90 protein-coding genes and 1 tRNA gene (2 of these 91 running past the window's edge) are annotated in these 115,343 nt (G+C 39.5%); 58 read left to right on the plus strand and 33 right to left on the minus strand.

The window, feature by feature from the left end; translation table 11 throughout:
• From rpsI to ZA05_RS06520, 6 genes are all read right to left on the minus strand, one after another.
• On the minus strand, positions 1-275 hold the 5' portion of the coding sequence (rpsI, locus tag ZA05_RS06495; RefSeq protein WP_053990870.1) for a 30S ribosomal protein S9. The gene continues 112 nt to the left of window position 1, outside the view; the window shows 275 of its 387 coding nt (coding positions 1-275); it begins with the start codon at positions 273-275; the stop codon falls past the left edge of the window.
• Positions 275-730, minus strand: a complete 456-nt coding sequence (gene rplM / locus ZA05_RS06500; protein WP_053976244.1) for a 50S ribosomal protein L13 — start codon at positions 728-730, stop codon at positions 275-277. The genes rpsI and rplM overlap by 1 nt, the downstream gene beginning before the upstream one ends.
• 265 nt (positions 731-995) lie before the next feature.
• Positions 996-2,081: an acyltransferase family protein gene (locus ZA05_RS06505; RefSeq protein WP_053990871.1), complete on the minus strand. Its 1,086-nt coding sequence runs from the start codon at positions 2,079-2,081 to the stop codon at positions 996-998.
• A gap of 11 nt (positions 2,082-2,092) precedes the next feature.
• Positions 2,093-3,421, minus strand: a complete 1,329-nt coding sequence (locus ZA05_RS06510) for a sugar MFS transporter (protein WP_231632458.1) — start codon at positions 3,419-3,421, stop codon at positions 2,093-2,095.
• Positions 3,422-3,442: 21 nt separating this feature from the next.
• Positions 3,443-4,165 carry a LytTR family DNA-binding domain-containing protein gene (locus ZA05_RS06515; protein ID WP_053990872.1) on the minus strand — a complete coding sequence of 241 codons (723 nt, stop codon included), beginning with the start codon at positions 4,163-4,165 and terminating at the stop codon, positions 3,443-3,445.
• Positions 4,162-5,202: a sensor histidine kinase gene (locus ZA05_RS06520; protein ID WP_231632459.1), complete on the minus strand. Its 1,041-nt coding sequence runs from the start codon at positions 5,200-5,202 to the stop codon at positions 4,162-4,164. Before ZA05_RS06520 ends, ZA05_RS06515 begins: the two co-directional genes overlap by 4 nt.
• 240 nt (positions 5,203-5,442) lie before the next feature.
• Here ZA05_RS06520 and ZA05_RS06525 point away from each other — a divergent pair, with 240 nt between their 5' ends.
• From ZA05_RS06525 to ZA05_RS06545, 5 genes are all read left to right on the plus strand, one after another.
• Positions 5,443-8,532, plus strand: a complete 3,090-nt coding sequence (locus tag ZA05_RS06525) for a SusC/RagA family TonB-linked outer membrane protein (protein ID WP_053990873.1) — start codon at positions 5,443-5,445, stop codon at positions 8,530-8,532.
• Between the two features lie 6 nt (positions 8,533-8,538).
• A complete protein-coding gene (locus ZA05_RS06530; protein ID WP_053990874.1) occupies positions 8,539-10,128 on the plus strand; it encodes a RagB/SusD family nutrient uptake outer membrane protein in 1,590 nt (529 codons plus the stop codon).
• Positions 10,129-10,221: 93 nt separating this feature from the next.
• Positions 10,222-12,150, plus strand: a complete 1,929-nt coding sequence (gene nagB / locus ZA05_RS06535) for a glucosamine-6-phosphate deaminase (protein ID WP_053990875.1) — start codon at positions 10,222-10,224, stop codon at positions 12,148-12,150.
• 69 nt (positions 12,151-12,219) lie between these two features.
• Positions 12,220-14,199 (plus strand): family 20 glycosylhydrolase, encoded by a 1,980-nt coding sequence (locus ZA05_RS06540; RefSeq protein WP_231632460.1) that lies wholly within the window; start codon positions 12,220-12,222, stop codon positions 14,197-14,199.
• Between the two features lies 1 nt (position 14,200).
• Complete coding sequence (locus tag ZA05_RS06545; protein WP_053990877.1) at positions 14,201-15,064, plus strand: hypothetical protein; 864 nt, start codon at positions 14,201-14,203, stop codon at positions 15,062-15,064.
• On the opposite strand, the gene ZA05_RS06550 is transcribed toward ZA05_RS06545, so the two are convergent.
• The 3 genes from ZA05_RS06550 to ZA05_RS06560 are packed head-to-tail and all read right to left on the minus strand — an operon-like array spanning position 15,057 to position 17,609.
• Positions 15,057-15,644, minus strand: a complete 588-nt coding sequence (locus ZA05_RS06550) for a YceI family protein (protein WP_053990878.1) — start codon at positions 15,642-15,644, stop codon at positions 15,057-15,059. The two genes, ZA05_RS06545 and ZA05_RS06550, sit on opposite strands and share 8 nt — an antisense overlap.
• Positions 15,645-15,688: 44 nt before the next feature.
• The gene (locus ZA05_RS06555) at positions 15,689-16,981 is read right to left on the minus strand and encodes a hypothetical protein (protein ID WP_053990879.1); all 1,293 of its coding nucleotides are present in this window, start codon (positions 16,979-16,981) and stop codon (positions 15,689-15,691) included.
• A gap of 34 nt (positions 16,982-17,015) precedes the next feature.
• Entirely contained in the window at positions 17,016-17,609 is a 594-nt protein-coding gene (locus ZA05_RS06560) for a YceI family protein (RefSeq protein WP_053990880.1), read from the minus strand.
• A 173-nt stretch (positions 17,610-17,782) separates the two neighbouring features.
• On the opposite strand from ZA05_RS06560, the gene ZA05_RS06565 reads away from it, so the two are divergent.
• From ZA05_RS06565 to ZA05_RS06575, 3 genes are read left to right on the plus strand one after another with little or no spacing between them, the layout of a single operon-like run.
• Positions 17,783-18,883: an SGNH/GDSL hydrolase family protein gene (locus ZA05_RS06565; RefSeq protein ID WP_053990881.1), complete on the plus strand. Its 1,101-nt coding sequence runs from the start codon at positions 17,783-17,785 to the stop codon at positions 18,881-18,883.
• 7 nt (positions 18,884-18,890) lie between these two features.
• Entirely contained in the window at positions 18,891-19,889 is a 999-nt protein-coding gene (gene mgrA / locus ZA05_RS06570) for an L-glyceraldehyde 3-phosphate reductase (protein ID WP_053990882.1), read from the plus strand.
• Positions 19,882-21,249, plus strand: a complete 1,368-nt coding sequence (locus ZA05_RS06575; RefSeq protein ID WP_053991043.1) for a sialate O-acetylesterase — start codon at positions 19,882-19,884, stop codon at positions 21,247-21,249. The genes mgrA and ZA05_RS06575 overlap by 8 nt, the downstream gene beginning before the upstream one ends.
• Before the next feature lie 36 nt (positions 21,250-21,285).
• Here ZA05_RS06575 and ZA05_RS06580 read toward each other — a convergent pair whose 3' ends face one another.
• The 6 genes from ZA05_RS06580 to ZA05_RS06605 are packed head-to-tail and all read right to left on the minus strand — an operon-like array spanning position 21,286 to position 29,540.
• A complete protein-coding gene (locus ZA05_RS06580; RefSeq protein ID WP_053990883.1) occupies positions 21,286-22,593 on the minus strand; it encodes a hypothetical protein in 1,308 nt (435 codons plus the stop codon).
• A 46-nt stretch (positions 22,594-22,639) separates the two neighbouring features.
• Entirely contained in the window at positions 22,640-24,187 is a 1,548-nt protein-coding gene (locus ZA05_RS06585; protein ID WP_053990884.1) for a glycosyl hydrolase, read from the minus strand.
• Between the two features lie 4 nt (positions 24,188-24,191).
• On the minus strand, positions 24,192-25,379 hold the full coding sequence (locus ZA05_RS06590) for an AGE family epimerase/isomerase (RefSeq protein ID WP_053990885.1): 1,188 nt from the start codon (positions 25,377-25,379) through the stop codon (positions 24,192-24,194).
• Positions 25,379-26,566: a glycosidase gene (locus ZA05_RS06595; RefSeq protein WP_304437597.1), complete on the minus strand. Its 1,188-nt coding sequence runs from the start codon at positions 26,564-26,566 to the stop codon at positions 25,379-25,381. Before ZA05_RS06595 ends, ZA05_RS06590 begins: the two co-directional genes overlap by 1 nt.
• Before the next feature lies 1 nt (position 26,567).
• Complete coding sequence (locus ZA05_RS06600) at positions 26,568-28,406, minus strand: sodium:solute symporter family protein (RefSeq protein ID WP_053990886.1); 1,839 nt, start codon at positions 28,404-28,406, stop codon at positions 26,568-26,570.
• A 3-nt stretch (positions 28,407-28,409) separates the two neighbouring features.
• The gene (locus ZA05_RS06605; protein ID WP_053990887.1) at positions 28,410-29,540 is read right to left on the minus strand and encodes a glycoside hydrolase family 26 protein; all 1,131 of its coding nucleotides are present in this window, start codon (positions 29,538-29,540) and stop codon (positions 28,410-28,412) included.
• A 158-nt stretch (positions 29,541-29,698) separates the two neighbouring features.
• On the opposite strand from ZA05_RS06605, the gene ZA05_RS06610 reads away from it, so the two are divergent.
• The 7 genes from ZA05_RS06610 to ZA05_RS06640 all read left to right on the plus strand — a co-directional run bounded on the left by ZA05_RS06610 (position 29,699) and on the right by ZA05_RS06640 (position 41,588).
• The gene (locus tag ZA05_RS06610) at positions 29,699-30,577 is read left to right on the plus strand and encodes an AraC family transcriptional regulator (protein WP_053990888.1); all 879 of its coding nucleotides are present in this window, start codon (positions 29,699-29,701) and stop codon (positions 30,575-30,577) included.
• 350 nt (positions 30,578-30,927) lie between these two features.
• Entirely contained in the window at positions 30,928-34,029 is a 3,102-nt protein-coding gene (locus ZA05_RS06615; protein ID WP_197276057.1) for a TonB-dependent receptor, read from the plus strand.
• A gap of 11 nt (positions 34,030-34,040) precedes the next feature.
• Positions 34,041-35,624, plus strand: coding sequence for a RagB/SusD family nutrient uptake outer membrane protein (locus ZA05_RS06620; protein ID WP_053990890.1), 1,584 nt, complete (start codon positions 34,041-34,043; stop codon positions 35,622-35,624).
• Between the two features lie 10 nt (positions 35,625-35,634).
• Positions 35,635-36,717: a hypothetical protein gene (locus tag ZA05_RS06625; RefSeq protein ID WP_053990891.1), complete on the plus strand. Its 1,083-nt coding sequence runs from the start codon at positions 35,635-35,637 to the stop codon at positions 36,715-36,717.
• Positions 36,718-36,769: 52 nt separating this feature from the next.
• Positions 36,770-39,253: a glycan-binding surface protein gene (locus ZA05_RS06630; RefSeq protein WP_053990892.1), complete on the plus strand. Its 2,484-nt coding sequence runs from the start codon at positions 36,770-36,772 to the stop codon at positions 39,251-39,253.
• A gap of 86 nt (positions 39,254-39,339) precedes the next feature.
• Complete coding sequence (locus tag ZA05_RS06635) at positions 39,340-40,545, plus strand: glycoside hydrolase family 27 protein (RefSeq protein WP_053990893.1); 1,206 nt, start codon at positions 39,340-39,342, stop codon at positions 40,543-40,545.
• Positions 40,546-40,577: 32 nt separating this feature from the next.
• Positions 40,578-41,588, plus strand: a complete 1,011-nt coding sequence (locus ZA05_RS06640) for a LacI family DNA-binding transcriptional regulator (protein WP_053990894.1) — start codon at positions 40,578-40,580, stop codon at positions 41,586-41,588.
• Positions 41,589-41,622: 34 nt separating this feature from the next.
• Here the strand turns inward: ZA05_RS06640 and ZA05_RS06645 are convergent, their stop codons facing one another.
• Complete coding sequence (locus ZA05_RS06645) at positions 41,623-42,624, minus strand: glycoside hydrolase family 5 protein (RefSeq protein ID WP_053990895.1); 1,002 nt, start codon at positions 42,622-42,624, stop codon at positions 41,623-41,625.
• A gap of 427 nt (positions 42,625-43,051) precedes the next feature.
• On the opposite strand from ZA05_RS06645, the gene ZA05_RS18195 reads away from it, so the two are divergent.
• From ZA05_RS18195 to ZA05_RS06655, 3 genes are all read left to right on the plus strand, one after another.
• Positions 43,052-43,219 carry a hypothetical protein gene (locus tag ZA05_RS18195; protein ID WP_157514572.1) on the plus strand — a complete coding sequence of 56 codons (168 nt, stop codon included), beginning with the start codon at positions 43,052-43,054 and terminating at the stop codon, positions 43,217-43,219.
• A gap of 252 nt (positions 43,220-43,471) precedes the next feature.
• The gene (locus tag ZA05_RS06650) at positions 43,472-45,394 is read left to right on the plus strand and encodes a sensor histidine kinase (RefSeq protein WP_053990896.1); all 1,923 of its coding nucleotides are present in this window, start codon (positions 43,472-43,474) and stop codon (positions 45,392-45,394) included.
• Between the two features lie 4 nt (positions 45,395-45,398).
• Positions 45,399-46,070, plus strand: coding sequence for a response regulator (locus ZA05_RS06655; protein WP_053990897.1), 672 nt, complete (start codon positions 45,399-45,401; stop codon positions 46,068-46,070).
• A 230-nt stretch (positions 46,071-46,300) separates the two neighbouring features.
• On the opposite strand, the gene ZA05_RS06660 is transcribed toward ZA05_RS06655, so the two are convergent.
• Entirely contained in the window at positions 46,301-46,801 is a 501-nt protein-coding gene (locus ZA05_RS06660; RefSeq protein ID WP_053990898.1) for a DUF456 domain-containing protein, read from the minus strand.
• A 258-nt stretch (positions 46,802-47,059) separates the two neighbouring features.
• Between ZA05_RS06660 and ZA05_RS06665 the strand changes: the two genes are divergently transcribed.
• Complete coding sequence (locus ZA05_RS06665; protein WP_053990899.1) at positions 47,060-47,536, plus strand: hypothetical protein; 477 nt, start codon at positions 47,060-47,062, stop codon at positions 47,534-47,536.
• A 7-nt stretch (positions 47,537-47,543) separates the two neighbouring features.
• Here ZA05_RS06665 and ZA05_RS06670 read toward each other — a convergent pair whose 3' ends face one another.
• From ZA05_RS06670 to ZA05_RS06680, 3 genes are read right to left on the minus strand one after another with little or no spacing between them, the layout of a single operon-like run.
• On the minus strand, positions 47,544-48,425 hold the full coding sequence (locus ZA05_RS06670) for a hypothetical protein (protein ID WP_053990900.1): 882 nt from the start codon (positions 48,423-48,425) through the stop codon (positions 47,544-47,546).
• 53 nt (positions 48,426-48,478) lie between these two features.
• A complete protein-coding gene (locus ZA05_RS06675) occupies positions 48,479-49,603 on the minus strand; it encodes a glycosyltransferase (RefSeq protein WP_053990901.1) in 1,125 nt (374 codons plus the stop codon).
• The gene (locus tag ZA05_RS06680) at positions 49,600-50,385 is read right to left on the minus strand and encodes a hypothetical protein (RefSeq protein WP_231632461.1); all 786 of its coding nucleotides are present in this window, start codon (positions 50,383-50,385) and stop codon (positions 49,600-49,602) included. The genes ZA05_RS06675 and ZA05_RS06680 overlap by 4 nt, the downstream gene beginning before the upstream one ends.
• A 213-nt stretch (positions 50,386-50,598) precedes the next feature.
• Here ZA05_RS06680 and ZA05_RS06685 point away from each other — a divergent pair, with 213 nt between their 5' ends.
• The 8 genes from ZA05_RS06685 (at position 50,599) to ZA05_RS06720 (ending at position 56,260) form a co-directional block, all read left to right on the plus strand.
• Positions 50,599-51,237: an outer membrane beta-barrel protein gene (locus ZA05_RS06685; protein WP_157514574.1), complete on the plus strand. Its 639-nt coding sequence runs from the start codon at positions 50,599-50,601 to the stop codon at positions 51,235-51,237.
• Positions 51,238-51,244: 7 nt separating this feature from the next.
• Complete coding sequence (gene ruvC / locus ZA05_RS06690; RefSeq protein ID WP_053990904.1) at positions 51,245-51,796, plus strand: crossover junction endodeoxyribonuclease RuvC; 552 nt, start codon at positions 51,245-51,247, stop codon at positions 51,794-51,796.
• Positions 51,797-51,824: 28 nt separating this feature from the next.
• Positions 51,825-52,961: a radical SAM family heme chaperone HemW gene (hemW, locus tag ZA05_RS06695; protein WP_053990905.1), complete on the plus strand. Its 1,137-nt coding sequence runs from the start codon at positions 51,825-51,827 to the stop codon at positions 52,959-52,961.
• Positions 52,962-53,071: 110 nt separating this feature from the next.
• A complete protein-coding gene (locus ZA05_RS06700) occupies positions 53,072-53,818 on the plus strand; it encodes a cyclase family protein (protein ID WP_053990906.1) in 747 nt (248 codons plus the stop codon).
• 1 nt (position 53,819) lies between these two features.
• On the plus strand, positions 53,820-54,167 hold the full coding sequence (locus tag ZA05_RS06705) for a DUF4260 domain-containing protein (protein WP_053990907.1): 348 nt from the start codon (positions 53,820-53,822) through the stop codon (positions 54,165-54,167).
• Positions 54,168-54,195: 28 nt separating this feature from the next.
• Positions 54,196-54,555 carry an MmcQ/YjbR family DNA-binding protein gene (locus ZA05_RS06710; RefSeq protein WP_053990908.1) on the plus strand — a complete coding sequence of 120 codons (360 nt, stop codon included), beginning with the start codon at positions 54,196-54,198 and terminating at the stop codon, positions 54,553-54,555.
• Positions 54,556-54,764: 209 nt separating this feature from the next.
• Positions 54,765-55,592, plus strand: coding sequence for a hypothetical protein (locus ZA05_RS06715; protein ID WP_157514576.1), 828 nt, complete (start codon positions 54,765-54,767; stop codon positions 55,590-55,592).
• 89 nt (positions 55,593-55,681) lie between these two features.
• Positions 55,682-56,260 carry an alkylphosphonate utilization protein gene (locus ZA05_RS06720; RefSeq protein WP_053991045.1) on the plus strand — a complete coding sequence of 193 codons (579 nt, stop codon included), beginning with the start codon at positions 55,682-55,684 and terminating at the stop codon, positions 56,258-56,260.
• Here ZA05_RS06720 and ZA05_RS18325 read toward each other — a convergent pair whose 3' ends face one another.
• Positions 56,261-56,404, minus strand: a complete 144-nt coding sequence (locus ZA05_RS18325) for a hypothetical protein (RefSeq protein WP_197276058.1) — start codon at positions 56,402-56,404, stop codon at positions 56,261-56,263. It lies immediately after the preceding gene.
• Between the two features lie 284 nt (positions 56,405-56,688).
• Here ZA05_RS18325 and ZA05_RS06725 point away from each other — a divergent pair, with 284 nt between their 5' ends.
• The 4 genes from ZA05_RS06725 to ZA05_RS06740 all read left to right on the plus strand — a co-directional run bounded on the left by ZA05_RS06725 (position 56,689) and on the right by ZA05_RS06740 (position 61,744).
• A complete protein-coding gene (locus ZA05_RS06725; RefSeq protein WP_053991046.1) occupies positions 56,689-58,272 on the plus strand; it encodes an aldehyde dehydrogenase (NADP(+)) in 1,584 nt (527 codons plus the stop codon).
• A gap of 1 nt (position 58,273) precedes the next feature.
• The gene (locus ZA05_RS06730; RefSeq protein ID WP_053990910.1) at positions 58,274-60,019 is read left to right on the plus strand and encodes a DUF885 family protein; all 1,746 of its coding nucleotides are present in this window, start codon (positions 58,274-58,276) and stop codon (positions 60,017-60,019) included.
• 18 nt (positions 60,020-60,037) lie between these two features.
• Positions 60,038-61,285 (plus strand): FAD-binding oxidoreductase, encoded by a 1,248-nt coding sequence (locus ZA05_RS06735; RefSeq protein ID WP_053990911.1) that lies wholly within the window; start codon positions 60,038-60,040, stop codon positions 61,283-61,285.
• Between the two features lie 174 nt (positions 61,286-61,459).
• Positions 61,460-61,744, plus strand: a complete 285-nt coding sequence (locus ZA05_RS06740; RefSeq protein ID WP_053990912.1) for a lipid asymmetry maintenance protein MlaB — start codon at positions 61,460-61,462, stop codon at positions 61,742-61,744.
• On the opposite strand, the gene ZA05_RS06745 is transcribed toward ZA05_RS06740, so the two are convergent.
• From ZA05_RS06745 to ZA05_RS06755, 3 genes are all read right to left on the minus strand, one after another.
• Positions 61,745-62,848 (minus strand): DUF4407 domain-containing protein, encoded by a 1,104-nt coding sequence (locus ZA05_RS06745; protein ID WP_053990913.1) that lies wholly within the window; start codon positions 62,846-62,848, stop codon positions 61,745-61,747.
• Positions 62,849-62,970: 122 nt separating this feature from the next.
• Positions 62,971-64,380 (minus strand): M56 family metallopeptidase, encoded by a 1,410-nt coding sequence (locus tag ZA05_RS06750; protein ID WP_082333702.1) that lies wholly within the window; start codon positions 64,378-64,380, stop codon positions 62,971-62,973.
• 1 nt (position 64,381) lies between these two features.
• Complete coding sequence (locus ZA05_RS06755) at positions 64,382-64,747, minus strand: BlaI/MecI/CopY family transcriptional regulator (protein WP_053990915.1); 366 nt, start codon at positions 64,745-64,747, stop codon at positions 64,382-64,384.
• A 119-nt stretch (positions 64,748-64,866) separates the two neighbouring features.
• Here ZA05_RS06755 and ZA05_RS06760 point away from each other — a divergent pair, with 119 nt between their 5' ends.
• Positions 64,867-66,225, plus strand: coding sequence for a M28 family peptidase (locus tag ZA05_RS06760; protein ID WP_082333703.1), 1,359 nt, complete (start codon positions 64,867-64,869; stop codon positions 66,223-66,225).
• A gap of 61 nt (positions 66,226-66,286) precedes the next feature.
• Here ZA05_RS06760 and ZA05_RS06765 read toward each other — a convergent pair whose 3' ends face one another.
• Complete coding sequence (locus ZA05_RS06765; protein ID WP_053990917.1) at positions 66,287-67,675, minus strand: dipeptidase; 1,389 nt, start codon at positions 67,673-67,675, stop codon at positions 66,287-66,289.
• A gap of 114 nt (positions 67,676-67,789) precedes the next feature.
• Between ZA05_RS06765 and ZA05_RS06770 the strand changes: the two genes are divergently transcribed.
• From ZA05_RS06770 to ZA05_RS06785, 4 genes are all read left to right on the plus strand, one after another.
• Positions 67,790-67,871 (plus strand) — tRNA-Leu (locus tag ZA05_RS06770).
• Positions 67,872-67,991: 120 nt separating this feature from the next.
• The gene (locus ZA05_RS06775; RefSeq protein WP_053990918.1) at positions 67,992-69,077 is read left to right on the plus strand and encodes an efflux RND transporter periplasmic adaptor subunit; all 1,086 of its coding nucleotides are present in this window, start codon (positions 67,992-67,994) and stop codon (positions 69,075-69,077) included.
• On the plus strand, positions 69,067-70,332 hold the full coding sequence (locus ZA05_RS06780; RefSeq protein ID WP_053990919.1) for an FtsX-like permease family protein: 1,266 nt from the start codon (positions 69,067-69,069) through the stop codon (positions 70,330-70,332). The genes ZA05_RS06775 and ZA05_RS06780 overlap by 11 nt, the downstream gene beginning before the upstream one ends.
• A complete protein-coding gene (locus tag ZA05_RS06785) occupies positions 70,332-71,006 on the plus strand; it encodes an ABC transporter ATP-binding protein (RefSeq protein ID WP_053990920.1) in 675 nt (224 codons plus the stop codon). Before ZA05_RS06780 ends, ZA05_RS06785 begins: the two co-directional genes overlap by 1 nt.
• Here the strand turns inward: ZA05_RS06785 and ZA05_RS06790 are convergent.
• Both ZA05_RS06790 and ZA05_RS06795 read right to left on the minus strand, forming a co-directional pair.
• Complete coding sequence (locus tag ZA05_RS06790; RefSeq protein ID WP_053990921.1) at positions 71,003-73,444, minus strand: DUF4982 domain-containing protein; 2,442 nt, start codon at positions 73,442-73,444, stop codon at positions 71,003-71,005. The two genes, ZA05_RS06785 and ZA05_RS06790, sit on opposite strands and share 4 nt — an antisense overlap.
• A 12-nt stretch (positions 73,445-73,456) precedes the next feature.
• Positions 73,457-74,599, minus strand: coding sequence for an arabinogalactan endo-1,4-beta-galactosidase (locus tag ZA05_RS06795; RefSeq protein ID WP_053990922.1), 1,143 nt, complete (start codon positions 74,597-74,599; stop codon positions 73,457-73,459).
• 124 nt (positions 74,600-74,723) lie between these two features.
• Here ZA05_RS06795 and ZA05_RS06800 point away from each other — a divergent pair, with 124 nt between their 5' ends.
• From ZA05_RS06800 to ZA05_RS06820, 5 genes are read left to right on the plus strand one after another with little or no spacing between them, the layout of a single operon-like run.
• On the plus strand, positions 74,724-75,722 hold the full coding sequence (locus ZA05_RS06800) for a GntR family transcriptional regulator (protein ID WP_053990923.1): 999 nt from the start codon (positions 74,724-74,726) through the stop codon (positions 75,720-75,722).
• Positions 75,723-75,733: 11 nt separating this feature from the next.
• Positions 75,734-76,615 (plus strand): aldose 1-epimerase, encoded by an 882-nt coding sequence (locus ZA05_RS06805; protein ID WP_053990924.1) that lies wholly within the window; start codon positions 75,734-75,736, stop codon positions 76,613-76,615.
• The gene (gene galK / locus ZA05_RS06810; RefSeq protein ID WP_053990925.1) at positions 76,616-77,764 is read left to right on the plus strand and encodes a galactokinase; all 1,149 of its coding nucleotides are present in this window, start codon (positions 76,616-76,618) and stop codon (positions 77,762-77,764) included.
• 12 nt (positions 77,765-77,776) lie between these two features.
• On the plus strand, positions 77,777-78,805 hold the full coding sequence (locus ZA05_RS06815; RefSeq protein ID WP_053990926.1) for a UDP-glucose--hexose-1-phosphate uridylyltransferase: 1,029 nt from the start codon (positions 77,777-77,779) through the stop codon (positions 78,803-78,805).
• A 16-nt stretch (positions 78,806-78,821) separates the two neighbouring features.
• Positions 78,822-81,413 (plus strand): hypothetical protein, encoded by a 2,592-nt coding sequence (locus tag ZA05_RS06820; RefSeq protein WP_053990927.1) that lies wholly within the window; start codon positions 78,822-78,824, stop codon positions 81,411-81,413.
• A 62-nt stretch (positions 81,414-81,475) separates the two neighbouring features.
• Here ZA05_RS06820 and ZA05_RS06825 read toward each other — a convergent pair whose 3' ends face one another.
• Genes ZA05_RS06825 through ZA05_RS06845 form a run of 5 tightly spaced genes read right to left on the minus strand, consistent with a single transcriptional unit; the run spans position 81,476 to position 91,868 of the window.
• The gene (locus tag ZA05_RS06825) at positions 81,476-84,373 is read right to left on the minus strand and encodes an alpha-amylase family glycosyl hydrolase (RefSeq protein WP_053990928.1); all 2,898 of its coding nucleotides are present in this window, start codon (positions 84,371-84,373) and stop codon (positions 81,476-81,478) included.
• Positions 84,374-84,428: 55 nt separating this feature from the next.
• Complete coding sequence (locus tag ZA05_RS06830) at positions 84,429-86,240, minus strand: SusE domain-containing protein (protein ID WP_053990929.1); 1,812 nt, start codon at positions 86,238-86,240, stop codon at positions 84,429-84,431.
• A gap of 6 nt (positions 86,241-86,246) precedes the next feature.
• A complete protein-coding gene (locus ZA05_RS06835) occupies positions 86,247-87,302 on the minus strand; it encodes a SusE domain-containing protein (RefSeq protein WP_053991047.1) in 1,056 nt (351 codons plus the stop codon).
• Positions 87,303-87,314: 12 nt separating this feature from the next.
• Positions 87,315-88,895, minus strand: coding sequence for a RagB/SusD family nutrient uptake outer membrane protein (locus ZA05_RS06840; RefSeq protein WP_053990930.1), 1,581 nt, complete (start codon positions 88,893-88,895; stop codon positions 87,315-87,317).
• A 12-nt stretch (positions 88,896-88,907) separates the two neighbouring features.
• Entirely contained in the window at positions 88,908-91,868 is a 2,961-nt protein-coding gene (locus tag ZA05_RS06845) for a TonB-dependent receptor (protein WP_053990931.1), read from the minus strand.
• 229 nt (positions 91,869-92,097) lie between these two features.
• On the opposite strand from ZA05_RS06845, the gene ZA05_RS06850 reads away from it, so the two are divergent.
• The 9 genes from ZA05_RS06850 to ZA05_RS06890 all read left to right on the plus strand — a co-directional run bounded on the left by ZA05_RS06850 (position 92,098) and on the right by ZA05_RS06890 (position 106,416).
• The gene (locus ZA05_RS06850) at positions 92,098-93,138 is read left to right on the plus strand and encodes a LacI family DNA-binding transcriptional regulator (RefSeq protein ID WP_053991048.1); all 1,041 of its coding nucleotides are present in this window, start codon (positions 92,098-92,100) and stop codon (positions 93,136-93,138) included.
• A gap of 133 nt (positions 93,139-93,271) precedes the next feature.
• Positions 93,272-94,621, plus strand: a complete 1,350-nt coding sequence (locus ZA05_RS06855; RefSeq protein ID WP_053990932.1) for an MFS transporter — start codon at positions 93,272-93,274, stop codon at positions 94,619-94,621.
• Positions 94,614-95,270: a beta-phosphoglucomutase gene (gene pgmB, locus ZA05_RS06860; protein ID WP_053990933.1), complete on the plus strand. Its 657-nt coding sequence runs from the start codon at positions 94,614-94,616 to the stop codon at positions 95,268-95,270. The genes ZA05_RS06855 and pgmB overlap by 8 nt, the downstream gene beginning before the upstream one ends.
• Before the next feature lie 84 nt (positions 95,271-95,354).
• Entirely contained in the window at positions 95,355-97,664 is a 2,310-nt protein-coding gene (locus ZA05_RS06865; RefSeq protein WP_053990934.1) for a glycoside hydrolase family 65 protein, read from the plus strand.
• A gap of 48 nt (positions 97,665-97,712) precedes the next feature.
• Positions 97,713-99,827 (plus strand): glycoside hydrolase family 97 protein, encoded by a 2,115-nt coding sequence (locus ZA05_RS06870; RefSeq protein WP_053990935.1) that lies wholly within the window; start codon positions 97,713-97,715, stop codon positions 99,825-99,827.
• Positions 99,828-99,832: 5 nt separating this feature from the next.
• A complete protein-coding gene (locus ZA05_RS06875) occupies positions 99,833-101,737 on the plus strand; it encodes a glycoside hydrolase family 13 protein (RefSeq protein WP_053990936.1) in 1,905 nt (634 codons plus the stop codon).
• 92 nt (positions 101,738-101,829) lie between these two features.
• Positions 101,830-103,638, plus strand: a complete 1,809-nt coding sequence (locus ZA05_RS06880; RefSeq protein ID WP_231632462.1) for an alpha-amylase family protein — start codon at positions 101,830-101,832, stop codon at positions 103,636-103,638.
• A 3-nt stretch (positions 103,639-103,641) separates the two neighbouring features.
• Positions 103,642-105,300, plus strand: a complete 1,659-nt coding sequence (locus tag ZA05_RS06885; RefSeq protein ID WP_053990937.1) for an alpha-amylase family glycosyl hydrolase — start codon at positions 103,642-103,644, stop codon at positions 105,298-105,300.
• Positions 105,301-105,318: 18 nt separating this feature from the next.
• Positions 105,319-106,416: a hypothetical protein gene (locus ZA05_RS06890; RefSeq protein WP_053990938.1), complete on the plus strand. Its 1,098-nt coding sequence runs from the start codon at positions 105,319-105,321 to the stop codon at positions 106,414-106,416.
• Positions 106,417-106,481: 65 nt separating this feature from the next.
• Here ZA05_RS06890 and ZA05_RS06895 read toward each other — a convergent pair whose 3' ends face one another.
• Positions 106,482-109,724: a T9SS type B sorting domain-containing protein gene (locus ZA05_RS06895; RefSeq protein WP_197276059.1), complete on the minus strand. Its 3,243-nt coding sequence runs from the start codon at positions 109,722-109,724 to the stop codon at positions 106,482-106,484.
• Positions 109,725-109,886: 162 nt separating this feature from the next.
• Here ZA05_RS06895 and msrB point away from each other — a divergent pair, with 162 nt between their 5' ends.
• The 8 genes in view from msrB to ZA05_RS06935 are tightly spaced (at most 58 nt apart) and all read left to right on the plus strand, a layout consistent with a single transcriptional unit that may run on beyond the window.
• Complete coding sequence (gene msrB / locus ZA05_RS06900; protein WP_053990940.1) at positions 109,887-110,345, plus strand: peptide-methionine (R)-S-oxide reductase MsrB; 459 nt, start codon at positions 109,887-109,889, stop codon at positions 110,343-110,345.
• Positions 110,338-110,886, plus strand: coding sequence for a peptide-methionine (S)-S-oxide reductase MsrA (msrA, locus tag ZA05_RS06905; protein WP_053990941.1), 549 nt, complete (start codon positions 110,338-110,340; stop codon positions 110,884-110,886). Before msrB ends, msrA begins: the two co-directional genes overlap by 8 nt.
• A 57-nt stretch (positions 110,887-110,943) precedes the next feature.
• Positions 110,944-111,810 carry an acyl-CoA thioesterase II gene (locus ZA05_RS06910; RefSeq protein WP_053990942.1) on the plus strand — a complete coding sequence of 289 codons (867 nt, stop codon included), beginning with the start codon at positions 110,944-110,946 and terminating at the stop codon, positions 111,808-111,810.
• Complete coding sequence (locus tag ZA05_RS06915) at positions 111,807-113,036, plus strand: NAD(P)/FAD-dependent oxidoreductase (RefSeq protein WP_053990943.1); 1,230 nt, start codon at positions 111,807-111,809, stop codon at positions 113,034-113,036. The genes ZA05_RS06910 and ZA05_RS06915 overlap by 4 nt, the downstream gene beginning before the upstream one ends.
• Entirely contained in the window at positions 113,033-113,563 is a 531-nt protein-coding gene (locus tag ZA05_RS06920; RefSeq protein WP_053990944.1) for a DUF1697 domain-containing protein, read from the plus strand. Before ZA05_RS06915 ends, ZA05_RS06920 begins: the two co-directional genes overlap by 4 nt.
• A 9-nt stretch (positions 113,564-113,572) precedes the next feature.
• Positions 113,573-114,658 (plus strand): diphosphomevalonate/mevalonate 3,5-bisphosphate decarboxylase family protein, encoded by a 1,086-nt coding sequence (locus ZA05_RS06925; protein WP_053990945.1) that lies wholly within the window; start codon positions 113,573-113,575, stop codon positions 114,656-114,658.
• Positions 114,659-114,716: 58 nt separating this feature from the next.
• Entirely contained in the window at positions 114,717-115,064 is a 348-nt protein-coding gene (locus ZA05_RS06930) for a four helix bundle protein (protein ID WP_053990946.1), read from the plus strand.
• 36 nt (positions 115,065-115,100) lie between these two features.
• Positions 115,101-115,343 carry the 5' end (the start) of a mevalonate kinase gene (locus ZA05_RS06935; RefSeq protein WP_053990947.1) on the plus strand. Its footprint extends 690 nt past the window's final position, so only the first 243 of its 933 coding nucleotides appear in the window; its start codon is at positions 115,101-115,103; the stop codon falls past the right edge of the window.

The following is a 115,343-nucleotide window of genomic DNA, read 5'->3' on the forward strand; positions in this document are numbered from 1 at the left end:
TTTTCTGCATCTATCTCACACATAGCGCGAGAAATTGCTAAACGGATAGCTTCTGCTTGACCGGTAATACCACCACCATATACATTAACAGTAATGTCAAAGTTGCCATCATTGTTAGTCATGGCCAAAGGTTGGTTTACTTTGTACTGTAAGGTTGCAGTAGGAAAATAAACCGCCATGTCTTTTTTGTTAACCGTGATGTTCCCAGATCCTTGGGCTACATACACACGAGCAACAGCCGTCTTTCTACGGCCGATTTTGTGAATTACTTCCATTAATTGAATTCGTTTAAGTTAATTGTTTTTGGTTTTTGAGCTTCATGAGTATGAGCTGCACCAACAACAACATTTAGATTACGGAATAAGTTTGCTCCTAATTTGTTTTTAGGCAACATTCCTTTTACTGATTTTTCTACTAACCTTGCTGGATCTTTTCCAAACATCTCGGTAGCAGTTAAACTTCTTTGACCACCTGGGTAACCTGTGTGACGAATGTAGGTTTTGTCGTTCCACTTGTTTCCTGTCAAGTTGATTTTCTCTGCATTGATAACAATTACGTTATCTCCGCAATCAACGTGTGGTGTGAAGTTAGGCTTATGTTTACCTCTTAAAAGTTTTGCAACTTTTGAAGCTAAACGACCTAAAGTCTGACCTTCAGCGTCAACCAAAACCCACTCTTTGTTTACAGTAGCTTTGTTTGCTGAAATAGTTTTGTAGCTTAATGTGTCCACACTTACTTAATTTAAATTAAACATTCCTCTCTCAAAAAGAGTTTGCAAATTTACGATTATATATTTGATTACCAAATAGTGCGAGCTTAAATTTTATCCGTTAATCAAAATGGATTGGTGCCTCAGTTTAGTGAAACACTTTCAATGTGTTAGGGGTGTTTGGTGGTTTTTGTTGTTGATAGCTGAACTTTCTGTTTTAATGGGGAGAACAAACTTTGGCTTCTTGATTGAGGTTTGCCAAATATATTTATTGTGAATTAAGGCCTTAAACCTTGATAAATATATTGCGTTTATAAAGCATATGAGCCAATGCCATATAGCATAATACTACAGCTAAGGCATATAGTAAAGATGAGAATTCATGAGGAATAGAAGAAAACACAAAGAGCTTCTGGTAAAGCCATGAATGTACGTTGTCAGATTCTCCTATGGGAATTAAGTAAAATGATTTTGAAATCAAACTTGATAGGAAGTAAATGACTATGGCATTCATGCCGACCTGCTTGAATATCCCCCCGAAAGATAGTTTCCTTACATCGGTAATATAATATATAATGGTGAGGATAAGTGTGCCCCAACCACTGGTGACTAGTACAAAGCTACTGCTCCACAAGGCTTTGTTGATGGGGATCCAAATACTCAATAGATAGCCGGAACTCAAAAGTATCAGGATTGCTCTTGTCAAATATCTTAAAGGCGTTGGTCCATCCAAAAGCTTCCCGATGAGAATGCCAGTAACACAACTCACGATTGAAGGCAATGTGCTCAACAATCCTTCTGGGTCGTAATCTGCTTTCCACATATGCTGCCCAAAAATTTTAAGGTCTATATAATTGGCCCAATTATTTGGTGCTCTATCCAAGCTAGGCAATGTACCGTTTGGAAAAGGAATCCATCCTAAAAAAATGGAATAGGATATTAAAATGGCAATGCTGATAAAAAGCAGCGTTCTTGGTTTGCAATTGAGGTGTAAGATGGAGGAAATCAAAAAGACGATTCCAATCCGTTGTAAAACACCCGGAATTCTGAAGATGCTTAAGTCCGTAATAAGTGGGAGATATGGGACAAATAGGTTTAGAAAGAGTCCCAAGCCAATCAGTTTTAAACTTCTAATGGTTATTTTTCGATAGGTTGGGACTGTGTTGGGTTTGTTTTTATACGAAAAATAGATAGAGATGCCCACAATAAACAAGAAGAACGGAAAGATTAAATCTGTTGGAGTGAGTCCATTCCATTCAGCATGTAAAAGTGGTTCATAAACATGATTCCAATCCCCGGGAGTGTTGACCAAAATCATGGCCACAATAGTGAATCCCCGTAAAAGGTCAACAGCTTGAATTCTATTTTTCATGAAAGAAAATCTTAACCGTTTTTGAATCTTATTTTGTGTCCGTAAAGGGCATAGAATAGAATCAAAACATAACATGGAATTAAAATCCAATAGCTGGAGGTTGATGCTTCCGATGCTGAATTTACGGCATCTGCACCACTGGCCAATAGAGCTTCCTTTTTATGGTCAACCAAAGTTCCGTACAACGGCGGAATTATGGCGCCTCCAGAGATCGCCATAATTAAAAGAGCCGATCCGGTTTTGGTGAAATTCCCTAGGCCTTTTAAAGCCAGAGGCCAAATGGCAGGCCATACCAAAGCATTTGCAATTCCTAACGCGGCAACAAATAAAACCGATGTAAACCCAGTAGTTAACAAAATACATATGGAAAACAAAATCCCCAATACGGCACTGGCTTTTAGGGCAAAAACCTGACTCATATATTTAGGAATCAAAAAGACGCCTAAGGCGTAGGTGAATACCATAGCCATTAAGGTGAAAAGCGTGAAGAATTTGGCTTCTTCAACTGGTAAATTCAAGGAGAGTCCGTAGGAAATAATAGTGTCGCCGGCAATTACTTCGGCTCCCACGTATACAAAAAGTGCAATCACGCCCAACCATAAATGAGGGAATTGGAAGATGCTTACTTTGGCAGTTTCGCCTTCCTTCAATTCCTCTTGTTCTGCTTCAACATGGGGAAGGTTTACTTTTCTAATCAAGATTCCCAAAATGAATAAAACAAGCGCCATGACAATATAAGGCATGACCACGCTATCGGCCATTTGGTTGAGTAATGAAGCTTTTTCAGTGGCATCTACAGTGCTTAGTTGTTCCTTAATGTCATCAATTCCTGAAAGTAAAAGAGCTCCAAAAATAACTGAACCCAAAGCGCCGGCAACCTTGTTGGCAATACCCATAATCGCAATACGTTTTGCAGCACTTTCAATAGGTCCCAAAATGGTAATGTAAGGATTGGAGGCGGTCTGTAATAAGGTCATACCAGCACCTTGAATAAAAATTCCTGTAAGGAATACCCAATAGGTTCTGGCTTCAGCGGCAGGAATGAATAATAAGGCGCCCAAAGCCATGATGATAAGGCCTAGAGACATACTTTTTTTATAACCAATTTTACCAATGATAAAAGAGGCTGGAAGCGCCATGACCACAAAGGATATGTAAGAGGCCGAGGCCACCAAATAGGATTGGGCATCGGTTAATTCGTTGATGGTTTTCATAAAGGGTATCAAGGCCCCGTTTATCCAGGTAATGAATCCAAAAATGAAAAACAATCCGGCAATGACCAGAATTGGGAACAAGCTGCTTTGTTTTTGCGAAACGGGCATATCTATAGCTTTAGACATAAGTTAAATTTTAAGTAATAGTTAGTTTTCTATATCCTCAGTGGTATTGAAGATGCGTTCTTTGGTTTGTTTAAGGTAGTTTCTCCCAATGGGTATTTTTTTATTGGAAATCTCAATAGTATTTCCTTCAAGGGCTACAATTTTATTGATTGAAATGGTGTAGGACCTGTGCACCCTGATGAAATTGGATTGTGGTAATTCCTCGCTGATAGCTGTAAGGGATTTGTGAACTACATAATCGCCCATGGTTGTAATGACTTTCACGTAGTCCTTTAAGCTTTCTATATACAGAATATCCCCCAAATTCACCTTGATCAGTTTTTTATTCACCTTAAGGAAAATATGGGGTTCCTGTTGAAGGTTGGAATCATTGCTTACATTGTTAAGATAAACCTGCTGGTACACCTTATTCATGGTTTTTAAAAAGCGAGTAAAAGGGATGGGTTTGACCAAATAATCCAAAACATTGAGTTCAAAACTCTTTACAGCATATTCCCTGTAAGCGGTTGTAATAACAATAAGAGGTTTGTGATTTAGGTTTTCGATAAAAGTGAATCCGGACATTTGTGGCATATTGATATCCAGAAAAACAATATCTATTTTTTCCTGTTCCAAGAGGCTGTAAGCCTTTAGGGGATTATTGAAAGTGCCCAAAATTTCTACATGGTCAAAGTTTTTTAGGTGACTTTCGATCACTTCAATGGCCAACGATTCGTCATCTATGATTACGCACTTAATTTTCATTGGATAGGAATTTTTAAGTAAATGTTATAAGTGTCGTCTAAAATATCAGTTTCAAGGACATAATCATTAGAAAATAATAAATTTAACCTTCGCTTGGTGTTGGCAATCCCAATGCCGTGGTTGTTTTCTTGAACAACTTCTGGGTTAAACGTATTGGATAATTTGAATTCCAGATAGTGTTTGTTGAGAATTTCAAAACTCATATTAATCTTGATATTGTCATTTCCTTTTAAACCATGTTTGAAACAGTTTTCAATGAATGATAAAAACAGTAGAGGTGGTACCTGAACGTCTTCAATATCTCCAGTAATGTCAAGTTCAGAATCTATGCGGTCCTTAAAACGAATATGTTCTATGTCGATATAATTATTGATATGGTTGATTTCTTCCAGCAAATTGGCTTTGGAGCTGTTCACTTCATACAGTACATATTGCATAATGTCCGAAAGTTTAATTACTAACCTTGGAGCGTCATCCGATTTTTGTAGAGTGAGCGAGTAAAGGTTGTTTAAGGTGTTGAAGAAGAAATGCGGCTGTATTTGGGTTCTCAAAAATTTCAATTCCGTGCTCAGTTGTAACTTGGCAAGGTCTTCATTTCGACGCAATTCTATTGGCCAATCAATAAGCAGTTGTATGGCGGTTACAAAGGCCAAAACATATAGCTCTCCCAAAATTACGGCAATGAGGTGGTTGGTCTCAAGGAACTTTCCGGCCTCCTCGGCTTCTGGCCAAATTTCCTTGGTTACCAAAAGATAGTTGAGTCCCGTTCTTACCAAATAAACCAAGATAAGGATCCCAAAGAGCCAGGCTATGTAGGTTTTGTATTTCCGCCTTAAAATGAATTTCGGAATGAGATAATATACATTGATATACACCACAATAATGTGGATTGGGAATTCAACAAGGTTGGATTTTAAGGAATACCAATAGTCATTGAAATAGCTCCCCCATCGTACCACATTAAACGAAAAGTACAGCAACCAAAACAGGATATGATACTTTAAAGGAATATTGTTAGCTATTTTTTTGTTAAGCAAGAGTTGAGGTTTTTGTTTTAAATGAATATTTGTGTTGTTGATTCTTTAAATAATTATGACAATTTTAGAAATATATTATGTGATTAGCAATAAAAATGACAATTGTTTATTTGTAGGAAATCGTTTATCGTTAATAGAATGTTGTCTGTGTGTTAATTCTTGTCGTTTATATATTTTTTTTCTTAATATTTTTCATCCTAGTTACTTTGGACATCAATAAACAACTAAACAATTCATTTTATGAAACACAATTTAAAAATGACGTTTTTGTGTTCATTGTTATTTTTTGCTGTAAACTTCACATTTGCGCAGGAAAAAACAGTGACCGGAACTGTTACTTCCCAGGCCAATGGGATGCCTATTCCAGGTGTCAATGTGTTGGTTGAAGGAACTACCCATGGGACGCAAACAGATTTTGATGGTAATTATACCTTAACGGCATCGGTTGGTGACGTACTTACTTTTAGTTATTTGGGAATGACCTCCAAAAAGGTCACAGTTGCAGATAGCAATGTTATAAATGTGCAATTGGCGGAAGATACGGAGATGTTGGGAGAAGTAATTGTTACGGCTTTGGGGATTTCCAAAGAGAAAAAGGCCTTGACTTATTCGGCGCAAGAGGTAAGTGGTGATGAGCTTACCAAAGTGAAGCAAACCAACCCTATTAATAGTTTGTCTGGTAAGTCTGCCGGGGTTACAATTTCAAGAAGTTCTTCTGGTTTGGGGGGTGCTGTTAAAGTGGTTTTGAGGGGTAATGCCTCTACAAGTGATAATGATCCACTATATGTAATTGATGGTATTCCAATGTTAAATAGTGGAAACGGTTCTAACGGAAATGAACCCGGTACAGATATTTTTGGTAGCCAAACAGGTAACCGTGATGGAGGAGATGTCATGTCCATGATCAATCCAGATGATATTGAAAGTATGACAGTTTTGAAAGGAGCTTCGGCTTCGGCTTTGTATGGAAGTCAAGGAGCAAACGGGGTGATTTTAATAACTACTAAAAAAGGTAAGGAGGGAACTTTAGCTGTAAACTTCACTTCTAATTTTACCGTGGACAATGTGATGTCTTTGCCTGAGTTGCAATCGGAATACCAAAGTGTTTCTGTTGGACAACCCATTGCTGAAAATGGAAGGGTAGTAGACGCGAAATCTTGGGGAGATAAAGTAGGAGGTTTGTCTAATGACCCAAAAGATTTCTTCAACACTGGATTTACTTCAATTAGTTCCATGTCGCTAACAGCGGGGAACCAAAAGGCCCAAACCTATTTTTCTTATGCCAATACTATTGGGGAAGGTGTGATTCCTGAGAACCGTTTGGTGAGAAATAATATTACTCTTAGGGAAACAGCGAAGTTTTTAAATGAAAAAATTGATGTATCTGCAAGTATTAATTTATCAGACCAACGTATTTGGAATCGCCCAACCAATGGTTTGTATTCAAATCCATTGACAGGCGTGTATTTGCATCCTGTAGGAATTGATAGAGATATTTATAAAAACAAATATGAATATTTCAATACGGCTTTGAACCAAATGGATCAATATGCTACGTCTTTTGATGAGAATATTCAACAAAACCCATATTGGTTAATTCATAGAAGTCCGAGTAAGGATATTGCGCAGCGTGTGTATGCAAACCTATCTGTTAAGTATCAAATTACAAATGCACTTTCCTTGCAGTCCAGAGGAAGTTACGATAAATCGTTTTTCACTTTTGATAAGAGACAATATGCGGGAACAGATCCTGTAAACTCAGGGGATAACGGTCGTTATATTCTTGAGAAAACAGAAAACTCACAACAGTACATCGACTTCATTTTAAACTATAATAAAGATTTTTCGGAGAATTTCACCTTTAGTGGAATTTTAGGATCTAGTTTGACAAAATACACGATCGGCGACCAGGTTTATTTGGATTCAGGAAGAGATGGTGCTGGCTTGATTTATCCTAATGTCTTTACAATAGCCAACTTTGCCAATACCAACAATATTCGCCAATCTGTAGGAAGAAGAGAGGTGCAGTCGGTATTTGGATCGGCCAACTTTGGGTTCAAGGATATGATATTCCTGGACGTTACCGGAAGAAGTGATTGGTCTTCAACCTTGGTGAATACCGATTCTAATTCCTTCTTTTATCCATCGATTGGTTTGACGACTGTATTATCTGAAATGTTCGATATGCCGGATGGTATTTCTTTTGCTAAGCTTCGCGGATCGTATGCCGAAGTTGGATCGGATATTCCAGTATATGCTACTATTCCTCTTAATTCTATCAATGCTACCAATACGGGAATTGGAACAGCGCCTTTTGCGCCTTTGGAAGGTGAAACATTAGAGCCAGAAAGACAAAAGTCTTTTGAGATTGGAACCGAGTGGCGCTTTTTCAACAATCGCTTAGGATTCGACTTTACTTATTACAACACCAATACTTTCAATCAAATCTTTTACATCCAGGCGGAGCCAAATCCAAATGGATATTCACAAAACATTGTAAATGCCGGTGAAATTTCAAATGAAGGTTTTGAGATTGTGTTGAATGCAACACCGGTACAGACAGATAAATTCTCTTGGGACTCTTCTGTGAATTTTGCCCAAAACGATAATGAAGTGATTTCTGTACACCCATCTTTACAAGATGGTGAAGCAATTATTACTGCTAGAGGAGTGAACGGATATGAGTATTCCTTAATTGAAGGAGAAGATTTTGGAAGTATCAAAGCACGTTCCTTGGTAAGAGACGAAAATGGCACACCTGTAATTAATTCTTCAGGAACCTTAATGTCAACCGATTTTGAAACTGTAGCGCACGCCCAGCCTGATTTTACCTTAGGTTGGAACAATACGTTTGAATTCGGAAACTTCACTTTAAATGTTTTGATTGATGGAAAGTTCGGCGGGGATGTTATGAGTGTTACCGAGGCTGTAAATGATAAATATGGGGTGTCTCAAGCTTCAGCTGATGTTAGAAATACCAACGGAGGTATGGTTGATGTGGTTGATGAAAGTGGTGTGGCTTCTCAAATCACAGCACAAGAGTATTTCAATGCTATTGGCGGAAGAGATGGTATGTTGGGTGAGTATGTCTATGATGCTACCAATGTAAGCTTAAGAGAATTGTCTTTAGGGTATAGACTAAATCTACAAGACAAGTTTATTGATGATGTAAGCTTCTCGTTGATTGCCAATAATTTGTTCTTCTTTTATAAAGATGCACCGTTCGATCCTAATGTGGCAGCTAGTACAGGTTTGGGACTTCAGGGAGTGGATATCTATAACCAACCTTCTACTAGAAGTATCGGGTTGAACATTAACGTAAATTTCTAAAATGCTATGAAACACATAACAAAATATACCTTAGCCTCTCTAGTGGCTATGAGTTTGATAAACTGTACTGGGGATTTTGAGGATATCAATACCGATCCAAATGGGATTTCCCAGGCCAGTTTAACGCAGCAAAACAACCATATTGGATCTCGTTTTTCGCCGCTATTTTCAAATGTCATTCGTGTAGAGCCGGCTTGGAACTACCAATTGCAACAAAACTTGAATGCCGATGTGTTTTCTGGTTACATGACGGCGCCAACACCTTTCGCAGGAAACATCAATAATCAAACCTACGCCTTGGTAAATGGTTGGAACGGATTTATTTGGAGCGATGCATATGATGCGGCTAACGGTAATGGTGTCATGCCATATGCTCGCGAGATCTGGCAGCAAGTGGAATTATCGGGAGATGAGAGTGGATACAAATTTGTGTATTTGGCAAACATCATTAAGGTAATGGCCATGCATCGTATTTCCGATGTGTTTGGACCTATTCGTTATACAAAATACAACGATTACGAAACCACTGGGCAATATGATTCGCAAGAAGAAGCTTATGCTGCTTTCTTTGCTGATTTGGATGAAGCTATCGATGGCTTGGAGGCATATGTAGGTGATGCTCAGTTTGTAGCTTTCGATCAATCCAGTTTTGCTGGTGATATTGCCAAATGGAGAACTTTTGCCAATTCTTTGAGATTGCGCTTGGCAATTAGAGTGTCTAAAGTGAATCCAACTTTGGCACAAACAGAAGGTGAAAAAGCATTTAACAGTAATGCAGGACTATTAGATGAAACTATGACCATTGATATGGGAGGTTTTGTGCACCCAATCTATACCATCAGTAAAGTTTGGGGAGATATCTGTATGAGTGCCGAAATGGAATCGATTCTCAAAGGATTTAATGATCCAAGAATTACCAAATTTTTTGATGCGCCTTTGGATGAAGCCTTAGGGGATTATAAAGGGATCAGACAGGGAATTGAAATTGAAGCGAAAGCGCAATACGGAAGCCATTCTTTAATTGGCGAAGCAGTTGAAGGCGATTCAAAAGTATGGATGACAGCGGCTGAAATTCATTTCTTAAAAGCTGAAGCGGCTCTTAGGGGCTGGACTGGTGCAGGAGATGCACAGGCTAATTATGAAGCGGGTGTGATGGCCTCTTTTGCACAATTTGGTGTTGGTGGTGCTGATGCTTATTTAGCGGATGCTACAAGTACTCCGAATGATTTTATAGATGCTTTAAATCCTGACAATGATTATTCATATCCAAGTGAGGTGACTGTGGCATTTAATACGGCAGGAACCAATGAGGAAAAATTGGAGCAAATCATCACCCAAAAATGGATTGCCATGTTCCCTGATGGCCAAGAGGCCTGGAGTGAATTTAGACGTACGGGATATCCAAGAGTATTCCCAGTGGTTGTGAACAACAGTGGTGGTGAAATAGATACTGATATTCAAATTAGACGTATCAATTTCGTTGATAGCGAAATCAATACCAATGGGGAGAATGTGCAAACTGCCGTGGGCTATCTTAATGGTCCCGATACAGGAGGGACGCGTTTATGGTGGGATACCGGAGGATCTAACTTTTAATTTTTTTCATATTCATTTTAGTTAGCAGAAAGGCAAGCGGGAGTTCAATTTTCCGCTTGTTTTATCAACATATCATTAAAAAAGAAATTTAGCATGAAACTGGATATTGCAGATTATAACAGTATCGTATATAGGGAAGCAGGGAAGTTTGAAGAAACCCGTTTTGAAAAAATCCACAACGTTATCTTTAAAACTTCCAATGAGGCCTCCATTTTGGTGGCTCATGAAATTGCTGATTTGATTAGGGGGAAGGCGGCCAAAAACCAACCTTGTGTGTTGGGGTTGGCGACAGGGTCGTCTCCCATTAAGGTGTATGAGGAGCTTGTTCGCATGCACAAAGAGGAGGGGTTGAGTTTTGTCAATGTGATTACATTCAACCTAGATGAGTATTATCCTATGGATAAAAGCAATATCCAAAGTTACCATTACTTTATGCACCAGCATTTGTTCGATCATGTCGATATTCTGCCGGAGAATGTTCATATTCCAGACGGTAAAGTAAGTCCGGATGAACTGTATCAATATTGTATTGATTATGAATTGAAAATTAAAGCCGTTGGTGGTATAGATTTTCAGTTGTTGGGAATTGGAAGAACGGGACACATTGGTTTTAATGAGCCAGGGTCTCATTATAACTCTGCTACGCGAAGTATTACCTTGGATCACTTAACTAGAAGTGATGCGGCGCATTCGTTTTTAGGTATAGACAATGTTCCAAGAAAAGCCATTACCATGGGCGTGGGAACGGTTAGAAATGCCCGAAGAATCGTCCTGTTGGCCTGGGGTGTGAGTAAGGCGGAAATCATCAAAAAAACTATTGAAGGCGAAATTACCGCCCATGTTCCTGCTACTTATTTACAGGAGCACGACAATACTACTTTTGTGCTTGATGAAGGTGCTTCGGAAGAATTAACACGTGTAAAAACACCGTGGTTAGTAACGTCCTGTGTGTGGACCGAAGAGCTTAAGTTGAAAGCCGTGGTTTGGCTAAGTGAGTTGACAGGGAAGCCTATTTTGAAGTTAACCGATAAGGATTACAACGATAATGGAATGTCAGGATTACTTACGGAAGAGGGCACAGCGTACGATTTGAATATTAAGATGTTCAATAAGCTGCAACATACCATTACAGGGTGGCCGGGAGGAAAACCAAATGCAGATGACTCCAATCGTCCTGAACGTGCTGATATTCCTAAGAAACGGGTCATAATTTTTAGTCCGCACCCTGATGATGATGTCATTTCTATGGGAGGAACTTTCGATCGATTGGTAGAGCAAGGACATGGGGTTCATATTGCTTATCAAACCTCTGGAAACATTGCGGTGTCTGATGAAGAAGCTTTAAAGTTTGCAGAAATCTCCAAAGCCTTGAATTCACATTCTAACGGAGCTGATATAATCATTGAGTTTTTAAAGAAGAAAACCCAGAATGATGTTGATTCATTGGAAGCGAGAAAGCTCAAGGCTATGATTCGTCGAAGTGAGTCCTTGGCAGCAACTAGGTATTTAGGGTTGCCCGATGATCAAGTACACTTTTTGGACTTGCCATTTTACGAAACTGGGACTATTAAAAAGAACAATTTGTCCCAAGATGACTTAGAAATCATGTGCAATCTTATTGAAACAATCAAACCGCATCAAATCTATGCGGCCGGTGATTTGGCCGATCCACATGGAACCCATAAAGTATGTTTAGATGTGTTGTTTGAAGCTCTGGATGTTTTAAAACAAAGGGACTACATGAAAGACTGCTGGGTTTGGTTGTACCGTGGTGCTTGGCATGAATGGGAAACCTATCAAATAGAGATGGCAGTGCCTTTAAGTCCGGACCAAGTACTTAGAAAACGACATGCAATTTTCTATCACCAAACACAAAAGGATGGGGTGATGTTTCAAGGGGATGACTCCAGGGAATTTTGGGTGAGGGTAGAAGACAGAAACCGATTAACGGCAAAAAAATATAACGATTTGGGCTTGGCGGAATACGCCGCTATAGAAGCTTTTAAGCGATACCACTTTTAGTTTATGAAACAATTATTAAGGATTTTTTTCTTCCTAATGGTCTTTGTGGGATATTCCCAAAATAGCCTTATGGAAACATACAATCTGATGCCTTGGCCATCAGAAATTAGGAAACATAATACTAGATTGGTTGTTGACTCAGAACTTACTATTTCCATTAACGGAAATAGTAAGGGACGTGTTTATACGGCGGCTACAAAGTTTTTAAGACGATTGTCTGGGAGAACAGGTGTGTTTCTGGATAAAGGATTTCCTGTGGAAAATGTTCAGGGAACGATTCAAATTGCATTTGATGAGGTTTCCAATTTAACCATTGAAACAGACGAGTCGTATTCTTTGGAGATTAAGGAGGATTACGTCCTAATAAAAGCCAAAACCGATGTTGGTGCCTTAAGAGCTTTGGAAACTTTGCAGCAAACAGTGACTTCCAATGGAACTCAATACTATTTTCCTGGGCTTTCCATTAATGACCGGCCGCGTTTTGTTTGGCGAGGTTTGATGATTGACGTGGCAAGGCATTTTCAGCCGGTAGATGTTTTAAAGCGAAATTTAGACGCCATGGCTTCCGTGAAAATGAATGTGTTTCATTGGCATTTGATAGATGATCAAGGATTTCGTATAGAGTCTAAGGTGTTTCCAGAGCTTACAGAATTGGCTTCAGATGGTTTGTTTTATACCCAAGAACAAATCAAGGATGTGGTGGCTTATGCCAATAAGTTAGGGATACGTGTGGTCCCTGAATTTGATGTACCGGGACATGCTTCGGCTATTTTAACGGCTTTTCCAGAACTAGGGAGTAAGCCTGGGTATGTGTACGAAGTGGAACGTTATTCAGGCGTTTTTGACCCTACGTTGGATCCAACAAATGATGAAACCTATGTGTTTCTAGAGCATTTGTTTACAGAAATGACCCCCTTGTTTCCGGATGCTTATTTTCATATTGGAGGCGACGAGAATGAAGGCAAACATTGGGGTGAGAATGAGCAAATTCAAAAGTTTAAGCGTCAGCATAAATTGAAGACGAACCATGATCTTCAAACCTATTTCAATATTAAGTTGGAAGTGATTCTAAATAAATTAGGCAAAAAGTTGATGGGCTGGGATGAAATCATGACCGAGAATATGCCAACAACGGCGGTAATCCATTCTTGGAGAGGAGAAAATGAAGGGTTTTCAAAAGGAGAAACGCTGATTACTGCAGCCAAGTCGGGCTACAATACGGTACTGTCTGATGGATTTTATATCGATAGGATGCAGTCTGTGGTGGAACATTATTCGGTTGAACCCATTGGCGATGCAAAATTGACAGCCGAAGAGCGTAAACGTATTTTGGGTGGTGAAGTAACGATGTGGAGTGAATTGGTAACACCGTTTACAATTGATTCTAGAATTTGGCCAAGAACGGCAGCTATTGCTGAACGATTCTGGTCACCAAAGGAAGTGAATGATGTTGACTTGATGTTGCCTCGTCTTGATGAGGTAAGTTTTAGATTGGAGGAATTGGGGATCACACATCTCAAAAACCGTGATGTCATTTTAAGAATTATGACCAATAATCAAAATATTCAGCCCTTGATTGAATTGTTAAATATTTGTGAGCCTTTGGAAATTTATACAAGAAACGAAGGAGGTACCGAGTACAAAACCTATTCGCCATTTACATTGTTTGCAGATGCCTGTGTTGCCGATGCTGATAATAAGTTTGCATTTAAGGAAATTGTTCAAGGCTATATAACGAATTCTTCCAAGGAGTCTAAGCAAAGTGTTTTGGATTGGTTAAATGGTTGGGGAGAAAATCATCAGGAATTAATGAAAATACAGAATGCTCCAAATGTGCAGCCACTTCTTCCATTGTCTGAATCTTTGAGTGAAACCGCTTCATTATTGTCTGAAATTCTGGATGATAAACAGGTTTCCCAAAAGCAGTTGGATGAACTAAAAAGGTTAATGGAAAAACTTAAAGAACCTTATGTAGATGTGGAACTGGTGATTGTGGAAGATTTGGAAAAACTGGTGCTGTTTTCTGAACAAAACTACACAAGAAAATAACATGGTAGTTGTTGCAGATAGTGGTTCTTCCAAATGTGATTGGGTGTTTTGTGTGTCAGGGTATGAGCCCATCAAGATTAGAGCCCGAGGATTAAATCCGTCTATATCCAACAAAAAAGCCTTGTTGGATATTTTAAAAAATACGGATGAGGTTTTGTTGCATGGGGAAAAGGTGCGTCACGTTTATTTTTATGGAGCCGGATGCAATACTGTTGAGAGCAAAAATGTGATGAAAGATGTTTTGGTGGAAGTGTTTCCCAATGCTTATTTTGACGTGGAAGAAGATTTAATGGCTGCAGTAAAAGCTACCGTTAATGACAAATCGGGAGTCGTATGCATTTTGGGAACTGGTTCTAATGCATGTTATTTTGATGGAACTGAAATTATCACCAAAGTACCTTCGTTGGGATATGTTTTGATGGATGAAGGCAGCGGTAATTACTTCGGCAGGGAGCTATTAAAAAGCTATTACTATCAACAAATGCCGGAAGATTTGAGAATGGCATTTTCAAAGCAATTTTCAATGGAGGAGAAGGAAGTGCTCCATAGGTTGTATAAGTGCAATGCGCCTAACAAATACTTGGCGCAATTTGCCCCATTTTTAGTGGAACATAAGTTGCATGGGTTTGCACGAGAACTATTGGTTCAGGGCTTTTCAGCGTTTATTGATAACCAATTGATGCAGTATTCAGAAGAGTTGAAAACATGTCAGCTGCACTTTGTGGGGTCTATAGCTTTTTACGCTCAGGATGTGCTTCAAGAGGTGCTTGCTACTTATGATTTTCAGGCCGAGAGTTTTGTGAAATGTCCCATGGATAATTTGGTTCAAGCCATGTTGAACGACAATTCAATTCAACTTAAATAGTGTCAATGTGCAAATTGAAATTGATGGTGATAACATCGTCTACTTTAATGAGCCCCATTAGTTTTTTAGGGTTTTCCAAACCGAAGTCTCGGATGTTCAGTTGCAATTTTCCTAAAATGGATAAATCATCCTTGCCGTCGTAAGTAACGGGAACCGTATATTCTTTGGTTTTACCGGCAATTTTAAAATCGACCTTGGCGTCTACTAAATTTTTATCGATTGTTGAAGGAGAAACTTCCTTTAAGATCAGGTAAATATCTGGGTAGGTTTCTGCTTTAATTAAATCCTGAAAATCTTTATTGATGAGTTTTTTGCCACAATCAAAAAGATAGGTGTTCAATTTTAGTTTGGCCTTTTTAAAATATATGATATCTCCTTTTTTTCTAAATTCAACGGGAATGGGTTCTTCTAGAGTTTTGGAATCGAACCCGCAATTAAATTTATTGATGTTTGTGTTACCTACGATAGTCAGCTTGCTGTCCGGATGTATTTTTACATTGATTTTGTAAGTTCCAGTAGTGGAAGATACACACAATAAAATGCACAAAAAGACTAGCGTAGGTAATACAAACTTTTTCATTAATAGAATTCACTTAAATATATGGACTTAAAAGCGTTTCTGCTTTAGAAACTTATAACGGCCTCTACCATAAGGCCGTCAAATTTACCGTCTTCAAGTCTTCCAGTTGCCCCATCGTAGTTTTGGGACACATATTCTACTTTTGTTAAAATATTTTTGGTCATAAACCATCCTGCGGCTGCCTGAAATCTTTCAACGGTAACATCATCGGTATCGTCATATTCTGAATTTACGACATTATACCGACCGCCAAGATAAAAATTTTCTCTGTGACCAAAGCGATAAATTAGTTCGGCTGCGTATTGTTGTGTTTTTCCGTCTTTTCTGGGTGTGATTACAACAACATCATCCACGATACTGGAACTGGCATTTGTGGATCCCGAAGTGTTTTCAATGGTTCCAAATAATTCCAGTCCACCCCATTTAACAAAAGGGTTAAACATGATGGCGGTAATACTATTTCTGAAACTAGGAGAAAAGCGTCCGGATCTAAAGGCACTGGAACCGGGGGCTTCCAAAATACTGTAGTATCTGGACCCGGCTCTGTCTGCAGTATAGAGGTAGAGGCTGGGTACATATCCTGTGTTGTACAAGGATCCTGTTAGCCTAATTCTAATATTGTCGGTGATTTGTTTATCATATCCCAATTTGGCCAAAAAGGAAGCGCCGCCTGTTTTGCCGTTGGAACCCTCAACTACAGATTGGTTTAACTTTCCGTTAGCCATCCCAATCATTGCTATAAAACCATTTCTTTGATGATACACTTCGGCCCCTACTTCTGTGGTAAAGGAGTCCATGATTAAATTCCCAACGAAGGGATTGTAAATGGCTTGGGCATTATCGGTTCTTCTAAAGTGAGCATCCCCGTAGTTGTTTTCCATGTGTCCAATCCTAATGGTGGTATATTTCATAAACCCGTCCATAAGGCCATCGCTAAGGAAGCTTAAATTGTCAATTTGGAAATACCCGCCTTTCACATAGGGTTCAGGGTGGTGACGTGAGGATAAATAGGTTCGTAAGTGCATTCTAACTCCAGGGGCCAATGCTACATCCAAATCTAAGTTGGCCGTCGCCAAGTTGAAGTTGTAGCCTATAGATTCCAATTCTGCGGCTCCTGAATTTTCATGTTCCAAGGCTTGGAACTGCAAAGCAAATGAACCGCCTATTCTTACTTTGATATGTTCAAAAGTTAAAATACTGTCCTTAGGATCTTCAAAAACGTTGATTCCGTCTTGGTCTGGATACCTATAATTGTCGAGATGTCGTTTTTGGGCATGCATGGAGATGCTTCCCAAAAATATACTAGCTAGTACTAAGCATTTAATGGTTGCTTTCATAATGTTTAAAATTAGTGGTTGAAAAATGGATGGATTATTGGTTTAAAACAGACGAAAACTTAATGGTTACCTCGTCACCTGTTTTAACGGTACCAAAAACCGCTGTAGGAGGGTCAATCTTGAAAGTGGACATCTTAAAAGATTTTGAACCGTTAAGTTTTACAGTGCTGCCGCTCACTTCCATGGTGAAATCTAAATCCGTGGAATTTGTAACGCCGGCAATACTTAAATCTCCAGTGGCGCTGACCTTGAATTTGCCATCGCTGACCTTGGAAATACTTTTTACCTTGGTGAGTTTAAAAGAAATGGTCTTGTTGGATTTGGTTTTTAAAGCAGTGTACGTGTTTTTGTCCATAGCAGATTTACCGCTTTTTAAACTTTCGGCTTCAATTTCTACCGATAGCGAGCTAATGGAAGGCTCTGCTCCAGAATTGTCAATAACAATGCTGCCTTTTTGCTTTTCTGCTACTTCTTCCCAATCATGTAAACTAGAAGTCCCTTCCACAGTTAATTTGGAAGAGGAATTGTTTAGCGTGAATGTTTGCGCCGAGACTTGAAAAGAAATGAAACAGAGGCAAAGTCCAAAAGTAAGACTCATAATGCTGTTTGTAAGAGTAATTTTTTTCATAACTGATGGATTAAAAGTGTTCTAAAGATAGTAAATATATTGAATACTAAGTATTTAGGTGTTTGTAAATTGTTGTGTATTGGTTTGTGGGGTTATCAATATTTTAGGTTTTTGAAGATTTATAGGAAGAAAAGCTTTGGGCTTTTTTATAGTTTTATACCTAAATAAATTATATGAAGCTAAAGTATATTTTAGGGATTTTGGGGCTGATGTTTGTGAGTTGTAAACAAGAGGAAAAGAATGAGGGGAAATTTATGCCTTCCAATCCTCAATTTGAATATAAAGGGAGAGTGGCTGCCCATGACAACGGCGATAGGGCTTTAGTGGGATCGGCGTCTTCAGTAGCCTTTGCTGTAAAGGGGGATTCAGTAACGGTATGTTTGAAATCTGAATACAAACCACGAAATTATGTAGTGGTCACTATTGATGGAAAATATCATAAAAGACACACTATTAAAGGTGATAGTGTAAACAAAATGGTGCTCAAATTGGATGGTAATGAAAGCCATCACATAGAAATTTTTAAAGCCACCGAAGCTGCTAGTGGCGAGGTGATTTTTAAAGGCATCGAAACTGAAGAATTGTTGCCTGTTGAAGATAATAAGGCTCTGTCTATTGAGTTTATTGGGGATTCCATTACCTGTGGGGCTTTGGCGGATAATAGTGGGATTCCATGTAATGAGGGGGAATATATCGATCAGCATAATGCTTATTTAGCCTATGGGCCAAGAGTGGCTAGAGCTTTGGAGGCTAATTTCGTACTGAGTTCTGTGTCCGGTATAGGAATGTATCGTAACTGGAATGATGAGAATATAGAAGAGCCTATTATGCCGCAGGTTTATGAAAATTTATATCTCAACGCCGATAGTTCAAAACCCTACGATTTTTCGTTTCAGCCTGATTTGGTGAGCATTTGTTTAGGGACTAACGATATGTCCAACGGAGATGGAGTGAAAGATCGCCTGCCATTTAATGCGGATAAGTTTACGGAGAATTACATTAACTTCGTAAAATTGATTTACGGTCATTATCCCAATACTAAAATTGCATTGCTCAACAGTCCTATGATTCAGGGAGAAAACAATGAGGTGTTGGTGAATTGTCTAGAAAAAGTACAAGCCTATTTCAAAGAAACTATGCAAAAGGAGATTGCTGTTTTTCAGTTTGATACTTTGTATGTTAATGGCTGTAATTACCATCCAAGTGTTGAAGAAAATGAAATCATGGCAAAACAGTTGCTGCCATTCTATCAAGAAATACTGAATAAAAACTAAAAAGATTATGTATACGGCTTCCAAAAAACGGTATGATACCATGCAGTATCGCAGATGTGGAAATAGTGGTTTGCTATTGCCTGAATTGTCACTGGGTTTGTGGCATAATTTTGGGCATGTGGACGAATTTGGCAAGGGAAAGAAAATTTTGCATACGGCATTCGATAAAGGGATTACCCATTTTGATTTAGCCAATAACTATGGTCCGCCTCCTGGGTCTGCCGAGGAAAATTTCGGGAAGATCATGAAAAAAAGCTTTGCCCCTTATAGAGATGAAATGGTTATTTCCACCAAGGCGGGTTATTTAATGTGGCCTGGGCCTTATGGCGAATGGGGTTCCAAAAAGTATTTGGTGGCCAGTTTGGATCAAAGTTTAAAGCGTATGTGCTTGGAGTACGTGGACATTTTTTATAGTCACAGACCAGATCCCAATACGCCTTTGGAGGAGACTATGAAGGCTTTGGATTTAATAGTGAGACAGGGGAAGGCTCTGTACGTGGGCATCTCCTCCTATAGTGCGGAAGACACCAAAAAAGCTGCGAAAATATTGAAGGATTTGGGAACGCCTTGCTTGATCCATCAGCCTAGATATAATATGATGGACCGTTGGGTCGAGGGAGGCTTGTTGGATGTTTTGGAAGATGAAGGTGTGGGCTGTATTCCGTTTTCACCTTTGGAGCAGGGTATTTTGACCTCCAAATATTTGAAAGGGATTCCAGAAGATTCCAGGGCAGCCAAAAGTACAGGGTTTCTTCAGTTGGATCAGGTCACTGCCGAAAAAGTATCGAAAGCTCAAAAGTTAAATGCTATTGCCGAAAACCGGGGTCAAAGTTTGGCACAAATGGCGGTTGCGTGGTTGTTGAAGGATGAGCGGGTGACTTCCGTTTTGATAGGGGTAAGCAGTAAAAAACAGTTGCTGGATAATTTGGGGGCTTTGGAAAATAAAACCTTTTCAACTTCGGAATTGGAAGCGATTGAAACCATTTTAAATGACACAAATGCGTAACCTTTTTTTTATAGCAAGTTTCTTGATTGTTCAAGGGATTTGGGCCAATATCAGTTTGCCGGCCATATTTTCAGATCATATGGTCTTGCAGCAAAATGCCAATGTGAAATTTTGGGGTTGGGCGGCACCTGATGAAGAAGTGGTGATTCAGCCTTCATGGACTTCTGAAGTTTATAAGGTGAAAGCCAATGTCCAGGCCCAATGGGAAATGGATATTCAAACACCTAAAGCAGGGGAAGGTCATTCCATCAAGATTTTGGGATATAATTCCATTGAAATTAAAGATGTTTTGATTGGGGAAGTTTGGTTGTGTTCAGGGCAGTCCAATATGGAAATGTCTCCAGCTTGGGGCATTAAAAACAATGATGAGGTTGCCAAAGCTAATGTACCCAATCTGCGATTTTTTAGAGTGACTAAAACAACATCTATTTATCCCCAAAATAACCTGCCGGGAACATGGGAAGTGTGTACGCCGGAGACTATGAAAAATAACAGTGCTGTGGGCTATTTCTTTGCGCAACAGCTTCAAAGGGAATTACCAGATACTCCTGTTGGTTTAGTAGTGTCCGCTTGGGGAGGAACGCCTATTGAAGCGTGGACTCCAGAAGCAACGATATTTGAAAGTCCAGTTTTAAATGCAGCAGCCCAAAAGTTGGAGGCTGTCCCTTACGGGCCCATTGAACCAGGTAGAATTTTTAATGCGATGATACAGCCATTGGTGGGCTATCAATTGACTGGGGCGCTTTGGTATCAAGGAGAAGCCAATGTTGGGGTAGATACCTATGATGTGTCTTTAGAGGCGATGATTCAATCTTGGAGGAAATTGTGGAAAGCCGAATTTCCATTTTACTATGTGCAAATAGCGCCTTATAACTATGGGGAGGATATCTATTCAGCAGTGAAAATTAGAAATGCCCAACGTCAGGTTTTGGACCGTGTTGCCAATACCGGAATGGTGGTGATTGATGATGTGTCTACGGTTGATGATATTCATCCTAAGGATAAAAAATCGGTTGGGATTAGGCTTGCCAATTTGGCTTTAAACAAGCGTTATAATGTAATTGATGAAGTTGCCGAAGGACCTTTGTTCGAAAGTGTAGATTTTGATGGAAAAAGGGCTGTTTTGACTTTCAAAAATAATGATGGTCTATATCTGTCATCCTCGGAATCTTTGTTTGAAATTGCAGGAGAAGATAAAGTGTTTTATGAAGCCAATGCAAAGTTGGTTAAAGGATACTTAGAATTGAAGGCAAAGGAGGTTAAGGCTCCAAAATATGTGAGGTTTGCTTGGAACAACTCCTATCAATCCAATTTGTTTAACGGTGCCCATTTACCGGCTTCTTGTTTTACTACAGAATAAAAAAAATCCCCGAATATTTTTCGGGGATTTTTTTAGCTATTTAAGTAGACTGTCATTAGCTTTTTTGATCAATTCCAAGGTGGAGGTGTCTGAGGCAAACACCGAATTCAAACCTTGTGGTTCTTGTGGAGGATCGGCACTAAAGTCGTCGCCATGTTGCCATTTTCCGTTTGAAGGATTGGTTTTGGCGTATCCTGCAAAGCCCCAAAAGTTCAAACCGGCCAATACACCTTGCTTTGCTTTGCTGTCCAAAATTCTATTGAAAATAGCACTGTAAAAAGTATTTCTGTTCTCGATGGAAGCGTCTAGAGAAAGACTTTCTTTTTCTCTAGGAAATCCAAACTCCGACATTACGATTGGTTTTTGCTGTTTTTGGGCAATAGCAATATGTTCATTCATATAGGCATTAGCCTTCTCGATGGATTCTTGGGTAGTGACTTTTTCGTTGTCAATATCATACCATCCCCAGTTTTTTGGCCACATATGCATGGTTAAGTAATCGATGTTTGGATTATCGTGCAATCTCTCATACATAGCGAGATCTTGAAGATAGCTAGCTTTTCCTTCGGCTCCGGTTGAGATGAGGTGTACAGAATCCAAAGATTCCATAAGATCTACCGTTTCTTTAAGCCAACTGGAAAATGCTGCTTCGTGATCTGGTGTCATCAATACACGAGGTTCGTTGGCCACTTGCCAAGACATGATGGTATTGTCTTCGGTGTATTTTAAGCCGGTGTAGGCATTGGTTCTTCCCATAATGAATTTTACATGCTTGTAAAAAGCTTCTTTACATGGTTCGCAACTGTGGAACTGCTTGGTGTAGTTCATGTATTGGTCCCAAGTGTATTGTTCCAAGAATGGGTTAGGAACTTCGCCGTAACCGTTCCATTTCAAGTATTCAGACATTCCTCCGGACCAAATCCAGTTGTTGTTTAAATACAAAATGGCATACATGTTGCGTTTGCGCATTTCGGCCATCAGGAAATCAAGACCATCCAACAAATCTTCATTATAAACCCCTTGTTCAGGTTGCAGGGCAGGGTGCACCCTGGAGTCGCCACCATCACCTTCGGCGCCAGCCAAAATTCTAAGGTTGTCAATTCCTATAGATTTCATGAGGTCAAGCTCCTTGATCAAGCGCTCTCTGTCGCCTCCGTTTTTGGCCCCAATAAGCGGTCCGTACCAATAATTGGCGCCTACGAAATAGTAAGGTTGGTCTCCCTTATAAAATTTGGAATCCTTTACTTGGATTAAAGGTACTTCGTTGAGGGCGATTTCAGTGGTAGTATTGTTGTCTTGTACAACAGTTTGTTCTTTGGCGTTCTCTTTACACGAAAAAGCCATGAGTAATGATAGTAATAGAGTTGGGTAAATTCGCATTGTTTAATGGTTATGGTAATGAATACATGTCTGGAAGTTCGTTTTCCAGCGTAGATTTAGATTTGTCCGTAAATTCTATAAAATCTGCCACGTCCGATTGTCCAGGCACAGGGGTGCAATACGTGTTTTCGCTATTGCTCCAAAACATCATATAGGCAACATGGTTGTTGTTTTCTGTGATGGCGTTGTACAGATTTGTAGAATAGAAGTTGGAAATTGGATTGTTTTCTCCAGGGGTCACAAAATAGCCAGTTTCCGTAAGGGCGGCAATTTTTACTTTCTCCTTAGCTAAATCCGAAACGATTTTAAGCTTGTTGTTGGCAGCGGTCACACCACTTTGCCCTTGATTGTCGAAATCGCCATAGTTGTCCATTCCTAAAATGTCTACATAGGCATCGCCGGGATATCTGGACAAATATTCTACCGAAGAGCTGAATTGATTGTCTGGTGAAAAGGCAAATAAGATATTGTCGATGTTTAAAGTGTCCTTAAGATAGGTAACGGTGAACTGCCACCCGGTTTTAAACTCCTGTGCTGTACAGTAATCTTCTCCCCACCAAAACCAATGACCGTCAAATTCGTGGAAGGGTCTAAAAATAAATGGGATTTTCTTGCCGTCAGAGCCTATCATGTTATTGGCGACTTCTGCTACCTTGTCCAGTTTTTCCTTGTAATAGTCATGATTGGCACCTCCGGGAAGGATGCTTTTAAAGGCGTTGTTTTTTTGGAATTCGGTCATTTCGCTGGTGTAGAAATGTTCACCTTCGTAAGGCTCTCTTAGGTGCCATGTAAAACCAACAACCATGCCTTTGTTGTAAGCTTCAATGGTGTGGGAAGTTATTTGCTGTTCTTGTTGGTAGAACCAATTTCCAGAGGTGCCATCGTTTTGGTCGTCTGTGATGAACATAAAATCCAGTCCGATTAATCCAGGGTCACTTCCTGTAGTTTTCTTGATATCCGAATCCCCAGAATTGTTATTGTAAAAACTACTGAAAGCATCTTGTTGTCCAATAATGAATTTGGTTCTTGATAATGTCTTTAGGTTGTAGAACAAGGCTACAGTTTCGGCCGTGGCGTTTGGGTTGACCATGTAATTTGGGGTGTCCTCTGCCTGTAAAATAAAGTCTTCTGGAATTTCCGAAATGGTGATTGTGGCCGAATTTGGATTGCCGATAATTGCATTGCTGCTCACCTCTATAATTTCAATTTCTACGGTTTCATCTCCTTCGGTTTCGAGATCGTCGATTATGGTTAAAGGAATGGTAAAGCTTGTAGTGTTTGCTGGGATGGTTGCCGTGTTGGAAATGGCTTGATAATCTTCTCCGTTGGTCGCGCTTCCGTTGATGCTTAATGTAACCGTGGTGGCGGAACTGGAGGCTCCGGTAAGCGTTAGTTTGAAAGAACTGTTGGTGCCTGGTTCCTCAGCGGTGCTGTTTGTAGCGGCAATACTCACCTTTGGAAGGGTGTCTCCATCTCCATCGGAGTCGCTATCGCTTGAACAATTGAACAGCGTCCAAAAGATAGTGGTAAGCATTGCTAATTTGGCAAGTGTTTTCATGGTGTTATGGTTTTGGACTCAACATGATGCAGGCGCGCGATGTGTGGTATGGTGCCTTCCACATGCTAATTTTGTCCTCGTTTTCATAAGGTATTCCTTTGTCATTAACCCTAAAATGCCACTCTCCATTTTTGTGGTCTATCAAATGGATTTTGGTAAACTCCCAAATAGGAAGGGAAGCTGAAAGATACTTTTGATCTTTGCTTATATGATAGGCATAATTGAGACCAACCAAAGCTTCTACCTGTGGCCACCAGTGACGATCAAGGTCAATATGATTGGTGCTTAGGTTCTTTTCATTGAGTACGGCACCTTCTTTATCAATACCTTCGGAAAGAAAAGCATCGGCTACTTGAATTGCAATGGCTTCACATTCTTTAATCAGTTCGTCATCACTAAGTGCTTTTGCGGCTTCAATCACCAACCATGCAGTTTCTATGTCGTGACCATAGGAAATAGTATTGCTCAAGAGATTCCACTCTTCATCAAAAAATAAATCGTAGTGATAGGTTTTGTTTAAGAAGGTGTCATTGAACAAACTTATGAGCTCGTGAAGCGAAGCCCTTAAGTTAGGATGGTCATAAATTTTTAGTAATGAAGTGTAGGCTTCCAAAACATGAAGGTGGGTGTTCATGGTTTTGGCGGCATTCATATCTTTTTCGCTCAAGCGCATATCTTCAATAGGTGTCCAATCTTCATTAAAAGCTTCTAAATAGCCCTTGCGCTCGTTATCCTTGGCGTGCGTTTCTAAAAGTTGAAACAATTCAATGGCCCACTGTTTGGAAGTTTTATCACCGGTTAAAAGATAATATTCAGATAGCGCATAAATACCAAATGCTTGTGCGTATACCTGTTTACGTTTGTTGATGGGAGCTCCCGTATAATCGAGTTCCCAAAACAAGCCTTTATGAATTGTATCCCTAAAATAGTCGTTTAGGTATGTAAAGGCTCTATCGCAAATGTCTTTGTAAGTGTCTGTTTTTAAATGATTGGAGGCTGCTGAAAATGACCATAAAATGCGCGTGTTCAAAATGATTCCTTTGGAAGCCAATGGGACTAACTCATTGAAATGATTTCTTGTTCCAACGAAACCACCAAATTCCATATCGAGCGTATTGTCTACCCAATAATTGAGAATGCGTTTCAGTTCAGCAGCAAGCTCCTGTTGTAAATTTTTATATGCCTGAAGCATTATAATGCCTTGTTTTTATTGATGAGGTCAATGATGTTTTGCACCGATCCTGCCGAAATAAAGGTGTCCTCGGGAGTGTTGATGACATAATCGACCAATTTGTCAACGGTAGAAGTGGCCACATGCATTCTGGTGTCTGAAGAAGCATAGTAGATATAAACCGTTCCATCTGTATCTTCAATCCATCCGTTTACAAACAAAACGTTGGAAACATCGCCTACACGCTCGTTGCCGATAGGTCCCATAAAATGACCGGCGGGTTGATGCGTTACCTTGGAAATATCATTCAAATCTGTCATAAACATGTACAAGGTATAACGCAGTCCAGCTGCAGTGTTACGAACACCGTGAGCCAAGTGTAGCCATCCTTTGTCGGTCTTGATTGGGGCTGGCCCCAAACCGTTTTTCAATTCGTAAACGGTATGGTATTCTTTATTGTTGATGATGGTTTCATTTTCTACAACGGGGTTGTTCATGTCTTCGATGAAACCAAGGCCAATTCCTCCGCCACTTCCAACACTGATGAATCCATCTTGAGGTCTGGTGTAAAGGGCGTATTTGCCATTTACAAATTCTGGGTGCATTACCACATTGCGCTGTTGTCCTGTATTGGAAATAAGGTCAGGCAGGCGTTCCCAAGTCATTAAATCTTTGGTGCGAACAATTCCTGCATTGGCTACCGCTGCACTGGTATCTCCAGCAGGGGCATCAGGGTCTTTGCGTTCGGTACAAAAGATGCCGTAAATCCAACCGTCCTCGTGCTGGGTCAAGCGCATGTCGTAGACATTGGTATCTGGATTGCCTTCAATTTGGGGAATCACACAGGGTTGGTCCCAAAACTGAAAATTATCAATTCCGTTATCGCTTTCTGCCATAGCAAAAAAGGACTTTCTGTCGTTTCCTTCAACTCTTACACATAACACGTATTTTCCCTTCCATTTGATGGCGCCTGCATTAAAGGTGGCATTAAAGCCAATGCGTTCCAAGGCATTTGGATTGGTGTTCTCGTTTAAATCGAATCGCCAATGTAGCGGTACATGAGCAGCTGTAACAATAGGGTTTTTATAGCGGTTATATATGCCGTTAGAGCTGAAAATAGCTTCGTTTTTTTGAGCGATCAATGCGTCAAATTCTTCCTTAACTTTTTGAAGTTTGGGGCCAACAGGGTAAACATCGTTTTGCATCATCTTAGTCTAATTTTTCTTCTAAATTATTCCACCAATATTTTTTCAATAGGAATACGCAAACAATTAAAATGGCTATTGAAATGTATATTGGCAATGTCTGTCTGAAAATGAGGTACATTGGAAGGATTACCAAAACGGTCTGGGCAATGGTACCAATAAGCACATTGAACATGTCTCTTCCAAAGTCTGTATTTTTTTTGAAACCAGGGGTTTCGGTTTCCAATTTATCATGGATTGGTTTCCAAAATCCCCATGGGCGTACGTTTTTGTAAAAAGTTTTCAGTACTTCCTCGTCGGTAGGAGGTGCGGAGTAGGTGCCTATTACACAGCCTATCAAAGAAATGATTAATAGGAGAGGGAATAGATAAAGGCCTAAAACATTTGGGAACAGTTCAGGAATGATGGCGGCCGATAGCAAACCTGCGGCCATTCCCCAGAAAAACCCTTCCCCGTTAAAGCGCCACCAGTGCCATTTGAGGATGTTGGCACCTACATAACTTCCGTAGAGCACAGAAACAATCCATTGCAATACCGAGTTGACATCTTTGGCAAAGAAGCCCAATACAATACTGATGAGCACTACTACAATACCTGTGAGGTAGTTCATGTTTTTAATCTGGTTGGCACTGGCATTCGGAGCCTTGTATTTTAGGTAAATGTCATTTACCAGGTAGGCTTGTGCGGCATTTAAAGTCCCTGCGAAAGTGGACATGAAGGCGGCAATCAATCCTGCTAATAATAGTCCAAGTAGGCCAACAGGTACAAATTGCATGATGGCGGTTGGAAGGATCAATTCAAAATCGATATTCCCAGCAGCATTTTCCAAGTTCAGTTTTTCGTAGTAGATCAAGGCTAAAGCGGCGAACCCGGCAATCATTAAGTAACGGATTGGCATTAAAATAACCGATACAAATCCGCTCATTTTAGACGCTTCGGCCGGCGATTTTGTGGATAGAATTTTTTGCATGTCGTAGGTTGGTGCTGGACCAGCAACACTCACTAAAACCCCTTTAAAGACCATCATCATAAAGAAAATAGTGAAGAGTCCAAAGCCGTCTTCCTTGATTTTTTGGTTCACTTCTGGGATGATATTACTCCAGTCTAAATTAAGTTCCCAGCCAAAGAATGGACTTTTCCAGCCATCTGGAACATTGAGTCCTTGCGCTCCAACGGCTTGGAACCCGAGGCAGCCTATTACCAAAGCGGCAATGGTCATGATGGCAAATTGGACCACATCAGCCCAAACAATTCCAGACATTCCTCCCAACAGGGAGTAGAACACGGCGAACAGGGTAAAGATGGTTCCGTAGAAATGAGGTACGTATTCTGGGGTTACATGGAATGGCACATAGTTGCTGACCATTTCCCATGGAATGAAAATTTCGATGAATTTTCCAAGGCCTATAAAACCGTAGGCTAGATAGCCTAAACACATGATCAAGGCGAAAATCACTACAATTATATGGGAAAGTTTTGCGCCTTTTTTGAATCCAAAGCGCGTCCCAATCCATTCCGCACCGGTTGTGGCATTAGATCGTCTCAACCATTTCGAAAGGTAGACCATCAAGAATATTTGGTTAAACACGGGCCAGAGCCATGGAATCCATGCGCTTTTGATTCCGTACACAAACATGAGGGTTACCAGCCAAATAGTTCCTGAAATGTCAAACATTCCTGAGGCATTGGAGAGACCCAACATGTACCAAGGAATGGATTTTCCTCCCAATAAATAATCATCTTTACTTTTTTGTGCTCTTTTCCTTAGGTAAAGCCCAATAAAAACGATGGTTGCCAAATACATTAGGATGATAATAATATCAACGGTGTGCAATAATTTCATAAGTTAGTTTTTTATGTCCTGCAAAAATAAAGTTTTAGGAAGGGCTTTAAAGGTTTTAAAGTCATTTTCGCTAGGGTGGCCCTTGTAGGGCATATAATGATGGTCGGTTCGGGCATTCCTCCAGAACAATACCCATGCTATGCCAGTATTTTCTATGACTGGGTACAATATTTGGGTAAACCAATTTGGGGTGGATAAGGTTTCTAGGCCTGTTTCGGTAAAAGCATATAGTTTTCCTTTTTGGCTTGCGATATCTTTTACGATTTTTAAATCATTCACAACTGATTTTATATAATCTTCCGAATTTTTAAAGTCGTAAATGTCAATTCCCAATATGTCCACATAATTGTCACCGGGGTAGTATTTAAGGTAATCGTCTGTAGGGTTGAGTTTGTTTGGGGAATAGACGTAAAGCAGGTTGTGAACTTCGTGTTTGTCTCTCAAAAGTTCGAGAGTTTCTATCCAAAGCGTTTTGTAATCTTCAGCGCTGCAGTTTCCTTCTCCCCACCAAAACCAAGAGCCGTTCATTTCGTGGAAGGGTCTAAAAATGACAGGAACCATTTCGGTTTCAGTCTTAAGTGATTTCATGAAATCGGCCACTCTGGAAACCCAAAGTTCATAGGTGTCTCTGTGTTTACCTCCTTTGATGATGTCTTGCACGGCAGATGTTTTATCCCAAGAATTTCCTCCAGATGAAGGGTTGTCCAAATGCCAGCTTATCGTGATAATGCCTCCTTTTTTATGAGCGTCGAGGATCAAGTCTTTCATTAATTTAAATGGCACCGAATCTAGATTTCTGTCGTTACCAAGTTCAAGGTGCCCGATGTCAAAGCCATAAACGGCGGGATAATCTCCGCAGACCTCATGAACATCACTTTTTATGGTTGTAGGGTTTTGTTCGTAAAGCCATCCTAATCCATAAGAAGTAGCATCTTGGTGTCCTATTGCGAAGCCTTTTTTGGAAGAGGCTTCCAATTTTTGATAAAGATTTTTTACACTTTTTGATACTTTTTTGTCAGAAAGTTGCAATTCTGGAGCTTCTTTATGTTGGGCTTGCGCACAAGCGAAGTTGAGAGCTAAAAAAAGAATTGCAAATTTCTCTATGAATGCATTTTTATTAATGATAATCTGCATTTTTTGTGACTTGATTTAGTTATTTGATATTTTTATGCGGTATAATTGTAAAATATCTATTTTTGTTAAGTAAAAATTACAGTATTCAAAATTAAACATACAGCTAACATATTCATGATATTATTTTATCAATATGTTACAATATAATTGCAAATTAAATGGACATACTTAAAAAGGTGCATCGTGAGATTACGCCCTTGTCTCCCGAAGATAGCTTCTTAGTGTTTGACAGAATCAAGAACGATTTTGATTTTCCTATTCATTTTCATCCAGAGTACGAGCTCAATTTTATCAGTAATGGCAAGGGAGTGAAGCGTGTAGTTGGGGATAGTGTAGAGGTGATTGATGATGTGGAGTTGGTGTTGGTTGGACCTAATCTGCACCACGGTTGGTTGACTCATGATTGTAAAAGTGATGCCATTCATGAAGTGACGATTCAGTTTCATGAGAACCTTTTGAACAGGGAGTTGTTGTCCAGAAAAATAATGAAGTCCATCAAGGACATGTTTGAGAGATCCATCCATGGAATTTTGTTTTCCAAAAAGACCGCAGCTGAGATTGGGGAGCGTCTTGGGCAGGTTTCCAAATTGGATGGAATGGACTATTTTTTGGAGTTGGTATCTATTCTTCACGACCTCGCCAACTCTAGGAATCAAAGGCTTTTGTCTACTTATACAGTGAATCGTGACAATTTTGAAAATAGTGATAAGATTAAGATTGTGTATGAGTTTGTGCAAGACAATTTTGAAAAGAAAATATCTCTTACTGAAGTAGCGGAATTGGTTAATATGAGCAATGTGTCCTTTAACCGCTTTATGAAAAAGAGAACCGGAAAAACTTTTGTGGATTATGTGAATGATGTTAGGATTGGTTATGCCTCGATGTGGCTGTTGGAAAAGGATATGAGTATTTCTGAAATAGCTTTCAATTCTGGATTTAACAACATTGCTAATTTCAATAGAGTATTTAAAAAACTTAAAAATTGTACGCCTACTCAGTATAAGAACGAATTTTCTGGTATCAAACGGATTCTGTAAGAAAGGGTTAGGGTTTAAAGTGTTAGAGCAAGAGGTGGTTTTAGTTTAGTGCTTGGTGTTGTGTAAGTTGTTGCGAGTGAATTGTTTACTTGTGTGAGAGGTGTTTGGGCTTATTTATTTTATCTGGAAGTGAATTATTTTATAGGTAAATGACAAAATAATATTAACAGTAGCTTAACATTTGCGTTAAATTTGAATATGACAAAAATCTCATTAATTAATTGTATTAATATCAATTATACGGCGCTTAAAATTAAAATTACTTAAATATACTGTACTAACACTTTAACAACATGCGAAAATTTGATCTGAAAAACATTTATAGGTGTACAAAATATTGTTACGCCTTTTTGTTCTTTTTTCTAGCGGGACAATTTGCTTTTGCCCAATCTCAGGTTACTGGAACTGTCAGTGATGAAAATGGGATGGCGCTGCCAGGGGTGAACATTCTAGAAAAGGGAACAACCAAGGGAGCTGTTACAGATTTTGATGGAAACTATACGATTAATGTCAGCCAAAATGCGACCTTGATTTTTAGTTACCTGGGTTTTGTAACGCAGGAAGTCCCTGTTGCGGGAAGAACCGTTGTGAATGTTACCCTTAAAGAAAACTTGGAGAGTCTTCAAGAAGTTGTCGTGATTGGATATGGATCGCAATTGAAGGAAGATTTGAGTGGTTCTGTGGCTACTGTAGATACCGAGGCGATTCAAAATATGCCTCAGGTAAGTGTGGACCAGTTGATTCAGGGACGTGCTTCCGGGGTGAACGTTACTCTTAACTCTGGCCAGCCTGGTAGTGCGGTGTCTGTAAGGATTCGTGGAGTGAACACCATTTCTGGGTCTGGAGAGCCTTTGTATATTATTGATGGGGTTCCTATTTCTGGGGACACCAACAATATTGCAACCAGTGGGCGTTCCATAGCCGATAACAATATTGGTCAAGGAGATGGTGCTACAGACGTAAGTCCATTGGCGGCACTTAATCCAAATGATATTGAAACGCTTAACGTTTTAAAAGATGCTTCTGCTACAGCAATCTACGGTTCTAGAGGTGCTAATGGGGTGGTAATCATTACTACTAAAAGCGGAAAAACCAAAAAGGGATCGCTTAAGTACAATACGTTCATGGCCATTCAGCGTCCTACAAATTTCATCGACGTGATGAACTTGCAGCAATATGCAAGATTGCAAAATGAAATAGGGACTATATATGGTTTGAATCTTCAGCCTGAGTTTGCGAATCCAAGTTTGTTAGGTGAAGGTACTAATTGGCAAAGCGCCATTTTTGATGATGCCTTGATGCAAAGTCATGAACTGTCTTTCTCAGGGGGAAACGACAATATGAATTACTTCATATCTGCAGGGTTTTTGGATCAAGAAGGAACTGTAATAGGTTCAGGATTCGACAGGATCAATATTAGGTCTAATATTTCGGCGAACGTTACAGATAAAATTACGGTTGGGGCTAATTTGACGGCTAGTAGGACTAAAGATCAATTAACATTGAATAATGCTACAAACGGTATTGTTTTCTTATCTTTAATGAACAACCCTGCTACCGCGGTTTACAATCCAGATGGATCTTTTGCCGGTCCAGATGAAGATGATGACTTTAAAAATGAAAACCCAATTGCTAAGGCCTTAAGCCTTAAAAATACCTTGACTCGTAATCGTCTTTTTGGAAATATGTTTGCCGAAGTTCAATTGGGCAATAAAATTACCTATAGGGCTGAGTTTGGAGGTGACTTTGGTTTTAATTTAAGTGATAGATTTCAGCCTACTTTTACTTATGGTGAAATTACAGGAGGGGAGAGTTCCCTGAACGTAAGAAGGGAAAATAACGATTTTTGGATCGTTAAAAACTTAGTGACCTATAATGATCGGTTCAATGATAAGCATGATTTGACTGTGCTTTTAGGACAAGAAGCTCAAGAGTCTAGTTGGGAAGGTGTCATAGGGAGTGATGGAGATTTTGTGAGCAATGATGTGCCAATTTTGGGTACTGGTGATGCCAATGATAACAATGAGCAATATAAAGGGAGTAATGCGTTGGCCTCTTTCTTTGGAAGGGTGATTTATTCTTTTGATAATCGTTATAATATCACGGCTTCTTTAAGGGCGGATGGATCTTCGAAATTTGCCAATGGCAAAAAATGGGGGTATTTTCCTTCGATTTCAGGAGCTTGGAGATTGTCTAATGAAAACTTTATGAGTGATTTTGATGCCATACAGAATATTAAACTTTACGGAGGATATGGCGAGGTTGGTAACCAGGCTATTGAAAATTTCGCTTATGGCGCAAGATTGAGTACCATTTCTACAGGTGTAGGGACAGGATTTGAATATGCTAATTTCCCCAATGAAGATTTAAAATGGGAATCTTCACAGCAAACCAATTTTGGTTTGGATTTCTCTTTATTCGATTCTCGTTTTGGAGCGACGGTTGAATTGTACAACAAGGTGTCTAAGGATTTCTTGTACCAATTGACGGTTACTGATTTTGTCACTGGTGGTAATTCTCCAGGATCCATTGGAGCACCTTGGGTAAACCTTGGGGAAATGCAAAATAAAGGGGTTGATGTTACCTTAAGCTATAAAACTATTGGAAGCGGGGATTTTTCATATAGCTCCTCTTTAACGTTTTCGAAGTATGAAAACAGAGTTAACGAACTTCTAGGTGATTTGACCATTTACGGTACGGTTACCATGAATACTTCCAACCAAATTATAACCATTACCGAGGTGGGTGAGCCAATCGGGATGTTTTACGGATACCAAGTGGAAGGCATGTTTAGAACTGTAGAAGATATGGAAGGTGCTCCAATACAATTCGGACGTCCTTTTGAAGATGCTTTATTCTCGACTACTTGGTTAGGAGACTTGAAGTTTAAGGATGTGAACGGTGATGGCGTGATTGATACCAACGATAGAACGGTGATTGGTAACCCGCACCCAGACTTTACATTTGGATTCCAAAACTCATTCAGCTATAAAAATTTAGACCTTTCCATTTTTATGCAGGGGTCCTACGGAAATGATGTGTTTAATGCTGTGGCAAGAAACTTAACTGCAGGAAATGCTACACATACCAACCAGTCGCCTTCAGTATTGGATTATTGGTCAATAGACAATCCAAATGCAAGTTCTCCAAGACTGGCTAGAAATGATACGCCAAACATTAATATTTCAGATCGCTATATCGAAGATGGGTCGTATTTGAGAATCCAAAACGTGACACTTGGGTATACCCTGCCAATTGATGTAACAAGATCTGTAGGAATTAATCGATTGAGATGTTATGGAATGATCCAAAACCTTTACACCTTCACCAACTACTCGGGATACGATCCGGAAGTTGGGGTGTATAACCAAAATGCGCTACTTATGGGAGTGGACAACGGACGTTATCCAACCCCAAGGATTTTTACGCTAGGATTTAATTTAGAATTTTAAAAACATCAGCTATGAATACATATACAAACAGACTATTTAAAACGAAACTTGTAGCCGTGTTAACGGTCGTGTTAGGCTTGTCGTCCTGTACCGGAGATTTTTTGGATAGGCCACCGGAGGATTCGTATAATGTTGATGAATTTTACCAAACAACAGAGCAGGTCAATGCTGCAACCAATGCACTTTATACTAGACCTTGGTATAATTTTGTAACCAATGTATCTTGGTGTATTGGAGAGATAAGCTCAGGGAATGGGCGCACTTGGGATCCTAGAAATGGGGATTTTATGAACTTTGCCATTACTGGTGAGCATGGAACTTTAACCCAAGCCTGGGAATCTTTATATGCCGTGGTTGCGCAGAGTAATGCCGTAATTAACACCTTGCCGGAAAAAGTAGCGGCAGATGTTCCGGTAGATGTAGTTAATAATGCCTTAGGGGAAGCTCGCGTAATTAGAGCTGCTGCTTATTTTTACTTAGTAAGAATTTTTGGGTCTATTCCAATTATTGCTGATAATAACGAATATGTTTTGGAGCCTGTGGTGCCACGTAACCCAGAATCTGATGTGTATGAGTTCATCAAAAGAGATTTGGAGTTTGCCATCGACAATTGTTATGAAAAAGTGAGAGGTTCTAATTATGATGCCAATGCCAAAGTGTCTAGCGGATCAGCTAAAGCCCTATTGGCAAAGGTGTATTTATATGAACAAAATTATACCATGGCTTATCAATTAGCGAGTGAAGTAATTAATTCTGGTGAATTTAAGCTTTATGGAGGCGATGCCGAAGATGGAGACCCAACGGGAAGCTACTACGATTTGTTTTTAACGATCAATGACAATAATCCAGAATCTATCATTGCCTTACAATGGACCAACACAGGAGTGTGGGCTGAAGGAAATGGGTTGCAATCTTTGTTTGCTCCTGCGGGTGTAACAGGCTTTTCTGATGGATGGTCTGCAGTAGGGCCTTCCATAGACTTACAGCAAGCATATGAAGATACGGAGTTGGATGAGAGGTATTACGCTACCATTATGGCGCCGGGGGCTTATTATCCAGATTTAAACGATGGTTATACAGTGTCCGAAAATATCAGTCACCAAGGAACCAATACAGGGGTGAAGAAATATGTGGTGGGCAATGCTGCTACCAATGGTGGTGGTGCTGCACAAAGCTATCCTAACAATACCTATATTCTACGATATGGAGAGTTATTGTTGATCCATGCTGAAGCTGCGTTGAGTGGAGGCGGTTCTACAGCCGATGGGATTGCATCCTTCAATAAGGTGAGACGTAGAGCGGGATTGGAAGATAAACCAAATCCAACTTTGGATGATGTGTTCCATGAAAGACGCATTGAGTTGGCTTACGAGTCTGAATTTTGGTACGATGTAGTGAGGAGAGGACCCGATTTCGCTTTGAATTTCCTAAGCAATACAGAAAGAGGTACCTATAATAATGATACCGACCCGCCTTCGGTTTGGTCTGAAACCTATACGGCTACTATGGATGACTTGTTGTTCCCATATCCTAATAATGAGATAGAGAATAATCCAGCCCTATTGGAGCCACCAGTACCTTACGATTTTGAATAAAAACAAGACTATGAAAACAATGCATATAAACTTACAAAAGGCAAGATGGTTTATGGTTATGATAATTGCTGCATTGCAGTTAACATCTTGCGAGAACGATTTTAAAGATGCTCCCACGCCTGATGCCTCAAAACCGCCGGTGATTACCAGTGTAAGTGAAGTGTCTGAAGATGTTGTGGTGACCCAGGGGGTTTTAAATGGCACTTATATTATAAGGGGGGAATATCTCGGAAGTTTGCTAAAAGTGTACTTTAACGGATATCAAACTGGATTTAATCCAGCATTAGTAACTGACAATGTTGCTTTTGTGACGGTTCCTGAGCAAGCGCCTTATGTAAATCAATCTAATATTTTAAGACTGGAAACTTTGGGAGGTTCTGTTGAATACGATTTTTCGCTGTTAACTATTACCGAATTTACAGAGGAAACTGTAGACGGTGTGAAGTTAGTGCACCTAATGGGAGGTGATTTCACCGATACAGATACGGTAACTTTTGTTAGCGGTTCAGAAGAAGACGGAAACCTTGTAGAGTTGGAAGCTGAAATAGTATCCATTTCTCCAGAATTGGTTACTGTAAAAGTTCCCGATGGTGTGGAGCAGGCTTATATTTATTTGGCAACTACCAGAGGAGCGGTAGCGAGATCGGATTCTTATGGATTTTCATATTCCATTTATATAGATGATCTACATCCAGATTGGACGGTAGGAGAGTGGGGAGGAACCCATGAATTATATTCAACAGAGCATGCAATCGGGCAGTATTCCATAAAATGTATCAGGGAGGCTTGGTCTGGGTTTACTTTCTGGGTACCAAATATTCCTTTTGATGAGTTTGATGCCATTACCGTTTCGGTATATGGTACAGGAGCGCCGGGTGATACAGTGACTTTAGCAATCAATGATTTTGATGGTGCGGCAACGCATCAGCCCATAGAACTCATTCCTGGTGAATGGAACAAAGTAGTGATCCCATTAATGGATTTCTATCCAAACGGAGCACCTAGCACAATTTTTAGATTGGATTTCCAAGAATCATCCAACACTGGATTGGCTGAGTATATTTTTTATATCGATGATTTTGGATTCCTATAATTCATTCTCGGTACTATAATTAACTAAAACATATTAATCAAAAAGAATTATAATGAAAGTATCCAAAATATATACCACGTTCTTGTTTGTGGCCTTGGCATGCTTTACGGCTTGTAAGGACGACGATGACCAGTTTCCTAGTTTGGGGAATGATCCAAGGAGTATTTCTGAAGTAATTTCTGAGACCCCAGACTTGTCTTTGCTGAACGACGCTTTGGTGCAGTCGGGTTTGGATGAAACCTTAGGAACGACGTCTACCTACACTGTTTTTGCTCCAAATAATACGGCTTTTGGAAATGTCGATACGTCTGCATTGACGGAGGAAGAATTGGAAAACGCATTGTTGAACCATGTCATTAGTACGGTGACTCCAGATTTCACCTCTACCATGACAACGGGCTACAGAAGTACCATGGCGACTGGTCCAGATGGACGCAATTTGAGCTTTTTTACGAATGCCGATACCGAATTGATGTTCAATGGTGTGGCCTCTTTAGTAGATGGAGCTTACGACATTGGTACAACCAATGGCGTGTTGCATACGGTGGATGAAGTATTGTTGCCACCTACCGTTGTGGATCAAATAGCTGCTAACCCTGATTATTCTTCTTTGGCGGAAGCTGTTGAATTAGCTGGTTTAGGAGAATTGTTATCGGAGTCCGATCCTGAAAATGAAAACTATCCATTTACGGTGTTTGCTCCAAACAATGCTGCTTTTGAAAGCTTGATGGCGCAACTTAACGGTGCTTTTGGATGGACATCTTTAAGCGACGTGCCTGTGGAAGTATTACAGGAAGTAGTGATGTACCATGTGGTTGCTGGAGAAAATATTTTGGGAGAAGAAGTAAACGGAACTACCCAAACTACAATGCAGGGAGAAGCGTTTTCGATCAATGATAATTTAATTGATGATGCTTCCTATGATAATGGGGAAATTGTAATGACCGATGTGCAAGGTGTTAACGGTATGGTGCATGGAGTGAACAAGGTGTTGCTTCCAGATTCAGTGTTCCAAACCGTGTTGAGCGCTACTTTGAATATTGTAGAGCGTTGTAATGATAGAGGGTTTACCTCATTTACTTCAGCAGTTGAAATGGTAGGGTTGATCGAGACCTTAACTACAGATGAACTAACCGTTTTTGCGCCGAATAATGATGCTTTCTTGGCTTTGTTTGCTATTGCCGGTAATTTCGAAAGTCTAGAAGATTTTGATACTCCCGAGGAATTGGCGGTACTGACAGATATCGTGAACTATCATTTGCATGCAGGAACATTAATGTCCAGTGAGTTTGTGGATGGTGGAGATATTAGTACGATTTACGGAGATGTTATTTCGGTAGATTTAAGTGGTGATGATCCTAGGTTATTGCCAACTTTTGAAGCTGCAATCCCGTCTTTGGTGGTGAATGCAAACATAGGAGCCACAAACGGAATGGTGCATGAAATAAATAGAGTATTGGTGCCTGATGCCTTAACAAGTGCTCTAGGAATTGAAACGGGAGAAAGTGGCCTATGTCCTGTTGGAGATCCAGAATTGGTGTTCTTCGATTGGGATGCCAATGGTCCTTGGTGGGGTAATGTAAACGCTGAAAATGATGCTTCCTTGAGTATCGATGGATCTAGTTATGGTCGAGCCAATTTCCAAACTGGAGGGACAGGATGGCAAGATTTATTCTGGAGAAATGGTTCCACATTAAATGGTCAAAATGTTGTTGGAAGTAACGTGAATGATTACGTGTTGAAATTCGATTTGAGAACTATAGAGCCGCTTTCAGCTGGAATGTTCAGAATTCGTTTCCATGACGGAGATGGAGTTGATGCCTTTTACAACTGGCAGCCATGGGTTGATACCGGTGAGCCTTTAGAAACTGATGGATGGGAAACCATTGAAATTCCTTTGTCGGTGTTGGGTGTGCCTGATTTCAGTTTAGTGGATCAAGAATTCGGAATGGCCTTTGAAGGAGCCGATGTCTTGTTGAACTTCGCTATCGACAATGTGCGTTTTGATACGCCTGGTTGTGGTGATGTAGATCCTGTAGAGGATACCGATTTGGTGTTCTTCGATTGGGATGCGAATGGTCCTTGGTGGGGTAATGTAAATGCCGAAAACGATGCAGCCATTAGTTTGGATGGATCTAGCTACGGTAGAGCCAATTTCCAAACAGGTGGTACCGGATGGCAAGATCTTTTCTGGAGAAATGGTTCAACATTAAATGGGCAAACTGTAGTGGCCGACAATATAAACGATTATGTTTTGAAATTTGATATCATGACCATTGAACCGCTTACGGCGGGAATGTTTAGGATTCGTTTTCATGATGGTGACGGAGTGGATGCCTTCTATAATTGGCAGCCATGGGCCGATACTGGAGAAGATTTTGATACCGATGGCAGTTGGACTACGGTCACTATTCCTTGTTCCGTCCTGGGAGTGCCAGATTTTAGTTTGATTGACCAGGAATTTGGAATGGCTTTCGAAGGAGCCGATGTCTTGTTGAATTTTGCCATAGACAACGTACGTTTTGAAGCTCAATAGATTGATTAATAACAAGCATTTGAATTAGTTTTTTTATTCCCTGTAAAATACCTTTGCAGGGAATATTTTTTAAAATATTTATACCCATGAAAAAGATTTTTGCCCTTATTTTACTTTTTGTCACCGTACAGATCCAAGCCCAAAAATTCGATGGTTTGGCAGAAACACCTCCAATGGGGTGGAACAGTTGGAATACCTTTGGCACTAATATCAATGAACAATTGGTAAAGGATATTGCCGATAAATTTGTAGAGCTTGGCTTGAAGGATGCAGGCTACGAATATATTGTGCTGGATGATGGTTGGATGGCAAAAGAGCGCGATGAAAATGGTAATTTGGTGCCAGACCCTGTTAAATTTCCAAATGGGATGAAAGTAGTTGCCGATTATGTGCACTCCAAAGGCTTAAAATTTGGTTTGTATAATTGTGCGGGATCACAAACCTGTGCGGGGTATCCAGGGAGTAGAGGGTACGAATATCAAGATGCTAGAAGTTACGCCTCTTGGGATATAGACTATTTAAAATACGATTGGTGTAACACAGAAAAATTGAATGCCGAAGGAGCCTATATGACTATGCGTGACGCATTAAAGGCTGCGGGAAGACCTGTTGTGTTCAGTATTTGTGAATGGGGTGATAATGAGCCTTGGAAATGGGCTAAAGATATCGGACATTTGTGGCGCGTTACAGGAGATATTATCAACTGTTGGGATTGTGAGGTAGGACATGGATCTTGGTCTTCATGGGGGATCTGGAAAATCATTGACATGCGTAAGGATATTCGCGGTGCTGCAGGTCCCGGTCATTGGAATGATTTGGATATGATGGAGGTTGGAAACGGAATGACCGATGCAGAAGACAGAAGTCATTTTGCCATGTGGAGCATCATGACCTCTCCGTTAATTATGGGGAATGATTTGAGAAGTGCTTCCAAGGAAACCATAAAAACGCTTTCCAATAAGGACGTCGTTGCCATTAATCAGGATGCATTGGGAATCCAAGGATTCCGTTTCACCAATGAAAATGGCATTGAAATTTGGCTAAAACCTTTGGAAAATAATGCTTGGGCCATGGTTTTTGTCAATATGAAGAATGAAGAGGTAGAAATCGACTTTGATTTTTCCAAACATGACATTGGAGATGATGTTCACGGTAGAATGTTAGAGCCAAAGCACAATGTTTATAACATTAGAGATTTGTTTAATCACATGAATTTGGGGGATACTTCAAAAAATATGAAAGCTAAAATTGGGGTTCACGATGTTCTGATGATTAAACTTGAAAAAAAATAATCACGAATAAAAAGATTTAGTAAATTTAAACCATGGGTGCAAAAATAACGCTAAAGGATTTAGCGAAAATATTGAATGTTTCGGTATCAACGGTTTCAAAGGCTTTAAACGATAATCCTGAGATTAGTGTTGAGACTAGGACCAAGATCAAGGAGCTGGCGGAATCATATAGATATGTCCCGAATAACATAGCTCAAAGTTTAAAATCTAAATCGACCAAAACTATTGGAGTGGTAATTCCGGCAATATTGCTGGAATTTTTCTGTAAGGTACTTTATGGTATCGAAAAGGAAGCAACTGCACGTGGGTATAAGATTATTATCTGCCTATCTAACGAGCTTCAACAAAAGGAAAGTGAAAGTATAGATACGTTTATTAATGGAAGTGTAGATGGGATCATTCTTTCGTTGGCAGAGGAAACCCAAAAAACTAAGAATTACTCGCATTTTTACAAGAGTATGAATTATCATTTGCCAATGGTAATGTTTGATAGAGTGTCTGATGAAATTCAATGTGATAAAGTTACCGTTGATGATTTTCACGGGGCTCATAAGGCCACGAAATTTCTATATGAAACAGGATGTAGAAATATTGTTTTTGTAAATCCTATTCCAACAATTAGTGTGGGTCAAGAGCGTGAAAGTGGTTATTTGGAAGCCTTGGAAGAGCTGCAGATTTCCCCCATGATTTTGAATGTGGAAAACTACAGTACTATTGAGAGGGAGTTGTCGGAGTTTTTAAGTACAAATAAAGTGGATGCCATCCTGGCTGCCGATGAGTATTCAGCTGTATTGGCGCTGAATGTGGCTAGATTGAATGGCTATAAAATTCCAGATGAAATATCTGTGATAGGGTTTACTAACGGACTTATGGCAGAGCATTCTATTCCTTCGTTGACTGTAGTAAGCCAGCATGCCGAACAAATTGGAAGGGAATCTGTAAAAGCCTTACTTGATAGAATACAAGGTCAAACAACAGAAACCGCACACCATGTGGTGGAAACAACTATTATTCATAGAAATTCTACCAAGAAATTAGTATAATTTTTTTTAATAAATGAACTTCAGTGCTACTTGTTCAATACTTGTAGCTCTGAAGTTTCTTTTTAAAATAGGTGCCATGCCTTGAAGGCGTATATTTATCATCCGTAAACAAACGAGGCGCCCATTCTTTGTCAAATACCCAAATCATATAGGATATGCCGCGTTCATCGCAATAATTTGTGATGGCATCGCCATAGCTTTCGTCACTAATAACAGGTTGGTGGGCTCCAGGGTCTTCTGGTCCACAAAAACCAATTTCCGTGAGTATAAGGGGGTAATTGTTCTTTACAAAGCCCCAATCTGCTGTCCACTGCTTTTCCCAAGGCTTTTCTCTTTTTTGAGGATAGGGGTGACTCACATAGGCAATTCCTTCAACATCTAGTGGAGACTGTTTAACCGGAGTTAGGTCGTAGGCCCAATTGAATCCTGCAACCAAAGGAATGCCTTTCCCTCCAATGGCTCGAATGATTGTAATCATCTCTTTGTTGAATTCAGACCATTGTTCCCAGGTTATGGTTCCCAGTTCATGGTTGTAGGTTGTAGGTTCGTTAAACAATTCGTAAAAGGCTACGGTTGGATTGCTTCCGTATCTTTTGGCTATTTTTCTCCAGAAATCATAGGTTTCTTTCTGAGTGGTATCGTAAATGTCTGATTGATACATTTCTGTTCTAAGATTGCCAATGCTATGCCAGTCTATGATAACATACATACCCAATTCTTCAGCCCATTTAATTCCTTCGTCCAAAAGTTTCATGTAGTTTTCGTGTCCGCGTTCATTCCAACGGGGAGGATGCACGGGGAATCTAACCAAGTTGGCACCCCAATTTTTGATTTCCTGAAAATAACTTTTGTTCCAATAGCCGTCTTTTTTTAGTTTGTCGGGATCACTTGTGTTCAGCCCTCGAAATATGATTGTGTTGCCTGTTTCGGTTATAAAACTATTACCTTTAACTTCAATGCGAAGCATTTTGGATTGGGCATTTAGTGTAAAGGATAGGCAAAACAATGCGATAGCTGTGAAATGTTTGATAGTCATTTTTACGGTTGTATAATGTTACAATATGCTCTTAGCAAGTTAGGTGTTTTCTTCTGAAAACAGACATATTATTTTGTCGAAGAATGCTATGATTTTACCTAAAATTAACATTTAAAAATAAGATAATTCCTACTGAAATGCATTTCATCGAATATATTTAGTGTTTTGTCGTGTATATTTTAACTGTTATATCATTTGATTTTATCTTAGCTGTACTTCTTTAAGCCCCAAACACTTATCGAGGTTATTTTAATTCATTGAATCTTATTTTAAGTAACTAAATTTTATTCCCTCAGCTAGTTACGATTTGCACAGTTTTGTGTATTTGTTAATCCATTCCTCCCTCCAATGGCATTTAACGATGCGTTGTTAATAGTAATTTACTAAACCCAAATATTAACTATTGTTCAACCAAAAATTAAGAATCATGAAAGCCCTAAAAATTACATTATTATTGTTAGCCGTATTAGTATTGACTGTATCTGGACAACGTAGCGATGTTAGCAACGATAATACACCTACCTATAAAGAGTACAGCAATAAAAACTTATTAGCACACGAGAGGTCTATAGGAAAACTTAAGACCAACGGATAAATACATTTCTCCCTGTATAGTTTGTAAGAGCTCTTTGCCAATATTTGGCAAGGGGCTTTTTTTGTTGTATTATAAGTTCATGAATCTATATTCATTTCTTAATATTTATTCTAAATTTGAGAATAGATTGTAACATTAAGTATTTTGATAAGGCCCTTCTTTTTTGTTTCCTTCTTACTAATCTCCTATACATTTTTCTCTCAGGAGAATGAGAATACTTCCACTTTAGATAGCATCATTAAGTTGAGGAAAATGTCTCAAGATGAAGAATTTTCCTTGGAGGAAAGGTTGGATTATGCTTTAAAGTCTTCACTGCTGGCTAAACAAATGGGGGTAGATTCTACAATTTTGGCAAGTGACAGGAAATTATCCTTGATGTATTTCGAAACGGAACAATATGATGACTATGTCAAAATCAATCAGAGAAATGTAAAGCTGGCTGCAAAACTAAGTGATACTTCTGCTTTGGCGGTAGCTAGCTCTAATCTAGGATATTTCTATCATTATGTCAAGCAGGTTGATAGCGCCTATTATTATTTGTATAAATCTTTGGACTATGCTGTTTCTTTAAGTGATAAACATATGCAAGCAGATGTTTTAACAAATATTGCGGAAATCCAAGTTATGGAAAAAGATTATATGAGTGGGGAGGAGAATGCAATTAAGGCTATTAAGCTATTTGAAAAACAACCTAAGAGTGAATACAATTTGGGGAATCAATGGATGCTTACCAATTTGTTGGGTGTAATTTCAAATAAATTACAACACTATGATAAAGCTATTGTTCATTATGATCAAGCAATTAATATCGCTGATAGAATGAAAGATGGTTTTGTTGAAAGGTGCATTTCTATAAATAACAAAGCTTTTGTATATAGGGGAAAGGATGATTTTGAAACTGCATTAGATTTATATGAAGGTCTTTTGCCTTTTAAAAAGGAATATGAGGAGTATGATCCTTCCTTTTACGCATTAATAGTTGATAACATTGCCTATACAAAATTAGAAGCAGGCCATACGGATTATGGAGCCATGGACGAGATGTTCAAGGAAGCATACAGAATTTCTGATAGTTTGGAAGATCCGGCTACTAAACAGGCTGTATGTTTGGATATTTCTAAGTTTTATGCTAAGCTAGAGCAAAGGGATTCCGCTTTGGTTTATGCTTATGAGGCCAGAAAGCTTAGCAAGGAAACTTCCTCCAACGAAATATATTTAGATGCTTTAATGGTGCTTTCACAGTTAAAAGAGGGAGATTCTGGTAAAGCATATTTAAATGAACACATCAAACTGAGTGATAGCTTACTTAATGTAGAGCGTAATGTACGAAACAAATTTGCCAGAATAGAATTTGAGACCGATCTTATAGAACAGGAAAATCAAAGGATTTCCCGTGAGCGCTTTTGGTTGTTTGTATTGTCTTTGGTCCTATTATTTACCTTATTTCTTCTATATGTTATTGCAACCCAAAGAGCAAAGAACAAGGAATTAAGGTTTAGGCAGGATCAGCAAAAAGCCAATGAGGAAATCTATAACTTGATGTTGTCCCAACAAGATAAGGTTGAGGAAGCCCGAGCGCACGAAAAGAAACGTATTTCTGAAGAGCTTCATGACGGTATTTTAGGACGTTTGTTTGGTACTAGACTTAGTTTGGATAGCTTGAGCTTTAGCGAAGGGAAAGAGGCCGCTACAAGCAGGATAGGATACATTTCGGAATTGAAGAAAATAGAAGAGGACATCCGAAAAATTTCCCATGATTTGAATACCGATTTTGTGTCCGGTTCGGGGTTCATGGATATTGTAAGTGAACTTGTGGAAAAGCAGGCCAATGCCTATCAACTAAATTATACTTTCGATTATACAGACGACATAAATTGGGAAAATGTCCCCAATAAAACCAAGATTAATATTTACAGAATAATTCAAGAGTCGCTTCAAAACATATACAAGCATGCCGAAGCCCAGTTGGTGAAAATAGATGTGAGCTTAAAAGAGGAGATAATTGTAATGACTCTTACAGACGATGGGAAGGGGTTTGATGTGAACAAAAGCAGAAAGGGCATAGGCTTGAAAAATATTAATTCTAGGGTGGCAGAAGTTGATGGCAAGCTTAGCATTGATTCAGCTCCAAATCAAGGAACAACAATTACAATAGAAATTCCATATATAAACTAAAATTATGATGCAGCAGATAAATATCTTAATGGTAGACGATCACCCAATGATTATAGAAGGTTATCAAAATACGTTGATGGCAACTAAAAATGAGGATCAAGTACTTTTAATTGATACTGCAAATAACTGCGATACGGCCAACGAACTGCTACAACGTTCTGCAAAGGAGCGTCCTTACGACGTATGTTTTTTTGATATCAGTTTGCCTAGTTCGGCAGATGGTACTATTTCTTCGGGTGAAGACTTGGCAAAAATAGCTCGCGATGTCATGCCTCATTCCAAAATCATTATTCTTACCATGTTTAATGAGTCGTATAGAATCCATAATATCATTAAAGAAGTCGAACCTGATGGTTTTTTAATAAAAAGTGATCTAACTTCTGTGGAGTTGGCCGAAGCTTTTCAGCATATATTGGTATCGCCACCATATTACAGTAGCACGGTAAATAACTATCTAAAGAAAACGGTAACCAGTGATATTTATATTGATGATATCAACCGAAAGATATTACACTTATTATCGCAAGGAATCAAGACCAGGAGTTTAAAGGAGTATATCGACTTGTCCATGAGTGCTATTGAAAAACGCAAAAAGCAGATGAAATTGTTGTTTTCGGTGGAAGATGGTAAGGACGAAACTCTTTTGAAGGAAGCCCGGGATAAAGGATTTTTATAAAAAATGCAGTTTTTTTCGGATTTTTGATGTTTTCAAAAAAGGCGAGAAGCCTTGTGGGGTCTGTGTTTTACGGTTTTTCCACATTAAGTTTGAGGTTTTTCCGCAGTTTTAACATGAAACCCTAGCATATATTTGTATCAGTCAACAGAATTAATTAATCCCTCTAAGTAATTTGTTGAATTGATAGCAAAGAACATAAGCCTGACAACCTACGTCAGGCTTATTTGCTTTTAGGAGGTTAGGTTTCCCCAATTGTCAATAAGCATTGCTATAAAAAGCCCTAAGTAAACAAGGGAAATTACAAACTTCATAAAGGTAGATGCCAAAAAGCCCAAAAAGGACCCCCAAGCAGCTTTCATGGCGGTGTCGAAGGAACTTTTATTAAACAGCTCTCCTATTAAGGCTCCTATAAATGGCCCGACGATAATACCAAAGGGGCCTAGAAAAATTAATCCTATAATAAGTCCGATAGTGGTTCCAACAATTCCCGCTCTACTGCCTCCGTATCGTTTGGTACCCACAGCAGGAATGATATAATCCAAAATCATAATGCCAACGGCAATAATAAAAGTAATCGCCAAAAAGGTTTTGGTTACTGGGATGCTGTTTGTGATGCCAATCAGCAACAAGCCAATCCAACTTAAAAGAGGTCCTGGCAGTATGGGAAGGAAGCTTCCCAAAATTCCGAGTAGCATACAGAGAGCTGAAATAACAATCAAAAATATGTCCATGGAGTAATTTAAAATTTAGTTGTTTGACGTCTTTACGATCTTAAAGTTACAGTTGTAAAACTTTAAATCCGGTGTGTTGAAGAATAATTTGTGAATTTTGATGTTGATATTTAGAGAGTTAAGTGCTGTGTCTCATGTGTTTTTCCTTGTAGGGAATATTCCTGATTTTATTTGTATATTATTGAAGCGATTGAAGTAGTATAATTGTAATTTTAAATCCCTGTAAAAATTGTACTTTTCGTGTTCAGTAATATATAAATGAAGCACTTATTACTAGTTTTTTGTGTTGTTTTGTTAACGTCCTGTAACTATTTTGAGCAAAAAAAAATCTCTACGGAAGAGCTTTTGGAAGAGGAGTTACAAACGTTTAATTGGAAGGATGTAGACGAGTACCCTACATTTGCTTCTTGTGATTCCTCATCGGGGAAATTTTTGAAAAAGCAGTGTTTTGAACAAACGCTTCAAAACATCGTGGCCGCGCAATTGTCAAAACAACGCATTATAGTGTCCCAGGATGTCTCGGATACCATTCTCCTGAAAATTACCATAGACAATAAGGGGCAATTCACCATTGATGACATCAGTTATAAACCGTTGACTGGACAACAAATTCCAAAGTTAGATAGTTTATTGCGTCATAGTTTCGATTCTTTACCAAAAATATATCCCGCCATTAAACGAAGCCAACAGGTGGCGACGCAGTTTAGCTTGCCAATTGTGGTGAATATTCAATAAGTAGAACCTAAAGTTTAAGTTTGTATCCTAAGGTGAAATCGGTAGAAAAGTGTTTGCCGTTTTCCAGCCGTATCGCCACAAGATTGTTGTAGCCAAACATGATGTAGCTGCTGTTGGAAATACGATAATCGGCTCCAATTCCAAAAATAAAGGGTGCATCAAAAATGGTTTCTTTATAATTTTCACTTACAACAATATCATTTTCGTCGGTATAGGTGTCCACTCTACTGGAAAGATTTAAGGTTGCAAATTTTACATCGGCATAGATGTTAAGCTTATTGAGTTTTAGAGCTCTGAAACGGTACCCTAAAGAAATTTCGGTGGTGCGATATTCAAAATCCTTGTTTTCAAAAGTATGTCGAAATTGCAAAAATCCTGAATGTCTCTGCTTTTCAGCATTGGTAATTACTTCCAATTCGGCACCCAAAACCGAAGAGGTGTAATTTTCAGGGTTATAGATAAAAGGACTATTGGTTATTCCTCCAAACAAACCAAGACGTAATTCAGGTTGAGGTTTGGTATTCTGTGTTTGGTAAGATGTATCAGACGAGCTATTATAACTGTCTACAAATTTTTTCAGGCTAGGTAGGGTGAGGTTCACATTTTTTGTGGACATGCCAGAGCCTTTCGTAACTTCCTGTAAAGTGGTCTTGTATTCGTTTTGATATTTTCGGGTATCTGTATTTTTGGTGTTTGTCAGTTCAACAATATTGTTGTCCGTGGTTCTTATAAAATAACGGTAAGTGCCATTATCTATGGTCCAAAGCAAATCAAGAGTGCCTTCAATTTCTGTTTTTAGTTCCAAAGTTTCTCCATTAACGGTGTGCGAATTTTGAGAATAAATGAGGCTGCTAACCAACAGACATATGATAAGAAGTGCTTGTTTCATTGGGTTGATACTTAATATTGGAGTAAATCTAGTAAAAATAAACTACAGTCGCCTTATTTTTTGTAGGAGCGGCCTTTCCATTTGTAGCCTTTAAAAATGGAGATGACAGCCACATAGACACTGAAAAACGGATATAAAAAACTGGAAGGGACATAGGTGCCTAAATATTGTTCTTGTTCAAAGAAACGAGAGACCTTAAAAATGAGTAGGAAATCAATACAGAATTTTAAGGTGAACAGATAAACCAAGGTTCTTAAGGGGCTAAGATCCATAACCCAAAACAGTAATAGACAAACCAAAATGGCATTCATGGCAAAAACCGACAATGCTGTAATTTTTGAAAAGTAACCTGAATATTTAGATGTTTTAGCGGCCCATCGAATGCGTTGTGCCAATAAGAGTTTAAAACTTTTCTCGGCTGTGGTGGTTACGATGGCATTCGTACTTTTTAGATAATGCACATGGTTTAAACCTGTTTTGCTAGCTTTCTCTAACATAAAAATATCATCGCCACTGGCAATAACGTTGTTGCCTTCAAAGCCATTCAGAGTATTGAAGAGATCTTTTTTGTAAGTCAAATTGGCGCCGTTACAAAGAAAGGGTTTGCCAATGCCAAAACCACCAATGGTAGCCCCTTGAAGGCTCAAAATGTCCAAAAGTTGAAATTTGTGCAAAAAGGAGGTTACATTATGATAAGTAACAGGTCCGACAATAAAATTTGTATTGTTGGTTTGGATAAAACTGTCAAAACAATCCAACCAATATTTAGGTACTATACAATCGGCATCGGTGGTAACAATCCATTCGTTTTTTGCTAAGCCAATGGCTGTGGAAATAGCATCTTTTTTAGGTGAATTTGAGCTGCGATGGTTCGGAATTACTTTGTAATTAATCTGTTTTCCTATAAAATAATTTCCAATAATGCTTACGGAATCATCTGTAGATTCATCGTTTACAAAGATGATTTCAAAAAGAGATATAGGATAGTTTAGATTGCCTAGTGATTTTAAAAGTTTGGGTAAGTTCTCGGCTTCATTTCTAAATGGAATGACAATTGAAAATTGTGTTTTAGGAGTATTCTCCTGAAGTTGAAAATCGGGAACTTTGTCAAAACCTACAACAAGTTTTGCGATGATGATCAAATATACTACGCCAATAAAGAGAGCTACAAAGGTCATAGGGAATATTCGGTTTTGGGTTGTTTGAAAATTAGCACAAAATAACTGCCAATAATAGCCGGGATAGCTAGGTTAAGAATCCACATTAAGGTCGTGATGATGAGGATAGGTAGTTCGGGTACTCCCAATAATCCAAATAGATATACCGCAACACCACCTTTGATTACCACATCAAAAATGGCAAAACTTGGAATGATGGAGGCTAGCAGATACATGCTCGATACTATTATCATGGCATCTTCAAATGACAAGGAAATTCCAAAAAGAGAAAGTAATACATACCATTGAAGGGAGAAGCTAGCATATCTTAGAAATGAAAGTACTAAGGTTTTTAATAATAACATTTTTGGAAGCTCTCTTAAAAACTGTAGTGTTTTGCTTTGTTTGGTTGTTGTCAATTTTTTTAAACCGAATAATAACCCTAAAACGCAGCCAAAAAGTATTGCGAGAAGTTGCGGCCAATTTAGGTTTTTTGTAACTAAAGGTAAATCGTATAAAATAACAAAGAAGGACAATCCAATCACACCAAAAATAGTTGTAATACACATTTGACTCAAGTTTCCTATAAGATTTAAGGCCATTATGCGTTTACGTAATGAAGGATTGAAATAAAAGGCTTTTGCTCCGTATTCACCAATTCGGTTTGGAGTAAGCAATGAGGTCGCCAGAGAACCCAAGGTTTGTTCTGCTGAAGCTTTGGCAGAAATAGGTTGAATGGTGCTGGCCAAACCTTGCCATTTGTAGATTTCAAACGACCAATTAAAGCTACTTAGAACAACCAAAAATAGCAGGTTGTTGAACGAAAAAAAGCTTTTTTGGGATAAAAAGAGGATAAATTCAGTAAATTCAATTGAATTGTTGTTTGCCAGTTTCTGGTAGATAAAATAAAAAACGCCAAGAACCACGCCCAATTTCAGAAGCGCAATGAAGAATTGCTTAGTTTTGTAGGGAAAAGCTATGGTTGACATAGTACAAATAAAACCAAATATTATCAGATGGCTTCAAATTTTAAACACAAAAAATTCCTGTTTATGTTAATGTGTATGGTGTTTGTATCTTCCTTTATGGATGCCCAAAATGCCACCAGTAAATGGAAATTGCAATTTGCCGTGGGTTTTAATAACCCCATAGATAATGAGGAAGATCCTATTTTTTATACGGAGTATGTCAATCTTCCAACAGTAAACATTGGGTTACAACATATGTTCACGGAATCTTGGGGAGCTAAGTTGGATGGAGGATTTAACAGGGCCTCCAATGCTGAAAGTTCCGCAGAGTTTAAATTGAATTACACAAGGATAAACCTTCAGGCAGTCTATGATTTTAATAAGTTGATTTGGTTTTGGCCAGAGCCCATTGCCATTGTAGCCCATGCAGGGCCTGGCGTAAGCTTTACCAAGCCATTGGGAAACTATGCTGATAACTCGTATACTTTCCTTAATGCTTTGGCAGGTTTGGAGGTTCATTATGGACTGTCAAGGACCTTGTCTGTTTATGGAGATGTCTCCTATGTCTTTTCGTTTTCGGGCGAGGATAAGTACGATCCACATATAGAGGGGTATTCGTTTAATGGAGATATGATCTATTTTACCATTGGAATTTCTATTTCCTTGAGCGGTTGCGCCTATTGTTAACGAATTTATGAAGCAGGAAAAAATTATTTTGGGAATCGATCCCGGAACTACAATTATGGGGTTTGGCCTCATTAAAGTAGTAGGAAATAAGATGTCTTTTTTACAGCTCAATGAGCTTGATTTAAAGAAATATGAGGATCACTACCTAAAACTCAAACTCATCTTTGAACGTACCATCGAGTTGATCGAAACCCATCACCCCGATGAAATAGCAATTGAAGCACCCTTTTTTGGGAAGAACGTTCAGAGTATGCTTAAGTTGGGGCGCGCCCAAGGGGTGGCTATGGCGGCAGGTTTGAGCAGGGAGGTGCCCATTACTGAATATTCGCCAAAAAAAATAAAAATGGCCATTACCGGAAACGGGAATGCCAGCAAGGAGCAGGTAGCTAAAATGTTGCAGAGTTTGTTGGGCCTAAAAACATTGCCCAAAAATTTGGATGCCACCGATGGGTTGGCAGCAGCTGTGTGCCATTTTTACAACGAAGGACGTGTGGAGGTTGGTAAAAGCTATTCTGGTTGGGCTAGTTTTGTAAAGCAAAACCAAGATAAAATTAGGTAATTTTTGGGTAACTCCAATTTGTTGAGTTGTGGCAGGTATTTATTTCCATATTCCTTTTTGTAAACAGGCATGTTATTATTGCGATTTTCATTTTTCAACTTCTTTGAAAAAGAAGGATGAATTATTGCAGTGCTTGGTCAAAGAGTTGAAAATGCGAAAAGGAGAATTCCAAAATAAAACGGTGGAAACCATTTATTTTGGAGGGGGGACTCCTTCCTTGTTGACTGTGGAAGAACTTCAGTTGTTATTGGATGCCGTTTATGAAAATTTCAGGGTGGTTGACTCTCCAGAAATTACCTTGGAAGCCAATCCTGATGATTTAACTTCTGAAAAAATGGAAGCTTTATCAGCTTCCCCTGTCAATCGATTGAGTATTGGAATTCAATCTTTTTTTGATGAAGATCTAAAAGGGATGAACCGGGCCCACAATGCCTTGGAGGCTAAGCAGGCTTTGGAAATGGCAACTCAATTATTTGACAATATTACCATCGATTTAATTTATGGGATTCCTAATATGGATCTTCAAAGATGGGATCAAAACTTGCAGATGGCTTTTGATTTTGGAGTTCAGCACATTTCCAGTTATGCATTGACTGTGGAACCTAAAACCGCTTTGGATTCCTTTGTGAAAAAAGGAACTTACCCGCCTGTAGATGAAGCTTTGGCTCTTGAGCATTTCAACCATTTAATGGAGCGAACAAGAGCAGAAGGCTTTGTGCATTATGAAATTTCCAATTTTGGAAAACCTGGATTTTATTCCAAGCACAATACCAGCTATTGGCAGGGGAAACCGTATTTGGGGATTGGTCCTTCGGCTCATTCATTTAACGGCCCAACGCGAAGTTGGAATGTGTCGAATAACGCAACCTACATCAAATTCATTGAAAAAAATGAGCTGCCATCTACCATTGAGAAACTGAGTGTAGAGGACCAATACAATGAATATGTCATGACTGGTTTAAGGACTATTTGGGGCGTTTCATTGGAAAAAATTGAGAGAGATTTTGGTCCGCAATTCAAAGCGTATATTCTTCAGGCGGCAGAACCTCATTTGGAGCAAGGCGTGTTGGCCTTTTCTTCGGAAGGTGAAAATAACTTGCATACCACTTCGAACGGGAAATTTTTAGCAGACGGGATTGCTTCTGATCTGTTCTGCGTTTCTTAAACAATTCTGCATCCAAACTATAGAGGATTAAAAACAATCCTCAACTAAAAGGCTTATATTTGAAACAAAAGCAAAAAACTATTTAAAATACCTAGAAAAATTCATAATTAATGATTGCAACAATACATTATAATTCCAAAAAATATAAAATAGATTTAACCCAGCCCATAGATATTTCAATTCCAATGATTTCATCTGCAAGCAATGTAAATGCATGGTATTTGGGCCCACCAAAAATTGAACCTGTAGTGGAGGATGATTGGGTGGCAAGTGTAGAGGAAGGCGCTGTGATTAATTTCAACAACATTTCGTTCAATCCACATTCCCACGGAACCCATACGGAGTGTGTAGGCCACATTACCAAAAAGGTACATTCCATAAATGAAAACCTTAAACAGTTCTTCTTTATGGCTGAGGTAATCACTGTTGCCCCTGAAAAAATGGGGGACGATTTTGTGATTTCCAAAAAGCAAGTGCAAACGGCCTTGGGAAATAAAAAACGGGATGCTGTTGTGCTGCGAACCATTCCTAATACAAAGGAGAAATTTTCTAAGCAATATTCACATACCAATCCTACCTATTTGTTGGAGGAAGTGGCCATTTACCTAAAAAAGAAAGGTGTTAAACATTTATTGGTAGATTTGCCAAGTGTAGATAAGGAGAAAGACGATGGAGAGCTTTTGTCTCATAATGCGTTTTGGAATACCAATGGGAAATTACGCATGGATGCTACGATAACAGAGTTCATTTTTGTACCGAACCATGTAGAGGATGGTTCCTATTTTTTAAATCTTCAAATAGCCCCTTTTGAAAATGATGCCTCCCCAAGTAAACCTATTTTGTATAAGATAGAATAGAATGAAACGGTCACTGAAAATCGAAGAATTGCTAATGTTTCTTTTGGGTGTATATGCGTTTTACACTTTAAGTTACAGTTGGTGGTGGTTTTTGGTGTTGTTTCTGCTACCAGATCTTGGTATGCTGGGGTACTTATTAAATTCGAAAATTGGAGCCATAACATATAATCTATGCCACCACAAGGCTATTGCGGTGGCATTGTTTTTATTGGGTGTTCATCTAAACCTTGAAGTGCTAAAGTTGATTGGGGTCATTATGTTTTCGCATGCCTCCTTTGACAGGGTTTTTGGATATGGCCTAAAATACTTTGATGCTTTTAAGCATACGCACTTGGGAAAATTGGAGTAGGTAAATTATAAAAGTACAACTGTCAATAATGGATATCGAACAATTACATGCTTATTGTTTAAAAAAGCACAAGGCAACAGAAGATTTTCCTTTTGATGAGGATACTCTAGTGTTTAAGGTACTAGGAAAAATGTTTGCTTTGATTTCGCTTGAAAAATGGGAAGCCGGCCAAAAGGCCATTAGTCTAAAATGTAATCCCGAATATGCCGTTGAACTTCGAGAACAGTATGATGGACTTATTGTTCCTGGGTTTCATTTGAATAATAAACATTGGAATACAGTATGCCTAAACGGAGAGATTCCGGCTCCTCTGGTTTTAGAGCTTATCGATCATTCATACGATATGGTTGTAAAGGCAATGCCTAAAAAGCTCAGGGAACAATTGTAAAATTGTATTTCATAAAGTAATTGTATGATTACAAGGTGTTAACATTTAAAATGTTAATTTATTATTGTATATTAGTAAGACAAATCTTCATTTGAACATAGCTGTCCCCAGACTTTTTTTAAGACTTCCCCCAAAAGTTTGGTTGTCCCAAATTGAGTTTTTTAAGAATTTTTTGTTGTCAATATAGTAATCTTAAAACTTAATTAATTATGAAAACGACCAATCGGATGATGCTACTTGTAGCATTGCTGCTATTTGTAGGAATGGGCATGGTATATGCTCAAGAAACCACTGAAAGACCCCAGTATGTAACCGTTACCACGATGCATTGGAACATGGATCTGAAAGACTTTAAAATGGATGAATGGAAAGCCGTTGAAAAAGAGTTTCTAGACAAGGTTACCAGTAAAAATGAGCATGTGGTGGGAGCCGGATTTTACATGCATAGAATGACTCCGGACAATACAGAATTATTGTATGTTCAGGCTTTCCAAACCTGGAACGATATTGATCTGGCCGCCAAACGCAACCAAGAACTTATCGAAGCTGCTTGGCCTTCTGAAAATTCGAGGGATTCATATTTTGAAAAGAGAAATAAATACTATTCACCTTATCATTCTGATGAAATTTATGCCACTATGCCCAATGCCAAATTGTTCAATGATGATAACATGACCGAGGACAAAATCTTGTATGTTAGAACAGGGCATTTTGCCTACCCAAAGGATGGAAACAGTGAGGAATTTAAAAAGGCATTTGATGACTATGTGTTGAACGTGTTCCATAAGAACGAATACATCAAGGGGTATTACCCCAATGCGCACGCATATGGGGCAGACAGAACGGTTTTTGTAGAGGCCTTTTATTTAGATTCTATGGCAGATTTAGAAAAAATGTATGATAGAAACGAAGAGCTTTATAAAGCCTATTGGAAGGATGAGGCCGCGAGGAAAAAAATGAATGAAATGGGAGATAAGTACTTTACTCCAGTACACAGCGACGCCATTTACACTGTTGTTGCCGGTTTACGAAAGTAACCATGATTAAACTTTTGTTGTAAAAAGGAGCTTTTTAAAAGCTCCTTTTTTTATTAAACACTATTTTTGTGGAAATCAAAATTGAAACCATGGGAGTATTACAGACATTACAGGAAAGAAGCAACAATACATGTGAATTGTGTGGGGCCACAGAGCATTTAAGTCAATATACTATTCCACCTTCCTTGAATGAAAATGTTGCCAACGATGTATTGGTTTGTAAAACCTGTCTAGACCAAATTGAAGGCAATGAAGAGATGGATGCTAATCATTGGAGATGTTTAAACGATAGTATGTGGAATGAAAATGTTGCTGTACAAATCATAGCCTGGAGAATGTTGCAACGCTTACGCAGTTATGGTTGGCCACAAGACCTGTTGGATATGATGTATTTGGATGATGAAGCTTTGGCATTGGCAAGAGCTACGGGAGAGGATGAGGATGAAAGCAACAAAATTGTACATCGCGATGCCAATGGGGCGATTTTACAGGCTGGTGATTCTGTGGTATTGATTAAAGATTTAAAGGTGAAGGGCTCCAGTATGGTGGCCAAACAGGGAACTGCAGTGAGACGTATTTCTTTAGATCATGAAAATGCTGAGTATATTGAAGGTAAGGTAGACGGGCAACAAATCGTGATCATCACCAAATATGTAAAAAAGCTATAATCAATCCTCATCTTTTTTTCGGTTGAAAAATCCAAAACCGAAGGGAAGTATCAAAAATAGGAAGAAGAACTTTCCGGTAATGACGCCGTATAGGGTAATCAGTAATGCAATGCCCAAAAGGATGTAAAGGTGTTTGTTTTTCATGCAGAATCTGATGTTTTGCTGGCTTTGAGATTACTTTTTTATGCTTTTGAAATAAATTCAGCTTAGCTGTTTTCAATGGTCTAACGTAAGTCGTTCAAAATAATATGCAATATATTACAATCAGAAATTGAAAGACTCCCTATATGGATTCCCATTGTTAGAGTTGTATATAAATCCTAAATTAGTGCAAAAGTTCAAATGGGCTGTTTAAAAGCTCATTTGAAGTTGTCCTCAATGTATTCATGCAAATTGAGGAACTGGTCAAAAGATGCAGGGATATTAGTATGATTACAGGAAAAAACTATATAGGAAATAAACTCTCAGGGGAAGGAACTACAATTTATAAAACCTTCAACCCACAGCTAAATATTGAAAATCCAGTTGAATTCAGCGAAGCTACCCAACAAGAGATTGACCAAGCTGTAACCTTGGCAAACGAAGCGTTTAAAACTTTCAGAACCATTTCAGGAGTTAAAAAAGCAGCGTTTTTAAATGCCATAGCGGATGAAATTTTGAGTTTGGGTGATGCGCTCATCCAAATGTACTGTTCAGAATCTGGCCTGTCTGAAAGTAGAGCTGAGGGTGAACGGGCTAGAACCATCTGGCAATTAAATTCTTTCTCTGAATTATTGAAAGAAGGTGGTTGGGTAGAGGCTTCCATAGATACAGCCATTCCAGATAGAACACCCAACCCGAAACCCGATTTACGAAAGATGTTAGTGCCTATTGGGCCTGTGGTCGTTTTTGGAGCCAGTAATTTTCCTCTGGCTTATTCCACGGCAGGAGGGGATACGGCTGCCGCGTTGGCTGCTGGTTGTCCTGTGATTGTGAAATCCCATCCCATGCATTCGGGAACAGGTGAGTTGGTGGCTTCTGCAGTAATTAGGGCTGCCGAAAGAACGGGCATGCCCAATGGAGTCTTTTCAAATTTGAATAGTAGTGGTATTGAAGTTGGAGTGCAATTGTTAAAGCATCCTTCGATTAAGGCTGTTGGGTTTACAGGAAGCATCAAAGGAGGCAGGGCCTTGTTTGATTTGGCATCCAAACGTCCAGAGCCAATACCGGTGTTTGCTGAAATGGGAAGTATTAACCCTGTAGTGTTGCTACCTCAAGCTTTGGAGGAAAGGGCAGAGAGTTTGGCGAAAACCTATGCCAATTCGGTGACTTTGGGAACGGGGCAGTTTTGTACCAATCCAGGCTTGATTTTAGGGATTAAAGGAAGTGGGCTGGACAATTTCATCCACACACTTTCCGAAGAAATTTTAAAAATAGAACCTTCCTGTATGTTGCATCCCAGTATCAAGGGAGCCTATGATAGGAATAAAGAAGTAGCCATTCAACAAGATGGTTTGAAGGTGATGGCAAATCATGAAGATGAGGCGCAAGTTAATTATGCACAACAAGCAGTAACCACAGTCGAGGGCGCAGTATTTTTAGAAAATCCTACCTTACATCAAGAGGTGTTTGGTCCTTTTACAATGGTGGTGCAATGTGATAATGTCGCACAGTTGGAGATGCTTATTCTGAAATTGGAAGGACAGTTAACAGGAACTTTGATTGCTGAGGATGAAGAAGCGACTAAGTATCCACAGATCATTTCAGCATTACAAAATAGAGTGGGGCGTTTGATTTATAATGGCGTTCCAACGGGAGTTGAGGTTTGTCCGTCCATGGTGCATGGTGGGCCTTACCCAGCTTCTACCGATAGCCGATTTACAGCCGTGGGCGTGAATTCCATTAAACGTTGGGTGCGTCCGTTTTGCTTTCAGAATTGGCCCGATCAATTGTTGCCCGATGCATTGAAGAATGACAATCCGTTGAATATTACACGACTCATCAATAATATCCAAACCAATAGAAAATTGTAGTATGAATTGTAAATATTTTAGCCTCTTTTTAATAGTTACGCTTTTAGGTTGCCAAAAAGAATCAAGCACAGTGAGCCAAATTCCAAAAGCCAAACAGGAGCTGGATACTATTATCAAGCACTGTGAAGCGCATAAAGGCTATGACGAAAACACATATCCCTTGGGGCTCTATACCAAAGCCTACTATCAAGCCGAGGCTGAATTTGCCCAATCGCAACTTGAGGCTTTAAATGCTTTGGATGTTTCAGGTTTGAAAGAGACAGATCGAATTTCGGCAGCATTACTGAGTTTCCAACTTCAGGATATTATAGATTATTATGAATTTGAGCAGTATCTCAATCCTTTGTTATCGGATACGGGATTCCATGCCAATTTAACTTATGAAGTAAGACCCTTTACCAATTATGAGCAGGTGAAGGACTACTTAAATAAGTTGAATGCCATTCCAGAATTTGTTGATCAACACTTTGAAAACCTTAGGGAGGGCTTAAAAAAAGGTGTGTCTCAGCCTTTAGTGATTTTTAAGGGGTACGAGTCTACTTATAACGATAATATTGTTGAGAATGTTGAGGACAGTTATTATTATTCGCCTTTCAAAAACCTACCGAATGGTTTAACAGTTCAACAAAAGGATTCCGTATTGAAAGCAGCCCAAGCGGCTATTGAAATGAATGTGATTCCTCAGTTCAAACGTATCAAGACCTTTTTTGAAACCGAATATTTACCAACCACGAGAACCTCATTAGGAGTGTCCGAAACACCAAACGGTCAAGCTTTTTATCAAAATAGAATCAATTATTATACGACAAGCACTGAATATACAGCGGAGGATATTCATGAAATCGGGTTGAGTGAAGTGGCAAGAATCAAGGCCGAAATGGAACAGATTATTTCAGATTTGAACTATAAAGGAAGCTTCGCAGACTTTTTAAAATTCTTAAGAACCGATCCGCAATTTTATGCCAAAACTCCGAGGGAACTGTTGATGATTGCTCGCGATATGTCCAAGCGTATCGATGCCCAATTGCCGAGGTATTTTAAAACCTTGCCTAGAAAACCTTATGGTGTGGCAGCAGTGCCCGATGCTATTGCTCCAAAGTATACCACTGGACGTTATATTGGTACTTCCAAGGAAAGTACAGATCCCGGTTATTATTGGGTAAACACCTATGACTTGCCAAGTAGAACCTTGTATACACTTCCGGCATTAACGGCTCATGAGGCCGTTCCGGGGCATCACTTGCAGGGCAGTTTGAACAACGAACTTGGAGATAGCATTCCAAAGTTTAGAAGGGATTTGTACCTATCGGCTTATGGAGAAGGTTGGGGATTGTATTCAGAATTTTTGGCCGATGAAATGGGGATTTACACGACACCTTATGAGGAATTTGGAAAATTGACCTATGAAATGTGGCGCGCCTGTAGGTTGGTGGTGGATACTGGAATTCATGCCAAGGGTTGGACCCGCGACCAAGTGGTAGATTATATGGCGGTCAATACAGCCTTGTCCCTGCATGAAATCAATACCGAAACGGATAGATATATTTCTTGGCCAGGGCAAGCCCTTTCCTATAAAATGGGAGAACTTAAGATTAGGGAACTACGGCACAAGGCTGAAGGAGAATTGGGAGCTAAATTCAATATTAGGGATTTCCATGAGGTAATTTTGGAACAGGGGACTGTTACCTTGGCCATTTTGGAAACTCGGGTGAACAACTATATTCAAAAGGTAAAGACCCTAAAATAGCAATCAGTTTTTTTGAAGATGGGCAAAGATGTCATTGTAATAGGCGGAGGTATTATAGGTCTGTGTTCGGCTTACTATCTTCATAAAGAAGGGCATCAAGTAACCGTGGTGGATCAATCCAATATGGATGGAGGAGCTTCTTATGTCAACGCCGGTTATCTGTCTCCCAGTCATATTGTGCCGCTGTCTGCACCGGGTGTCATGAAGCAGGGCCTAAAATGGATGTTTGATCCTACAAGTCCGCTATATATAAAACCCAGGTTGGATTTAGATTTTCTCAAATGGGCCTATGCTTTTAATAAAAGCTGTAATTCTATGCATGTTCAAAGGGCAATTCCTGTTATCAAGAAGATTTCTTTGATGAGCCAAGAGCTTTATAAAGATATCAGGACTTCTGAAAGATTCAAGTTTCAATTGGAACATAAAGGTTTGTTGATGTTGTGCCAAACAGAGAAGATGTTGGAAGAAGAAATCCACTTGGCACAGTTGGCTATAAAGGAAGGTCTGGATGCTTCTGAAGTTAGTTTGAAGGAATTGAAATCTTTAGAGCCCAAGGTTGAAATGAATGTCATTGGAGGGACTTACTATAAATGCGATTCGCATAGTACCCCTCATGAGTTTATGACTGAAATGAAAACTTATTTGAACAACGTCGGGGTGCAATTTCTGTTAAATGAAAAGGTGGAGGACGTCACTATGTCTGGTTTAAAAATTACCCAGATCCATACTTCAAACCAAAGTCTAAAAGCCGATGAATTTGTTTTGGCGGCAGGCTCTTGGAGCCCCTTGTTGACTAAAAAAATAGGACTAAACTTGTTGCTTCAAGCAGGTAAAGGTTATCGTATTAATACTGATAGGAAGACCGGCATAAGCACTCCTGCAATTTTGGCGGAATCTAAAGTAGCTGTTACTCCTATGAATGGATTTACACGGTTTGCAGGAACCATGGAAATTGCTGGTATCAACAATAACATTAATGAGGTTCGGACCAATGCCATTGCTCAGGCTGTACACCAATATTACCCTAATATTAGTCTAAGCAAATCTGAAATAAGGGAGGCTGCTTCTGGGCTAAGGCCTGTAACCCCAGATGGTCTTCCTTATATAGGCAAATCTTCAAAATGCCACAATTTAACCATCGCGGCAGGTCACGCCATGATGGGCTGGACCATGGGCACAGGGACAGGGAAATTGATTTCTGAGATCGTTTCTGAAAAACAGTTGTCAATGTCCGTATCCTCTTTTTCTCCTGATAGAAAACATTGATTTACAATATCTTAATATAAAAATAATAGGTTTGGTTTGCCTTTTTCATGTTGTCTAAGGTTGTTGCATTTGGTCGAAAATAATAGATAGTTAGGTTTTAAATATTGATATTTACCTGTGAGTCAACTGATTAATAGCCCCAGTTTATTTTTTAACCTTTAAAACCTAATTGTTATGAGTCTAAGAATTACTAGTTACAACAACTTCTTTAAAGTTAAAGGAGCTCTTACCAAAAGAACCGTTCACTTATTCCATTCCGAATTTCACAATGTTTTTGAAAGAATCAACGCTATGACCTTGAGTATCGAAGGTGTTGAGGAAATCGATAAATATGGTATTCAAGCTTTGTTGAAATTGCATAATGAAGCCCTGGACAGAGGAAAGAATCTTTCCATTATCGGGATGGGCTGCGAGGGTTTGTATAATCACTTCAAATCAGAACAGGCTGCAGTGGCCTAATTAGCTTAGGGTTTTCTTTTGGTGCTTGAAAAAGGCGTCGGCCTGTAATTGCATCAATTCTCTAGCTTTTTTACGCTTGTAGGCATAGAGGTCTTCCTCTTCTGCAATATCACTGTATACTTTATTGTTAATGGCTTTGTCTGTTTGCAATAACATAGCACGCTCGTTTACCTTTTGCGTTACCCATGATTTGATGGCGGTTTCTGCATCTTCCAATTTGAAATCATATTCGCCTTGAGGAGAAATGAGTTTGGCAAAAATGGGAGCCGTTTCTATGGCCAAAAAAAGCAGGAAGATAAAAAACGATGGGAGCCAAGGAAGCTCCCCCAAGGCGTTTACTCTTGCCATGAGGCCGTCAAAGCCGTCGATGATGGGTTGTGAGTCGCTGACTTGACTGTTGTAATTAGCCTTTAACTGAACTATTTCCGATTCTAAATTTGAAATTTTAAGCGCATTGTCTGTTTTTAGTTGTTGTAATTCGGCTAAAGCGGCATCGTGCTTTTCACGTTTTTCTTTATACACAGGACCTTTACCTAAAAGCTTGGTGCCCGCTGTTCCTTCAGCTTCGGAGATGTAGGTGTCGTAAAGAGCATTCACCTCAGTTTCTTTAGTGGTAATTTGCTCCTGCAGGTTCTTGATAGAACTTTCTAGCTCCGTGATTTTTGGAGTGTACTGTTCTGCAATTTGATTTTGGTTATTGAGAGTCAAAGTATTCTTCTGCTCCAATAATACTTGATTGATTTCCTTTTCAAAGATTTTTAGTTCCAGTGGTTTTGAAATCACTACCGCAATAATGATGGCCAAAATAATTCTTGGAGTGGCCTGAAGGAATTCGTCAACCGCACTTTTTCTTTTTTTGATGGTCGACACAATAAAGCGGTCCAGATTAAAAATGAGCAATCCCCAGATGAGGCCAAAGAAAATAGAGGCGTAGAGGTTGTCAAAAACAGTAAAAAGGGCATAAGCCGAAGCAATAAAGGCCATGACAGCTGTAAAAAATACCGTAGCACCAATACCGGCGTATTTGTTCTGCTCTCCCGAAGAGCAGGTTTCCAAAATATCGCCATCGGCGCCTGAACAGATGATGAAAAACTTTTTTAACATAACGTGTTTGATTTTGATTGATAGACTATTAGAACGTGAAAAGTGAAGAAATGTTACAAAAAAAGACTTCAATTATTTGAAGCCTTTTTTCTTAAATTTATATGAGGTCTCTTCAGACCTTATCAATCCAAAACTGTAATGACAATTGGATAGTATTTTGTTAGACTGCTAGAAGATTTTACATCGAAAATAATAACCTTGTCATCTTTCTCTGCTTCCAGTAGATATTGCTTTGTAATATCATTCAATGTATTGCTGGAGATAGATTGGGTAGGTTTACCTGGAAATTTTATTCTAAAGCTCAAAAAACTGGCGTCTTCAACTGAGAGGATTAAATTTTTGATGTCTTTTTTGACCATTTCTGTCGGACCAGTTTTTTTACCATTGATAAGTGCATAGGTGGTTTGGTGCGACGAATCACTTTCCGTTTCAAAACTGCTACATAAGGTTGTTTTCAGGGCACCTTTAGATCTTAATACATCCAAGATATGTTCAGCATAATTTCTATTCGATTTCGGATCTGTTTTTATAGAAACATGTAGATGTTTGTTTTTTGCCAATAGAGCTTCAATTTCTTCTAGGCTTATGGTTTCATCATTTTGGATAAGGTTTCCTTTTTCATCAAGGTAAAGGTCTAATGAGTTTAAATTTTCTTCTTCAGAACTTTGCGTTGCAACGACTTCATTTTTTGTACTAAAACCATAGGTGGTAAGTGTAACCATAGGAAGGATTAATAATGCTAGAATCCATGTTTTTGTTGATGAGGTGTTGGTTTTCATAACTGTAAAACGTTTTTTGATTAATAAATAGTTGATAGATGATGCCAATTGAAAATTGGATTGTTTTGTGGTATAGCTAAGTAGCAGATTTTGATAGCTTTTAGGATTGTATCCTTGGTTGAGAACGCCGCGATCGGCTAAAAATTCATGGTTTAATTTAATATCTCTTTTGAACAGGTAAATAATAGGGTTGAACCAAAATACAACCATGGCAAACTCTACCAATAAATTGTCGATACTGTGGCGTTGCGTAACATGAATTTGTTCGTGGGTAAGAATTTCATTTGGGATTTTATGTGAGTTGAAAGCATCTCCTTCAATGAAAATATATTTTAAAAAGGAATGAGGAACGGTGCCAATTGGCATTAGTACATAAATCCAATCTTTTTGCGTTAATTGTTCATTGGTCTTTATTTGCTTCGCAATTCTGAAAATGTTCCATAGAAATTTGAAAGTAAAGAATAGGACTCCCAAACCGTAAATACACCAAATAATAGAGGAAGACCAATTGGTTGTATTTTCTTGTGGTATATTGTTGTTTATAGGTATGATTTCCAATAGAGGTAAATCTGTAGGAGAAGTTTGTTCGATGTATGTTGTAAACGTTATGAAGGGTATGGCAAAAGGAATGATCAAACTAGCCAACAGATAATATCTTTTGAACGTATGAAAGCTTTCCTTCTCTAAAAATACTTTATAGAACACTATAAATATTAAGAGGCAAGCAGACGAGTTGATAAGATAATGCATCATGTTATTTCTTTTTGATTTCGTTATCTATTAAGGCTTTTAAGTCTTCCAATTCTTCCTTGGTCAAGTCTGTTTCTTGAGTGAAAAAGGAAGCGAATTGAGAGGCGCTGTCATTAAAAAAATTCTTTATAAGTCCTTTTACGTGTGTAGAGAAGTAGTCTTTCTTTTTAATTAAAGGATAATATTGACGTGACTTCCCATAGGTATGATACGCTATGACACCTTTGTCGGTCATTCGTTTCAGCAAAGTAGCGACTGTTGTCTTTGCGGGTTTTGGTTCTGGGTAGGCATCTAACAAATCTTTCATAAATGCTGTTTTGAGTTCCCATAGGTAATTCATCAAATCTTCTTCGGCATTGGATAACTTCATGTTCTATGTTTTTAGAATTAGTTCTACTAATGTAGAATAAAAAAATGAAATACCAAATTCTGAAAATAGAAAAGTTCATTTAATACCCTATATTTGGTTCGAACACTATCTCAAATAAAATGAATAAGTTGCGTTTAAGTGTATTGGGGATCTCCTTATGCACTATGGTGGCCCTTGGGCAATCGGAGGCTGATATTGTTAATCAGTTGAATTTGGATTCCTTGGTTTTAACCGTGAATGAATTTTCTGGGGAACAATCTACCGAGGTCTTTGGAAACACTGTTACAATTCTCAATCGAGAACAGGCCAATAATGATACGGCGGCCGATTATCTAAAACAGAAATTTGAACAGTGGGACAATCTAACTATTACAGACCAAGCGTTCAATGCCAATGGTAGAAACATTATCGCCACTCAATTAGGTACAACCAACCCAGACGATATTTATATTATTTGTGCACATTATGATAGTGTGGCCGATTATTGTGCAGATGATAATGCAAGTGGAGTGGCTACTATTTTGGAAATTGCGAGGATTCTATCTTCTCAATGTTTGGAGAATACTTTAGTTTATGCGCTTTGGGACGAAGAAGAAAATGGATTGCAGGGATCTGGTTATTATGCCAATTTAGCTTCTGAAAATGGCGATAATATTCTTGGCGTTCTCAATATCGATATGATGGGCTATGATGGCAACAATGATAACCATTTCGACATTGATGTTCGAGATTTCGGAAATTCTTTGAGCATGTCCGATGATATTGTAGCATTGCTTTCCACCTATGATTTTGATTTGAATGAAAATGTAGTAAATCCTGGAACTTTAGCCAGCGATCATTCTAGGTTTTGGGACGAAGGGTTTACCGCTGTCTTAATAGGGGAATCTTGGGAAACCAATGATCAAACGCCTTATTACCATTCCTCTTTGGATAGAATATCGACATTGAATCTGCCTTACTATCACGAATTAGCAAAATTGATCATGGCCTATATGGTCTCCAAAGGAGGATTGACAGGAGTAGATTCTGGCATCACTCAAACAGAGTCCGTGTTAACGGTAAATGAAACAGGAGCTACCTATCAATGGTATGATTGTGATAACAATACGTCAATCGATGGCGCCGTATTCCAATCGTTTATGCCTAGTGAAGATGGAAATTATTCCGTTGAAGTAACCAATGGTGATTGCATTGAATTTAGTGAATGCATTTCATTTAATACCTTGGGAATGGATACCTTTTTGGAGTCCGAAGTTCAGTTGCATCCCAACCCTGTTTTCGATATTCTGAATATTGAAGTGGCCGTTGAGGAAACAACAACCCTGAAGCTTTATGATATTGGCGGGAAGTTGGTCTTGGATTCAGAGATGAAAACCAATCCATCCCAAATTGGTTTGAAACATCTTTCTAAAGGAATCTATCTATTAGAAATTCATTCAGGAAAGAAATCCGGTATGTATAAAATTGTAAAGAAATAAAAGTTACCTAGGATATAAAAAAAGGTCTAAACTGAATTTTAAGTTTAGACCTTTTTTAGTGTTATTTAGAAAGTTCTGTAAAGTATTTGTAGAACAACGGAATGGTTTCAATACCTTTTAGGTAATTCCAAACTCCAAAATGTTCGTTAGGAGAGTGGATGGCATCGCTGTCCAAACCAAAGCCCATTAAAATGGTCTTGCTTTTCAGCTCCTGTTCAAACAAAGCAACAATAGGAATACTTCCGCCGCTGCGTTGTGGAATTGGCGTTTTTCCAAAGGTATCGCTATAAGCTTTACTGGCGGCTTGATAGCCAATGCTGTCAATAGGCGTTACATAACCTTGACCACCGTGATGTGGCGTCACTTTTACTTTTACGCCAGCAGGAGCAATGCTTTCAAAATGACTTTTGAATAGGTCTGTGATTTCTTTCCAGTCTTGGTTTGGTACCAATCGCATGGAGATTTTAGCGTAGGCCTTGCTGGCAATAACCGTTTTAGCACCTTCACCAATATAACCTCCCCAAATTCCGTTCACGTCTAGGGTAGGTCTGATGGAATTACGTTCATTGGTGGTGTAGCCTTCTTCTCCATAAACAGCATCGATGTCCAGTGCTTTTTTATAGTTTTCCAAAGAAAATGGTGCTTTGGCCATTTGGGCACGTTCCTCTTTGCTTAGTTCTTCCACTTTGTCATAAAACCCAGGAATGGTAATATGGTTGTTGTCGTCATGAAGCGAGGCAATCATTTTGGTAAGCACGTTGATGGGGTTGGCCACCGCACCACCATACAAACCAGAGTGTAAATCTCTGTTTGGACCGGTAACTTCAACTTCAACATAGCTTAAACCACGAAGTCCAGTTGTGATGGACGGCACATCTTTTGCAATCATTCCTGTGTCGGAAATTAAAATCACGTCGTTTTTCAATTTTTCGTGATTAGCCTTTACAAAATCCCCTAGGTTTTCACTTCCAACTTCCTCTTCACCTTCAATCATGAATTTTACATTACAGGGCAACTGATTGGTATTGGTCATGAATTCCATGGCTTTCACATGCATGTACATTTGACCTTTGTCGTCGCAAGCACCTCTTGCAAAAATGGCACCTTCTGGGTGGAGCTCGGTAGTTTTAATAACCGGTTCAAAAGGAGGGGAGGTCCATAACTCTAATGGGTCTGGTGGTTGCACATCGTAGTGACCGTAAACAAGTACGGTTGGCAAGTTTTTATCAATTATTTTTTCTCCGTAAACAATAGGATAGCCATTGGTCTCACAAATTTCTACTAAATCGCAACCAGCTGCTTCCAATTGTGTTTTTACAGCTTCGGCAGTACTTAGTACGTCCTTTTTGTATGCGGAATCGGCGCTAATTGACGGAATTTTAAGGAGTTCGATGAGCTCGCTTAGAAAACGGTCTTTATGCTGATTCACGTAAGATTGAATGTTTTCCATAATTAAATTTGAATTTGATTCAAAAATACAAAAAGCAGAGCGATTTTTTCTTGAAAGAAAGGTTTGTATATTCAAAGTTATTTATATATTTGCATCCCGAAACTAAGACTTATTGCGGGCGTGGTGGAATTGGTAGACACGCTAGACTTAGGATCTAGTGCCGCGAGGTGTGGGAGTTCGAGTCTCCCCGCCCGCACAATAAGCGAAAAGCTTCTCAGAAATGAGAAGCTTTTTTTATTTGCATTCTCTTCCTAATGATTTAAATCATTTTATCCCACCAATTATTAGTATATTTTAGAATTGGAAATTATGAGCTATGAAAGCAATATGTTTCTTTTTAGGTGCCTGTCTTTTGGTCTCTTGCGGGAGCGATGACGAAAAAACGCTTCCCAAAAAGCAAGATCTTACCGAGGCAGTGTACTCTTCTGTGGTCATTCAACCGGACAGCCTGTATGAGGCATATGCTATTGTTTCTGGTATTTTGGAAGACAATTTGGTGGAAGAAGGGCAGAAAGTTTCTAAGGGTGATAAAATCATTCAAATAACCAATAATGCACCTGAGTTAAATTCTCGAAATGCGAAATTGGCCCTCGATTTGGCTAAAGATAACTACAATGGAAGTGCTGCCGTATTGCTGGGGATTAAAGAGGAAATTGCGGCTGCCCAATTGAAATATAAGAATGATTCCATTAATTTTTTCAGGCAAAAAAATCTTTGGGAACAGAATATTGGCTCAAAATTGGAGTATGATACCAAGGAACTTAATTACCAACTTTCAAAAAATAACTTGCAATTGCTGCAAAGTAGGTATGATCGTACCAAAAATGAATTGCAAACAGCGCTAAAGCAGGCTGAAAATAATTATAAAACTTCCCTAATCAATACCACGGATTTCACCATTAAAAGTGAAATAAACGGCATGGTGTACGCACTTTATAAAAACAAGGGGGAGATTGTAACTACTATGGAGCCCATGGCTTCTATTGGGAGCGCCGATGATTTTGTGATTGAAATGTTGGTGGATGAGGTGGATATTGTAAAAATAGAATTGGGTCAAAAGGTTATTGTGAGTTTGGATGCCTATAAAGGAGAGGTTTTTGAGGCTAGCGTGTCCAAAATTTTGCCAAAAAAGGATTTGCGAAACCAAACATTCACAGTTGAAGCAGAATTTGATCGTTTGCCTAAGAAGTTATACTCCGGATTATCTGGAGAAGCCAATATTATCATTAGGGAAAAGGAAGCGGTGCTTACCATTCCAAAATCTTATTTGACGGATAAGGGAGAAGTAAAAACGGATAACGGTCTTGTTGCTGTAAAAACCGGTCTGGAAAATCTTGAATCTGTTGAAATTTTGGAAGGCATAAATGCCGATACGGCAATATACAAACCAGATGGCAATTAACTGGAAGGTCATATTGGCCATTGCGAAAACGCATCTGCTGAGTAAGATCAAACAGACTTCCGTGGCAGCACTTGGGGTGACTTTTGGCATTGGTGCATATATTACCTTGGTCTGTTTTATGACAGGTTTGAATAAAATGTTGGATGGCTTGATTTTGAATCAAACCCCACATATCCATATCTATAGTGAAATTGAACCCTCTAAAGAACAGCCAATTGCATCCTATGAAACTTTGGAGAATAGTTTTAAGGTAGTCCATTCCATAAAACCGAAGCAAAGCCAAAAAAAGATTCACAATGCCCTGCCGATTATGGCCTATATCAACAAGGACAAACGGGTGAAAGGTGCTATTCCACAAATAAAATCCAATATATTTTATATTTCAGGGTCCATTGAGCTTGGTGGAAATTTGAGAGGGGTGGAACCTCTGGAAGAAGCGCGTTTATTCGACTTTCAAAATTATGTGGTTAAGGGAAGTCACGAAGATTTGCACAAGGTAGATAATGGTATTTTATTGGGGTCTGGAATTGCCAAAAAGATGTCTCTAAAACTGGGAGACAAAATTCAGGTCAGTACGATCAAAGGAGATGTGTTCCCTTTGAAAATTGTTGGGATTTATCAAAGTGGCTTGGCTGAGGTGGACGACATTCAAAGTTTTGCGACCATTAAAACGGTGCAGCGTATTTTAGGCGAAGCCGAGAATTACATCACCGATATCAATGTGAAGCTTTACAATATTGAGGATGCTTATAGTATGGCTCAAGAAATGGAAAATCAATTTGGTTTAAAAGCGGTGGATATCAAAACAGCCAATGCCCAGTTTGAGACGGGCACCTCCATTCGGAATTTAATTACCTATGCGGTTTCCATTGCGCTCTTGATTGTGGCTGGTTTTGGGATTTATAATATCCTAAATATGTTTATTTATGAAAAGATGAATGACATCGCCATTTTAAAGGCAACTGGATTTTCTGGGAAGGATGTGCAATATATTTTTATGTGTCAGGCGCTGATTATTGGTCTAGTTGGAGGTTTGTTGGGGTTGCTTGTTGGGTTTGGCCTCACCAGTTTGATTGATACCTTGCCTTTTGAAACTGAAGCGCTCCCAACCATCGAGACCTTTCCCGTGAATTTCGATCCTTGGTTCTACGTCATAGGAATTTCCTTCGCGTTAGTCTCTACCTTTTTTGCGGGTTATTTGCCATCCCGAAAGGCTAAAAAGATAGATCCGGTTAAAATAATTAGAGGTCAGTAATGAGTACAGTTCTGGAGACAAAAAATATCAATAAATACTTTAGGAAGCCCGTGTTATTTCATGTGCTGAAGGATATTAATATGTCAATAAAGAAGGGGGAATTTACTTCTATTATTGGGAAATCTGGCTGTGGAAAGTCAACTTTGTTGTACATCCTGTCAACTATGGATACGGAATATGAAGGAGAGCTTTATTTGAACAATGAATTGGTGACTGGACAGCATCATAACAAGTTGTCCTACTTAAGAAATAAGCACATTGGCTTTGTGTTTCAGTTTCATTATTTGTTGTCTGAATTTTCTGTTTTGGAGAATGTCATGTTGCCAGCAAAAAAATTAGGTGAGAAGACTTTGGAAGAAATCGAACATGATGCTAGAAACAAGTTGGAAATCCTCAATATAGGGCATTTGGCTGATAAAAGAGCCTCTAGAATTTCAGGGGGTGAAAAGCAGCGTGTGGCCATAGCTAGGGCTTTAATCAATAATCCGTCTATTATTTTGGGTGACGAACCCACGGGAAATTTAGATAGTCACAATTCCGAAAATGTATTCAATGTGTTCAAGCAGCTTTGCGATGAACAAGGCCTGTCTCTTTTGATTGTTACTCATGATGAGGATTTTGCAAAAAAGACAGACCGAATTATCACTATGAGTGATGGTGTGATTATTTCTTAAGGCGTTTCGCTTTTCAAGGTTAGTTTTCCTGTTTTTAAACCTTTCCCGCTTACCGTTAATTCGATGTCTCCAGCTTGGGCTGTGGATTGCACCAAAACAACCAATTTTCCACTGAATAATTTCATGGTTGGTAAATGAAATAGCTCAAGGGAAGTGGCATCGCCATTACAGGCAGCACGGTATGTGCCTTTGCCTTTTACTTTAAAATCTAATTGATTGGTAGCGGTAGGGCATGGAATGCCATTTTTGTCTACAACAGATACGGTTACAAAAGCGATGTCCTCATCGTTGGCTTTGATGGTTTTTACATCGGGCTCTAAAATTAATTGATAAGGCTTGCTTGCCGTTTTGATTTCTTTTTCCGCAGCAGCGTTTCCGTGTTCATCAAGAGCTACAACTTTTAAGGTGCCTGGTTGGTATTTGACATCTTTCCACATTAAACGGTACCGGTTTTGGTGTGTTGAGGAATCCTTTTTTTGAATACCAAGGCTTTTTCCGTTTAGGAATAATTCCGCACTGTCATAACTCGTATACACAAATACGGGGGTGATGTCTCCTTCGCGCCCTTCCCAATTCCAGTGAGGGAGTATGTGCAACGTTTGATTTTCGGTGTTCCATCTACTTCTGTAAAGGTAGTAGCGGTCTTTGGGTAAACCGGCCAAATCATTAATACCGAAATAAGAACTTCGGGAAGGCCAAGCTTCATCATATGGCGTGGGCTCTCCTAAATAGTCAAAACCAGTCCAAACAAACTCTCCAATGACCCAAGGTTTGTCATCCTGAAGTACAAAATCGTCGTCAGGCAAATTGGACCAGCTACAATATTCCAAATCGTAGGAAGAAGATTGAAAATCTGGGTAGGTTTTCATACTGGTAATTTCCACGGGGAATTTGTAAATACCACGAGAACTCACTGTCGAGGCTGTTTCGGAACCCAAAATAAATCCTTGAGGAAAGGTTTCGTAAGCTTCTTCATAAAGGTGCACGCGATAGTTTAAACCAGGAATGTCCATGATGGCTCCAAAGCCGTTTTCCATGACGGCTTTTACTTGGTCCATCCCAACCGTGACAGGGCGTGTTGGGTCTTCTCTGTGAAAAATATCTTGTAACCACTTAGCGCGTTTTACACCCTCCGAGCCCCATTGGTCTGGCACTTCGTTTCCAGAACTCCACATGACGATTGATGGATGGTTCCTAGTGGCTCTTACTAAATTCACCACGTCTTTTTCGGCATAGTCATCAAAATAGAGATTATACCCGTTTTCCACTTTTGGTTTTTTCCATTCGTCAAAACTTTCCGCTAAAAACATAAAACCCATTTCGTCGCAAAGTTCCAATTGTTCCATGGAAGGCATATTGTGTGAACTCCTAATCGCGTTGCATCCCATATCTTTTAAAATGCGCAATTGTCGTCTTAAGGCGGAAGTGTTCACGGCAGCTCCCAATGGTCCTAAATCATGGTGTAAACAAACGCCTTTAAATTTGGTGGTTTCACCATTTAGGCTAAATCCAGTGTTGCGATCGTAAGCAATGCTTCTCACTCCAAATCGGGTGGTGATTTCATCTTTAAGAACATCTCCTGCGTATAATTTGGATACGGCAGTGTATAAATAAGGGGTTTCGGGGCTCCATAAGTTGGGGTGTTCCAAAGCAATATTTTGGTCAAATTCATTGCCATATAAAGTTTCGGAAGTGTTTGAGGCAACGGTGGTTCCGTTGGCGTCTAAAATATCGGTTACCAAGTGTAGTTGTGCTCCGGAAACTTTTGTTTTGATATTTACTTTGGCCATTTGGTCTGTAATCATTGGAGTTGTAATGTATGTACCCCAATGGTCAATGCTCTGTTTGTCTTTTACAATGATTTGAACTTTTCGGTATAAGCCGGCACCTGGATACCATCTGGAGGATAGTCCCTTATTGCTGAGTTTTACAGCAAGTGTGTTCGTTTTTGAATTGGAAATATGTTCGGTAATGTCAAAGTAAAAATACGCGTAGCCGTATTTCCATTCGCCTACTTTGGTGCCGTTGATAAAGACTTCCGGTTCGCTCATGGCTCCTTCAAAGGTAATCAATACTTTTTTGTTTTGGTCAGCATTTGGAAGTGTAAATGTGGTTCGGTACCAAGCTTCTCCGATATATGGAAGGGAGCCTGTACGCCCCGTTTTTTCAGTAGCTACGGTTTCGCCATTTTGTTCAATAGCGACTACTTGTTTGTCGATTTCCTTATCAAAAGGACCGTAAATAGCCCAATCATGTGGTACGGTAACTTCTTCCCATGAATTGTCATTGTATTTAGGAGAAATCGCTTCTGGATGATGTCCTTTGTTGAATTTCCATCCATCTGTTAAGGTAATAACCTCTCTCGTTTGTGCGTTAAGAGCGGTTTGAAACATAATTGCTATCAGGATGAGCGATATATATTTAATGCTGAATTTCATTTTGAAAGTGTATTAATGATTGTAAAACTGCATGCCTAAAGTGGCTTTGTTGCTGTGGTCAAAAAGTGTGGCGTTATCCCAATGGGAGCCTTGTCCCCATAATGTTGAGCAGTTGGTGGACACCCAAGCTGGTTCCCAATAAATGAGGCCTTCTCCGCCGGCATTTTCTATGATGGTGATTAATTGATTGAGATAATCCAATTGTCCTTGTTGTGTGGCCGGATATCCTGAAATTAGGGCGTCTTCTCCTAAAATATTGTTGGCGGTATCGGCGTTGGTTAAAGTAAATGGATAAGCGGTTTCAACAATCATAAGGCGTTTGTTGTAGGTGTTGATGAGGGTGTTCAATGGAGTTGATACATTGTTAAGTGTGTACTCAGACCAAATAGGGTAATATGACAATCCAATCCAGTCGAAATCGGTAACGCCATTTTGTGTGGCCTGTTCAAACCACCATAGGGCATTTTCTGGTTGAGCTATGTGGAGCATCACGCCAATTTCTTTTTCCTTGGCCTCGGAAATTGCTCTTACCGCAGCAATCCCTTTGTTTAGTAAATAGGAATTTCTATCCCAATCTATAGGCCAAACCAAATCGCCATGTTGTAGAATCATTGGGTTGATTTCATTGCCTATTTGTACAATTTCTGGGAGTAAATTCAAGTTGGATAAGGTTTCAAGGGTATTGTAGGTGTAGTTGTAGACCAATTCACCTAAAGCAGTGGTGTTATCTATCTCGTCCAACCAAGCGGCTGGGATTTCCTGTGTCTCTGGATCTGCCCAAGTGTCGGAATAATGGAAATCCAATAGAACGTCCATGCCCAGTGATTTTGCGCGTTGAATAGTGATTGTAACATCCTCTAAATTGGAATAGTTGGTCCAAGTTGGGTTTTGCCAAAGTCGAACCCTAACCAAATTGGTTCCTGCATTTTTGAAAATCGTGAAAGGGTCTTGAGTTTGGCCATCACTGTTTTTATAAACCGCACCGCAATCTTCCATTTCATTCACATAGGATAAATCGGCACCGTAGTAAAAAGTCTCGTTTTCTGGAGGCGTAATAATGCCGTCGTCTGTATTGTCATCGTTGGAATCACTTGAGGAACAGCTTGCCAAAACAATAGATAATGTCAAGAGTATGTGTAGGGCATTTTTTATCATTGTCGTAATTTTAAAGATAAGTGATTGTAGTATTGGTGATTGAGTGATTAAATTTCTGCTAAATTACAAAATTTGTCTTAAGATACCATACCAGTACCTACCAGTTTTTGTATCTTTGCGGTCTATGAGTTTGATATCGGTTAAAGATCATATAGGAATTCCTAAGTACAAGCAGATTGTGTCTTCGGTAGAAGATGCTTTGGCAGCTGGTCTTTTGAAGAAAGGCGACCGTTTGCCATCTATAAATAGTGTGCGAAACAAGTTTGATCTGTCTCGAGATACGGTGATGATGGCTTTCAATGAATTGAAGCGAAGAGGTATTGTAGAGTCGGTGTCTGGGAAGGGCTATTACATCAAGAGTGAGAATATCAACGTGTCTCAAAAAGTGTTTTTGCTGTTTGACGAGCTAAATGCTTTTAAGGAAGATTTGTACAATGCCTTTGTAAACAATCTTGAGGAAGGTATTCAAGTGGAAATTTTCTTTCACCATTTCAGTTATGAAGTCTTTTCAAAATTGATTCAAGATAGTTTGGGTAGCTATCATTATTATGTCATCATGCCTGCAAATTTGAAAGGAACGGAGGATGTAATTGATATTTTGCCAGAGGACAAAGTTTATATTTTGGATCAGTTGCCAAAGGAATTAAATAGTTTTCCTTCCATTCATCAGAATTTTGAAAAAGACATTTTTGATAGTTTGATGGAAATCAAAGAACAGCTTCAAAAGTATCACAAGTTGGTATTGCTTTATTCTGAAACCAAGCAGCCAAAAGGCATGTTGAAAGGCTTTCAGAAGTTTGCTCAAACTAGTGGGGTGAATACTGAAGTGATTTCAACTTTGGAGAATCAAGAGATTGAAAAAGGAGAAGTGTATCTGGTGTTGGACGATCAAAATTTGATCATCCTTATAAAAAAACTGAAGGAACTTCAAATGGAAGTGGGCAACGATGTTGGAGTGATTTCCTATAATGAAACCTTGCTTAAGGAAATTGTGGAAGGCGGTATCACCACCATTTCTACCGATTTTAAGGAAATGGGCAAACGTTTGGCGGAAATGATTGTTAAAAACGAAAAAGAGAACATAGAAAACACCAGAAGGTTAATCATAAGAAATTCATTATAAAGGGTAGTAAGATGTTTGTAATAAAGCATATAAAGGAGAATGGGGCTAGCGTTTTGGAAATCAGAAATGCTGATAAAGCCTTGTTAGCATTGATCAATTTGAAGTCGGGAGGAACTTTGGATGTGCTGGAATTGGAAGGCGCAAAGATTATTTCCAATGAAGGCGCTTTGCCGTTTGCATCGTCTGTTTTGTTTCCTTTTGCCAATAGAATAGCTAAAGGTCAATACACTTTTGAAGGAGAAACGTACCAATTGAAAAAGGGAGGGGTAGACCCCAATAATGCCATCCATGGTTTGATTTATGACAAAGAATTTGAGGTGGTTAATCAAGAGGTTACTAGTGAAAAAGCTACGGTAAAAATGAGGTGTGAGCAAGCTGCTCCTCAAGAAGGATTTCCGTTTTTGTATGCCGTGGAGCTAACATATGCAGTAAGCAATACAGAATTGACATTGACTATTGATGTTGAAAATATAGGTACTCAGGCCTTTCCATTTACCTTAGGTTGGCATCCTTATTTTGAGTCCAGTAATCTGGGAGAAAGTCAGCTTTTAATGGACTGCCAAGGGAAGCTAAAGGTAGATGCGTTTATGATTCCTGTGGAAAAGGAAGCATTGCAATTCCCTTCAGAATTACAAATTGGCGGGCAGCAGTTTGACGATTGCTTCCTTTTGGGAGATACCACCGTAGGCTTTAAAACACCCGATTATCACATTGCAATTGCAACCACTTCAAAAGAAAATTATTTGCAGGTATATACGCCTCCCGGAAGAAAAGCCATGGCCATAGAACCACAAACAGGACCTGCCGATAGCTTCAATAGTGGGATGGGTTTACAGACTTTGCAACCTCAGGAACGATATAATTTAAGTTGGAACATACAAAAGATTGGATAGATGAATACAGAATTGATTACGGCAATACAGGATACTTTTAAAGAAAAGTTTGGAGACAATTATTTAATGGTAAGTTCTCCGGGAAGGATAAATTTAATTGGAGAACACACCGATTATAATGAAGGCTTTGTGTTTCCGGCAGCTATCGATAAAGGCATTATCACGGCCATTGGAAAAAGTGATTCCGAGACCTGTTCGGCGGTGGCTTATGATTTGAAGGAGCAGTTTGAGTTTACATTGGATGAGGTTGAGGCCATTCCAAAAGGGAACTGGAGAAATTACATTTTGGGTGTGGTTGGGGAGTTGCAAAAGAAAGGCATTGAAGTGCCTCCTTTCAATGTTGTTTTTGGGGGAGATGTTCCTAATGGGGCAGGTTTATCCTCTTCCGCAGCCTTGGAAAACAGCATCGCTTTTGGATTGAATGAATTGTTTGGTCTGGGGCTTACAAAGCACGAAATGATTTTGGTATCCCAAAAGGCAGAGCATAACTATGTAGGCGTACGCTGTGGAATTATGGATCAGTTTGCCAGTATGTTTGGAGAAGAAAATCAAGCCTTGTTGTTGGATTGTAGAACACAAACCGCAACATTCTATCCAATAGATTTTAAGGATTATGAATTGATGCTTATCAATTCCAACGTGAGCCATAACCTTGTGGAAAATGAGTATAACGATAGACGTCAGGTGTGCGAACATGTAGCACAATTGCTTGACGTTCCTTTTTTGCGTGATGCCACCGAAGAAGATTTGTTGAAAGTCAAATCGCAACTTTCCGAAGCCGATTATCAAAAGGCGCTTTATGTGGTTCAAGAGAATGACAGGGTGATGAAATTTGCCAAAGCCATCGAAGACAATGATGTGGAGCAGTTGGGAACATTTCTTTTGGAAGCTCATCAAGGCATGCAGCACCAATTCAAAATTAGTTGTGACGAATTGGACTTTTTGGTAGAACAGGCCAAAGCGCATCCAAGTGTGGCCGGTGCTAGAATGATGGGAGGCGGTTTTGGAGGCTGTACCATCAATATTGTAAAAAAGGATGCTTTGGAAGATTATGCCAAAACGGTTACCGAAAACTATAAAAACACCTTTGGGATTGACTGCAGTGTACACTTTGTAAAACTGTCTCAAGGAACACATTTAATAAACTAAAATCAAAATAAGATGAACTCAGATATACATGATTATTCACATAAACGATTAAATATCCTAACGGGAGAATGGGTTTTGGTGTCTCCGCATCGTGCTAAAAGACCTTGGCAAGGGCAGCAGGAGGAAACAACCCCTGATGTGCGTCCAAGCTATGACGAAAGTTGCTATTTGTGTGCCGGAAATGAAAGAGCCAATGGTGAAGTGAACCCGTCTTACAATGACGTTTTTGTCTTTACCAATGATTTTTCGGCCTTGCAAAGTGATTCTAAGGAATTCACTGTGAATGAAGGTCTGTTACAGGCGCAAAGTGAGCAGGGTATTTGTAAGGTGATTTGTTTTAGCCCGGACCACTCCAAAAGTTTGGCGCAAATGAGTGTAGAAGGAATTGAAAAGGTAGTGAATACTTGGCAAGCGGAATATGCCTCTTTAGGAAATGAGCCGAATATCAACTACGTTCAGATTTTTGAGAACAAAGGAGCCATTATGGGCTGTAGCAATCCGCATCCACATGGGCAGATTTGGAGCCAGTCTTCATTGCCAAATGAAGTGGTTAAAAAGGATGCTCGCCAATTGGAGTATTTCAAAGCGAATAACAGAACCTTGCTTTCAGATTACTTAAAGCAGGAATTGGAGCTTAAAGAACGTATTATTTTTGAAAACAAAGCCTTTGTGGTGTTGATTCCATTCTGGGCAGTGTGGCCTTATGAAGCAATGATTGTGCCTAAAACACCTCAAAAGAGTATAGGTGACATGGCTCAGGAAGAAACCTTGTTGTTTGCCGAAGCCATTTCGGTATTGACCAAAGTTTATGATAAGTTGTTCAACTGTTCTTTCCCATACTCTAGTGGGATTCACCAAGCGCCAACCAACGGCGAAGCTAATGAGCATTGGCATTGGCACATGAGTTTTTATCCGCCGTTGTTGCGTAGTGCAACCGTTAAAAAATTCATGGTGGGTTATGAAATGTTTGCAAGTCCGCAGCGTGATATTACAGCCGAAAGTGCTGCAAAAACATTGAGAGGCCTGTCAGAAGGACTCTAATTTTAAAACCGGTAATATGAAAGTAAATGGAATTATTCCATTGGTAATGGCATTGTGTTTGGGTGTGTTTCAGTGGTCTTTGGCGCAGGAAACCTCCCAAAAAAGAAATGTGGTTATTGATGGTAATGGGGTGATGCGATGGGAATCCACCAAGGAAGAAGTGTTTGGTTTTGGTGTTAATTATACAGTCCCTTTTGCTCATGCTTATCGTTCGGCCAAACGTATGGGAATTGATCCCAAAAAGGCCATCGATAGTGACATTTACCATTTTACCCGCTTAGGTTTCGATTTGTACCGAATTCATGTTTGGGACACACAAATAAGTGATGTTCAAGGGAATCTTTTGGAGAATGAATATTTAGAGACTTTTGATTATTTGTTGAACCAACTAAAGTTTCACAACATTAACTATGTCATTACGCCCATAGCGTTTTGGGGAGATGGTTGGCCAGAACCTGATGGCGATACTCCCGGGTTTTCGCACAGATATGGAAAAGCAGATTGCTTGACCAATCCAGAAGCCATAAAAGCACAGCAAAATTACCTCTTTCAGTTTTTAAATCATGTGAATTCTTATACGGGAGTAGCTTATAAGGATGAGCCTAATATCATTGCTTTTGAAGTGAGTAATGAACCGCACCATCAAGGTACGGCTTCAGAGGTGACGGCTTTTGTGAAGGGCATGGTAGAAGCGATGCGGAAAACAGGAATGCAGAAACCTGTCTTCTATAATATGAGCCATGCCGTTCATTTTATGGATGCTTATTTTGAAGGGGGAGCACAGGGAGGAACTTTCCAATGGTATCCTACGGGGCTTGGCTATGGTAAGGAACTTTCTGGGAATGTACTGCCCAATGTCAATGATTATGACATGCCATTTGATGAGGTGATTAAAAAACATCACGGCGCTAAATTGGTCTATGAATTCGATGTGGCCGATGTTGGGAAGTCCTATGTGTATCCTGCTATGGCTCGAAGTTTTAGAAGTGCTGGGATGCAAATAGGGACCCATTTTGCGTACGACCCGACGTATTTGGCTTATGCCAATACCGAGTATAATACGCATTATATGAATTTGAATTATACACCTTCCAAGGCTTTGGCCTTAAAGATTTGTGCGGAAGTGTTTCATGAAATTCCTTTGTATGCCGAATTTGGAAAGTATCCAGAAAATACATCGTTTGGCAATTTCAAAATAGATTACAAAACAGATTTGGCCGAGTATAATGCCGAAGAAAAGTTCTTCTACACGAATACGACTTCATCCACTCCCAAAAATCTTAAAAAATTGGAAGAGATAGCCGGTTTTGGCAGTTCACCTTTAGTGGCATATGATGGGCAAGGGGCTTATTTTTTGGATAAGCTTTCTAAGGGTGTTTGGCGCTTGGAAGTACAACCGGATGCTATTTGGGTGGATGATCCTTTTGGTAAAAACAGCCCGAAGAAGACCGTGGCAGTTATCAATTGGGGAACCCATTCAATGTCTGTTGATTTAAAGGATTTAGGTGAAGGATTTTCGATTGAAGCTATTAATGAAGGGAATGGTTTTCAGTCTCAGGTAACTGGTAAAGTATTTTCAATTCAACCGGGAACTTATATCCTTAGTAAAAAAGGTACCAAAAAAACTTGGTCTGCTAATGATGCTTTTAAAACCAATAAACTCAACGATTTTTATGCGCCTAAAACTACGGTTGATAAACCATGGTTGACACATGAACCTATAAAGGAAGTGACTGAAAATACCCCATTGCCATTGCAAGTGCAGTATGTAGCACCAAACAAGCCAGAAAGCATTCAACTGCAAGGATATTCTTCAAAAGGGCGTTTTCAGGTGGATTTTAAAAATACACAAGGGTATAGATATACAGCAACCTTACCTGCAGAATATCTGCAGATTGGTTTTGTGCATTACAATATTGTAGTGAAAAGTGATGATACTTTTAGGTCCTATCCCGCCGATATGGAAGGCAAATTTTCAGATTGGGATTTTTATGATACCGAAGATTATGTGGTTAAAGTAGTCCCTGAAAGCAATCCTATTTATTTGTTTGATGCGGAAGAGGATACCAATGATTTGGTTCGCCCTTGGCGCAAGGGTTTTAAATTGATGCCAACAGAAGAGAATGGACAATCGGAGTGCCAAATGAACTTGGAGCAATTGTTTGTTGAAGATTCCGAAAACAAAAATGCGGCACCTATTTACGATTACAGTTTTAAACACTTTATCATTGACAAAATTGAAGGCAGAGGGTCTAGCTTAAAGGATAAAACGACTTTGGTTTTTAAAGGGAGATCGTTGACAGATAAACCGTTGCCTTTGCAAATTGCCTTTGTAATGGAAGGTGGCTCTAGTTATGGATGTATGTTGACTTTGGAACCCGAAATGGGTGATTATACTTTAACGCTTTCAGAGTTGAAACCCGTTAAAACGGTAACGCTTCCAAGGCCGTATCCTAGCTTTTTGCCTTACTATTTGGAGCATAAAATCTCTACAGAATTCGATATCAACAAAGTAGAGAGTCTTCAATTCTCTATTGGCCCCGGAATTCCAGAAAACCAATTGCAGAAGCCTCATGGTTTTGGAATGGTGAGTGTGCGTTTGGAATAGAAAAAGCTTCCCGCAAGGAGAAGCTTTCACTCAAACTTAAAAACAAAAAAACTCAAATAAAATTATAGTTTTATCAATTTAGAAGTAGCTGTTTGCCCTTCTTCATTTTTTAGTTTTACCATATAAATACTTGGCATCAGGTTCGAAATATCAAATCCATAGCCTTGTTGGAAGTCACCTGAAAATGATTTTACCAATTTCCCTGTGATATCATAAATCGCTACCTGAGTGGTGGCTTTATTGATTTGGAAACTGTTGTTGGTTGGGTTAGGGTATACTTTAATTCCTTGAGATAAAACATGATCTTCAATACTCAAGGTTGCAGCCAAGTTTCCATAGATTTTAAAGGTTCCCGGCGCCATATTAATCGTGGCTGTTGTACTACTTACTTCCATAGTTGTGTTGCCTGTATTATCCATTAAATCGTACCAAGTCCCTGTATACGGGAAGTTAGGCGCCATGTTTTGTGCTACCACATCGAAATTGGCCAAGATGACCACATTTTTCAATTCAGTAGAAGGAAGGGTATCATCCCAAATATAAATTTTCGGCGTTAAGTTTCCTGATTCAATGGTGTAGTTGCCTTCAAATACGTCTTCTTGGATTTTCAAGGCATTGATACGTGCCCAGTCCTCATAAATTTGGCTTCGGTTAGCATCGCCAAGCCAATTGTTGGCCCATTGTGGTTGCGGTTTGGTGTCCAATTTACAATCGCCTGTACCATCACTATCATTATCCGGTAAATTTACCGAACCATCATTACAGGTATAAATGGAATTCTCCATGCCCAATTCTCCAAAATGCCAAATCATTTTAGGTCCAGGAATGGTTAAACTCACAGCACCAAGTGCTGACATACGCTCTAAGGCCGTGTTGAGCTCAGTAACATTGTAGCTGCCATTGGAGTTTCCGTATTCAAGGTTTTTAAACATCAAACGCTCTTCATCGTGGCTTTCGGCATAACCTACCAATCTTGGTTGATCAAAGCCTCTGGAAACATGTCCCATAGAAGTGATGTCGCCAGTGTAGCCCATGGTTAATTCGTTGTATTGGTGATTCAAGTTCCCCCACAACATAATCCCCTTTCCTTCACCGATGCGGTAGTTGGCCCATTCTATTTCTTCATCCAAAGAGGTCTGTCCATCGTTATTTGCATCCCAATCGGTTCCTAGGTGTTCAAAGATGACATAATGATTGGAGTCCAAGTCCCAACTGAAGTCGGCATACTCTTTAAGTATGGCAACACGATCGGCATTATAATCATTAGTACAGCCTTCGTTGTTAGCGCAATTTTGAGTGAATCCTTTGGTAAGGTCCCATCTGATACCGTCAATTTTAAATTCTTCAATCCAATGTTCCACAACACGCTCTGAGTAGTATTGAGTGCGTTCCTCTTGATGGTTAAAATCGGATCCCACATTATAAGAGTGTGCAGGTGTTTGGTTGAAATAAGGGTTGTCGGAGTTGATGTTCCCTGAATTGTCTGACCACATACGCACCATCGGGTTTCTTCCAAAGGCATGGTTTAATGCGATGTCCAAAATTACAGCAATGCCATTTTGGTGGCAGGTATCGATGAGTTCTTTCAATTTAGCTTCGGTGCCATAAAACTTATCCAAAGCCATGTGGAAAGATGTGTTGTAGCCCCAGCTTTCATTACCCTCAAATTCCATCACAGGCATCAGCTGGATGGCATTTACATTTAAATCTTTGAAATAGTCAATCTTGTCAATAATATCTTGAAAGTTTCTGTCGCTGTCAAAATCACGAATCAAGACTTCATAAATTACCAAGTCTTCTTTTTTAGGTTTTGTGAAGTTGGTCACCTGCCAATTGTATGCTGGTTGGGCCGTTTGCAATACCGTTACTTCATAACTTTGCTCAGCTGGATATTCAGGAAGGTTAGGGTAGGTTGCTTCCGGAATATAAGGGTCATCCCAAGGTGATAATACCAAGGTTGAAAATGGATCGGCTGTTTTTACTTCACTTGGCGAATTGGTTGCCGGCGAATTGGTATAGGTCCAGTATTGATAGGTATAAATTTCACCAGAAGTTAGACCGTTCAGTTCTATCCAAAATTTGGAAGAGGATGCGTCCTTCTTCATTAAATAGGTGCTTGAATAGGGATTCCAATCGTTAAAGCTTCCTGCTACATATACAAAATCTTTGTTTGGAGCATCTAAAACTAAAGTTGCTTTAGTGGCATCTTCGGAATCGTAATTGATGCCGTTTTCCATGCCTTCTGGAAGAGCTTCCACTACCGAGCTGGCGATAATGATTTCAAAAGAAGATTGCCCAGATTCTGTGGAGCCTGAAGGCGTGCCGATAACTGTTACAGTTCCAGATTCTGTTACATTGGTCAACGTCGTGCTATAGGTAGGAAATCCTTGCCCTGTAGCTACAGTGACATTGTTGTAAAGGACTTCAAATGCGCCTACTTGGGTGGTTCCAGCTGATTGCATATAGGCACTAATGGATAGGTTGCCTCCAGATTCCACAATCACAGGGTTGTAATTTGGACTGTTAAAAACGACCGTTACAGCACCTACATAGTATAATTCATCTTGAGATTGTTGGCTACCATCGTCGCTTTTAACCAGCATTCCTATTTGACCAATGCTTGTATCTTGATACAGCTCGGTTGGTGTCATAGTGAATGAGTAGGTGCCATCACCATTGTTGGTGAATTTTTGAGCTTCGTTGGAATTACTCCAATCGCCATTGGTGGGGGAATCTCCTGCTTGATTGCCATTGGTGTCGAAATACCAGGTCCAAAGGTATAGGTCTGCTCCATTGGTACTGCCCCATATGTCGACATCCAAATTGGAGACTGTTATTGTAATTTCATCGGTTTCCTCAAATGGAGAAGGGCTAATGTCAAAGCTAACGTCGCTTTGTGTTTGCCCATATGAGAAGACATATAATGAAAAAAACAGTAATGAGAGTAATGTGTGTTTCATAGCTATTTTATATTAAAATGGGCTATGATTTCTCATAGCCCATTTGTAAAACTTCTTATTGAAGGGTTATGGTTTTGTTGACGGTGTCCATGGTGAGCGTATACGTCCCAGGGGTTCCTACAAAACTGAAATTACTATCGCCATCATTGGCATTTGCAAAGTTGGCATCGATGGTGTAACCTTCTCCTTCATAATATGGATAATTCAATCCAGACCCCCAATCGGCATTTACCGTGAAGAATCTGAAGGCATCGTTTGTAAACGTTACTTCTGCAGAATATACTCCGGCTCCCGTACAAGGGAAGGCTACCGGTGTATCCCATCCCCAACCTGCGTCAGGCACTCCTGCACCAACAATCCAAAGGGTTTCATATTCGCACTCAATTTGCGCATCACCCAAAGTAATGGTTTTATTGATGGTATCTACACTTAAGTAATACTCTCCAGGCGTTCCTGTAAAACTGAAGTTGCTGTCACCATCATTAGCATTCGTAAAGTTGCTGTCGATGGTGTAACCTGCACCTTCGTAATATGGATAGTTCAATCCAGATCCCCAATCTCCTTCTACAGTAAAGAATCTAAAGGCATCATTGCTGAAGTTTACATTTCCAGAATACACGCCGTTTCCAGTACATGGTAATGCAACTGGTGTATCCCATCCCCAACCTGCGTCAGGAACACCAGCACCTACCAACCACAATTGGTCGAACTCACAGTTAGGGCCAACTACAGGAGGGCCTAAAGTAATGGTCTTGTTTTCCATGTCAATCTCAAGGAAATACTCTCCTTCCGTTCCCACAAATTGGAAATTGCTGTCACCGTCATTGGCATTTACCAAGTTTTCGTCAATGGTAAACCCTCTTGACTCATACCAAGGATAGTTAAAGCTAATTGGGCCCCAATCTTGTTGTCCAAAGAATCTAAAGTTACCGCCATTATCAGGAGATAACATTACGTTTCCAGAGTATACACTTCCTTGAAGTAGGAATTCTGCAGGAGAATCCCATCCCCAACCAGCGGTTGTAATCCCAGCACCAACACCGTAGATTACAGGTAGAAGTGCAGTTTCATAAGTTGTAACGGTAATGGTAATAACATTTGAAATACGCTCTAAATCTCCTGCAGCAGTATCAATTACCGAGCGGATTCTAATATCCATTGATCCAGCTGTTTCTGGTTCAATACCTAAGTTTAGGGCTACCTCATTCAATTCACCATAGGTCATTTCTAACATGGAGTCCTCGGTAGTCCCTAAGGTTTCTACAGTTGCGAAATCGGTTCCTGCAATGGCCCCTTCAACATAATAGTTGATGGTTGCCGAAGTGTTCTCTGAAAAGTCAGGGTCGTTCCATTCTATTGTTGTGGCAATCTCATCTTCGGAAATATCCGTAAGTACTATTTCAAATGAACTATCTGGACTGGTAATTACAGGATTGTTTTCAGGGTAAGAGCTAATCTTCATTTTTAGCACTTCTGAAATATCATCTCCTCCTAGAATTCTAAAAAACACATCAGACTCTTCAAAGGCCTGAATGTTATTGTCCAATAGAATAGCGTTAAGTTCTCCAACAGTCATTGAAAATGAAAGAGACGTAGAAGTTCCTAAGGTTAAGGGTGCTGTAAATTCTTCATCGGCAGCCATTTCAACCGTGTAATTGTCGGCTCCAGAAATGTTGTCCTGCCAAACCAAAGTAAGCGCCACATTTTGATTGTTAGCTCCATCCAAAAGCAAAGTTGCATTTTCATTTGGAGAAACAATCTTGAAACTTTCGGCGGGATCGATGAAGGTGAAATCATCGGAATTGTTACAATTTACAGCTACAAGCAGTAGTGCAAAAGCAGAAAATATTTTTAATAAATGTTTCATCTTAAATTAGTTTTGGATTAGAGAATAAGTGTATTCCCTTGGGTTAGATAGGTCTAAAACCACATGGTAATTCCCTGCAGGACCATCGAAAGTAAGATCTCCTCCAGCCTGAAGGAAGCCATCATCGTTAAAGGATCCCAATTCAATAGACCACTCATTGTTTGCTCTAAACTTAAATGGACCAGGTTCAAGATCAATGTCTATTTCCAAAGTTCTAGTAGAACTATTGTAGACTAAATCAGTGTCCGAATCCCATCCTGTAGGAGTGGCTTCACCAATGATACCCCAATTTGTGGCAGTTGTGGCATAGGTAAGCTCCCCAGTATTGGCTTCTACAAAGTAATAGCCAGCAGTGGCAGTACAATCGGTCTCGTCATCGGCAACAAGAATTCCCGTAAAGCTACCGTCGTCTCCCCAATCGGTGTTCCCCCATTGGAAGGCACCGGCCGCGTCAGGAGCCAAGAATTTGTAACCTCCATCTAGCCAAACATACCCTTCGTAATCGGTTTCTCCAAAGGCAGAAGATGCTAAAAGCGGTGCTGTTGGAGGATCCCAACCTTGGTGGTTTCCAGGAACTGCCAATTTAGGCAATGCCGTAGTGAAAGGTGTTACGGATACTGTAATGGCATTGGAATAAAGTGGCATATCACTTTGGTTCCCAATGGTTGATTTTACTCTAATATCCAAAGTTCCTTCAGTAAAAGGAAGCAGTCCAGCTCCTACTGCATATCCGTTGAAGGTTGCAATGTCCAAAGACAGTACATTAGAACTAGTGGTTCCTATCACAACAGGTTCTTCAAAATCGGTACCGCTTTGTGCCGCTTCTACGATATAGCTTATTTGGGTTGGCACACCATAATCGGCACTTTCCCAAGTAATCGTAATGGCTGTGTTGGTTTGGTTTTCAAACGGATTTAAGGTATAGGACTGTCCATCGTTTGGTGTCAAAATGTCTCCAAAAGTCCCTTCGGAAATCTGGAAGTCACCGTGGCCGTCATCGTTGCTACAAGCAACGAAAAACATGGTAGCCACGATTAAACAATAATTTATAAGCTGTTTCATTTTCATCTGTTTTTAGTATCCTGGGTTTTGGGTAAGGTTAGGATTGGTCGCTAAGTTATTGTTAGGAATCGGGAATAGGTTTCTGTAAGAATCTACAGAGATTCCGTTAGGTTGATCTCCTTTCCAAGGCCATAAATAGCTACCGGTAGTAAACTGGTTGTAACGGATTAAATCGGTACGTCTTAACAACTCCCAGTACAATTCTCTAGATCTTTCGTTCAAAACAAAGTCCAAAGTAAGGTTGCTGGAAGTAATGTTTCCAGAGTTTCCTTCAAAGGCTCTTGATCTTATTTCGTTGATTTTTTGAACCGCCGTGCTCATATCTCCATTGCCTCCTCTTAAAGTTGCTTCAGCGTAGGTAAGATAGATTTCTGCCAAACGAATCAATGGCAAATCGTTGTCGGTTCTTAAATCTTGACCAGAACCAACTCCAGGGTTACCGTTAGTATCGATATTTTTGAATTTGGTTACCGCATACCCATTACTGAATTGCGAGATGTCCTCAATTTCCAAAGATTGTCCGTCGGTATAGAACATGGCTCTCATATCGCCCTCTTCAAAATTGTTTACCAAGCTACTGGTAGTTCTTAAACCGGCCCAACCACTGTCTACACCATAATCTGCAGGAACCATAGAGCCTCCAATTTGTGCATGCACCAAGAAAGTTGTTCCTCCATAGGTTTGGGTTTGTACACCGTCAAAATTCAAGGCGAAGATGAACTCGTTTTGAGCGCCGTTACTGTCGTTGTCTGCCAAGAACAATTCGTCATAAGCTGTTCCGTTTCCGTTCCCGTCACTCATGTTAAGGGAGTAAGACGAATTCATGACTTCGTTACAATAGGTGATACAGTCGTTATAGCGGTTTTGACCCGTATATACTTCTGCATTCAGGTATAATCTGCTCAACAAAGCCCAAGCGGCTACTTGGTCTACACGGCCATATTCATTGCCTCCACTGGCAGGTAACAAATCTTTTACTTCCAATAATTCGGCTTCTACAAAATTGAAGACTTCTTCTCTAGTGTTTTGGGAAGGTAAAGTAGTGGCAACCGTAACTTGGATAGGAACATTACCATACAAATCCATTAAGTTATAGTAAGCATAAGCTCTAAGGAAACGAGCCTCCGCAATGAAGGTTTGTGCTTCCGGATCGGATAATTGTCCTGCATTTTGAATGAATGAGTTACAGAAAGACACTTCTTGACCCAAGCGGTTGTACATCGCATTGGTAAAGTCGTTACTGTCTGTCCAGTACATCCCGTGCATGTCTGCAACACCAGCATCACCCCAACCTAATACGGCGTGGTCTGTGGTCAATTCGTTCAAGTAGAACAAGGTTCTGGTGAATTGTGAGAACCCTTCATCGATGTCATCTGGATCTAAATCGGGATTTCCAGCAGGACCTTGCTGTCCCGTCACCGCAAATCCGGCATATAATTTTGCGAGAGCACTTTTGGCATCTTCAACATTGGCGTATACATCCTCTTCCGTAAAGCTATCTGGGTCTATGGGAGATTGGTCCAAATCACTGTGGCATCCCACCAAGGCCAGGGCTATAAAGGCGTATGATATTTTATTTAAGATATTTTTCATTGTTACAATTTTTTAAAAGTCAATATTAACACCGAACACAAAGGATCTTGGTCTTGGGTAAAAACTGTTGTCAATACCTCCACTAATTTCAGGGTCTAAACCGTCATAATCTGTAAAGACTGCTACGTTTTGAACAGAACCGTAAAGTCTGATCGTAGTATCCTTGATAGCGTGGTTTAGGGTGTGTCCTAAAGTAATGTTGTCTATTCTGAAGAATGACGCGTCCTGGATAAAGTAGTTACTTAACAAAGTGTTGTCTGTAATCTGTTGGAATCCTGAGTTCAAATATTCAGAATGGATGTTACTCAAATAATTGTTACTTGAAGGCACTACATTATTAAGATATGCATTTCCGGAAGCTACGTTGTTATAGGCATAGTTACCGATGCTTGCTCTTGTTTGTACAGAAAGATCCCAGTTTTTGTAATATACATTGGTGTTCAATCCCATCAATACATCTGCATAAGGATCTTTGTAGATGAATTTATCGGCATCATTAATAACATTGTCACCGTTTCTGTCTACAAATGCCCCTTCAATTGGTTTACCATCTTCGTCGTAAATTTGTTGGAATACCAAGAAGCTATAAGGTGTTTCTCCTTCAACGTGGGTTTGGATGTTGTTACCAACACCTCCCGAAATACCTCCTACAAACTGTTGGTCTGGCATGTTGGTAACTTCGTTGTCATTTACAGAAACATTATAGTTTACAGACCATTCAAAGTCTTCGGTTTGTACAGGGATTACCGTTACATCAAATTCGATACCTTTATTTTCCATGTCCCCAATGTTAGCGTCAATTCTGTTGGAGAAGTTGGTAAATGGGTCAACCGTAGAGGTTGCAATCAGGTCATTTGTTTTTCTGATATAGGCATTAAATGATCCAGAGATTCGACTGTTAAGGAATCCATAATCCAAACCAATGTTGGTAGTTTGGCTAATTTCCCATTGAAGGTTATCATTGATGGCCTCTGGTCTGTAAGTAGGGTAATAGGTGCCTCCAAACTGATAGGCCGCAAGTGAGTTACTTCGGGTATAGCGTGTAAGGTATAAATAATCACCTAATCCATTGGTGTTACCTACGGTACCAAATCCTACTCTTAATTTCAAGGTGCTTAAGGCCTCGCTATCTTGTAAAAACTCTTCGTTTTTGATATTCCACGCCAAAGCGGCAGAAGGGAAATAACCCCAACGATCTTTTGAGTTAAGTTTGGAAGAGGCATCAGCTCTAAAGGTAGCCGTTAATAAATAACGTCCTTTATAGTCGTAGTTCAATCTACCAAAATAAGATAACAATACGCTTTTGCTCTTGTCTATATACTCAAACTGAATGTCACTGTCTGGGTTGGCAATGGCATTTAATTCATCTAGACTGCTATATGAATAGCCATCAAATTCAAACGATTGATAGGAGTATCCTGCAACTACATTTAAGTTGTGGGCGTCATCATCAAAAGAAGAATTATAAGTTAAGTATGCATCAAACAATTGGTCGGTACGAGATTGAGAATATGAATTTCTTGAATATTCATCTCTATCCATTACATCCTGATCTGTTGTAGGAATAAGGTTTGAAGTTACCGTTCTACCATTACTACTGGATTTATCCAGACCTAGGTTAACTGTAGCTGTGATGTCTGGGAAAAAATGTAGCTTATAGTCAATTTTTGCATTCCCAAGGAAACGTCTTACTTCCGAAGTGTCGTCAACCAGGTTTAACAATGCAACTGGATTGGTAGGAGCTAAACTAATATGCGTTCCACTGGCATCGGTCCAATCAAAATAACCTCCGTATTGAGAGTTGGCATCGTATACTGGCTGAGTTGGATCGTATACATTCGCTGATCCAATAGCGCCTCTGTTTGCAAAAAAGTTTTCAGTATACTGCCCCTTGGCATTCAATTCAATCTTTAGGTGATCATCCAATAATTTAGGAGTTAAGCTCAGGGCTCCCGTTGTTCTCTTGAAGTTATCCCTTCTAAGGATACCGTCATGATCAGAATACCCTAGAGAGGCTCTCATTGGCACTCCCCAAGCGCTTCCATAGGCACTAAAGTTGTGGTCTTGACCAAAGGCATTGTTGTAAATTTCATCTTGCCAATCGGTATCTTGATCCCCTAACAAAGCCAGGGTGTCCTCATTGGTACGAGGGTTGTTGGCAACTACTTCCCTAAATTCATCTGCATCCAATACATCTACTCTAGCAGTCGAGGTATGGTGGGTGGTAGATGAGCTTAAGTTAAATTTAAACTCATTGTCCTTACCTTTTTTGGTGGTAATCATAATTACCCCATTACCCCCTCTGGAACCATAAATGGCCGTTGCGGAAGCATCTTTAAGAACTACCATGCTTTCGATGTCGTTAGGGTTTACAAGGTTCAATGGGTTTCTTGCTCCACCAACAGCATCATTGTTAATAGGAATACCATCTATTACAATAAGAGGGCTGCTGCTAATCGTTAAGGATCCCGTACCTCTAATGAGGATATTTTGTCCTTCACCAGGAGCGCCACTACCAGATGTGATGGATACCCCTGCTACCTTACCAGTAATTAACTGTTGGGCAGAGACAATAGGACCTTTGTTAAAGTCTTCAGTGGTTACCATATCTGCTGTTCCTGTAAGGTCATCCTTTTTCACAGCACCGTAACCAATAATTACAACTTCATCCAATTTGGCGGCATCCTCAACCATACTAACGTTTATGGTGCTTTGCCCTGTAAAAGTGATTTCTTGGGTAATGTACCCTACATAGGAAAATACAATGACGTCTCCATTGTCGACATTCAATTGGTAATTTCCATCAAAATCGGTTGCCGTCCCTGTGGAGGTGCCCTTAATAATGACATTTACCCCAGGTAGTGGCAAGGATGAAGATTCTTCCGTTACTACCCCTGATAGTTGGGTCTGCGCAAATAGGAATGAAGGCAGCATGCAACACAGGAATAATAAGTAATTTAGCGTTGTTTTCATACAATTCTTTTGAATTAGTTTGTTAACTTTATTTAGTTATATTTTCACTTCTCAATGATAAAACTAGGTAAATTTTATGTCAATTTTTCTGATATCCATTTTATAGGGGTTGCGCAAACGTTTTCGTGTTGAAAACTTTAGCTCAAAATATGAAATAAATGAATATCGGACCAAGAATTTAACAGATTATCAATTTAGAAGTATATTTATTGCCGGAAAAGAAAAATTTATGAAGAGAAAGGTTACGCTAAAACAGATTGCGAAAGAGTTGGAGGTTTCCATTGGAACCGTGTCTAAAGCCCTTAGAAACAGTAAGGAAATTAGTGAGGATACGCGTGAAAAAATTCAGGCGTTTGCGAAACTCTATAACTATAAACCAAACAATATTGCCCTAAGTTTAAAAAACAGGAAAACCAAGACCATTGGGATTATTATTCCGGAGATTGTGCACCACTTTTTTTCCAAGGTCATTATGGGGATTGAAAAGGTGGCTAACAAGCGAGGTTACAATGTTATTGTGGGGTTGTCCAACGAGTCCTTCGACAAAGAAGTTATCAATATGGAAATGTTGGCCAATGGGAGTATTGATGGATTCATTCTTTCCATTTCTAAAGAAACTTTAATGCAGCAGGATTATCACCATTTTAAGGAAACTATTGCTCAAGGAATGCCCATTGTTATGTTTGATAGGGTGGTTAATGAAGTGGATTGCGACAAGGTAATCGTGGATGATTTACAAGGCTCCAAAAACGCCGTGAAAAAATTGATAGCCAATGGTTGCAGGCATATTGCAATTATTACTACCAAGGATTATGTAAGTGTAGGACGTTTAAGGACCCAAGGGTATTTGGAAGCCTTGGAAGAGCATAAGTTTGAACCGGAATCTGGGTTGATATTGAAAATTGTAGAAGAGTTGGATACCGAAGATCATTTGGAAGAATTGGAAAGGGAAATAGAATATCTGTTCAAAGACAATCCAGAATTGGATGGCATTTTTGCGGTGAATGAACTCTATGCGCTTACGGCAATGAAAGTGGCAAGACGCTTGAATAAGAATATTCCAGAAGACCTTCAGGTGATAGGGTTTACCGATGGCGTACTGTCCAAACACGCCACTCCAGGCCTGACCACCGTAAGCCAGCATGCCCTGCAAATAGGGGAGAAAGCGGCGGAACTTTTAATAGATAAATTGGAAGGCGAAACCGAGGAAGAGCGCTATCAAACCGTGGTTTTGGAAACCGAATTGATAGAACGCGAATCCACCAAATAAAAAAGTTAACACCTAGGTAACGATCTTTTTATTATCTTTACACCCGATCAAAACTTATATTTTCACTTCTCACCTATAAGTTTTGATAAGTTAACGCTTATCAAAATAGTATCAATTAAAATGTACTATTTAAATGAAAAAGCGTGTATTAGGCTTTTGGGAAATCTGGAACATGAGTTTTGGGTTTCTCGGAATTCAAATGGGGTTTGCCCTTCAAAATGCCAATGCCAGTAGAATTTTACAAATTTTCGGAGCAGATGTACATCATTTGTCCTGGTTTTGGATTGTGGCACCTCTTACCGGATTAATTGTTCAACCAATCATTGGGCACTACAGCGACAAGACCTGGACTCGATTGGGCCGAAGGCGACCTTATTTTCTGGTAGGGGCTTTGCTGGCTGCACTTGGGTTGGTGTTCATGCCTAATGCAGATATGTTCACTGCATTTATGCCTGCCATTTGGGTAGGTGCCGGAATGTTGATGATCATGGATGCTTCTTTCAATGTGGCCATGGAGCCGTTTCGCGCCTTGGTTGCAGACAATCTACGAACAGATCAAAGAACCTTAGGGTTCAGTATTCAAACAGTTTTAATAGGTATAGGTGCTGTGGTTGGTTCATGGTTACCTTATGTGCTTACTAACTTTTTCGGAGTTTCCAATTCTGGGGAGGATGGTGGCGTGCCTCTTAATTTATTACTTTCCTTTGGGATAGGAGCCGCTATTTTGGTGATAAGTGTTCTTGTTACGGTTTTTAGGACCAAAGAATATTCGCCTGAAGAGTTGGCTCAAATGTCAGATCAAGAAGAAATACCCGAAGATGAAAAATCCAGTTTGATGGATATTTTCACCGACTTTGCTAAAATGCCTGAGACCATGAGGCAATTGGCTTGGGTGCAATTCTTCTCTTGGTTTGGTCTTTTTGGAATGTGGGTGTTTTCCACCCCAGCTTTAGCGCATCATATTTATGGATTACCTGTAAGCGATACACATAGTGAAACGTATCAAAATGCGGGTGATTGGGTAGGTGTGCTATTTGGAGTGTACAATTTGGTTTCTGCAATTTTTGCCTTCTTTTTACCCGTTATAGCGGCAAGAATTGGTAGAAAACGAACCCACGTGATATCATTGATTATTGGAGGTATTGGTTTAATATCCATGTATTTCTCTCCAAATCAATATTGGTTGATTTTATCAATGGTAGCGGTAGGAATTGCTTGGGCTAGTATCCTCGCAATGCCGTATGCTATTTTGGCGGGGTCCATTCCTGCTAGAAAAATGGGAGTGTATATGGGGATTTTCAACTTCTTTATCGTAATCCCTCAAATTATTAATGCCTTTATTGGCGGACCAATCGTAAAATATTTTTACAACGAAAATGCCATGTTGGCTTTGGTAACTAGTGGAGTGAGCTTTTTAATTGCGGCACTTTTAGTGAGAAGAGTAAAGGATGTGGATGAAATAATAGAAACAGCAAATGAATAAGAAAGGATTTATTTTCGACCTAGATGGTGTAATTGTAGACACTGCAAAATACCATTTTTTGGCTTGGAAAAAGTTGGCCAATAGCATTGGCGTGGATTTTACCGAAACACAAAACGAACAACTCAAAGGTGTGAGTCGTGTAAAATCGTTGGAAAAGATATTGGCTTGGGGCAACAAAACAGTTTCCGAAGCAGAATTCAAGGAACTTATGGATTCCAAAAACACCGATTACCTGAACTACATCGAGCAGATGAACGCTTCAGAAATTCTACCGGACGTTCCTAAAGTTCTCAATTACCTAATAGAGAACAAACAGGGAGTTGCCTTGGGATCGGCCAGTAAAAATGCCACGGTTATTTTGGAAAAGGTCGATTTGCTTTCAAAGTTCGATCAAATTGTGGATGGTAACCATGTGGTAAAAGGAAAACCTAATCCGGAAGTGTTTTTGAAAGGGGCGGAAGCGCTTGGAATAGAACCTAAACACTGCATAGTGTTTGAAGATGCGTCGGCAGGAATCGAGGCGGCCAAGGCTGCCCAAATGATTGCCATTGGCATAGGAGATAAAACGGTATTGGGAGATGCCGATTATGTATTTAATGATTTTACAGAAATCTCAACAGATTTTATAAAAGAGCTTATTAATAAATAGAAAATTAAAATATAACAGAGAAATGCTGTTTGTAAGCCTAGTAGCGAAGCGGTCTATTTTCTTTGTTCTTTTATCTAGAAAACGATGAATCAAGATTATATAAAACCAGACAATTGGTCCATTATTGAGGAAGGGTTTGAGCCAGATCGCATTAAATCCTCAGAGAGTTTATTTAGTATTGGAAATGGAGCCATGGGCCAACGTGCCAACTTTGAAGAGCAGTACTCCGGTCCAACATTCCAGGGCAGCTATATCGCTGGGGTTTATTATCCTGATAAAACCCGTGTGGGCTGGTGGAAAAATGGTTATCCAGAGTATTTTGCCAAAGTATTGAATGCTCCCAATTGGATAGGGATTAATGTGTATGTAGATGGCGAGGCTTTGGATTTACACCTTTGTACAGAAGTTAAGGATTTTGTTAGGGAACTGAACATGAAAGAAGGTTGGTTGTCTAGATCCTTTACGGCAACACTTCCAAATGGAGTGGAAGTGCAGGTGGTATCCAAAAGGTTTTTAAGTCTTGATTTAGATGAATTGGGCGCCATCAATTATTCGGTGACACCACTCAATAAGGATGTTACTATTGTTTTTGAACCTTATTTAGATGCAGGAATCACCAACGAAGATTCCAATTGGGATGACAAGTTTTGGAACATTACCAATATCACCCACAATGGCGTGCAGGCCTTCATAGAGGCCCATACCATGAAAACGCAATTCCATACCTGTACGTTTATGGAATCGCAATGTTTGGTAAATGGTAAAGCACTTGCTTTAAACCCAAACATTTCTCAAAACGATACCAGAATCAGTTTTGAATACACTTCAGATGTAAAGGCAAATGACACCTTTACTATCAACAAAATGGGAGGTTATGTGGTCGATAGAAATCACGATAAAACCCATTTAATTGCGGCGGCCAAAAGTGCTTTGCAAGAGGCCTATAACTTAGGGTTTGAAGGTTTGTTGGCAAAACAAAAGGAGGCTTGGGCCAATATTTGGGCTATGGCCGACATCACCATAGAAGGCGATGTAAAAGCACAGCAGGGAATCCGTTTCAATATTTTGCAATTGAACCACACTTATTTAGGAAAGGATGCACGATTGAATATTGGACCAAAAGGATTTACCGGTGAAAAATATGGCGGTAGTACCTATTGGGATACCGAAGCTTATTGTATCCCGTTCTACATGGCTACCAAAGATCAAAATGTGGCAAGAAGCTTGTTGGAATACCGTTACCATCATTTGGATAAAGCCATTGAAAATGCTGAAAAATTAGGCTTTTCAAATGGAGCGGCTTTGTATCCTATGGTAACCATGAATGGAGAGGAATGCCACAATGAGTGGGAAATCACTTTTGAGGAAATTCACCGTAACGGAGCCATTGCATTTGCCATTTTTAACTACTACAGATATACTGGCGATTACAGTTATATTCCAGAAAAAGGCTTGGAGGTATTGATTGGGATTGCCCGTTTTTGGCATCAACGTGCGACCTTTTCAACAGCAAAAAATAAATATGTCATCTTGGGCGTAACAGGTCCGAATGAATACGAAAACAATGTCAACAATAATTTCTACACCAATTACATTGCGCAATGGTGTATCAATTATGCTTTGGAAAACATTGAAAAAGTAAAAAGCGATTATGCCGAAGATTATTCCAGAATCATGGACAAAGTCCAATTGGGAGCTGAGGAACTAAAAGCGTGGAAAGATGTGTCTAGCAATATGTATTTCCCATATTCCGAAGAGCATCAAGTGTATTTGCAACAGGATGGCTTTTTGGATAAGGAATTGATTACGGTTGCCGATTTGGATAAATCCGAGCGTCCAATCAACCAAAAATGGTCTTGGGACCGCATCTTGCGTTCACCTTATATCAAACAAGCCGACACCTTACAAGGGTTCTACTTTTTTGAAGACCATTTTTCTACAGAAGAATTAGAACGTCATTTTAATTTCTACGAGCCTTTTACGGTTCACGAAAGTTCTTTGTCGCCATGTGTGCATAGCATTCAGGCTGCAAAATTGGATCAAATGGAAATGGCTTATACCTTTTATTTGAGAACCTCACGTCTGGATTTGGACGATTATAATAAAGAAGTGCACGAAGGACTTCACATTACGTCCATGGCAGGGACTTGGATGAGTATTGTAGAAGGTTTCGGAGGAATGCGCGTGAAGGAAGACAAGTTGTTCTTCGAACCGAAAATTCCAAAGGAATGGACCAGTTATTCTTTCAAAGTAAACTTCAGACATCACATTTTGAAAGTGAATGTGTCCCAAAAGCAAACGAGCTTTGAATTGGAAACGGGTGAAACTTTGGACATTTTGGTGAATGACCAATTAATTACAGTAACAAAAGGAACTACGGCGACTTTGGGATAGCCCAGAGTTTGGAATAAAAAGTAAAGAATCGGTATTAAAGGAAAAAAGATGAAGAGAGTTAGTATATTATTTTTAGTGTTGTTTTTGGCCATTCAGGGCATTTGGGCCCAGGTGCTCCAATCGCCAAATGGGGCCTTGGAAATGGAATTTTCGTTAAAACAGAACGGCACGCCAACCTATCAATTGTCCTACAAAAACAAGGCTGTTGTAAAACCAAGTAGTTTGGGCTTGGAGCTCAAGGATGATAAAGCATCCTTGTTGAATGGCTTTGAAATTGTAAATACCGAAACAGCAACTTTTGACGAAAATTGGACACCTGTTTGGGGTGAAGAACAAACCATTAGAAACCATTATAATGAATTGGCGGTAACTCTAAAGCAAACCGAAACGGATCGCACCATGCGCATCCGTTTTCGTTTGTTTGATGAGGGCTTGGGCTTTCGATATGAATTTCCATCGCAGCCAAATTTGGTGTATTTCGTTATCAAGGAAGAACGTACCCAATTTGCAATGGCAGGAGACCATACCGCGCTTTGGATTCCTGGAGATTATGATACCCAGGAATACGATTATACCAAATCGAGATTGTCTGAAATTAGAGGAAAGTTTGATGCAGCTGTAACAGGAAACGCTTCACAGGAACAGTTTTCTAAAACAGGCGTGCAAACAGCTTTGATGATGAAAACCGATGACGGTTTGTATATCAACATCCATGAAGCGGCCTTGATCAATTATTCCTGTATGCACTTGAATTTGGATGACAAAAACTTGGTGTTTGAATCTTGGTTAACGCCAGATGCCAATGGGGACAAAGGCTATATGCAGGCCCCTTGTAATACGCCTTGGCGTACGGTGATGGTAAGCGATGATGCTAGGGATATTTTGGCGTCAAGAATTACCTTGAACTTGAATGATCCTTGTGAAATTGAGGATACCTCATGGATTAAGCCCGTGAAATACATTGGTGTTTGGTGGGAAATGATTACGGGTAAAAGTTCTTGGTCCTACACCAATGATTACCCTGCAGTACAGTTGGGCGTAACCGATTTTTCCAAAGCAACGCCTAATGGAACTCATGCCGCCAACACGAAGCATGTTAAAGATTATATTGATTTTGCTGCCGAGCATGGTTTTGATGCTGTTTTGGTAGAAGGTTGGAACGAAGGTTGGGAAGATTGGTTTGGAAAGTCGAAGGATTATGTCTTCGATTTTGTAACCCCATATCCAGATTTTGATGTGGAAGGCATTCACCAATATGCCAAATCAAAAGGAGTTGAAATGGTTATGCACCATGAAACCTCAGGATCGGTTCGTAACTACGAGCGCCATTTGGAACAGGCATATCAATTTATGAACGACCATGGGTATACTGCCGTAAAAAGTGGCTATGTGGGAGATATTTTGCCAAGAGGCGAAAACCACTATAACCAGTGGATTGTTAACCACTATCAATATGCTTTAGAGCAGGCAGCCGAACATAAAATCATGATCAATGCTCATGAGGCAGTACGACCAACTGGTGTTTGCAGAACATGGCCTAATTTAATTGGGAACGAATCGGCAAGAGGAACCGAATACCAAGCTTTTGGAGGTTCAAAACCTAACCATGTGACCATTTTACCATTCACGCGTTTAATTGGAGGACCGATGGATTATACCCCTGGTATTTTTGAAATGGATATCAGTAAGCTTAATCCTGCCAACCAATCACATGTCAACAGTACTATTGCTAACCAATTGGCATTGTATGTAACTATGTACAGTCCGTTGCAAATGGCGGCCGATTTACCAGAACATTATAAGCAGTTTATGGATGCTTTTCAATTTATAAAAGACGTGGCTATAGATTGGGAGAAAAGTGTGTATTTGGAGGCTGAGCCTGGAGAGTACATCACCATTGCAAGAAAAGAAAAAGGGGGTAGCAGTTGGTTTGTTGGAAATGTAAACGGTGTGGACGGCAGAACAGCTGACATCAAACTGGATTTTCTGGAAGATGGAAAAAAATATTTGGCCACTATTTATGCCGATGCCAAGAATGCTCATTACAAAACCAACCCACAGGCTTACACGATTAAGACAAAAAAAGTGACCAGTAAATCTAAATTGTCGCAGTATTCTGCTCCAGGAGGAGGTTTTGCCATTAGTATAACAGAGATTAAATAAGAATTATGAAACAAGTGTTGGGGATATATTTTGGAGGGCTAAAGCATACGGTTATTTGTGGTGCTTTTCTTGGGCTGAGTCTATTTACAAACGCTCAAATTGAAAGGGTGGAACCACCCAACTGGTGGGTAGGTTTTAAAAATCCATCTGTGCAACTATTGGTGAAGGGGGACGATGTTGGTGAGCTTACGCCAAGTGTGGAATCTTCGGGAGTGACTATTGTAAAAGTCCATAAAGCCGATAGCCCCAATTATTTGTTTATCGATTTGAACATTGCTCCATCGGTGAAAGCAGGGAGTTTTGATATTGTCTTTAAAAATGGCAGAAAGGAAAAGGAACGCATCACTTATGAGCTGAAACAACGTGACAAGTCTTCGGATCAATTTGAAGGTTTCAACAGCAGTGATGCCATTTACTTGATTACGCCTGATCGCTTTGCTAATGGTGATACATCTAATGATGTGCGTGTCAACATGAACGAAAAAATCATCGATCGTAAAAACGATTATGGTCGACATGGAGGGGATATTGAGGGGATTATTCAGCATTTGGATTATATAGAAAGTATGGGCTTTACCGCCATTTGGCCAACGCCCTTGTTGACCAACGATATGCCTGAATCTTCATATCATGGCTATGCCATTACCGATTTTTATGAGGTAGACCCAAGGTTTGGGACTTTGGAGGATTACAAAACACTTTCACAACAAGTATCTCACAAGGGGATGAAACTCATCATGGACATGGTAGCCAACCATTGCGGAAGTTACCACTGGTGGATGAAAGACTTACCTTTTAAGGATTGGGTGAACCAACAAGAGGCTTATGAGACTACTGGAAAGGTGAAAAACTCCAATCACAGACGTACGACCAATCAGGATTTGTACGCCTCCAAAATTGATAAAAAGGAAATGAGCGAAGGTTGGTTTGTACCTGCAATGCCAGATTTGAACCAGCGAAACCCTTTCATGGCTAATTATATCATCCAAAACAACATTTGGTGGGTAGAAACCCTTCAATTGGGAGGCCTCAGACAGGATACGTACCCTTATCCTGATAAGGAATTTATGGGAAAATGGGCTGGTGCCATCATGACCGAATACCCTAATTTAAATATTGTAGGGGAAGAGTGGAGTGTGAATCCTCTCTTGGTAAGATATTGGCAAACCGGAACCCCCAATAAGCAAGGCTACGAATCACATTTAAAATCTACGATGGATTTTCCTATGCAGGAAGCCATTGTGAAAGCTTTGAATGAAGAAGAAACTTGGGGAACAGGTTTGGTGAAAATGTATGAAGGATTGGCTAACGATTTCGTCTACACAAATCCAGAATCCATAATGGTGTTTCCAGATAATCATGATATGGATCGTGTGTTTACCCAGTTAAAGGAAAACATTCCGCACACCAAAATGGCCCTGAGTTATATGGCTTTGATGCCTCGCACGCTGCAGATGTACTACGGTACGGAAATACTCATGCAGAACACAGCCAAACCTCATGATCATGGACTGATTAGAACTGATTTTCCTGGAGGTTGGGATACTGATGCAGTGAATGCCTTTACAGGAAATAGTTTGTCTGCTGAAAAGAAAGACATGCAGCAGTTTGTAAAATCCTTATTGAATTATCGCAAGCAAAGTAAGGCGATCCATGAAGGAAGTACTATGCATTTTGCTCCCGAAAATGGGGTGTACTTACTGTCTAGAAACTTGGGGGATGAAACTGTAGTTTTAATCATCAATAAAAACGATACGGCGCAAACAATTGGTTTGGATCGTTTTGCAGAACTAGAACTTGAAGGGAAATCTATGACAAACATTCTTTCCAAAGAAAAAATAGTTTGGGAAAGAAATGTAACATTACCTGCAAAGGGAATACTGCTTTTATCAACATTAAATACATTTTAAAATACTATTTGGTTATGATTTTCAGTCGTTTATGTTATTTTGCAGTAGCGCTTCTTCTCGTTTTGCGATGCAAGGAAAAAACAGAGACTCCTATGACAAATGAAACACAACCAATTTCAGTTGATGCCCCTAAAAAAGAAGTCATTTATCAAGTGTTTACGCGGCTCTTTGGGAATACCAACGCTACCAACAAGCCCTGGGGAACCATTGAAGAAAATGGTGTTGGAAAATTTAATGACTTTTCAGATAAAGCCCTTCAGGAAATTAAGGGTTTAGGGGTGACCTATATTTGGTATACCGGCGTGCCACACCATGATGTCATCACCGATTATACGGCTTATGGAATTTCCAACGACGATCCCGATGTGGTGAAAGGTCGTGCAGGCTCTCCTTATGCCGTGAAGGATTACTATAATGTGAATCCTGATTTGGCAGAAGACGTTTCCAAGCGTTTGGAAGAATTTGAAGCCTTGATTGAGCGTACCCATAAAAATGGATTAAAACTCATCATCGATATCGTGCCAAATCACGTGGCAAGAAATTACCAAAGCATCACAAATCCTGGGGGTGTGGAAAGCTTCGGAGCTAAGGATGATACCTCAAAAGCATATAGCGTCAATAACAATTTTTATTACATCCCGGGGGAGGCTTTTAAGGTGCCAGTGCCCGAGAATAATTACCAACCTTTGGGCGGGCAACCCAATCCTTTGGCAGATGGTAAGTTTGATGAAAACCCGGCCAAGTGGACCGGAAATGGATCGCGTTTGGCACAGCCTAATTTTCACGATTGGTACGAAACTGTAAAAATAAATTACGGTGTAAGTCCAGATGGACATAAGGATTTTCCTGAGTTGCCAGAAGATTTCGAAAATCAGGACTATCAGGCGCATTATCAATTTTGGAAAGATAAAACAGTGCCGGATTCTTGGGTGAAATTCAAGGATATTGCCTTGTATTGGTTGGAAAAAGGCGTGGATGGCTTTAGATATGATATGGCGGAAATGGTTCCCGTGGAATTTTGGAGCTATATGAATTCAGCCATAAAAATGAAAAACCCTGATGCCTTTTTATTGGCAGAGGTATACAATCCAGATTTATATAGAGCCTATATTCATAGGGGGAAAATGGATTATCTTTATGACAAGGTTCAGTTGTATGATACCTTGAAGCATATCATGCAAGGCCATGGCAAAACCGATAATATTCCGCCTATTCAAAACTATTTGTCCGACATAGAACACCATATGTTGCACTTTTTGGAAAACCACGATGAGCAGCGTATTGCAAGTCCAGAATTTGCTGGAGATGCCCAAAAAGCAAAGCCGGCGATGGTGCTATCTGCAACCATCAGTACGTCGCCAACCTTAATTTATTTTGGTCAGGAATTTGGAGAGCCTGGAGCTGAAGATTTAGGGTTTGGTGACCCTTCCCGGACTTCGATTTTTGATTATGGAAGTGTTCCTACGTTAAGACGCTGGGTAAACGACAAACAATTTGATGGAGGCAAGTCGACACCAGAAGAGCTGGAATTGCGCGATTTTTACAAGCGCTTGTTGAATTTTACAATTTCAAGCGACGCCTTGATGGGGGAATATGAAGAGCTTCATACCTACAATACCCATCATACCGAGCATTATGGTTTGAAGCAGTTTTCTTTTGCGCGTTGGAACGGAAATGAAAAGTTGATTATTGTCTCCAATTTTGATCCTTATTTTGGTACAGAATTCGATTTGAAGTTGCCAGAATCCTTAAGGCAAAAATGGCAATTACAAGGAGGAGATTATATTTTGAAAGATCAACTTTATAATGGTTTTCAAACAACTTTGCATGTCACGGATTCTAGTGCTTCGGCAAGAATTCCTTTAAAACCTTTAGAATCTTTTATTCTTAAATTTCAGTAGTTTATGAAACGCTTTCTATGTATCTTAGGGCTATCAATTTTTATGATGAATTGTCAAGAGAAAAAAGTTGAGACTTTAACCGTAAAGCCCGAAGCCCCGTTTGTGTGGGAAGCTGCCAATGTGTATTTCCTATTGACCGATCGCTTTAATAATGGCGACCCTTCCAACGATGTCAATTTTGGTCGTAACAATGTTACCGGTTTTCTTCGCGGTTTCGAAGGTGGTGATTTGAAGGGAATAACACAAAAAATTGAAGAGGGCTATTTTAATGATTTGGGGATTAATGCCATTTGGATGACTCCAATTGTAGAGCAGATACATGGCAGTAATAATGAAGGCACCGGAACTACCTATGCTTTTCACGGGTATTGGACCAAGGATTGGTCGGCTTTGGATCCTAATTTCGGATCTAAGGAAGATTTGCATGAATTGGTAAAGGTGGCCCACGAACACGGCATTCGTATTTTGTTGGATGCCGTCATTAACCACACTGGCCCGGTGACCAATATGGACCCAGTTTGGCCAGAGTCCTGGGTGCGGACCAATCCGCAATGTTCCTATAAAGATTACGAAAGTACAGTAGAGTGTACGTTGGTGGCCAACCTTCCAGATATCAAAACCGAGAGTAATGAGAATGTCGAATTGCCCCCACAACTTGTAGAAAAGTGGAAGTCAGAAGGGCGTTATGAAGAAGAAGTTGCCGAGTTGGACGCTTTTTTTGAAAGAACAGGTCATCCAAGAGCACCTCGTTTTTATATCATGAAATGGCTCACCGACTATATCACCGAATTCGGAATAGATGGTTATAGGGTGGATACGGTAAAACACACCGAGCCTTATGTTTGGCAAGAATTTAAAAAAGAATGCGATTATGCCTTTGCCCAATGGAGAGCGAATCATCCAGAAAAAGTATTGGATGATAATGGCTTTTACTTAATTGGAGAGGTGTACAACTATGGCATTAGTGGCGGAAAATACTTTGATTTTGGAGATCAAAAGGTGAATTATTTTGATCATGCCTTTAATAGTTTGATCAATTTTGAGGCGAAATGGAATGCCAAGCAAATGGACTACGAAAGCATGTTCAAAAAGTACTCAGATAGCTTGAATTCTGTTTTGAAAGGCTATAGTGTGCTTAATTATATGAGTTCCCATGACGACGCCCAGCCGTTCGATCCAAAAAGAGAAAAGCCTTTTGAAACCGCTAATAGATTGTTGTTGTGTCCGGGAGGTTCACAAGTGTATTATGGGGATGAATTGGCAAGACCTTTAGTAATTGAAGGAACCATGGGAGATGCTACTTTAAGGTCTTTTATGAATTGGGGAGATGTAGAAAGTAATCCAAAGACAGCAGCTGTTTTAGCGCATTGGCAAAAATTGGGGCAATTCCGAAGAAATCATCCTGCAGTAGGAGCCGGAACACACCAGATGTTATCAAAAGAACCTTATGTGTTTGCCAGAACCTATTCTAAAGATGGCTTTAATGATAAGGTGGTTATTGGTATCTATTTAGGTAAAGGACCAAAGGAATTGAATGTGTCAAATATCTTTGCCGATGGTGAAACCTTATATGATTTTTATTCGAATCAAGAGGTTACGGTTGTATCTGGAAAAGTAACTGTAGATTCCAATTTTGATACGGTGTTATTGGAAAGGCTGTAATGCTTGAGTGCAAAACGAATGAAGATCTTTCCTATTTACATATTAACGTTCTTATCAGCTGTAACATTTTCCCAAACATCAAATGAACCGAATTGGACTTATTCCGATTTCATAGAAAACAATATTAAAAAGGTTTCTTCATATTCAATTCCATTAAAAAGAAATGGAAAGATTAAAAGAAGAGATAGTACCTTACTATTAACCAAACAGGTTGATATGGATAGTAACACTGTTTTTGGAGTTAATAGTAGTTTAGTAGTTGTCACTCACGGAGATTCTTATTTAACTTGGAATAGATTTAAAGATTTTTATAATCAAAAAGGCTTGATTTTAAAAGAAACGAGTTCTTCTCTAGAAACCACCTTAAAAAAGGAGTTTGGATTTATAAGTTACGATGTAAACGAAGGAGAAATCATTTATGAATATGATAACCAGAACAACCTTTTAAGAAAGGAATTTAGAACTATAAACAATCACTATTCAATTCATAAATCGACTAAGGATACTTTCCATTTAAAGTCTATCTACAGACCTCAGATTTACGAATATGTTTATAATTTAGATAATAATAAACTAAAGCAATTCATAACCGTTGACAGTATTCGATATTTAAATATTGAATGGAAATACGATCAAGAAAAAAGACTTGTTGAGTGGGTTTCTTACACTGGAGAAGAAGAAATACACACAAAAAGATATTACTTCTATGATAACCAAAATAGGTTGAAGAAACAGGTAGATTCAACAGGTTGGTATATTTATAAAAAGCCCAGTTGGAATTCTACTAAAACATATCAATATAGCCCTAATGCAACCGCAGAAACCATAACATATAATACGGAAACTGGATTTGGACATTTTTATAAAAAGGAAATTACAGTTTATGATTCTAATAACAATCTCATAAGTGAATGCAAGTTCACAGAAGGGACAAGAGAACATTCTGATCATTCATACAAATGGGAAAAAGGAAAATTAATTGAGAAAACAGAAACGAATTTAGATGGACAAATTGTAGTGCAGAAATTTATATACAATAATCGAAATCTATTAGCTGAAAAATCTGAATATCAAAATGGAAAGCGAATTGAATTAATAAGATATTACTATAAATAAGTAATGCACACGCCGCAATTATAATTGCTTTTTATTTTCAGTGTTGAGAAATCATAGGTAAATTACTATCTCTTTAAAGTAAAATGGCCTCGGTGGGTAGTGCCATCGGCTCTGTTAACCACAAACCAATAGTCGCTGGAAGGCATATTGTGTCCATTGTAGGTGCCATCCCAACCATAATCTTGAGAACCAAAGGAGGTGATTAGTTTTCCATAACGATCAAAAATGATGATTTCTATTTTAGGTTCGTTGGCAGCGAAATTAATACGCCAAAGGTCATTGTGTCCATCACCATTTGGGGTGAAAAACTTTGGGTAATTTAAAAGAAAGGCTTCTTCACTCACAACACCACAGCCATTAAGATCCATCACGTAAACTGTATAGGCCCCAGGTTCTAAATTTGTAAAGCTATTACTGTCTTGATAGTTGATGCCATCAAGAGAATATTGGTAATCTCCAATCCCTGAAACATAAACCGTAATGGAATTATCGGTGCTGGACCAATCGGTAGTTTCAATGTTTTCTATGGTAGCAATGCTGGAAGATACCACTGTAAAGGTTTTTATGGCTTCGCAATAAAAGTTGTCATATTCATTTTTAACACTAACCGTATAGGTGCCACTGTCGGTTATAGCTATGGCATTGGTAGTGGCTCCCGTAGACCATTCGTAGGCAGAATATCCTGGGTCTGCTGTAAGTAGCACTGAGCCGCCTTCACAAATGGATATAAACTCATCCGGACTTAATTGAGGAACAGTGCCAACTGTAATTTCAAAAGAGGTGGTTGCGGGGCAGAAATCCAAAGTATTATGGGCTACCCTGGCATATACCGTTTGAGGGCTGCTGTTATTGGTATATAAGTATGGTAGGGGATTATCTCCTGTATCGGCATCAGATTGGCTTAAATGATAAGTTATCGTGTAATCGTCTGGATTTTGTCCTCCCAAGATCTGTCCGTTTTGCGTACTAAGGTCGAAAGTCGCGTTGCTGGAGCCGTCATTCACACACTCCACGATGTTGTCTGGGGTGTTGGCTCTGGCTAAAGGAGCAAGGTTTTCTAAATTGATCGTGGTGTTTTTAATACTTCCACAAGCATCTTCAATTTTAAATTCATAGATGCCAGGATCCAAATCATAAAAAATGTTACTAGTACCATTATCATAAACGTAAGGAGCGGTGATGCTGAAATTGAAAGGTTCTACGCCCAAGACATCAAAATAGACATCATTAGTGCTTCCCATATTGCCGCAATTTAGATCGAATACATCATTGATTACAAGCTCCGAAGTAATGGTGAAAGAGCCTAAAATATCCATGCAAAAATAGCTGGGGTCTATGTTGTTATAAGGCTGGAACACTTTTATAATCCTGAATTCGCCAATCAGGAAAATGTTGTAAATCATCGATTCGTTTTCTATTTCAATGGCATTATTTTCATTTGGGACGTCTCCTTCGGTGTAGGTGACACCAGAGTATGGGTGCCCCCAAGCGTTGCTCTCGGGGAAGTATTTTTGAAACCACCAGCTTCTGTTGGTGACACTTTCATCGGTGTCATTGATGCCAACGTCAAAAGAACCACAGTTCTTATCCAAAATATAGGCGTTTGGGTTGGGGTAGTAGGACTCTACAGTGGCCCCCGCGGTATATTCATAACCACACTCATCGATAGCTTCAAATGCGTAAAACCCTGAAGGAAGTGAACCAACATAAAATACCCCTCCGGAGGTAATCGCTGCACTATAATCATAGGGAAGCGGTTCTGTAAAATCTGCAGGGGCAGCGGTGATAATTATAGACGTTAGAAATCCGTAGGGAGATGAAATCCTTAAGGTTCCTGAGCCAGTGTCGCAGCTTGGTGTGCTAAAACTGAAAATATCCATTTGGACAAATTCCGGAATGGTGACTTCAACATAATGTTCGTAACCACAATTATCGGTAACCAAAATAATATAGTCGCCTATGGGCAAATCATAATTGAGATAAATACCGCCATCGATAAGTTCTGAGGCATCATAAGGGAGTTCAAATTCAAAAGGGTCGGGAGCAGAAATAAATACAACGCTCACCACATCCTTATCCGCAATGGAAATACTCAATTCTCCAGTTGAGGGGTCACAGGTGTTGTTTCCAGCATTCACTATAGGTGGGTCTGGATCTTCATTCAAATCTTCTACAGTAATGCTGGCAGTGCTAGATCTTCCGCAGGCATCTGTTAGTGTCAGGGTATAGTCGCCAATGGGGACGGACATGTCCGTGTCTCCAAAAGTTATGGAGGTCTCAGTATATGGACCAGGATAATTGCTGTTGGAAGCTACGGGGTCAAAATCATCGGGGTACTCATCAAACGACACGGTATATGGCGGCATGAACCCATTTACAAAAAGCTTGATATAGGAGCCGCAAACCTCATTAACGATATCGCTTAATAGAATTGTTGGCGCAGGATCCAAAAGTTCTTCAGAAGTGAACTGATTGCCGCAGGTGTCTTCAACTAAAATACTTACTTCAAATGGTAAGTCATCGTAAAGCGTAACGATGGTGCTTATTTCAATTTCGCTAAGGTCCCCTTCGGTGACCGTTTGGGTGTAGGTTTCCACTGGGGTCCCTGAAGAAGGTGTGACTGTATAAGTAATTGTGAGCGGATATATCAGTGGGAAATTTTCTTCGGCGGTCAGGGTCGAGATCACGGTTACTTCATCGCAGGAAGTGTACACTGCCGGTAGCGTTGTTGAAGAGATATCCAAATCATTGTTTGGAGGGAATAAACTGTAGGTTTTTGCCAATGCATTGCCACATGGGTCATAGACACGTACCAAATAAGAGCCAGTGGGTAAGTCGGTGAACGTATTGCCAGTTTGTGGAGGGACGGTTACTGGGCCCGAAAAAATTTCATAGAATTCGGCAGTTCCTGAGGTGACATTTACCGTAATGGAGCCCATGGATTCGCAACCTGCGGAACCGGAAAGTTCAAAATCCAATTCAGAAAAGAGATTTTCTATGGTTACATTTTGCTGCTGTATGTTTTCCTCCGAACCCAATACCTGTATGGCTTCAACTAAATAATCTCCTGCTTCCAACCCATTAAAGGCGTTCTCCGAAGTTTGTGCTATTGGAGCCGTAGTGTCCGGCAAAAGGTAAAGGTTATATATTATCGTAGCCCCGCTTGTTGTGTTGGATACCGTCATTTCTATGGCGCCATTTCCAGAACAAGTTTCATCAGTAGCGGTAACAGATAAGTTGAAATCTGATAACTGAGAAAAGCACATGCTAGCTATCAGGCAAAAGATAAAGGTGAAACCGCTTTTCATTTTTAGCATAAAAATGCGTTGTTTTAGTTGAAATTATGTGGGGAATAAGCGATAAATATAGGTATTTGTCAATAAAAAATAGAAAATGTCTGTTTATTTTCAGTTTTATGGATGTAAAATGAAAAAGAACTAATTTTAGTTCTTTGAAAAACAAATGATTGTATGTTGTATTGGAAAGATATGATGCACTTTGTAGTGCATGGAAATCCAGCCCCAAATTATAGAGTTGAAAAAACAGAAGCTGAATGGCGAGAACTGTTGACTTGGGACCAGTTTAGAATTACCCGCAAACATGCAACCGAAACACCAGGTACTGGGGAATTGTGCCATGCGTATGCAGAAGGGAAATACCAATGTGTTTGCTGTGGCGTTCTGTTGTTTGATGATTCCGGCAAGTTTAAATCTAACTCGGGGTGGCCAAGTTTTACTCAGTCAGTAACGGCAAATGCAATTAAATATGTAAAAGATAATTCGTTAGGAATGCTTCGGGTAGAGATTTTGTGCAATACCTGCGATGCTCATTTGGGACATGTGTTTCCGGATGGGCCTGAGCCTTCGGGGTTGCGTTATTGTGTCAATTCTGCAGCATTGCAAATGATAAAAGAGTCAGAACATGAATAATAATCAATATGAAATAGCCACTTTGGGTGGCGGATGTTTTTGGTGTACCGAAGCTGTGTTTCAGGAGCTTGATGGCGTTGAGGCAGTTGTTTCAGGGTATATGGGTGGAACCGTGCCAGGAAAGCCAACCTATCGGGAGGTCTGCTCTGGTTTGACGGGGCATGCCGAAGTGGTGCAAGTAACATTCAATCCTTCAATTATAACATTTAAGGAATTGTTGGACGTCTTCATGACCACTCACAACCCAACAACTTTGAACCAACAAGGCGCTGATGTTGGGACGCAGTATCGTTCGGTAATTTTTTGTCATGACAGTCATCAAAAACAAATAGCCGAAGAAGTGTTGAGGGATATGGCGCAGTATTTTGAATCTCCTATCGTGACTGAAATTACTGAGTTGCAAACTTTCCATAAAGCCGAAGACTACCATCAGAATTATTATCGTAGCAATCCCGATCAGGGGTATTGCAGTTTTGTGATTGCTCCAAAGTTGTCCAAATTAAGACAGAGGCATCAGTCTAGGCTGAAGTCTAAGACATAATTGTAGGGTTTTGCGTATTTTTTAAGACCTTTGCCAAGTGTCTTTAAAGCCAATCGTATGACTTCAGTGAACGACTTATTGCAATTACTTCATTTAGATTCGAATTCTGAAAACCAATTTCAAGGTCTCAGTAAAACTGTTGGGAGTCCCAATGTGTTTGGAGGTCAGGTGTTGGCCCAGGCCATAAATGCTGCGTACCGAACCATTACCAATCAGCGAGTATTACATTCCATGCATGCCTATTTTTTGGAAGCTGGTAATTTGGAATTGCCCATAACTTATGATGTTGGTAGTATGAGGGACGGGGGTAGTTTTTCGGTAAGACGTGTTACCGCTAGCCAGAATGGAACGGTCATATTTATTTTATCGGCCTCTTTTCATAAAAAGGAGGAAGGTTACGATCATCAGATAGAGATTCCGAAGAATATCAAACAGCCAGAGGAATTGTTGAGTTGGAGTGATATGTTGGAGCAGTTTGGGGAAGCAATTCCGCCAAGGACCAAAGGCTTTTTACAAATTGAGCGCCCAATAGAATTCAAACCGGTTGAGGTTGTAGACCCATTCAATAAAAAGGATTTGCCTCCTTCCACCAATGTTTGGTTCAAGTTAAAGGGAGACAGTTCCAACTTGGACTTGTCTCAAAAACAGCAGATCCTAACCTATATTTCCGATTATAATATTTTGGCTGCCGCTATGAACAGGCATGCCAGTAAGGCCCATTGGGGGAATACTCAAACGGCTAGTTTGGATCACTCCATGTGGTATTTTAGGGATTTCGATTTTGACGATTGGTTGCTTTATGCCATTGAGTCGCCGAATGCGTCCAACGCCCGTGGTTTTGCCAAAGGGAATATCTTTACTAGAGATGGGAAATTGGTGGCTTCTGTAGCCCAAGAAGGTTTAATGCGTCCTTTAAAAAAATGAGGCATTTTGACGTCATTATAGTGGGAGGTGGTGCCGCTGGCTTTTTTGCGGCCATCAATATTGCGGAGCAAAATCCTGCGCTACAAATCTGTATTCTTGAAAAAAATAAAGAAGGCCTACAGAAGGTGAAGGTTTCTGGTGGTGGCAGGTGCAATGTTACCCATGCAGAGTTCATACCACAGGAATTGGTGTTGAATTATCCTAGAGGTGAAAAGGAGCTTTTGGGGCCGTTTCATCAATTTATGACAGGGGATACCATTGAATGGTTTGAAAAACGAGGTGTGGAACTTAAAATTGAAGAGGACGGAAGGATGTTTCCGGTTTCTGATTCTTCACAAACCATTATCAATTGTTTTTTAGCTGAGGCTGAAAAATACGGTATTGAAGTGCTTTACAGTCAAAACGTAACCACTTTGGATGTTGAAAAGAGTGTTGATGGTGAAATGGAAGGTTTTAAAGTGCAAACTAAGGACATGGAATTAGCTTGCGATAAACTTTTAATCGCCACAGGAAGCAGCGTGAAGTTTTGGAAACTTTTGGAGCGCTTGGGGCATACTGTGGTTGCTCCGGTACCTTCTTTGTTTACTTTCAATATAAAAGATAAACGCATTACAGACATTCCAGGAGTAGTCGCTTTGGATGTGGAAGTAACCGTTTTGGATTCCGATTTAAGGAGTGAGGGCCCCTTATTAATTACCCATTGGGGCATGAGCGCACCTTCAATTTTAAAACTCTCGGCATTTGGGGCTCTTGAGTTGGCGAAAAAGAACTATCAATTTCAAATAGAAGTCAATTTTATAAAGCAAACTTTTGAAGACTGCTTGATAATATTGAAGGATTTGAAGCAGTCCTTGGCAAAAAAAACAGTATATAAATTGGCGAAATATGAATTGCCCAAACGTTTGTGGCAACAGTTGGTTTTGGCAGCCAACATCAATTCTGATACCCGGTGGGCCGATTTGAATAAGGAGCAGTTGGAAGCATTGGCTTCACAACTTACCAAGGCCGTTTTTGAAGTAGATGGCAAAAGTACCTTTAAAGATGAGTTTGTAACGGCAGGCGGTGTAGATTTGAAAGAAGTAAATTTTAAAACTTTTGAGAGCAAATTGTTTCCGGGACTGTATTTTGCAGGGGAAGTGTTGAATATTGATGCGGTTACAGGTGGTTTTAATTTTCAAAATGCTTGGACGGGGGCTTATTTAGCATCTAAAGCGATGTCATCATGAACACTTACATTGCATTATTAAGAGGGATTAACGTGAGCGGACAGAAAAAGATTCCTATGGCCCAATTGAGAGAACTTCTATCCGTTTCCGGTTTGGAAGAAGTGCAAACGTATATTCAAAGCGGGAATGTGGTTTTTAAGTCTTCTGAAACCAATCTTTTGAATTTGCAGGAGAAAATTCAATCCGCCATTCAATCGGAGTTTGAGTTTGAGGTCCCTGTTTTGGTGGTGTCGCCAGAGAAATTACAACAAGTTTTTGATGCTTGCCCTTTTTCCGAAGAGAAAAAACAAAACAGCTATTTTACCTTGCTATTTGAAACTCCGGATGAAACATTGGTAGCGGAAGCTTCGCAAGTATCTTATCCCAATGAAGAATTTGTCATAATGGGAGATTGCATCTATTTTTATTGTGCTACAGGTTATGGACGTGCCAAATACAGCAATAATTTCTTTGAACGGAAATTAAAGGTTACTGCCACCGCAAGAAACTATAAAACTATGCTAAAGTTGTTATCTTTGTCTGCATAAAATGAGCAAATGACAGCAAACGATTTTATCCCAAAGCCATACAGTAATCAAGTAGCAAATGGGAAGGTGACTTGGGAGTCGCCAAGTAACATTGCATTGGTGAAATATTGGGGGAAAAAGAAAGATCAAATTCCGGAGAATCCATCCATCAGTTTTACGTTGAACAATTGTAAAACCATTACCACGCTTACCTATACAACTAAAGATAATCATGATGATTTTGAGTTTGAGGTGTTTTTGGATGGCAAGCAAAAGGAGGATTTTAAACCGAAAATTGCTGCGTTTTTTCAGAGAATTGAAAGCTATTTGCCATTTTTAAAGCATTTTCAATTCAAAATAGAGACGTCCAATACATTTCCTCATAGTTCTGGGATTGCTTCTTCTGCTAGTGGCATGAGTGTCTTAGCATTATGCCTTATGAGTATCGAGCGGGAATTGAATTCTGAAATTTCAGAGGTTGACTTTAAAGCCAAAGCCTCTTTTTTGGCACGTTTGGGATCGGGAAGTGCCTGCAGAAGTATAGAAGGAGATTTGATTGTTTGGGGAGAAAACGACACGGTTGAAGGTAGTACGGATTTGTTTGGAATAAAGTATCCATATACAGTTCACGATAATTTTAAGGAATACCAAGACACGATCTTGTTGGTAGATCGAGGGGAGAAGCAGGTGAGCAGTACGGTTGGGCACAATTTGATGTACGGCCATCCTTTTGCGGCACAGCGTTTTGAACAGGCTCATGAGAATTTGGCAAAATTAAAGCCTATTCTAGAAACTGGCGATTTAAAGCAATTCATTGCCCTCATAGAAAGTGAGGCGCTTACGCTTCACGCCATGATGATGACGAGCACGCCTTACTTCATTTTAATGAAACCAAATACGCTTGAAATCATCCAAAAGATTTGGGCTTTTAGGGAAAAGACAGGCCTTCACATAGGATTTACCTTGGACGCTGGTGCGAATGTACATGTATTGTATCCAAAAGCAGAAGCAACCCAAATTTTGGAATTTATTAAGGACGAGTTGGTTGGCTATTGTCAAAATGAGCAATATATTTGCGACCAAATTGGTTTTGGCGCCAAATTAATTGATAATTAAAGGTGAAAAATGAATAATTTAAGGGACAAAACTTAGTTTAAGTCTTAAATTATTCCATATGAAATCCAACCCAATCAAAGAAAAAAGCTTCGACTTTGCTGTTGAAATAGTGAATCTGTATCAAGAATTGACAACTGAGAAAAAGGAATTTGTCATGTCAAGGCAACTTTTAAAGTCGGCAACATCCATAGGGGCGAATGTGCGGGAGGCCGAATTTGCTCAAAGTAAGCCAGATTTCACCAATAAAATGTCGATTAGCTTGAAAGAAGCCAATGAAACCGATTATTGGTTGGATTTATTACACGCCACAAATTATTTAGATTCAAAAGAATTTGATAAATTTAAGCTTAAATCTCAGGAACTATTGCGGTTGTTGGTGAGTATAGTAAAATCATCTAAACTTTAATTATTAACTTTGCATTAATAATTTTTCATTAAACGAATGAAAGGACCTCTATTTTACTCTAAAATATTACTCTTCGGAGAATATGGGATCATCAAGGATTCCAAGGGATTGTCAATACCTTATAACTTTTACAACGGAGCTCTTAAAGTGGCCGATGTGCCTACCGAAGCTTCCGAAAAATCCAATCAAAATCTACGCGACTTCGTTGCCTTCTTGGAGCATAAAATAGCTTCTGGTTTGGTTACTTTTGATTTGGAAACTTTAAAAAGAGATATTGAT

The sequence above is a fragment of the Mangrovimonas sp. TPBH4 genome (assembly GCF_001280505.1).
Classification (GTDB): domain Bacteria; phylum Bacteroidota; class Bacteroidia; order Flavobacteriales; family Flavobacteriaceae; genus Mangrovimonas_A.

Bases quoted from the DNA above. Each gene is read 5' to 3' on its own strand.
- ZA05_RS06505 (WP_053990871.1), bottom strand. From the start codon at position 2,081: ATGAAAAATAGAATTCAAGCTGTTGACCTTTTACGGGGATTCACTATT.
- ZA05_RS06510 (WP_231632458.1), bottom strand. From the start codon at position 3,421: ATGTCTAAAGCTATAGATATGCCCGTTTCGCAAAAACAAAGCAGCTTG.
- ZA05_RS06515 (WP_053990872.1), bottom strand. From the start codon at position 4,165: ATGAAAATTAAGTGCGTAATCATAGATGACGAATCGTTGGCCATTGAA.
- ZA05_RS06525 (WP_053990873.1), top strand. From the start codon at position 5,443: ATGAAACACAATTTAAAAATGACGTTTTTGTGTTCATTGTTATTTTTT.
- ZA05_RS06530 (WP_053990874.1), top strand. From the start codon at position 8,539: ATGAAACACATAACAAAATATACCTTAGCCTCTCTAGTGGCTATGAGT.
- nagB (WP_053990875.1), top strand. From the start codon at position 10,222: ATGAAACTGGATATTGCAGATTATAACAGTATCGTATATAGGGAAGCA.
- ZA05_RS06540 (WP_231632460.1), top strand. From the start codon at position 12,220: ATGGAAACATACAATCTGATGCCTTGGCCATCAGAAATTAGGAAACAT.
- ZA05_RS06545 (WP_053990877.1), top strand. From the start codon at position 14,201: ATGGTAGTTGTTGCAGATAGTGGTTCTTCCAAATGTGATTGGGTGTTT.
- ZA05_RS06550 (WP_053990878.1), bottom strand. From the start codon at position 15,644: ATGAAAAAGTTTGTATTACCTACGCTAGTCTTTTTGTGCATTTTATTG.
- ZA05_RS06555 (WP_053990879.1), bottom strand. From the start codon at position 16,981: ATGAAAGCAACCATTAAATGCTTAGTACTAGCTAGTATATTTTTGGGA.
- ZA05_RS06560 (WP_053990880.1), bottom strand. From the start codon at position 17,609: ATGAAAAAAATTACTCTTACAAACAGCATTATGAGTCTTACTTTTGGA.
- ZA05_RS06565 (WP_053990881.1), top strand. From the start codon at position 17,783: ATGAAGCTAAAGTATATTTTAGGGATTTTGGGGCTGATGTTTGTGAGT.
- mgrA (WP_053990882.1), top strand. From the start codon at position 18,891: ATGTATACGGCTTCCAAAAAACGGTATGATACCATGCAGTATCGCAGA.
- ZA05_RS06575 (WP_053991043.1), top strand. From the start codon at position 19,882: ATGCGTAACCTTTTTTTTATAGCAAGTTTCTTGATTGTTCAAGGGATT.
- ZA05_RS06580 (WP_053990883.1), bottom strand. From the start codon at position 22,593: ATGGCTTTTTCGTGTAAAGAGAACGCCAAAGAACAAACTGTTGTACAA.
- ZA05_RS06585 (WP_053990884.1), bottom strand. From the start codon at position 24,187: ATGAAAACACTTGCCAAATTAGCAATGCTTACCACTATCTTTTGGACG.
- ZA05_RS06590 (WP_053990885.1), bottom strand. From the start codon at position 25,379: ATGCTTCAGGCATATAAAAATTTACAACAGGAGCTTGCTGCTGAACTG.
- ZA05_RS06595 (WP_304437597.1), bottom strand. From the start codon at position 26,566: ATGATGCAAAACGATGTTTACCCTGTTGGCCCCAAACTTCAAAAAGTT.
- ZA05_RS06600 (WP_053990886.1), bottom strand. From the start codon at position 28,406: ATGAAATTATTGCACACCGTTGATATTATTATCATCCTAATGTATTTG.
- ZA05_RS06605 (WP_053990887.1), bottom strand. From the start codon at position 29,540: ATGCAGATTATCATTAATAAAAATGCATTCATAGAGAAATTTGCAATT.
- ZA05_RS06610 (WP_053990888.1), top strand. From the start codon at position 29,699: ATGGACATACTTAAAAAGGTGCATCGTGAGATTACGCCCTTGTCTCCC.
- ZA05_RS06620 (WP_053990890.1), top strand. From the start codon at position 34,041: ATGAATACATATACAAACAGACTATTTAAAACGAAACTTGTAGCCGTG.
- ZA05_RS06625 (WP_053990891.1), top strand. From the start codon at position 35,635: ATGAAAACAATGCATATAAACTTACAAAAGGCAAGATGGTTTATGGTT.
- ZA05_RS06630 (WP_053990892.1), top strand. From the start codon at position 36,770: ATGAAAGTATCCAAAATATATACCACGTTCTTGTTTGTGGCCTTGGCA.
- ZA05_RS06635 (WP_053990893.1), top strand. From the start codon at position 39,340: ATGAAAAAGATTTTTGCCCTTATTTTACTTTTTGTCACCGTACAGATC.
- ZA05_RS06640 (WP_053990894.1), top strand. From the start codon at position 40,578: ATGGGTGCAAAAATAACGCTAAAGGATTTAGCGAAAATATTGAATGTT.
- ZA05_RS06645 (WP_053990895.1), bottom strand. From the start codon at position 42,624: ATGACTATCAAACATTTCACAGCTATCGCATTGTTTTGCCTATCCTTT.
- ZA05_RS18195 (WP_157514572.1), top strand. From the start codon at position 43,052: ATGAAAGCCCTAAAAATTACATTATTATTGTTAGCCGTATTAGTATTG.
- ZA05_RS06650 (WP_053990896.1), top strand. From the start codon at position 43,472: ATGTCTCAAGATGAAGAATTTTCCTTGGAGGAAAGGTTGGATTATGCT.
- ZA05_RS06655 (WP_053990897.1), top strand. From the start codon at position 45,399: ATGATGCAGCAGATAAATATCTTAATGGTAGACGATCACCCAATGATT.
- ZA05_RS06660 (WP_053990898.1), bottom strand. From the start codon at position 46,801: ATGGACATATTTTTGATTGTTATTTCAGCTCTCTGTATGCTACTCGGA.
- ZA05_RS06665 (WP_053990899.1), top strand. From the start codon at position 47,060: ATGAAGCACTTATTACTAGTTTTTTGTGTTGTTTTGTTAACGTCCTGT.
- ZA05_RS06670 (WP_053990900.1), bottom strand. From the start codon at position 48,425: ATGAAACAAGCACTTCTTATCATATGTCTGTTGGTTAGCAGCCTCATT.
- ZA05_RS06675 (WP_053990901.1), bottom strand. From the start codon at position 49,603: ATGACCTTTGTAGCTCTCTTTATTGGCGTAGTATATTTGATCATCATC.
- ZA05_RS06685 (WP_157514574.1), top strand. From the start codon at position 50,599: ATGGCTTCAAATTTTAAACACAAAAAATTCCTGTTTATGTTAATGTGT.
- ruvC (WP_053990904.1), top strand. From the start codon at position 51,245: ATGAAGCAGGAAAAAATTATTTTGGGAATCGATCCCGGAACTACAATT.
- ZA05_RS06700 (WP_053990906.1), top strand. From the start codon at position 53,072: ATGATTGCAACAATACATTATAATTCCAAAAAATATAAAATAGATTTA.
- ZA05_RS06705 (WP_053990907.1), top strand. From the start codon at position 53,820: ATGAAACGGTCACTGAAAATCGAAGAATTGCTAATGTTTCTTTTGGGT.
- ZA05_RS06710 (WP_053990908.1), top strand. From the start codon at position 54,196: ATGGATATCGAACAATTACATGCTTATTGTTTAAAAAAGCACAAGGCA.
- ZA05_RS06715 (WP_157514576.1), top strand. From the start codon at position 54,765: ATGAAAACGACCAATCGGATGATGCTACTTGTAGCATTGCTGCTATTT.
- ZA05_RS06720 (WP_053991045.1), top strand. From the start codon at position 55,682: ATGGGAGTATTACAGACATTACAGGAAAGAAGCAACAATACATGTGAA.
- ZA05_RS18325 (WP_197276058.1), bottom strand. From the start codon at position 56,404: ATGAAAAACAAACACCTTTACATCCTTTTGGGCATTGCATTACTGATT.
- ZA05_RS06725 (WP_053991046.1), top strand. From the start codon at position 56,689: ATGATTACAGGAAAAAACTATATAGGAAATAAACTCTCAGGGGAAGGA.
- ZA05_RS06730 (WP_053990910.1), top strand. From the start codon at position 58,274: ATGAATTGTAAATATTTTAGCCTCTTTTTAATAGTTACGCTTTTAGGT.
- ZA05_RS06735 (WP_053990911.1), top strand. From the start codon at position 60,038: ATGGGCAAAGATGTCATTGTAATAGGCGGAGGTATTATAGGTCTGTGT.
- ZA05_RS06740 (WP_053990912.1), top strand. From the start codon at position 61,460: ATGAGTCTAAGAATTACTAGTTACAACAACTTCTTTAAAGTTAAAGGA.
- ZA05_RS06745 (WP_053990913.1), bottom strand. From the start codon at position 62,848: ATGTTAAAAAAGTTTTTCATCATCTGTTCAGGCGCCGATGGCGATATT.
- ZA05_RS06750 (WP_082333702.1), bottom strand. From the start codon at position 64,380: ATGATGCATTATCTTATCAACTCGTCTGCTTGCCTCTTAATATTTATA.
- ZA05_RS06755 (WP_053990915.1), bottom strand. From the start codon at position 64,747: ATGAAGTTATCCAATGCCGAAGAAGATTTGATGAATTACCTATGGGAA.
- ZA05_RS06760 (WP_082333703.1), top strand. From the start codon at position 64,867: ATGAATAAGTTGCGTTTAAGTGTATTGGGGATCTCCTTATGCACTATG.
- ZA05_RS06765 (WP_053990917.1), bottom strand. From the start codon at position 67,675: ATGGAAAACATTCAATCTTACGTGAATCAGCATAAAGACCGTTTTCTA.
- ZA05_RS06775 (WP_053990918.1), top strand. From the start codon at position 67,992: ATGAAAGCAATATGTTTCTTTTTAGGTGCCTGTCTTTTGGTCTCTTGC.
- ZA05_RS06780 (WP_053990919.1), top strand. From the start codon at position 69,067: ATGGCAATTAACTGGAAGGTCATATTGGCCATTGCGAAAACGCATCTG.
- ZA05_RS06785 (WP_053990920.1), top strand. From the start codon at position 70,332: ATGAGTACAGTTCTGGAGACAAAAAATATCAATAAATACTTTAGGAAG.
- ZA05_RS06790 (WP_053990921.1), bottom strand. From the start codon at position 73,444: ATGAAATTCAGCATTAAATATATATCGCTCATCCTGATAGCAATTATG.
- ZA05_RS06795 (WP_053990922.1), bottom strand. From the start codon at position 74,599: ATGATAAAAAATGCCCTACACATACTCTTGACATTATCTATTGTTTTG.
- ZA05_RS06800 (WP_053990923.1), top strand. From the start codon at position 74,724: ATGAGTTTGATATCGGTTAAAGATCATATAGGAATTCCTAAGTACAAG.
- ZA05_RS06805 (WP_053990924.1), top strand. From the start codon at position 75,734: ATGTTTGTAATAAAGCATATAAAGGAGAATGGGGCTAGCGTTTTGGAA.
- galK (WP_053990925.1), top strand. From the start codon at position 76,616: ATGAATACAGAATTGATTACGGCAATACAGGATACTTTTAAAGAAAAG.
- ZA05_RS06815 (WP_053990926.1), top strand. From the start codon at position 77,777: ATGAACTCAGATATACATGATTATTCACATAAACGATTAAATATCCTA.
- ZA05_RS06820 (WP_053990927.1), top strand. From the start codon at position 78,822: ATGAAAGTAAATGGAATTATTCCATTGGTAATGGCATTGTGTTTGGGT.
- ZA05_RS06825 (WP_053990928.1), bottom strand. From the start codon at position 84,373: ATGAAACACACATTACTCTCATTACTGTTTTTTTCATTATATGTCTTC.
- ZA05_RS06830 (WP_053990929.1), bottom strand. From the start codon at position 86,240: ATGAAACATTTATTAAAAATATTTTCTGCTTTTGCACTACTGCTTGTA.
- ZA05_RS06835 (WP_053991047.1), bottom strand. From the start codon at position 87,302: ATGAAACAGCTTATAAATTATTGTTTAATCGTGGCTACCATGTTTTTC.
- ZA05_RS06840 (WP_053990930.1), bottom strand. From the start codon at position 88,895: ATGAAAAATATCTTAAATAAAATATCATACGCCTTTATAGCCCTGGCC.
- ZA05_RS06845 (WP_053990931.1), bottom strand. From the start codon at position 91,868: ATGAAAACAACGCTAAATTACTTATTATTCCTGTGTTGCATGCTGCCT.
- ZA05_RS06850 (WP_053991048.1), top strand. From the start codon at position 92,098: ATGAAGAGAAAGGTTACGCTAAAACAGATTGCGAAAGAGTTGGAGGTT.
- ZA05_RS06855 (WP_053990932.1), top strand. From the start codon at position 93,272: ATGAAAAAGCGTGTATTAGGCTTTTGGGAAATCTGGAACATGAGTTTT.
- pgmB (WP_053990933.1), top strand. From the start codon at position 94,614: ATGAATAAGAAAGGATTTATTTTCGACCTAGATGGTGTAATTGTAGAC.
- ZA05_RS06865 (WP_053990934.1), top strand. From the start codon at position 95,355: ATGAATCAAGATTATATAAAACCAGACAATTGGTCCATTATTGAGGAA.
- ZA05_RS06870 (WP_053990935.1), top strand. From the start codon at position 97,713: ATGAAGAGAGTTAGTATATTATTTTTAGTGTTGTTTTTGGCCATTCAG.
- ZA05_RS06875 (WP_053990936.1), top strand. From the start codon at position 99,833: ATGAAACAAGTGTTGGGGATATATTTTGGAGGGCTAAAGCATACGGTT.
- ZA05_RS06880 (WP_231632462.1), top strand. From the start codon at position 101,830: ATGACAAATGAAACACAACCAATTTCAGTTGATGCCCCTAAAAAAGAA.
- ZA05_RS06885 (WP_053990937.1), top strand. From the start codon at position 103,642: ATGAAACGCTTTCTATGTATCTTAGGGCTATCAATTTTTATGATGAAT.
- ZA05_RS06890 (WP_053990938.1), top strand. From the start codon at position 105,319: ATGAAGATCTTTCCTATTTACATATTAACGTTCTTATCAGCTGTAACA.
- ZA05_RS06895 (WP_197276059.1), bottom strand. From the start codon at position 109,724: ATGAAAAGCGGTTTCACCTTTATCTTTTGCCTGATAGCTAGCATGTGC.
- msrB (WP_053990940.1), top strand. From the start codon at position 109,887: ATGTTGTATTGGAAAGATATGATGCACTTTGTAGTGCATGGAAATCCA.
- msrA (WP_053990941.1), top strand. From the start codon at position 110,338: ATGAATAATAATCAATATGAAATAGCCACTTTGGGTGGCGGATGTTTT.
- ZA05_RS06910 (WP_053990942.1), top strand. From the start codon at position 110,944: ATGACTTCAGTGAACGACTTATTGCAATTACTTCATTTAGATTCGAAT.
- ZA05_RS06915 (WP_053990943.1), top strand. From the start codon at position 111,807: ATGAGGCATTTTGACGTCATTATAGTGGGAGGTGGTGCCGCTGGCTTT.
- ZA05_RS06920 (WP_053990944.1), top strand. From the start codon at position 113,033: ATGAACACTTACATTGCATTATTAAGAGGGATTAACGTGAGCGGACAG.
- ZA05_RS06925 (WP_053990945.1), top strand. From the start codon at position 113,573: ATGACAGCAAACGATTTTATCCCAAAGCCATACAGTAATCAAGTAGCA.
- ZA05_RS06930 (WP_053990946.1), top strand. From the start codon at position 114,717: ATGAAATCCAACCCAATCAAAGAAAAAAGCTTCGACTTTGCTGTTGAA.